The following is a 95,948-nucleotide window of genomic DNA, read 5'->3' on the forward strand; positions in this document are numbered from 1 at the left end:
TGATCAGCTTGACGATGATGTTGGACAGGAAGCCCTTGAAGACTTCGAAGCTCAGTTCGGAAGTAAGGCTCTGACTGAAGAGGTACAGCAGGAACGGAAGGAAAAGAAACAATGCAGCACCGCTGACCCGATGCAGGATCGACACGCGTCCCGCCAACGGTAGACGATATGCCGTCAAGATTTGCCCCAGACCGATGTTCCGGAATTCCGGCCTCTGTCTCTGCTTGTCCACAGGTCCTGCCATGTCATACCCCTTTGTCGTATCGAGCCCGATCGCGCTACGGCCGCCTCACGCCAAGCCGCCGCGTGCAACGGGCGAACTTTCGAACCGGACCGGACAGGCCGGGGGTGTGAGGGGCGCGTAGTGAGCGCGGCGTCATGCCGCACCCAAGAATTTTGCGGATATTGTCTCCCCATCCTGATATGCTGTCTAATATCTATCTTGTATTCCAGAAATACATTTTACAGATATCGGTATGGAGCTACGGCATATTCGCTACTTCCTGGCGGTCGCCGAGGAACGAAACGTCACGCGGGCGGCGGAGAAGCTCGGCATCGGCCAGCCGCCGCTGAGCCAGCAGATTCACGCGCTCGAAGCCGAACTGAACGTGCGTCTGTTTCGTCGGACCGGGCACGGCGTCGTGCTCACCGAAGCCGGCGAGGCCTTTCTCATCGACGCGCGCCGGCTCCTCGAAAGCGCCGGGCAAGCCATCGCCAATGCACAAAGTGCGGGGCGGGGCGAGACGGGGCAACTGAACATCGGCTTCACGGGGTCGGCGGCGTTCAATCCGGTCGTGCCGAGGATCATCCGGCAGTTTCGGCAGTCCTATCCCGGCGTGACCCTCACACTGTCCGAGGGCAACACGGCCGAACTGCTCGACGATCTCAAAGCCGGCCGTGTGGACGTGGCTTTCGTGCGGCTTGGCGCGCAGTCACCGGCGAGCATGACGTTCCATCACATCGCGGCTGAACGGATGCGCTTGGTGCTGCCGGCCACGCACCGATTGGCGCGCAAGCAGCGAATCAAGCTCGAGATGCTGGACGGCGAACCGTTCGTGCTGCTGCCTCGGGACGTCAGCCCCACGCTGCACGACGTCATCGTGGGCGCTTGCCGCTACGCGGGATACGAGCCTGTGCTGGGCCAGCAGGCGCCGCAATTGTCGTCCGTCGTCAACTTCGTCGCTGCGGAGTTCGGCGTATCGCTCGTGCCGGCATCGGTCTGCCAGATTCAGGTCGAGGGGGTGGTGTATGCGGATGTCGCCGGTGCGAATATCACCATCCGTCTGGCGTTGGCGTCACAGGCTCCGCCCAAAGCGTCGAAGGTGGAAAATTTTCTCGCGATCGCTCGCCAGTTGACGACGCCAGCGGCGAGTTGAAGGTGTTCTCAGCTCGGTCGTTAGAAAATCATTCAATCGATCGCGAAGTTTGCGCCATTCTTTGGAATCCATTTTTTGTGCTTTCGCCGCTAAGATTGCTTGCACCCACTACCGGTGCGGTAGCCAGGAAAGCCACGCGAAAGCGCGCGCTGGCGGGCCGGCGTGCGACGCGGCGGCGAAGTCGATCGGTTCGCCCGCTGTTGGTGGCGGGCTAAGCGTCTTTTGTGCTCAAAAAAGTTGATCGCACTGGCGTTGTTGTTCATGATGCGCGGGTGTTCATTCAGATTGAACATGCACGATTGACGAACGACGCCCCTTCATGACCAATAAACCGACCGCCACGTCCTTCAGCGAGCTCCCGCTTGCGCCCGCCGTACTCGCCAATCTCGCCCGGCTCGGCTATGTCTCCATGACGCCGATTCAGGCGGCGGGCTTACCGATCGCGCTGGCGGGGCACGACCTGATCGCTCAGGCCAAGACGGGCAGCGGCAAGACAGCCGCATTTTCGCTCGCGTTACTCGCGCGGCTGGACGCCCGCCGCTTCGACGTGCAAGCGATGGTTCTATGTCCCACGCGCGAGCTTGCCGATCAGGTCACGCAGGAAATCCGCCGCCTCGCGCGCGCCGAGGAAAACATCAAGGTGCTGACGCTCTGCGGCGGCACGCCGATCGCGCCGCAGGCGGCGAGTCTCGAACATGGCTCACATATCGTCGTCGGGACGCCGGGGCGCATCATGGACCATCTGGAGCGTGGCAGCCTTGCCCTCGATGCATTGAATACGCTCGTGCTCGACGAAGCGGATCGGATGCTCGACATGGGCTTCTACGACGATATAGCGAAGGTGGCCGATCGGTGTCCGAAAGAGCGGCAAACGTTGCTGTTTTCCGCGACCTACCCCGACGGCATCGCCAAACTCAGCCAGCGATTCCTGCGCAATCCCAAAGAGGTGAGGCTTGAAGAGCGTCACGACGACAGCAAGATTCGCCAGCGCTTTTATGAGGTGACGGACGAGCAGCGGTTGCACGCGGTGGGCATGTTGCTGAATCACTATCGCCCGGTGAGTACGCTAGCGTTCTGCAACACGAAGCAACAATGCCGCGACTTGCTCGATGTACTGCGTGCGCAGGGTTTTCATGCGCTGGCGTTGCACGGTGAACTCGATCAACGCGAACGCGATCAGGTGCTGATTCAATTCGCGAACCGTAGCTGCTCAGTGCTCGTTGCCACCGATGTCGCTGCGCGCGGGCTGGATTTTACGCAGCTCGAGGCGGTGATCAACGTCGACGTGACGCCCGATCCCCAAGTGCACGTGCATCGAATTGGCCGCACGGGCCGCGCGGACGAAGATGGCTGGGCGCTGAGCCTCGCAAGCATGGATGAAATGGGGCGCGTGGGCGGCATCGAGCAGGCGCAAAAGCGCGATGTCGAATGGCATCCTCTCAGCGAGCTCAAGGCGCAAAGCGACACGCTGTTGTTGCCGCCGATGGAGACCTTGCAGATCCTCGGTGGGCGAAAAGAAAAGATTCGCCCTGGCGACGTGCTGGGCGCGCTGACGGGGGAAGCGGGCTTCAGCGGCGCACAGATCGGAAAGATCAACGTGACCGAATACTCGACCTACGTCGCGGTCGAGCGAAGCATCGCGCGCGACGCGCTGCGCAAGCTCAACGCAGGGAAAGTGAAGGGCAAGAAGGTGAAAGCGCGATTGATGGACGAGTGGCGTTGACGGTGCGTGCCGTACGCACACGATGACCTTCGAGATGCGTTGGACCGCAAGTCGGCGGGAGCGCGCGGTCCGATTGTTTCAGCTATCGGACTCGTGAAACAGGGGCAAGCTCAGTGGTTGCGTCACCGGGAAACCAGCCCATCCAAGCACAAGTCATTGACCTCCACGAATTCGTCGATGCCTGGATGCGAGCCTTCGCGCCCCAGGCCGCTCTGCTTCACGCCGCCAAAAGGCGCGAGTTCGTTCGAGAGGAGTCCGCAGTTGATCCCCACCATCCCCGATTCGATGCGCGCCGCGTTGCGCCGGATGCGCGCCGCATCGCGGCTATAGAGGTAGGCGGCAAGCCCATACTCGGTGTCGTTGGCCATCGCGATCGCTTCGTCGTCGGTATCGAAGCGAAAGAGCGCTGCCACCGGCCCGAACGCTTCTTCACGGGCAATCTTCATCGCGGGCGTCGGCATGGCATCGAGCGAAGCGATGTCGACCAAGGAGTTTTCTGAATGACCACTGAGATCGAACGAACGCACCCTGAGACACCCTCGCGGCAAAGATTGCGAGCGCACGCCCGTGCTTGCCGTGTAGTCAGCGCCACGTCACGGTCAATGCCGGTCAGCCGACGAGTCCCGATGCGGCGTCGGCCTGCGTCTCCGTCTCCGTCTCCGCCACGCGCGCCAGATAGGTCCACGGGTAGATGCCGCGCGCGTGGCCGTCGCTGAACAGGAGCCGGATGCCATAGCCGATCGCCTCGATGCCGAGCAGCGCGACGTCCGGCGTCACGTCGACCTGGCCGCCTGCACGCCGGCGCACGGTGCATTCCGCGCACGGGCAAGCGGCTCGCAATTGCGCGTGCGCGACGCGTTGCGTGCGGCCATCCGCCCACGATACCGTCAGTGCGCGGGCGGTCGCATCGACGCGGAGCAATGTGGGCGCATTCATCGCTGTTCGTCGCCCATCTGCGTCAGCGCGATGCGCACTGCCTTGCGCACGTCGGGGTCTTGGTCGAGCAGCGCGTCGCGCAGCGCCGGCAGTGTGCGCGCGTCGCGCAGTTCGCCTAGCGTTAGCGCTGCCTCGCGGCGCAGGTTGCCGATCGTGTGAGTCAGCAGCGCGGCGACGGGTAGGGCTGCGCGCGCGTCGCGCAGTTGCCCGAGCGCACGCACCGCGCGCAGCCGCACTTGCCAGTAGGGATCGTCGAGCGCCGCAACGAGCGGCTCAACAGCCGACTGCGGCCGTAGCTTGCCAAGGGTCTCTGCGGTTTCCTCGCGGACCCGCCAAGCGTCGTCGCGAAGTGCGGCGAGCAGCGCATGCACCGTCGCTTCGTCGCCGGATGGCGCGAAGCCAAGTGCGCCAACGGCCGTGCGGCGGACAACCGGATCGACGTCGCCGGCGACACGTCCGATAAGCGGCGCGAGCGCCCGCTCGTCCCTCAACCAGCCGAGCACGGAAACGGCTTCGAGCCGCACCGCGGCATCGTCGTGTGCGAGTGCGTCGAGCGCCGGCTCGAGCGCCTCGGCGTAGCGCAACTCGCGCAGGCCTCGCAGCACCGCGCGCAGGACCGCCGGAGCCGGCTGCTGCACCCACCGCCGCAACACCGCACCGGACGAGGGCTGCTGCAGCCCGGCAAGGCTGTCGGCGGCGGCATCTCGGACCTCGTCGTCCTGATCGAGAAGCGCGGCGCAGAGCGCATCGACGACGTCGTCGCGTTCCCATGCGCCGAGTATTGCGGCGGCCTCGGCGCGGATCTCGGCGGCGGCGTCGCCGCGCAATGCCGCCATGAACGCGGGCACCGCGTCGGGGATTTCAAGGTCGGCAAGTTCGAGCAGCGCGATGCGGCGCACGACCGCGTCCGGCGATTGCAAGCGCGCGAGCGGACCCGTTGCGGTATCGGCGAGCGGATCGATATCCTGGGCAGACGTGGGATGTGAGTTCATCGGGGCGGGGTGAGGGCAATCAGATCGCGGTCGGCTGGCACAACGGCAGCCGGACGTGGCGATGCGGGAGCATGGGTGGCTTCGTGCAGTGCGCGGATGCAGCGGCGCTTGAGGTCGATGAACGCAGGGTCGGTGGTGCTTTCGTCGCTGCGGGGCCGTGCCAGCGGCACAGCGAAGTCGTCGACGATACGCGCAGGCCGGCTCGACAGCATGACGATGCGCCCGCCGAGGAAGAGCGCTTCGTCGATGTCGTGCGTAACGAAGACGACCGTCGTGCGAATCGTCGACCAGAGCTCGAGCAGCAGTGTCTGCATCATCCGGCGCGTTTGCGCATCAAGTGCGCCGAACGGCTCGTCCATCAGCAAGATGCGTGGCCCGTTGATCAGCACGCGCGCGATTTCGACACGTTGCTGCATGCCGCCGGAGAGCTGGGCGGGGTAGTGGTGCTCGAAGCCGGCGAGCCCGACGAGCTTGAGCAGCCGCGCGGCTTCGTGAAGTCGCGCATGCCGCGCGACGCCCTTCATCTTCAGACCGAATGCGACGTTCTCGATCACCCGTTTCCACGGGAACAGCGTGTGTTGCTGAAACACCAGACCGCGTTCGGGATGCGGTCGGTCAACACGCTGGCCGTCGACGAAGATGTTTCCGCGCGTGGGCGGGATGTGTCCGGCGATGGCGCTGAGCAACGTCGATTTGCCGCAGCCGGACGGACCCAGCACACAGGCGAACTCGCCCGGCGCGATGTCGAGATCGACCGTATCGAGTGCGGTGAGGTGCGCCCCGGGCGCGCCCACGTCGATCGATAGTGCCCGCACCTGCACGCGCGCAGCGTAGCTCCCGGCAAGCGCGTTCATCGGTGACCTCCACGCGCCTGATGCCACGGTGTGAGCGCGCGGCCGGCGCGCTTCACGAGCAGACTGCTGCCCATGCCGAGCACGCCGATGATCGCCATGCCGACGACGATGTTTGCATAGTTCTGCAGCGTATAGGACTCCCACGTGAAGTAGCCGATCCCATACTGGCCGGCGATCATCTCGGCGGTGACGAGGCAAAACCACGCGGTTCCCATGCCGATCGACAATCCCGTGAAAATAGCGGGCGCGGCGGCTGGCACTATGACTTCGGTGTAAAGACGCAACGGACTCGTGCCGAGCCCGCGCGCGGTGGCGACGAGCCGCGGGTCCGCCCCCTCGACGCCGTGCATCGTGTTCAGCAGGATGGGAAAGAGCGCGCCGACGAAGGTGATAAAGATCATGCTGAGTTCGGATGACGGAAAGATCAGAATCGCGAGCGGGATCCACGCGACCGCAGGAATGGGGCGCAGCATTTCGAGCGGTGGCAGCAGCGTGTCCTCGAGCGCGCGATGCCGGCCGATCGCGAGCCCGAGCCCGACGCCCGCGACGGCGGCCCCGCTAAAGCCGGCGAGCACGCGCAGCACGCTTGCCGCGAGATCGAGCGGCAGCTTCGGTGAATGCAGCAGTTCCCAGAAGGCAGGGCCGACATCGCTCGGCGCCGGCATGGTCGAGAACGAAACGAAGCCGAGCGACAGACGTAAGTGGACCGCAAGCTGCCACAGTGCGGCAAAGAAAACGATCGAACCCGCGCGTAGGAGACGTTGGCGTTGCCGGGCCGCACTGTCGGCGGCGGCCGGAGCTGGCGCGCCGGTTGCGGCGTGGTCGGGAAGTTCAAGCGATATGGCCATGAGCGTGCCTGTTCGGTTCAAATGGGGGGCGAATGTGTGGGCGGATGCGTGGCCGGATCCGCCCGCCGGACTGACGCGCTCGCGTCAGCGTGCGGCGAGCGCTTCTGTCGCACCCGATGCTGCCGCTGCGTAGTCGACGACGGAGCCGGATGTGGCCCGGGCGTATGCGTCGGCGTTCGACTGGAGCAGGAAGGCAGCGAGACCGCCGCGCGCGTCCCGTACGTACCACGCCTGCTTCGCGAAGAGTTTCAGTCCACTCGTGTGGTCATGCACGTATGCGGCGCGGATCTTAAGGCCGGTCTGCCCGATCTTCTTCAACGCGGCAAACGCTTCAGCGGGATTCGCGTAGTTGCGAATCTTCGTCTCGTTCGCGAGCCACACCTGTGCGACGCCGTTGAAGTCGCGAATCGGCTTGCCGGTCAACGCATCGTTGGCGGCGAGTGGCTGCTTCGCGTAGTTCGCGAGCGCGGCTTCGTAGTCGAGCCGCGACTCCTTGAACGCTTCGCGGATATAGCGGTCATCGATAAACGTGTCGGCGTTCAGACCCGTATCCGTCTTTTTCAGCAACTTCAGCGTCGAGATTGCTGTCGCGACCGCGCGGCGGTACTCGGGCTTCCATGTCAGGTCGCGCGTTTGCAGGCCGAGCGGGCCGAGGTACAGATAGTCCACGGGGGCCTCGACGCCCGTTACCTTCTCCACCAGCAGGCTGTACTTCTCGGGATCCTCGGTGAGCAGGCGGTTTGCCTCGATCGCAGCGCGCAGGTAGGCGACCACCACCTCGGGGTACCGCTTCGCATAGTCGGCGTCGACGAGCGAGCCGTGCAAGGTCGGCGCATGGCTTTGCGAGCCGTCGTAGATTTTGCGGGCAATGCCGCGGTACGGGAACAGCTCGGCAAACGGCACGAAGTCCGCATGTGCGTCGATGCGTCCTGCCTTCAGTGCGCTGCCGGCCACTTCGGGTGCCTGCGTGATGATGTTCACGTCGGTGTCCGGGTCCCAGCCCTGCGCGGCGATCGCGCGCAACAGCATGCCGTGCGCGGTCGACGCGAACGGGACGGAGATCGTCTTGCCCTTCAGATCGGCGATCGAGTGGATCTTCGAATCGGTCGGCACGACGATGCCGTTGCCGCTGCCGTCGATGCTGGCCGACAGCACGGCGATGAACTTGCTCGTTTTACCGGCTTTCTCAAACGCAGCGCCGTTCAGCGCGCCGGGGAAGTCGGCCATGACGCCGAAGTCCAGCTTGCCAGCGACCATCTCGTTGGTGATCGGTGCGCCGGACGTGAAGTCGTGCCATTGCACGTCGTAGGTGACGTGTGCATACCGGCCGGTATGCGGTAAGTACCGGTCGAGCAGGTGCAGTTCGCGGATCAAAAGGCCGCCGGCCGCGCAGTTGATGGTCGTGTCTTGCGTGCCGATGGCGACGCGGATCGTTTCGGCATGAGCGGTCGCCGCGGCCGCTGCGAGCAGTGTGGCAGAGAGTAGGCGGAAGGTACGGTGACGAAGGTCCATGGTGCGTTCGGCGTGTGCTGTATCGGGAGTGGACGAGCGGCCGCGCGTCAGCGCAGCAGATACGGGAGATCGACCTTGACGGCGCCCGTGGGGCAGTCTTTTTCGCAGGGCATGCAGTACCAGCATTCGTCGAACTGCATGTAGGCCTTGCCTTTCGTCAGGTCGATCGCGAGCAGGTCGAGCGGACACACGTCGACACAGACGGTGCAGCCCTTGTCGGCGATGCAGCGCGCTTCGTCGATCGTCACGGGCGCGCTCGTGCGGTTCGAAATGGTGCGGGGCAGGTAGGACACGGTGTGATCTCCTCAGACGGCGGTGGCGGGCGTGCGAATGCGCAGGCGTTCGTAGGCGTCGCGCTCGAGTTCGTTAAGCGGCACGACGTAGGGTTCGATTGGACGCTTTTCCGTGTGCATCCGGCCGCTCGCGTCCTTGCTCAGCCACGTGTGGCAGAACCAGTCGGCGTCGTTGCGTCGAGGGTGGTCGACGCGATGGTGGTAGAGGCCCCAACGGCTTTCCGTGCGGAATAGTGACGCGCGTGCAGCCATCTCCGCGCAGTCGCGGATCGCACGCACTTCGGCTGCGCGCATCAGTTCGTGCGGGTGCTGCGCGCTGATCGCGTCGATGTCGTCGGTGATCTGCGCGAAGCGCTCGAGACCGATCTCCATCTTGCGTGTGACCTTTGGTGGCTGCAGGTAATCGTTCACCATGCGGCGCAGCTTGTATTCGACCTGTGCGGGCGGCAGGCCGTGTTCTCTCCGGAGCGGCGCGTAGACACGCTCACGCTCGGCATCGACCTGAGCCTGGTCGACGCTAGCGTGCTCCCGGCCCGCGACGTAGTCGGCCGCGTTCTCGCCGGCGAACCAGCCGTAGGTGAACGCGCCGAGCATATAGTTATGCGGCACTGCGGCCATGTCGCCGGCAGCGTACAGTCCAGGCACGGTGGTCTCCGCCCGCGCGTTCACGTAGACACCGGACGCGCTGTGGCCGCTGCAAAAGCCGATTTCGGAAATGTGCATCTCGACCATTCGGTGCCGGTAGTCGGTACCTCGACCCTCATGGAAGCGGCCGCGGCTCGGACGCTCGTTTGTGTGCAGGATCTGCTCGATCGTCTGAATCGTTTCTTCGGCGAGATGGTCGAGCTTCAGGAACACGGGGCCATTTCCGCTTTGCAGTTCCTGGTAGAACTCCCACATCATCTGGCCGCTCCAGTAATCGCATTCGATGAAGCGCTCGCCCTTACCGTTGGCGGTGAAGCCGCCGAGCGGCCCCGTTACATACGCGCATGCGGGCCCGTTGTAATCCTTGATGAGCGGGTTGATCTGAAAGCACTCGAGATTCGCGAGCGCCGCGCCCGCGTGATAGGCCATCGCGTAGCCGTCGCCTGCGTTGGTCGGATTCTCGTAGGTGCCCATCAGGTAGCCGGACGACGGCAGGCCCAGCCGCCCGGCGGCGCCGCAGCAGAGAATCACGGCTTTGGCGCGGATCACGTAGAAATCGGCGGTGCGGCAATCGAAGCCCAATACGCCACATACGTGCCCGTTGACGTCGGTCAAAAGACGTGTGGCCACGATGCGGTTCGTGATGGCGACGCGCGAGCGCTTGAGCTGCCGGTACAGCACCTTCTTGATGTCATGTCCTTCCGGCATCGGCAGCACGTACGCGCCCATGTGGTGGACCTTCTTCACCGCATAGTCGCCGTTGCCGTCCTTTTCGAACTTCACGCCCCAGCGGTCGAGTTCCTGGATCGTCGCAAAGCTGTGCTTTGCATACGCGTAGACCCCCGACTGGTCGACGATGCCATCGTTCGCGAGCGTTATCTCGCGCGTGTACTGTTCGGGCGTCGCGTGCCCAGGGATGACCGCGTTGTTCAGGCCGTCCATGCCCATCGAGATGGCACCGCTACGCTTGACGTGGGCCTTTTCGAGCAGAAGCACGTTCAACGCGGGATTGCGCTGCCTGGCCTTGACGGCCGCCATCGGGCCGGCGGTGCCACCACCAATCACCACCAGATCGAATTCGAGGACGTGTGTGTTCATAAACGATAATCCTTGTTGTGCTCGCTGCCGGCCGGCTGCGTTCGATACGGACCCGGTACTGGAGCGCATCGCCGCGGAAATAGAGGTGTTCGTAGTCGATCGGTGTGCCATCGGCGTCATGTGTGAGACGGTCGATGCGCAGCACCGGGCTGCCTTCCTCGACGCGCAATGCATCGCCGATATCCTCGTCGGCGAGGATCGCGTAGATCGCCACATCCGCGCGGCTAAGCAGCACGTTGCAGTCGTTCTCGATGATCAGGAAGATGTCGCGGGATGCGCGTTCGCAGGGTTTCCTTGATCTGCGCATGAAGCGACACGACGGGTAGCGGAACGAGATTGTTGCGGGTTGCGTGGGGCATGGCGTAACTCGTAATGTCAAGTTGCGTCGCAGTGTATGGCGCGGGGTCGCGCAACCCAACCAACGATTTCTGCTATCGATATCGCGGGCCTCCGGAGAGATCGCTTAGGCGTTTTGCTCCGGAGCGTGAATGCCCACCCCGGCAGGCCGGCTATGCAATGGCCGGCCTGCGCGGTTACCCCCGCGTGTAGATGCTGTCGAACACGCCGCCGTCGGCGAAGTGGCGCTTCTGTGCATCGCGCCAACCTCCGAATTCGCCGTCCACCGTATACAACTTCAGGTTCGGGAAGTTATGCGTGAGAGAGGCGGGCACAGTCTTCGAGCGCGGGCGATAGAAGTGCTCTGCCGCTATCCGCTGTCCTTCGTCGCTGTACAGGTGTTCGAGGTAGGCTTTGGCGAGCTCGAGCGTGCCATGCTGAGCGACGATCTTGTCGACCCATGCGACGGGTGGTTCGCACAGGATGCTCGATGACGGGACGACGATCTCGAATTGGTCGGAGCCGAACTCCTTGATACACAGAAAGGCCTCGTTCTCCCATGCGATCAGCACGTCGCCCTGTCCGCGTTCCACGAAGGTGACGGTCGCGCCGCGGGCGCCAGAGTTCAGGATCTGCACATTCTTATACAAGGCCGCGACGAAGGCCTTTGCCTTCGCGTCGCTGCCGCCTGCCTGATGTTCGGCGAAGGACCACGCGGCAAGATAGTTCCAGCGTGCGCCGCCAGAGGTCTTGGGATTTGGCGTAATGACGTTAACCCCGGCGCGAGTCAGATCGTCCCAGTCGTGGATACGCTTCGGGTTGCCCTTGCGGACGAGGAACACGATCGTCGATGTATACGGGCTCGAATTATCCGGAAGCCGCTTCTGCCAGTCCTGCGCGATGAGTCCGCGATCGGCGATCGCATCGATGTCGTAAGCTAACGCCAGCGTGACTACGTCGGCCGCAAGGCCGTCGATCACGGCCCGCGCCTGGCTGCCCGAGCCGCCGTGAGATTGCTTGAACTGAGCGCTCGTCCCTGTCTTTGCCTGCCATCGCTTGTCGAACGTCGCGTTGTAGTCTCGATAGAGTTCGCGAGTCGGATCGTAGGAGACATTGAGCAGCGACTCGCTCGTGCTTGCATGTGCGGTATGCACGAGCCCGAGCGACGATACGGCGGCGACGGTCAGTCCGGTGAGAAACTTTCGCCGCGATGGCGAAACCAATGGCATATCATCTTGCATATTCACTCCGTAGCGTATTTTTGTGCAATCAGTTTGCCGGAAGGTGCCGCTGCGCTTTGCAAGCATTACGCATAACGTTATTCCTCCTGATATAAAGCGGTGCTCTGCTGCAAGTCGGTGATATTTAGTCGAAGTAATTCATTCGCTCTGCCCGCCTGGTGGAAGGGAAGCACGTAGTGGTTGCCGATGACCGTGCCCGCACTTGGTTGGATCTGCTTAGCAGAATCGGCGATAAAGAAATGAGGAACGGTTGCTTTTGGATATCGCGCAACCTCGATAGACTCGATCGGAACCTCATGGATTGCCTTGCGCATGGTTGAGGACAGCATGCCTGGACGCGCCGTTCGTTCGTGTCGTCTGGTTTCGTCTCCTGTGCCTCATCAAAGAAGTGTGTTCCGCATGACCACGTTCGTCTTTCGCAAACCCAGTGCGTTACCCGGCTTCGGTCTGACGCTCGGGATTACAGTGAGCTACCTGAGCCTTGTGGTTTTGATTCCGCTCGCTTGCGCGTTTTTCAAGATCGCTTCGCTTTCGTGGGACCAGTTCGTCGCAGCGGTGACCTCACCGCGTGTGCTCGCCTCCTATCGTCTGACATTCGTCGCCTCGCTGGTCGGCGCGCTCATCAATGCGGTGTTCGGCTTCCTCGTTGCCTGGGTGCTCGTGCGCTATCCGTTTCCACTTAGGCGGCTGGTCGACGCGGCAGTCGATCTGCCCTTTGCGTTGCCGACCGCGGTGGCGGGTATCGCGCTCGCCTCGGTGTACGCGTCGAACGGCTGGATCGGCAGACTCCTTGCTCCGCTCGGCATTCGCATCGCCTATACGCCCTTGGGCGTATTCGTCGCGCTGACCTTCATCGGCCTGCCGTTCGTTGTGCGCACAGTCCAGCCAGTGCTCGAAGATTTTGAACGTCAACAGGAAGAGGCCGCAGCGTGCCTGGGTGCCTCTCGCTGGCATGTATTTTTGCGCGTCGTGCTGCCCGCCGTCACACCGGCGCTGGTTACAGGATTTGCGCTCGCGTTCGCCCGTGCGCTCGGAGAATACGGCTCGGTGATCTTCATTGCCGGCAACGTGCCGATGAAGTCTGAAATTACCTCCCTGATCATCGTCACGAAGCTCGAGCAATATGACTACGTCGGAGCGACCGCGGTGGCGGTCGCGATGCTGCTCGCATCGTTCGCAATCTTGTTGCTCGTCAATACGTTTCAGTGGCAGCTGCAGTACCGTTCGAGCCGAAACGGGCGCGGGGCGTCGGTGCCGCCCGCGACCGCCGTCGCGTCGGAGGCTGGTGTGTTATGAGTGACCCTGTCTATTTGGCTTCTCTCCCCGCGGGGCGCGCTCGCTCTGCGAGCTGGGATGATCCGGTCGACGAACCACGCGCTGCGCGTGCGCTTCTGACCGGCGCGGCGTTCTTGTTCATCGCGCTGTTTCTCGTGTTGCCGTTGGTGGCGGTTTTTGCGCAAGCGTTCAGCAAGGGGATCGGGGTGTATGCGGCCGCACTCTCCGATCCCGACGCACGGGCCGCGATCGGGCTGACGTTGACGGTGGCGGCGATCGCCGTGCCGCTCAATCTCGTATTCGGCGTGTGCGCATCGTGGGCAATCGCGAAGTTCGAGTTCCGAGGCAAGGCGCTGCTTACAACCTTGATCGACTTGCCGTTCTCGGTGTCCCCCGTGATTTCCGGGCTCCTGTATGTGCTGCTCTTTGGCGCACAGGGGTGGTTCGGGCCGTGGCTCGCCGCACATGGCATACAGATCGTATTTGCGGTGCCGGGCATCGTGCTCGCCACGATCTTCGTCACGTTTCCGTTCGTTGCGCGTGAACTGATCCCGCTGATGCAAGCTCAGGGCAGCGACGAGGAAGAGGCCGCTCGGGTGCTCGGCGCGTCAGGCTGGCAAATCTTTCGCCGCATCACGCTGCCCAACGTCAAGTGGGGGCTCCTTTACGGTGTGACCCTGTGCAATGCGCGCGCGATGGGCGAGTTTGGCGCGGTATCGGTGGTGTCCGGCCACATCCGAGGGCAGACCGACACGATGTCGCTGCACGTGGAGGCGCTCTATAACGACTACAACATGGCCGCGGCGTTTGCCGTCGCATCGCTGCTCGCGATGCTGGCGCTCGTCACGCTGGCGTTGAAGCTGATCGCCGAGCGGCGTGTCGAGGCCGAACTCGGCGCGGCACGGGAAGCTCGCGCACTGCCGGTATCGCAATCCTGACGAGACAAACATTATGGGTATTACGCTACGTCATTTGAATAAGCGCTATGGGCAATTCTCGGCGCTGGACGATGTGTCGTTGGATTTTCCTTCGGGCGAACTCGTTGCACTCGTGGGGCCGTCCGGCTGCGGGAAGACCACGCTGCTGCGCGTCATCGCGGGTCTGGAGTGCGCGGACGCCGGCCAGGTAGTGCTGCACGGGCAGGACGTTGCGTCGGTCGGCGCACGTGAACGGCAGGTTGGCTTCGTGTTTCAGCACTACGCACTCTTTCGCCACATGACCGTCTTCGAGAATGTCGCGTTCGGGCTGCGTGCAAGGCCGCGCCGGACCAGGCCCAGTGAAGCGGCGATTCGAGCGAAAGTCGGTGAATTGCTCGGCCTGGTTCAGTTGGATTGGCTTGCGCGATCCTATCCTGCCGAGCTATCGGGCGGCCAGCGGCAACGGATCGCGCTTGCCCGCGCGCTCGCCGTCGAGCCCAGAGTGCTGTTGCTCGACGAACCGTTCGGCGCGCTCGACGCGAAAGTCAGAAAGGAGTTGCGCGCGTGGCTGCGCCGGTTGCATGACGACCTGCACATCTCGACGATCTTCGTCACGCACGATCAGGAAGAGGCGCTCGATGTTGCGGATCGAATCGTCGTGATGAACCGCGGTCGCGTTGAGCAGTCGGGTAGCCCGCAGGCGGTTTACGATGATCCGGCGAACGCGTTCGTCTGTGCGTTCCTCGGTGCGGCGAACCGCTTGCCGGGGACTGTTACTGCCGATAGCTTTCTCGCCGACGGTGCTTCGGTGCCGCTTTCTGTAGCAGCCGATTTCGCGGGGCCGGCCCTGGCGTACGTTCGGCCGCACGATGTCGTGCTTACGCCGGCGAACGATAGCCGGCAGGGCGGCATATCGGTTCATGTGCGCCGGGTCGTACCGCTGGGTGCCACGGTTCGAGTCGAACTGGCCTCTCGCACCGGCGACGTGCTGGAAGCGCAGATCGAGCGCGACACATGGCGCGCGCTCTCGATCGAGAAGGGCGATGCCGCGTTCGCGATCCCGCGGGCGGCGCGCGTCTTTCCCGCGCGCTGAAGGTCAATACCGCTGCGGGTTTCGGCCCATGGCCACGCGCCAAATATCTTATCGATACGCTGATTCATTGTGCCGCAACCGACGTCTTCGGTCGCGGCCACGAGGAGGTGGTACATCAAGACGGTTAGCTTGACGAAATCGACGCCGAAGTGGAAGAACAGCCTCTGAATTCCTTTGCCCGATCTTCGATATGTCGTCGGCAAGGCGAATCGCGCTCACACATAGCGCCATTGGAAGCCATCTTTATCGATTCGCCTGACGGTCCCCGCCGACGTCTCGGCAAAATGCGCCGCAAACACCGTTGCGCCTGTATCCGCCGCCCGCGCGAGCAAACGCTGACGCGATGCGCGCGCCTGTTCCTGATCGAGACAGAACATCGAATTCCAATCCGGCCGATGCACCTGCACCGCGCTGTGCATCACATCGCCAGAGAAAAGCGCTGTTTCACCGCACGAGCGAATTTCGATCGCCATGTGGCCGATGCTGTGGCCGAAGGTTGGCAGAAAGCGGATGCCGTCGAGGATTTCCGCGCCGGCATCGGGCACGACCTGTGCCTGACCGGCATCGATGACGGGCCGCACGCTATCTTCGAAGACCATCCGCCGCGACTCGCCTTCCGGCGTGGCGAAATAATCGCACTCGCGCTCGCCGAATACATAGGTCGCGTTCGGAAACACGGGCGCCCAGCGGCCATCCTGCCAATGCGTATTCCAGCCAACATGATCGACATGTAAATGCGTGAGCAGCACATAGGCGATCTTCTCCCGCATGAAACCCGCCGCTTCGAGTCGATCGAGCACCGGATTATCGAGTTTGTCGAACAGCGCACTGAACGGCCGCGATTTCCCGTTGCCGATGCCCGTATCGACGACGATCGTCATACCGCCGATTTCGACAACCCACAGATGCGTCTTCAACGGTACACGCGTGTTGCTCAGATCGAGACTCTCGATGGAGAAGTGTTCTTCGAGCGCACGGCCGTCCGCGGTGCTCCAGTCAGGAAACAGCAGGTTCGGTGCGAGCGCGAAGCCTGTCTCGTCGATGCGCGTGACGGTCGCGGCGCCGACGCGATGGACTTGTAAAGCGGATTCCATGTCAATTCCTTCTCTTCGAGCGCTGGTTTGAGTTTGCGACAGTGACACGCCGCGTCGCGACAATCGCGAGATTCTCTGCATCGCATCCCGCATGTCCACCAAACTCGCCGCACAGAAACAGCTTGCCGTATCGTTCTGCCGCAGCTGCGAACGTGCGGTCCTCGCCGAGCAGGTCCATGATCATCGTGTTCGGCGCCCCGAACCCGCGTACGAGGTCCATGTACAGCGCGCGGCGTTCGCGTTCGGCGGGCGGCGATGCGAGCAGGGTCGGCGCATGGTCGAACGATGCGCCACCTGCATGCAGATCGATGACGACGTCGGCGCGCCGGAGCAGTTCGGTCTCGACGTAATGCGCGATCATCTCCGTCGGCTGGCCGTTGCGAGCACCAGGGAATAGACGATTCAGATTGCCGTGATCGAGAGGAGACGTGCGTGTACCGTTGACGAAGGCCGGAAAATTCAGGCCGGGAATGACGATCAGGCGGCCCCGTATCGCCATCGACGGCATGCGCTGCATCAGTTTCATCAGCGCGACGGGGCCTTCGTATTCGTCGCCGTGATTGCCGCCCGTCAGCAGGACGGTGGGGCCGGTGCCCGTGCCGGCATTGAGGAGCGCGAGCGGAATCGGCACGTGGCCGTATGCCGAGCGGTCGTGCGAATACGGCAGGCGCAGCGTCCCGGTCTGGAACCCCGTGCGTTCGAATTCGATATCCGTGGTGATCAGCGTAGCGGGAGAAGTCATGGCGCAAACAGTAAAGAGCCTGGGTGTCTTTACTATCCGTGACGAAAAGTTCTCTGGCCAATGCCGTTTTCTGCGGCGGGCGATGCCTTTCAGGCATCGCGTGCGGAGTCGCTATTGCAGCTGTTCCACGAAACGCTCGAGCGCCGGATTGTGGTGCTCCGCGACAAAGCAGAATTCGAGCGGCAGGGGCACCGACAGATCCTGCAATTCGACAAAACGCACCCGGGCAGGCGGCCGGTCGCGATTGGCCGCGTTCACGATAGCCGCACCCATCCCCGCGGAGACCAGTGAAAGAATGGCGGTTTCCGTAGACGCTTCCTGTCTGATATCGAGCGTGAGCCCTCGTTCGGCACAGGCGGACAACAGGCGGTCGTAATACGCCGGGTAGACGCGACGCGCGAACGCGATGAACGGCATGCCGACGAGTTCACGAGCGGCGACAGCCCCGGCGCAGCCGTGGGGCCACGCTTCGGGCACCGCCAGCACCACGTTCTGATCGAGCACATGCACGCTGCCGACTCCTTCCGGGATCGCGCCGAAACGGTAGCAGAAACCGCCGTCGAGCCGTCCCGCGGCCAACGCGTCGAACTGTTCAGGCGTGTTCATCGGCGTGAGTTCGAGCGCAACATCGGGCGCGGCTTGCTCGAAAGCGCGCAACGCCCGCGAAACGATGCCGCTCCATACCGCGTTCTCGACGAAGCCGATGCGCAAGGACCCCTGCATGCCGGAGGCGATACGGCGCGCGAGCCGGTTCGCGGCATCAACACGGGCGAGGATCTCGCGCGCTTGCGTCAGATACGCTTCGCCCGCGGGCGTCAGCGTCAATCCGCGCGGCGTGCGTTCGAACAACGCCGCGCCGATCGCTTCTTCGAGATCCTGTATCTGCCGGGAGATTGCCGGTTGCGTGACGTGCAATTGCTCGGATGCCGCCCGCACGCCTCGCAACTCGGCAACGGCGATGAAATAGCGAAGATGCCGAAGTTCCATGCTCGTTTTAGACAGGTGCTGTTGTCCGCGATGATCGCACAGTCGTGCCCCCACACCCTACATCGACACTCATGACGGCGCCGATCAACTGCCGTGTTGAGTCTTATATAAGACATAAGACATTTGACGTCGCTGGGCGTTGGAACTAGAATCGCGGTCGAAGCTGTGCTGGCAACCGCACGCGGCGTGCCCCAGGCCTCCCTTTGAACCGCAATACCAGCAGGTGGTCCCCATGCTTGAAAACTTTCGTGCTCACGTAGCCGCACGCGCTGCGCTCGGCATTCCTCCCCTCCCGCTGACGGCCGAGCAGACCGCCGAGCTGGTCGAACTGCTGATGAATCCGCCCGCCGGCGAAGAGCAAACGCTGGTCGACCTGATCACGCATCGCGTGCCCGCCGGTGTGGACGAGGCCGCTCGCGTGAAGGCGGGTTTCCTGGCCGCGGTCGCCAAAGGCGAGACCGTCTGCGCGCTGATCTCGCGCACGCGCGCCACCGAACTGCTCGGCACGATGCTCGGCGGCTACAACATCCAGCCGCTGATCGAGCTGCTGGCAGACGCCGAAGTGGGTGTCGCGGCCGCTGATGCGCTGAAGAAAACCCTCCTGATGTTCGATCAATTCCACGACGTCAAGGAATTGGCCGATAAGGGCAACGCCAACGCCCGCGCCGTCATGCAAAGCTGGGCCGACGGCGAATGGTTCACGAGCCGCCCGGAAGTGCCCCAAAGCCTGACAATCACTGTCTTCAAGGTGCCGGGCGAAACCAATACCGACGATCTGTCGCCGGCCCCGGATGCCACCACGCGTCCCGACATCCCGCTGCACGCGCTCGCGATGCTGAAGAATGCGCGTCCCGGCATCACGCCGGAAGAGGACGGCAAGCGCGGCCCGGTCAGGTTCATCGAATCGCTGAAGGAAAAGGGTCATCTGGTTGCCTACGTAGGCGACGTGGTCGGCACCGGCTCCTCGCGCAAGTCCGCCACCAACTCGGTGCTCTGGTTCACGGGCCAAGACATTCCCTTCATTCCGAACAAGCGCTTCGGCGGTGTGTGTCTGGGCGGCAAGATCGCTCCGATCTTCTACAACACGATGGAAGACGCCGGCGCGCTGCCGATCGAACTCGATGTGTCGAAGATGGAAATGGGCGATGTCGTCGAGCTGCGTCCCTACGAGGGCAAGGCGCTGAAAAACGGTGAAGTGATTGCCGAATTCCAGGTCAAGTCCGACGTGCTGTTCGACGAGGTGCGCGCCGGCGGCCGCATTCCCCTGATCGTCGGCCGCGGTTTGACGGCCAAGGCACGCGAGGCGCTGGGCTTGCCTGCGTCTACGCTGTTCCGCCTGCCGCAACAGCCGGCCGATAGCGGCAAGGGCTTCTCGCTCGCTCAGAAGATGGTCGGCCGTGCCTGCGGCTTGCCGGAAGGCCAGGGCGTGCGGCCGGGCACGTACTGCGAACCGAAGATGACGTCGGTGGGCTCGCAAGACACGACCGGCCCGATGACGCGCGACGAATTGAAGGACTTGGCGTGCCTGGGCTTCTCGGCCGATCTCGTCATGCAGTCGTTCTGCCATACGGCAGCCTATCCGAAGCCGGTGGACGTGAAGACGCACCGCACGCTCCCTGATTTCATCAGCACGCGCGGCGGCATTGCGCTGCGCCCCGGCGACGGCGTGATTCACTCCTGGCTGAACCGGATGCTGCTGCCCGACACGGTGGGCACTGGCGGCGATTCGCACACGCGCTTCCCGATCGGCATCAGTTTCCCGGCCGGTTCAGGGCTCGTTGCGTTTGCGGCCGCCACCGGCACGATGCCGCTCGACATGCCCGAATCGGTGCTGGTGCGCTTCAAGGGCAAGATGCAACCGGGCGTGACGTTGCGCGATCTCGTCAATGCGATCCCGCTCTATGCCATCAAGCAAGGCATGCTGACGGTGGCCAAGCAAGGCAAGAAGAACATCTTCTCGGGCCGCATTCTCGAAATCGAAGGCCTGCCCGACCTGAAGGTCGAGCAAGCGTTCGAATTGTCGGATGCGTCGGCCGAGCGTTCGGCCGCGGGTTGCACGGTGCACCTCAACAAGGAACCGATCATCGAATATCTGAACAGCAACGTCACGCTGCTGAAGTGGATGATCGCCGAGGGCTACCAAGACCCGCGCAGCCTGCAGCGCCGCATCCAAGCGATGGAGCAGTGGTTGGCCGATCCGCAACTGTTGTCGCCCGATGCGGACGCCGAGTACGCGGCCGTCATCGAAATCGACCTCGCCGACATTCACGAGCCGATCGTCGCCTGCCCGAACGATCCGGATGATGTGAAGACGCTGTCCGACGTGGCCGGCAACAAGATCGACGAAGTCTTCATCGGCTCGTGCATGACGAACATCGGTCACTTCCGTGCCGCATCGAAGCTGCTCGAAGGCAAGCGCGACATCCCGGTCAAGCTGTGGGTGGCCCCGCCGACCAAGATGGACCAGAAGCAACTGACCGAAGAGGGCCACTACGGCGTCTTCGGCACTGCCGGCGCTCGTACTGAAATGCCGGGCTGCTCACTGTGCATGGGCAATCAGGCACAAGTGCGCGAAGGCGCGACGGTCATGTCGACCTCGACCCGCAATTTCCCGAACCGGCTGGGTAAAAACACGAACGTGTACCTTGGCTCCGCCGAATTGGCAGCAATCTGCTCGCGTCTGGGCCGGATCCCGACCAAGGACGAGTACATGGCCGATATGGGCGTGCTCACCGCCAACGGCGACCAGATCTACAAGTACATGAACTTCGACCAGATCGAAGACTTCAAGGAAGTCGCCAGTACTGTGACGATGTAAGGACGCAGTCGGGCTACGGGGCGTTTCTTCGTAGTCGCACGACGCAATGGCACCGCAGGCTGATCGCTTGCGGTGCCTTTTTTTTATGTCATTGCGGCTGCCGCATCAGCGAATACCGGGTCGGCGATCGAGGACCCCGTTCAACGTCCTTGCGTCTCGAGACAGGCACGACCCACCAATTGCGCCGCCTTGCGATCGGCGCTTCGCTGCGACAAGCATGCTGCGGCCCAAACGCCCAGGCCTGCAAGGGCGAGCAGCGCACCGACCCATCCCGGCGAAGTCCAGCCGAAGCCGCCGGCGATCGCCAGTCCGCCAAGAAACGGCCCCAATGCATTGGCCGTGTTGAAAGCGGAATGATTGAGCGAAGCGGCGAGGCTTTGCGCGTCTTCGGCAACGTCCATCAAGCGCGTTTGCAACACCGTGCCGAGCGCACCGCCCACGCCGATCAGAAAAACGTCCGCTGCAATGGCCCAGATGTTCGACGCAGCGAGCGGAAAAACGAGCAGCGTCAGTGCGCTCCACACGAGCAGGAGCCCGGCCGTGCGCATCACCGAGCGATCCGCGAACATCGGCACGACGATGTTGCCGAGCGTCATCCCGATGCCGAACACACTGAGCACGAGCGATGCGGTACCCACTTGAGCGTGCGTGACCGAGGCCAGCACATTGGCCAGATACGTATAGACGGCGAATAAACCGCCGAAGCCGATCGCGCCGATGCCGAGCGTGTACCAGACCTGCGAGCGCCTCAAAGCGCCCAGTTCGCGCAGCGGACTCGCGTCGGCGGCTGCCGGCGTAGACGGCGCCCACAGACGCACGCATGTCATCGTGACCACGCCCATCGCTGCCGCGAAGCCGAAGCTCCAGCGCCAGCCGACCGCATGGCCGAGCCAGTTTGCGAAAGGCACGCCGACGATCGTGGCAACGGTGAGCCCGAGGAACATGCGGCCGACGGCGACCGTGCGGCGATTCTCAGGTACAAGCGAGGTCGCGACGAGCGCCGCGACGCCGAAATAGGCACCGTGCGGCAATCCGCTGATAAAGCGGAAGACGAGCATCCAGTGGTAGCTCGGCGCGACCGCGCTTAGCGTATTGCCCGCGGCGAATAGGGCCATCAACCCGATCAACAGGTCGCGACGATCGAGCCGCGCGCCGAGCACGGCCAGCGCTGGAGCGCCGACCACCACGCCAAGTGCGTAGGCGCTGATCACATGACCGGCAACGGGTGCGCTGATGCCCAGCCCTTGCGCGAACAGCGGCAGCACGCTCATCGTCGCGAATTCGGTCGTACCGATCGCGAAGCCCCCAACGGCTAACGCGAGGAGAACCCAGGCCGTCTTGTTCTGTGCTGCTTCATGTTGGTGCATCGTTCGCTGCCGCCGTCAAACTGGGTTAACCCGCAAAGCGGCCATTCTAGCGGTGGGGCGGAAATTTCGCTCGGCGCGCGATGAAGCAGCCTGGTTCAAGGCGTCAAGGGGGCATCGATCTTCATCGAGCCGGGCGCCCTCAGGGGGCTCCCGATGGTGTCCCCTGCCGTGGATCGCGTGTATTGGGCGTATCGGGAGTATCGGAGATGTCCGGCGTTGGGGTGGGCGACGATCCCGCCCCCGCCGGTGGGAACCCACCGCGCGCGCGCGATGCGCCCGAATCGGGCGGCAGGATGGTCGGCGCAAGCTGTGGCGCTACACCGCCCACTGCGCCCGGAGCGGTTAGGCCCGATGCCGCCGCACCCGACGCCGACTCCGGCACGCTGCTCGCCGGCGCCCCGAGCAGAGGAGGAACGGACGCAGGCAACGGCGCGGACGCTTGCGAGGGCGAAGGTGCCGAACCTGGGACGGCCGCCGACGCGGGCGCTACGGCCGATGCCGGCGCGGACGGTGCGGACGGTGCGGACGGCACGGACGGCGCAACCGGACTGACCGCCCGAGGCGCATGATGCACCGGAGCGGGCGCCGTCGGGGCGTGAACCTTCGTCCCGGACAGCCATGCCATCCACGCACGTAGCTTGTCGCGGAACACATCGAACGCGCCGGGCTGCACTTCGGTGTCGAAGCGCGCGCGCGAGTCGATCAGTCGCGCACGCAACGCTCGCTGATAGAAGTCGCCGACGATCGGCAGTGCGCTGTGCGCGCCTTCGCCCCAGTAATTGCCGCCGAGCGTCACGCGGCCGTCGTCGAACCCGACCCATGCCCCGGCGACAAGCTGCGGATGCATGAGGATGAACCATCCGTCCGTATTGTCCTGCGTCGTGCCGGTCTTGCCTGCTACATCCGCGTGGATGCCGAAGCGCGAGCGAATGCTCGCTCCGGTGCCGCGATTGACGACGTCGCGCATCACGTCGATCAGCGTGCGGTCGGCCGCTACCGGCAGTGCCTGTTCGGGCTCGGCCGCATCGAATTGCGCGAGTACGTGTCCATCGTGATCTGCGATGCTCGTAACCATGCGGGGCTCGAGATACGCGCCGTCGTTCGCGATCGTCGCGTAGGCCGACACCATCTCCTTGACGGTGACCGGACTCGTGCCGAGCGCGAGCGACGGCACAGGATCGAGCTTGCTGTCGCGCACGCCCATCGTTTGTGCAAGGCGCGCGACGCGCTCGGCCCCGACCTGCTCGACCAATTGCGCAGTAATGCGGTTGCGCGAGTAAGCAAGCGCGTCGCGCAGCGTCATCGGCTTGCCGCTCGGCGGCACGTCGTCATCGGGACGCCAGATTTCACCACCCTTGAGCGGAATCTCAACCGGTTGATCGATATAGGTATCGGTTGGCTTTGCGCCGGCCGCGAACGCTGCGCCATAGACAAACGGCTTGAACGTCGAGCCGGGTTGGCGGCGCGACTGTTGGACGTGATCGAACGGCTCTTCGCTGAAATCGCGACTGCCTACCCAGGCTTTGATCTGTCCGTTACGTGGATCGATGGCGAGAAAGCCCGCCTGTATTTCGGTTTTGTCGTGGCACAAATTGCGCATGAAACTGCGATCCGCGCCGAGCCGCTTCAGTGCATCGCTTTCGCTGAGCCCCGCGGCTCGCGCGCTGCGATAGTCGGGGGATTCGCGCATGAACGTCCTGAACAGGTCATTCGTTGGCGAACAGCCCGCGCGGCCGCTCCATTGTCCGTTCGCAATCGACTGCAACTGTCTGCCCTGCCACGCGACGGCGGCGGTGGCCATCGCCTGCAGCCGCGCATCGATCGTCGTATGAACGATCAGGCCGTCAGAGTAAATGTTGTAGTCGTTGGCATCGGCCCAGCCGATCAGCCATTTGCGCAGCTGTTGCGCGAAATGCGGTGCGGGCCCGGGGGGCTCGACCTGACGCTCGAAATCGACGGAAAGCGGCTTGGTCTTCAGTTTCTCGTAGGTGGCAGCCGACAACCGACCGTACTTGACCATCTGCCCCAGCACGGTATTGCGCCTCTGCAGCGCGCGCTCGGGGTTGATCACGGGGTTGTAGTAACTGTTGCCCTTGAGCATGCCCGTGAGCGTCGCGGCTTCGAGAATGTCGAGCTCATGGGCCGATTTGCCGAAGTACGTACGAGCCGCCATCTCTACGCCATAGGCGTTGTAAAGGAACGGCACCGTGTTCAGATAGGTCTCGAGAATTTGATCCTTGCTGTAGGCCATCTCGATCTTTTCCGCGGTGATGGCTTCCTTGATCTTGCGCGTGAGCGTGGGCGCGCGCCCTACTTCGTCGGGGTACAGGTTGCGCGCGAGCTGCTGCGTGATGGTCGAGCCGCCTTGGCGGTTGCCGCCGAACGTATGCAGTGCCGCCGAAGCGGTGCGCTTCCAGTCAATACCGTGATGCTGGTAGAAGCGATGATCTTCAGTCGAGATCAGCGCATCGATCATGTGCGGCGAGATCTGTTTCAGCGTCACCCATTCGCGATTGGACGGCTTGAACTCCGCCAACAGCTTGCCGTCCGCCGAGAGGATCTGTGCCGGCCGATCGACGCGCGCTTTGCGGATGTCGCTGATGCTTGGCGTGAACGGAATCAATGCGAGCACGTACAGCACGACAAGCGCCGGTGGCGTGGCCAGCGCAAGCAGGACGCCGCGCCGGGTCGGATGACGGGCGTGACGCCATAGGGCGGTTGCCGCGCGTTTGGTCAAATCGATGAGGAAACCGGTCAGCGCCACCGCGAGATGCGCGCATGCCTTCGCCAATCGGGCCACGCGGCCGGCCCATTTGGTGCGGAAATCACGTACGGTCGTCATGAATCTTTACGTCGCGCTGCCGGCGCGCCAGCCTGAAAAGGCTGCATGGTAGCAAACGAAGCAGCGCGTCCCGGCAGCGGCCGACTTGAACGACGGTATCCGGCGAACCTTGCTAAGCTGGCGCTGCTCGTTCGCAGCAGCACCGGCGATCGAGCGAAGGCGCGCCGTTGCGGCGCGACGTCGACGCACCTGTCAGGGTCAATCATGAACAGCTCAGAGCAGCTTGCTCCCGCGGCGCCGGTCTCCCCCGACGACGATGCGCCCTTTTCATCGCTCGAACATCGGCGGCATCAATTGTTTCCGAAGCTGTCGTCGGCCGAAATCGCCAGCCTGCGACGCTTCGCCAGCCCGAGATCGTACAAAGCCGGCGACTATCTGTTCGAGGCGGGACGGGTGGGGCCGGGCCTCTTTCTGTTGCTGGAAGGACACGTGCGCGTCTGCTCGCGCGACCAAGCGGGCGGCTTGCGGATCATTGCCGAGCACAATGAAGCCGGCGGCTTCATGGCGGAAATTGCTCAGCTTTCGGGTAAGCCGTCGCTCGTCGACGGGGTGGCCGTGACCGACTGCGAGACGCTGCTCGTCGTCCCGGCGAAGCTGCGTGCGCTGATCGTGGCCGACGCCCAACTGGGCGAGCGCATCATGCGCGCGCTGATATTGCGGCGGCTCGGATTGATCGAGCAGGGCGTGGGGCCGATCATCGTCGGCGACGGCGGCGATGGGCGTGTCATTGCGCTGCAAGGTTTCTTGCGCCGAAACGGCCATCCGTCCACGGTGCTCGACGCGCGTCATAACGAGGAAGCGGTCGCGCTCCTATCCGGTATGACGGTCGGGCCGCAAGATTTTCCGCTCGTGTTTTGCCCGGACGGTTCCGTTCTGCGCGGGCCCGACGAAGTGCAACTGGCAACCTGTCTGGGGCTCGTGCCGTCGTTCGAGTCGGCGGGCGTCTACGATGTCGCGATCGTCGGTGCGGGTCCGGCAGGACTCGCCGCGGCGGTGTATGCGGCCACCGAAGGCCTGTCCGTCGCGGTGTTCGATCAGCGCGCGCCGGGAGGACAAGCGGGCGCGAGCGCGCGCATCGAAAATTATCTAGGCTTCCCGACGGGCATCTCTGGGCAGGCGTTGGCCGCGCGAGCCTACCAGCAGGCGCTGAAGTTCGGCGCCCATCTCGCCATTCCCGGCCAGGTCGCCACTGTGGAGCGGAAGGACGACCGCTTCGTGCTCGCGCTCGCCGACGGCCAACGCGTCGACGCCCGCACGGTGGTCGTCGCAAGCGGGGCCGCGTATCGCAAGCCGCCCGTGGCCGGTCTCGCTCGTTTCGAAGGTTGCGGCATCTACTACTGGGCCTCGCCGATCGAAGCCAAACTCGTGAAAGGGCAGGACATCGTGCTGATCGGCGGCGGCAATTCCGCAGGTCAAGCCATCGTCTTCCTCGCCAATTTTGCGCGCAGCATTCGTGTGTTGATTCGCGCGCAGTCGCTCGATACGAGCATGTCCCGGTATCTGATCGACCGAATCGGCGCGCTGCCGAACGTGTCCATCTGCGACAGCTGTTCGCTCGAAGCGCTCGAAGGCGACGAGGCCGGGCTGGCGCGCGTCATCATTCGGCGCGGCGCAGATCAGGAAATCATCGCGTCGCGGCACTTGTTCCTGTTCATCGGCGCCGATCCGAAAACCGATTGGCTCGCGTCGAGCGGCGTCGAGCTCGATCGTCACGGCTTCGTCATGACGGGTTTCACGGGCAAGGGTGCGCCAGCCGGCGCAGGGCGCGTTTCGTATCCGTTGCAAACCAGCGTGCCGGGCATGTTCGCGATCGGCGACGTGCGCTCGGAATCCGCGAAGCGGGTCGCGGCTGCGGTCGGCGACGGCGCCGCGGTCATCGCCCAGATTCATGGTTATCTGGGCGCATTGAAGGACGCGGCGAAGCCTGCCTGACCGCCGGGCCGACGTGCAAGCGAGGGCGCGAACCGACACCGCGCAGGCGGGGCAACGCCCCAACTGCGCTGGCCCCCTCGCGCACGGGCTACAATAGCGGTTTGCGCGGCATCGATGTCCCATCGGGGCGGCGCCGGCGCGGGCTCCAGACGGCCAGTTTGCTCGATTCCACCTCCATTCCTCGATTGAACGGTTTTCCTCATGAGTACTATTCTTGAAAGCCTCCCGGCTGGCCAGAAGGTCGGCATCGCCTTCTCCGGCGGCCTCGACACCAGCGCCGCGCTGCACTGGATGAAGCTCAAGGGCGCAGTCCCTTATGCCTATACGGCCAATCTGGGGCAGCCCGACGAGGACGATTACGACTCCATTCCGCGTCGCGCGCTCGAGTACGGCGCTGCCGGGGCACGTTTGATCGACTGCCGCGCGCAACTCGTCGCCGAAGGCATCGCGGCGCTGCAATGCGGCGCATTCCACGTTTCGACGGCGGGGCTGACCTACTTCAACACGACGCCGATCGGCCGCGCCGTGACGGGCACGATGCTCGTGGCCGCGATGAAGGAAGACGGCGTCAACATCTGGGGCGACGGCAGCACGTACAAGGGCAACGATATCGAGCGCTTCTACCGCTATGGCCTGCTCGTCAATCCGAGCCTGAAGATCTACAAGCCCTGGCTCGATCAGCAATTCATCGACGAACTCGGCGGTCGCGCTGAAATGTCCGAGTTCATGCGTCAAGCGGGCTTCGCTTACAAGATGTCGGCCGAGAAGGCGTATTCGACCGATTCGAATCTGCTCGGAGCGACGCACGAAGCGAAGGATCTGGAAAGCCTCGAGTCGGGCATCAAGATCGTCAACCCGATCATGGGTGTGGCCTTCTGGCGCGACGACGTGCAGATCGCCAAAGAGGAAATCACGATCCGCTTCGAGGAAGGGCGCCCGACGGCGCTGAACGGCGTCGAATACGCCGATACCGTCGAACTGCTGCTCGAAGCCAATCGCATCGGGGGCCGCCATGGCCTGGGCATGAGCGACCAGATCGAGAACCGCATCATCGAAGCGAAGAGCCGCGGCATTTACGAAGCTCCGGGGCTCGCGCTGTTGTTCATCGCTTACGAGCGTCTTGTCACCGGCATCCATAACGAAGACACGATCGAACAGTACCGCGACAACGGCCGTCGCCTTGGCCGCTTGCTCTATCAAGGCCGCTGGTTCGATCCGCAAGCCATCATGCTGCGCGAAACGGCACAACGCTGGGTCGCGCGCGCGATCACGGGCGAAGTGACGATCGAACTGCGTCGAGGTAACGATTATTCGATCCTGAGCACGAAGTCGCCGAACCTGACCTATCAACCGGAGCGGTTGTCGATGGAGAAGGTGCAGTCGACCTTCTCGCCGCGCGATCGTATCGGTCAGCTGACGATGCGCAATCTCGACATCACCGATACGCGCGAGAAGCTGCGGATCTATTCGCAAGTGGGTCTGCTCACGCCGGGCGAAGCTTCGGCGCTGCCGCAAATCAAGGGCGACGACAAGTAAGCCCGGCCGGCATTCCGGCCGCGCAATCGGGCGGCCTGGCGAAGGTGACGTGCGGTTCCCGACCGCGCATCATCTTCGCGCCTCACTGCTGTTTCGGCCGCTTGCGGCTGCGTCGCAAGCGCCATCATCGATCCCTCGAATGCGGCTCGGAGCGACGCCTATGAGAAACCTCGACAATCCCTCTCACGATCAAGAAGTCGGCGTAGCCGATGCGACGCAGGACACGACGCGCATCGACGACGTCCGTATCGGCGCGGTGCGCCCGTTGATCTCTCCCGCGTTGCTGCAAGACGAACTGCCGGTGCCGCCCGCGGTGCAGACACTGGTCGAGCGTACGCGCGCCGAAATCGGTGACATCCTGCACGGTCGCGACGATCGGCTGGTGATCGTCGTCGGCCCGTGTTCGATCCATGATCACGATCAAGCGCTCGAATATGCGCGCCGGCTCAAAGCGGTTGCCGACGAGTTGCGCGACGATCTGCTGATCGTCATGCGTGTTTACTTCGAAAAGCCGCGTACGACGGTGGGCTGGAAGGGTTATATCAACGATCCGCGGCTTGACGGCAGTTTTCGAATCAACGAAGGCCTGCGTGCAGCGCGTCGATTGCTGCTCGAAGTCAATGGTTTGGGCTTGCCGGCCGGCACCGAGTTTCTCGATTTGCTGAGTCCGCAGTACATCGCCGATCTGATTACCTGGGGCGCGATCGGCGCGCGTACGACGGAGAGTCAGAGCCATCGCCAACTGGCGTCGGGCCTCAGTTGCCCGATCGGGTTCAAGAACGGCACTGACGGAGGGGTGCAAATTGCGGCCGATGCGATCGTCGCGGCCCGTGCGAGCCATGCATTCATGGGCATGACCAAAATGGGCATGGCTGCGATCTTCGAGACGCGTGGCAATCACGACGCACACGTCATCTTGCGTGGCGGCAAAAAGGGGCCGAATTACGATCGGGGGAGCGTGGAGGAATGTTGCGCCGTGCTTCGATCGGCGGGGCTGCGCGAACAGGTAATGATCGATTGCTCGCATGCGAATTCCGGCAAGGCGCATGAACGGCAGATCGACGTCGCCAACGACGTGGCGCAGCAGTTGTCGAACGGCGAACAGCGGATCGTCGGCGTGATGGTCGAAAGCCACCTCGAGGCCGGTCGGCAAGATCTCAAAGCGGGCGTGCCGCTGCGCTACGGCGTGTCGATCACCGATGCATGCCTGGGTTGGGCGCAGACCGAGCCCGTCCTCGATGTATTGGCACAGGCCGTGCGGACGCGCAGATCGCGCTAGCGAGGCGTTCAAGCTTCAAACAAAAAGGAAGGCCCCCGTAAGTTCAGGCTCGACAATGCACCTTTCGCGGGCGCGCGGTTACGGAAATGGACGGCTTTCGGCATTCGCGCACTGGTAGCCTTTACGCACTTTTTATGTCGGGCGTGTGACGCTTGTCCAGATGGCCTGAGCCGGCAGCCCCTCGCTGTGCCGACCGGACCGGGCGCAAACTTCCATTGAGCGTAGCACCCCCTTCTCAGGAGGTGCGACCATGTCTCTCGCTCCAATAGGTGATTCATCGCCCACGCCCGTGCCGGCGTCTACGTCGGTGCCGACGGGCGCGCCACCGCCAGCGCCATCGGCAACACCGCCGCTGACAGAAGCGCAAGTGCTCGACGAACTGCAGAAGACGCAGAATCCCGACGACGTCTATGCGAAAGCGCTGCAATTGATCGAGCAAACGCAGAACGACCAGGTCGCAGCACAAGCCGTCCAGGACGCCTTCGATGCGTGCATCGTCGCCCCCGCTGCGAAGCAGATTGCCGATGCCTATAGCAAGGGCGGCGCGATGGCGGCCGCGGCGAGTCTTCACAATGCGCTGAAAGGCGCGCCGCCCGAGGTAGCCGACAGTATTTTCAAAGCCGCGAAACCGACCGTCGACGCGATCGTGCAAGAGTTGGGCGGTACGGCGTTCTCCACCCGATTCCTGCTTCCGCCGACGACGAGCGGCTCCGTGACCAGCCTGCGCAAGAGCCAGCAGGACGGCGTCCCTCAAGCCTATCCGCCTCAGCTTTGGAGGATTGCGTCGCAAGACGAGTTCAAGTCGGTCTATGCCGACCTGTCGGCCGCCGTGGAATTGGCAAGCAAGGGCCCTGACGGGGATGCGGTGGCCAAACAGGTGGCCTCCAGCATCGTTACGGCCCTGCCATACCAGGCGAAGGACGCCGTGTATTTTCCGTCGCTGGAGAACGTCGACACGAACGCGCTGATGAGCAGCGCTGTGACGAACGCCGTATCGAGCGGCGATGGCGCTGCGCTTTCGCTCGCCCTTGTGAAGAGGGCATCCGAGGTGCCTGCGCCGAGCAGTACAAACGGGACAAGTGCGGCAATGGCACCGCCACCGCGGCTTGAAACGAAACAACTGTTCGACGCGATCGCTACTGCCATTCGGACGCTGCGCACGAACAACGACAATGCGATGACGGACTTCACGACGCCGGCGCCCGAATTGGCGCAGCAAGCGCTGCGCTGGGGCGGCTTCGTTGGCGACGACGCGGCCGGCATCGCGAAGCTTCAGGATGCGCTGGCGAAGACGATCGACCAAACGCCTTCGTTGGCAAAGCCGCTTGCGGCGAAAAAGGAAAAAGTCGATCAAACGGCGGCTGACGCCTGGGGCGTACTGATCGATTTGCAGAATGCGAAGGCTGATCTGCAAGGGGTCGCAGGCATCGATTCATTGGCGGGTGCCGCGACGCAGCTGCAGCACGATCAGCAGACGTCGAAATCGCTGGGTGTCAGTGCGACCGCGCAAGCGGCGGTCAGCCAAGCCGAGACGCTGCAGCTGGCAAAGTCAAACCCAGCCTACAACGCGCCCGGGAAACCGCCTAACCTTTGGTGGTCATCGCGTGTCTTGCGTGGCCTCGTTTCCCAGATCGCGGCGATGAAGATGCCGGCCAGTAGCGGAGACCAATTGAACGCGGCGGTAGCCAGTATTTCCCGCATGACCGACGAGCAGCGCAAGCAGCTTTTTGGCACGTCGGACATAGGAGCCATTAAAAAAACGTTGGTCGAACCTGAAGGGGGAACCCGGGAAGCCACGGTTGTTGATGCCGTAAAGAAAATGACCGACGCCGACATCGATCAAATCACCGCACGTGGAGGCTTGGCGCTGAGCACGCCGGCGGGCCAGGCGATGACCGGCCTCAGCACGGCGCTGTACCTGATCGGTGCGGCGGATCTGATCGATACGCCGGTCGTGCCGGGGAAAAATCCGGTGCCTGCGCTGATCAACCAAAGTTTCGGCTGGGTCGTCCTGTGGGGAGCCGTCAACAACAGCGCGATGCTCGGTTCGAGTTGGGCACGCACGCTGCTGGTCGGCGAGAACTCCATGCTGTTCAAGAACAAGATGCCGATTGGCAGTTGGATGGATCGTCTGACGAGCCCTGCCGTGGGGAAAGGCACGATATTCGAGTATTCGGGGGAGGCGTTCGACGGCGTCGCATCGCTGCTCCTCGCCGGCATCGCCGCCTATGAGTTCGGACACAAAGACTATTTGATGTCGGGGCTTCATCTGGCGGTGTCGGTCATCGGCGGCTATCCTCTTGCCGCGAAATATAGCCCGAAGATTCCAATGTGGCTGGCGGGCGGGCCACAAGAGGCCATTGCCGGGGACGCCTTGGAAGAAAGCGTGGCGGCTGCCGCTGCAGTGGAAGCAGGGGGCGCCGATTTGGCAGGTCCGCTGGGCACGGTCGCGACGTTGCTGCTGACGACGGGCATGTACGGTGTCAAGAAGATCCGCAACGAGATCGCGGCTGCGTCGGCCGAGCCGCTGAACCGGACCATGCTGCACAACCTCGGTTTCTCGACTGACCAGGCCAAGTTGCTGGCCAACGATGACGAGCACGGCAACAGCATCGGCCCGACACTGCAGGCAACGGCGTACCGGCTGGGTCTCTCGGGGAAGCAGATGGGCGACTATTTGAAGTCGTTCACGGATATGCAGAAGCTGAACGAGCTCGTGCTGGCCACGCAGAACGTCAACGCCGATGCACAGGGCAATTACCAGGCCACGCTGCTCGGTCACGACGATGCGATCGCCGATGCGCCTGCCGGATTGTCGGGGCTGGCGCTGAAGGGCTTCTATGAGAAAAACACGCCGTTGTTCGACATTCCGACGTTGCTTCCATCCGCCGACAGCCAGGGGCAACCGCCGTTGAATGCAGACGATAGCTACTACAGAAAGTTGGCTTTGGAGCGGGAAACACCGCACAGCCTCGACGGCTTGATCCAATGGGCCAAGGACGATGGCATTCCCTTCCCGACCGCGGCACCGAGCGGCGGCGGCGCTACGACCAATCCGCCCGAGCCGCCCGACCAGCGTGGCATGGGCAAGACCCATACGCCAGCCCCAGCCCCAACCCCAACGCCGACTCAGCGCGACGTTACCGCGCATGACGGCGATACGCTCGGCGGCATTGCGCAATCGAACGGGACGACGCTGCCAGGGCTCGCTCCGCTCAACCCCGAGTTCGACTGGTCTTTGCTGGGAATCGACGCGGCGAGACAAGGAAAGCGCGATCCGAATCTGCTCTTCCCGGGCGACATCATTCACATTCCGGTTGGGCCGTGAACGCCGGCGCGCGCCTGCAATGCGCGCGCGTAGCCCGGCGAACGATCGCTGCTCAAATGATGAGCCGTGAGATCTTCGTGCCTTCCAGCGATACGCCGGCCATCAAGCCGGCGTTCGTGAGAACGAACGCTTCGACCGGGCTTGTCGCGGTCGACGTATCGACGTTGCCGTTCGCGCCAATGCGCACGAGCGCCACCGTGGCATCGACGCCCGCCGCCCAGCCTTGGCTGCTCGTGAATTTATCGAGCGCCTCTTGCGTCATGAACAGCATGATGATGGCTTTCGATTGCGCGCCGATCTGCAGCCCGAACGAAGCCGCCGCGATGCTGTAATAGCCGCTCGACTGGCCGCCGATGCGCAATGCCCCTTGGCCATACTGCCCGCCGATCCAGAACCCCGCGGAGAGCACGGAAGGAAAGACGAGAACGCCGCGCGCGTTACTGACGAGCTCACGCGAGCCATGCACCGTCGAATATAGACGGGTCAGCGTGGCTTCGACATCTGCATCGATCGCTGCACGCTTGCCGGCGTCGCCCCCCGGTGAGGAGCTCGAAGAAAGCGGCGTGGTCGTGCATCCGGTGAGCGCAAGTCCGCCCGATGCGAGTGCGGCTCCGGTCATTGCGATGAATCGACGGCGTTGCATGAATCCTCCTGACAAGCGAACGATTGATGGTCGCGCGCGACGTGTTATTCCGCATGCGGCGAAGCTGATACAAAGACAATGCAAATGTCGCGGGAGTTCCGAAGCGATCGATTTCCGTATTCGGGATTGCAAGCGATCGACAACATCGACGGCCTTCCGATTCGTTGATTCTGCGATTCATCGATTCATCGGTTCATCGATCGCTTCCGCGCCATTAACCAGTTCTGCGAATGGTTTGAGCGGGCTTAGTGAGGAACGTCCACTACGCCATGGCTCACGGCAATCGCATTGCTGCCCGGGTTCGAGGCAATGGCGGGCAGATTGGCGGTGGTCAGCGCGGGCGCGGCGCCGGGCGTGCCGCCGCGCGGTATCGTGCGCAGCACCTGCGACGGCGGCAACGGCGTACCGTCATGCAAGTGCCGCCACATCAGATCGAGCGCTTGCAGGTAGTAGTAATGGACGGGGATGAAACGCGTATCGAAGCCGGGCACACCGAGAAATGCGTCGAAGTGCTGTCCGTTCATCACTTCGTAGAGCGATACCTGACTGCGAGCGCCTTCGCGCGCGCTGTTGGCGGCCAGGTATGCCCGCGAAGCATGGTTGATCGGCACAAGCGCGTCGCTGCGCCCTTGCACGAGGATCGCGGGCTTGCCGTGAAGATCGGCGCGGACGCGAATGGCGCGAACGCTCGCGTGCATGCGCGGGTCATGCTGCGTCCATAGCTGGCGCATACAGAGCGCACCGGCAAAGCTCGCATCGGGTGTTGCGAAGCGATGGTCGGCTGCGCCCGTGGCGCCGTCGTTGTAGACGAGACTGATGCCGTTGGTGGGGGGAATCCCGTTGCCGAGGCCGAACACGGCCCCCATCGGCGAGGCGGCCGGCGGCACACCGGCTGCGCCCGTGGCCGGATTCGTCGTGCCGAAGCTGAAACCGCAGAGATTGTCGAGCACGCTCGATCGCGTATAGGCGTTCGCATAGGTGACGGCGACGGCCGGCACGGCTTGGGAATCCCACATCGCGGCTTGCAACAGGTCGGAATCGGCTTCATAGCCCGCGGCATGCAACTGCGCGAGCGCATCGTCGGCTTGCGCCTGCAGATCGGCGCCCGTCACATAGCCGGCCGCAGCCAACGATGCGCAGCGCGCCTGCCGGATCGCAATTGTTGTCGCGAGGGGCAATGCGGTCAGATAAGGCGCGCCCGTGGCCGCTTGCGCCAATGCGGCACAGGGCTGCAGCAGGTTCGCGAGCGTCGTGTAATCGGCGAGCGGTTTGCCGGCTTGTGCGATCGGCTGGCCGCCTTCGAGCACGCGAGCGCGATGCGGCAGGTCCACGTTGACCTGCGGCTCGCCGACGACGACGGCCGTGATCCAGCCGCGCTTGTCTTGCTCGGCAGCGGCCAGCGAAGCGCCGCCGCCGTTGCTGACCGACGCGGCGATCGTCGTGATGCTGCCGGGCTCGTAGCGGACGTGCCGACGCGAGCCGGAGACGGTCGCACCAAATTGATGATTCAACGCCCAGTACGCGAACTTGATAGCTTCAAGCGTGTCTTTGCCCCATTCCTGCTCGGGGTTTTGCTGCGAGTGGGCGTGCTTGAACGCATATCGATAGGGGAATGCCGCGTTGAAGCGGGCGATGTCGCTCGCACTGGCATCGACCGTGAACAGGCTGTCGCGGCCTGCGCTGGCGGCGTCGGCGACGAGGCCATCGATCAACGTGACGTGACCCGTCATCAGCTCTTGCGCGCCGTTGCCCGAGCCCTTGTCCGTGTAAGCGACGGCGCAGCCGCGCTTGAGGCCCCATTCGCCCGCGGCCGATACGGCGCCGTACACGCCACGCGAGCCCGAGGATGTCGCCGTGACGATGCAAGGTTTTTGCGGATCGAACTGGGTTGGCACCTGCACCATCAAGGTGACGTTTTGGTTGCCGGCGCCGTTATCGGCATAGGCGAGATATTCCGTGCCCGCGACTTTTCCTTCTCCTAACGTATCGTTGCCGTTGATGTCGATATTGGGCCCCCAGAAGCGGCCGTATCCGCCGTTGGCCGTCATGTCGACAAGCGCACGGTAGTTCGACCAGATCGCGAGCCTGCGCAGTTCGGCTGCGGTCGGGCTGGCCGGGTTCGCGATCGTCGGGGCAGGCCCTGCCAGCCCGGTTTTGCCGAGGCCGCCGGTCAGCAGATCGTCGGTGACGCCGTCGTAAGTCGTGGTGCGCAGGCTGCTCGCGACGACGAACGACGGCAGGCGGTTGAAGTTCGACGGTGCGCTGTCGCGATCGCCGGCGCGGGCCGCCGTCGAAAAGAGCGTGGCGCCGGCGATTGCGGCGCCCGCCAATAGGACGGCACTGCAAGCTGCAAGTGGAATGGCTTTCATTGGTGTCTCCATGCACTGCTTGTTGAGCGTAGCGCGGTGGTGCGCCGTTTCGATGCGAAGACCCTGCGTGACACTGCCATGACATCGACCTGCGGAACGAGCGCATGCGCGCGAGAAATGCATCGCTATCGGTCGACGACGAGATTGTGACGGAAACTGCATGCGCCCATCAACTTTCGTTTTTCCTGCGACGCTCGGGTATGAGCGATGTGAACTGCGGTGCCAGCGGTGGTGTGTGCGACAACCGTCACAGCGCGATCGATCGAAACGCTACGCGCATGGACGGCTCGCGACGGCGCATTCGGCGAGATGAACGACGAGCCTCTGCGCGGCCGGCTGCAAGGCTTCGTAGTCCTTGAAAAAAATGGCGAAGCGACGTTCGGCCCATGCGTCTGTCAGTGGGACGATCTTCATGTCGAAAATGCGCGCATAGGTGTGGCCGACGATGGCGGGCACAACGCTGATTCCGAGATTGGCAGCGACTACTCGGAACGTCGCGTCGAACGTCGATACGACCATGCGATAGGACACATTGCGCCCAAGCGCCGCGGCGGCGCGGCGCAACGTGGTGTGGACGGCTGTCGAAGGGGGCATGCCCACATGTTCGTAATCAAGCGTCTGTTCGAGAGAAACCGACCTGTGTTTCGCCAACGGATGGCCGGGATGCACGGCCAACGCAAGGTGGTCTTGCCGGTAAGGGCGGGACATGAGTCCGTTCAAATCGACGTTGTCCCAACACACGCCGATGGAGGTCTCGCCGTCGCGGACGCGACGGACGAGTTCGAGCGAGATTTGCTCGTCGACGCTGACTTTCACGTTTTCGTGTTCGGGCGCCCGCAAGAACGAAGCGATGTCGTCGAGCAATGCTTCGGCGATCGCCGACGCCGAAGCGCAAACGGTGACACTGCCGACGAGCCCGTGCTTGAATCCGGCGACATCGGTGGAGATGCGCTCCATCGTAAACAGCGCGTTGCGCGCATGTTCGAGCAGAACGATGCCCGCCGGCGTCGGATGCGCGCCGCGGCGCGTTCGCACGAGCAACGGTACGCCAAGGTCGCTTTCAAGTTGCGCGATGCGTTTGCTGATTGCCGACGGCTCGATGTGCATTTCTTCGGCGGCACGCGCCATGTTGCGGAGATCGCAAACCGCCACGAAAAGGCGCAAGGTCTTCAAATCGATGTCACGCATTCGAACGCTCGGTATGGAGGGGCAAGGTAACGTCCTGCGCAAAGCGAGGGTTTCCAAACGGGAAGGCTTTCGGTTCCAAAATAACGCTTGCCCGATCGTTCGGAATGTCTAAAGTTAGCACACGGCCGGCGCAGGAGCGACCGGCGCAGCCAACGGAGACATGCCCGATGAAGTCACTGCCCTCCCGCGCAATCATCAGAGAAGTAGGCTTGCGCGATGGTTTGCAGAGTATCCAGACGATCTTGCCGACCGCACGCAAATGCGCCTGGATCCGGCGTGCGTACGAGGCGGGGCAGCGCGAAATGGAAGTAGGCTCGTTCGTCCCTGTGCGGCTGATGCCGCAGCTGGCCGATACGGCGGAGGTCGTCGCCTATGCGAAGACGTTGCCGGACCTTGTCGTGTCGGTGCTCGTGCCCAACCTGAAAGGCGCCGAGCGCGCGCTCGAAGTCGAAGCGGATGCGATGCTCGTCCCGCTGTCGGCGAGCCATGCGCACAGCGTGGCGAACTTACGTAGGACTCCTGATGAAGTCATCGCCGAGATCGGGCGAATGCGAGCGGCTCGCGACGCCGCTGGCGCGAAGACGCGCATCGAGGTGGGCATCAGCACGGCGTTCGGCTGCACGATTCAGGGCGACGTATCGCGGCAGGAAGTGATGCGCTGCCTGCAGGCAGTGCTCGATGCGGGCGCCGATCAGGTCGGCTTGGCCGACACGGTGGGCTATGCGGGGCCCGGTGCCGTGCGTGCGTTGTTCGAGCAAGCGCGCCGCGTGGCGGGCGATCGCCTTGCATGCGCGCATTTTCATGACACGCGGGGGCTGGCGCTGGCGAACGTTTTTGCAGCGCTCGAGACCGGCATCGAGCGATTCGACGCGTCGTTGGGCGGGATCGGCGGGTGCCCGCATGCGCCCGGCGCGAGCGGGAACGCGTCGACCGAGGACCTCGTTTTCATGCTCGAAGAGATGGGAATCGCGACAGGCGTCGACATCGAAGGTTTGCTCGCGCTCCGCGCCGAACTCGAGCGCTGGTTGCCGAACGAAGTGCTGCACGGCAGCCTCGCGCGCGCCGGTTTGCCGAAGACTTTCACCGGGCGGTCGCCCAACGATTTCACGGCAGGTGTCCAATGAGTATGGCTACTTCGCTGCCGCTCGACGGCATCCGCGTCGTCGAATTCACGCACATGGTGATGGGCCCGACATGCGGCATGATCCTTGCCGACCTGGGCGCCGAGGTCATCAAGGTCGAACCGCCCGGCGGTGACAAGACGCGCCGCCTTCCCGGGCTTGGCATCGGTTTTTTTCGCACGTTCAATCGCAACAAGAAGAGTGTCGTCATCGATATCGCCACGCCCGAAGGGCAGGCTGCCGCCGGCGATTTGATCGGCGAATGCGACGTCGTCATCGAAAATTTCCGGCCGGGATTGATGCGCGACTTCGGACTCGACTACGACACGCTGTCCAGGCGCTACCCTCGGCTCGTGTATGCGTCGCACAAGGGCTTTCTGCCGGGCCCCTACGACAAGCGGCTTGCGCTGGACGAAGTCGTGCAGATGATGGGCGGCCTCGCCTATATGACCGGCCCGGTCGGGCGTCCGCTGCGCGCCGGCGCCTCCGTCAACGACATCATGGGCGGGATGTTCGGCGCGATCGGGATTCTGGCCGCGTTGCGCGAACGCGATCGCACGGGACGCGGACAGGAAGTGCAAAGCGCGCTGTTCGAGAACTGCGTCTTTTTGTGTGCTCAACATATGCAACAGTACGCGATGACGCACGAGCCGCTGCCGCCGATGCCGGCCCGCGTTTCGGCCTGGAGCGTGTACGACGTATTCACGCTTGCGCAAGGCGAGCAGTTGTTCATCGGCGCCGTGAGCGACAAGCAATTCGTCGCGTTGTGCGACGTGTTGCATCGGCCCGATCTGGCGGCCGAGCCGCGCTTTGCAACGAATTCGCAACGCGTGGCATCACGCTCCGAGCTGATTCCGCTCTTGTCTGAAGTGCTCAGCGCGCATCGCGTCGCCGAGCTTGTGCCGAAGCTCGAAGGCGCGGGCATTCCCTATGCCCCGATCGTGCGGCCCGAACAATTGCTCGACGACCCGCATTTGAAGGCGAGCGGTGGACTGGTGCCGATGACGACGGACGACGGCGGCACCACCGACGTCGTATTGCTGCCGCTGACGATGGGCGGACGGCGGCCGGGCGTGCGGCAAGCGCTCGCCCGGATCGGCGAGCATACGCAGGAGATCTTGCAGCGGATCAAGCCTCGCGTGAGCCGGTAGAGGTGCGGATGCGGCGATAGATCCCTGTGCCTGCGAGCCTGCAGCCGCTATCGCCCGCTGCCCATCATCTGCAGATCGGCGCCGATTTCGACGTCCGGGTTGATATAACGCGGTAGCGCGGCAATGGCCTGCTTGGGCAATGGCTTGCAGTAGAGAAATCCCTGCGCCACCTCGCAGCCGTGCATGTCGAGAAACGCTGCTTGCGCCGCCGTTTCGACGCCCTCTGCGACGACGCGATGCCCGAGACAGTGCGAAATCGAAAGGATGGCTTTGACGAGCTCGGCGTGGCGAGAATCGTGCGTGACCTGTTGAATGAAGGAACGATCGATCTTGAGCGTATCGATCGGAAAGCGCGCGAGGTAGCTCAGCGCCGAATAGCCTGTGCCGAAATCGTCGATCGCGATCGAGGCGCCCATCCGTTTGAACGCGGAAAGCGTGCGCGTGACCGATTCGTCTTCTTCGAGCAGCAGGCTTTCGGTGATTTCGAATTCCAGCCATTCGGCGCGGCAGCCCGTTTGGTCGAGTATCTTCTCGACTGTTTGGACGAAGCCCCTCGCTTGAAACTGCCGTGGCGACAGATTGACGGCGACGACCCGGCGAGGACCGCCCGCGGCGTTCCACTCCGCCGCTGCGCGGCACGCCTCGCGTAGAACCCATTTGCCCAGATCGACGATCAATCCGGTCTCTTCGGCCACGGGCACGAATTGGTCGGGCGGAATAAAACCCGAACCGGCCCGATTCCACCGCAATAACGCTTCGACGCCGATGACCTCGGCATTGCGAAACGCCACTTGCGGCTGGTAGTGCAGTTCGAGTTCGGCGTTATCGATCGCGCGACGCAGTTCCGCCTCGAGTTGCAGGTTCGCATCGGCCTCGACGGTCAACTCGTTCGTATAGAAGCGGAAGCCTCGACGGCCGGAACGCTTCGCCAGGTACATCGCCGAATCGGCGTATTTGAGCAGATCGTCGGCATCGGTGCTGTCGATCGGATAGAGGGCAATGCCGAGACTGCCGGAAATGAACACTTCCCTTCCATGCAGCACGAAGCGCTCGCCGAGCCGGTTAATGATCCTCGCGGAGATCTCTTCGAGCGTGCGACGGTTGCGCGCATCGGGCAGGAGCACGGCAAATTCGTCTCCGCCAAAGCGCGCGACGATGTCGCCCGGCCGTACGCATTCGAGCAGCCGCTTGGCCGCTTCACGCAGCAACTCGTCCCCGACCGCGTGGCCCATGGTGTCGTTGACGCCTTTGAACCGATCCATGTCGATCATCATCACGGCCGTCAATCGATCCTGCGCACTGCCTTCCGTTGCACGCCGTAGCGCTTCGTTGAACATCGTGCGATTGGGCAGGTCGGTCAGCTCATCGAAATACGCCATGTGGTGAATCTTTTCGCGCGACGCGTGCAGCTCGCTGATGTCGCGACCGATGGCGAGCACGGTTTCCACCTGACCGTCAGCGCCGAACTCTGCTGTCAGCCGAATCATGTGGCACAACTGCTTGCCGTCGCCGGGCCGCCATTTCAACTCGAACTGTCGATCCATGCCCGTGTTGAACACTTGGGTGATCTCTTGCTCATAGCGCACGGCATCCGGTCCGCCCGGATATTCGGATGGCGTTTTTCCGAGCAAAGCGTTTGCGCCGCCCGGGGCAAATGTCAGGAAGACCGGATTGACGTAAAGGCGGCGAAGCTGCCGGTCGTAACGCGCCACCGTATCGGGCGAATGTTCGACGAGGGTTCGAAACTCGCGTTCGCGCTGCGATAATTCGCGCGCTTTGGCGCATAGCGTCGCGTTCAGCTCCAGAATTTTTTCGTATTGCGCCTGCAACTCGGCTTGAGCCCGATTGCGTTCCGTGATGTCCAAAATGGCGCCGATCAATCCCGCCGGACGGCCTTCCGCGTCGTAAAAGATCGCTTTCGTGAACTCGACCTCGCGGTCTTCCTTTTGCGCATTTCGGGCCCTGAACTCGTATCGTTGAATTCCGCCGTCCGTAAATAACTCTTCGTCCTTCTCGAAATAGGTTTTCGCCAGCTCATAGGGGTTCACTTCGAATACGGTTTTGCCAACGAACCGATCCTTCGAGATGCCCAGAAAATCCTGGAACGCCTGATTGAGCTGGAGATAGCGCCCTTGTCTGTCCTTTGAGAAAACGGGGATCGGAATCGTGTCCAGCAGCGACTCGAGATACGATTCGCGTTCGCGCAGCTGCGCCTCGGCGTGTCTGTGCGCCGTGATATTGAAGCAGAGCGCGAGCACGCCCACAGCCCCGTCCGCGGCCGGGTCCGTCGCGAGCTGAACCCGATAGTGTTGCGTCTGGTCCGTCGGCATGCCGTCAAACGCGAGCTCTATCTCGCGCGCCACGCCGGTCGCCGCGACTTCCCGGATCGCGGCCTGAAAGCGCTGATAGACCGGCTCCGACAGCAGCTCGGTTTCGCTCAGCAGAACGTGCGAGCCGCCGCGGTCGGCGCTCATCATCTGTATCGCCGCGCGGTTCAGGTAACGACGCCCGCCGTGCGCGTCGTAGCGGATCGCAGCGATGTGCAGATCGCCGAGAGGCACACGGTACGCGTCTTCGCTGGCGATTTCAGAGTTTTCCATGCGGTTCAAGGTGCTATTCGTCTAAGCATTACAGCTCAGGGTGCATTGCTGAATTGGCGTGTCATGGGTGCGCCATGGGTGCGCCGGGAGCTGTGCTATCGCCTGGATAACGGCCAAATTGAAGGATTTCTGAAGGCGTGCGGACAACCCTGGGCGCCATTGCCGGACGTTTGGCGTTTTCCGGGGCGGTGTGCCGGGCGCGTTTCCCGTGGCCGTCAAAGGAATCGCATGTGGGAATCGAGCCCCGCATTCGGCGAGGCGCCCGATCGGGCATTGATTCGGAACGCCGCGCTGAGCAAGCGTGGCTACGGTGTTTCAGTCGGCGCGGGGGCGCCTCAATGCGTCCCTTGCTTCGCTCGTTTCGGCTTCGCGACAGCCCCTGCGGCATTGAGCGCAACGGCCTCGCGGATGAGCGCTTTGAACGCGTCCGCGTCGATCTCTTCGCCCTCGTGAATATCGATCGCGCGTCGCGCGTTACCGTCGAGGCTCGAATTAAAAAGCTTTCGGGGGTCTTTCAGAGACGCGCCTTTGAGAAACGCCAGTTTCACGACGGCCTTGTACGATTCTCCTGTGCACAGAATGCCATTATGCGACCAGACAGGCGTGCCCATCCATTTCCACTCTTCTACGACATCAGGCTCCGCTTCCTTGATGAGCGCACGCATTCTGGCCAGCGTTTCACCGCGCCAATCGCCGAGGCTCGCGATTTTTTCGTCGATCAGTTCAGATGCCGGCCGATCTTCCGTTGCAGTCGCTTTCTTCAAGTTTTTTCTCCAACGCTTCGATGTTTTCGATTGATTGCGAGGCGCTTTCCCCTTGTAACTTTCCCCAACTTTCCAAAGAAACAAAGGCGAGCGCCGATCGAACTTCGCGAATCGACGCTGCGCCGGTCAGTATGATGCACTGTTTTCAATTCGGAATCGGGAAATCGATCTCCGTGTCGTTGACCCGGTTGAACAGATTCGTGAACGAAATCAGCGCAACGGCCAGCAGCGCTTCGACGATTTGCGCCGGCGTGTAGCCCGCTTCACGCACGGCGGCCAATACCGCAGCGTCTACGGTCCCTTGCGTCCCGGCAACGGTGCGCACGAACGTGACGAGCGCGTCGCGCCGGGCGTCGCCGGTCGCTTCGCCTGCACGAAGCTGGCGCAACGTATCGGGCTGCAAGCCGGCAAGCTTGCCCACCAGCGAATGCGCCGCTACGCAATAATCGCAGCCGTTGAGCGAACTGACTGCAATCCGGATCGCTTCGATATCGGGTTTGCTCAGTTGGCCCTGCGCAAGCACTGCGTCACCGTCCACCATGAGCCCGAGTGTGGCAGGGCTGTAGCTGCCGATCACCGCATATGCGTTCGGTAATTTTCCTGCTGCCTTGCGAATGCGCTCGAACAGGGCGTGCGCGGCGTCGGGCGTGTCTTCGGCGCCAAGAGCGGGAAGTCTGGACATAATGGGCTCCTTGTTGTCATTCAGGGTTAAGGCCGCTTGATGCGGTAGGTGTACTTTAAGAACGCGGGCCTTTTTGATGAATGCTCGCGCGGCCCACAAACATGCTCGATCGTTTCAACCTACGGAGTCCTATGGATCTGGATCTGCTCGATAGACTGTTGAGCCTTGGGGCGGTTGACGGGCGTCTCGATGAGCGATGCGAACTGCGCGCATCCTCGACGGTTGCGCAAGCGCGCAGCGCGCAACGCGAGATGCCGTACCACGCGTTGCTCGCCGGTTCTGCCGTGGTGGAAGGGCCAGGGCTGGAGCCGACGATGCTGCATGCAGGCGATGTGCTGATGTTGCCGTCGGGCGAGGCTCATACGATCGTGAACCGGGCGGGCGGCGTGGCGCCCGGGCGCAGCCGGGGGGAAGCGCCCGAGACGGTGACGCTTTACGAGGCAGGAGGCGCGGCGACGATCCTGCTGTGCGGGCGGTTCCTGATGACGCCCGCGGCGTGGCGGCTGTATCGTTCGTTGCTGCCGGACTACGTCATCGTTCGCACGAACGCCGACATGAAGCGCATGGCGAGTTTCGGCGGGAACGGTGAAGCCGGTGAAGTTGGTGAAGTTGGTGAAGTTGGTGAAGTTGGTGAAGCGCCCGACCAACAAGACAGCACTTCATCACGCCTGAGCCGGCTGCTTGCGCTGATGAAAGAAGAAACCGAGCACGCGCAGCCGGGCCACGCCGCGGTACTGCGCCACCTGTCCGCGGCACTGTTCGGTATGACGCTGCGCGCGGCGATGCATGGCACGCAAGCGCCTGCCGGCATGCTCGCGCTGGCGGCGCATCCGCGCCTGTGCGAAGTCGCGGTGCAAATCGTTCGCGCGCCTGCGCAGGCATGGACGATCGAGGAAATGGCCGGGATCGCCCATATGTCGCGCTCATCGCTGATACGCAGTTTCGGTGCGGCAGCCGGGATGACGCCGGCCGAATTCGTGACGCGCGTGCGTATCGCCGAAGCAAGTCGATTGTTGAAAGACACCGAACAGTCGGTGGCGGCGATCGGCGAGGCGGTTGGCTATGCGTCGGAGGCGGCGTTTCAGCGGGCCTTCAAACGAGAAACCGATTTGACGCCGGCCGCTTGGCGTGCCGTACCGCTGCCACCGACCGAGCCACCGCGGCCGCCGCGTTTCGTGTCGCTCGGCGGCACTGTGGAAGTTTGAAGTTGCCGCGCGTTTGCAGCGAAGGCTCAGCCCTTCAAACCGCGAGTGCGTCGCGACGTGGCCGGGTGCTTTTGGCCGCGACGGGCGCCTGCGGGCGCGAGACATCTTCGAGCGCCGGCATCGAATCGAACAATTCGCCGATCCATTCGGCGAACACGCGCACTTTTGCGGAAAGGTGGCGGTTATGCGGATACACGATGGAAATGGGCTTCGGCTTCGGATTGAAGCCCGCCATGACTTCCTTCAACGAGCCGTCGAGCAAATGGGGCAGCACCATGAAAAGCGTGGGCTGGATCAATCCGAAGCCTTCGATCGCACAGGTTACGTAAGCATCGGAATCGTTGACGGTCACGAGACTGTCCATTTTCGCTTCGACGGGCTTGCCGTCGATGAGGAAAACCCAGGGGACGGGCCGGCCCCCGTGCGCCGCGCGAAAATTCACGGCCTGGTGCGAGGCGAGATCTTCGATGGTCTTCGGTTCGCCGTGCTTCGCCAGGTAGCCCGGCGAGGCGCACGTGACGCGCTTGAGCATGCCGATGCGCCGCGCCACCATCGATGAATCCTCGAGCGGGCCGACGCGGAGCATGCAGTCGACGCCTTCTTCGATCGGATCGACGGGACGGTCCGACAACCCGAGATCGAGCGTGATGTCCGGATAGCGCTGGTGGAACGTCGACAATGCGGGAATGACAATGCGCCGCCCCAATGCGCTCGGCATGTGAACGCGCAATGCGCCGCTCGGCTTGCGATTGCCGGCCTGAAAACTCGCATCGGCTTCGGCGATTTCCCCGATGATCTTGATGCAATGCTCGTAGTACGCGGCGCCGTCGGGCGTCAGCGAAAGCCGGCGCGTCGTCCGGTGCATGAGGCGCACGCCGAGATACGCTTCGAGATTCTGGATGATCGTCGTCACCGATGCGCGCGGCATGCCCAGCGTTTCTGCCGCACGCGTGAAGCTGTTGGCGTCGACGACGCGCGTGAAGACTTCCATTGCCTGAATGCGATCCATGCTCGCTCCGATGGGTGACCAACGAAACAGCATAGTCTGCCACGTACCGCAGATTCAAGCTCGTCGTTAATGACATGCGCGGGTGTAACGCGACGCCCAGCGCGTTCGTTCGCGCTTGCATGGCGGTGATGTTGTGCTGCATGCGGCGCATGTCGACGATGGCCGCGGGCGCGTGCAGCGCAACGAACTGAGCAACGAGATCGGCGCCGCGGAGCCGCGGCGCCGGATCGAGAGCAGAAAGCGGATAGTGCTTACCGGAAGTGCTCTACGTGTGTTTGCAGCCATTGCTCGAAGCGAAGCGGCTTGCGGCCGAGCAGCCGTTCAACCGTGTCGGTCGCTTTCGCGGCGCGGCCTGCTTTCACCTGCTCGTAGGCTTTGACGACCGATGCCGCGATGGGCTGTGGCAGACCGGCCCGTGTGAGATTGTCGGTGGCTTGTTCCAGCGTGATGTCGGCGCAGCGCAGAGGACGATCGATCGCTTGCGAGAGCAGTGCGACCTGCTCGGGCACGCTGATGATTTCCCCGCCTGTCAGCACCAGTTCCCTCTCGGTCAAGGAGGCATCCGTCAGCGCGCGCACGGCGACGGCCGCGATGTCCTCCGGTGCGATCGGCGCAGCGCGTCCGTCGCCCATCGGATTGGGCACGACGCCACTCGCGCGAACGCTCGGCAGCCACAGATAGGCGTTGGACATGAAGCCGGTAGGCCGCAGGAAACGGCCGTCGAGCCCGGCGGTGCGAATGATGTCTTCCTTCTCGCGATGGAGGCGGCCGAGCAGCGTATCGGGCGCGCTTTCTACCATGTGCGTCGAGAGGAACACGACGCGTCGAACCCGCTTGGCTGCCACGCGCGCGATCAATTCGCGGAAAGTGTCTGCGCTGCCGACATTCATCAGGAACACGCCTTCGACGGGGCCATCGAGCGCAGCCGAGAATGCGTCGGGCGTGTCGTATTCCCCGGCAACGACGTCCACGCGTCCGTTCCATTGCGCCAATTTAGACGGATCCCGCACATAAGCCCGAACCGCATGGCCCGCAGCCAGCATTTGGGCGACGATCTGACTGCCGACGTTACCGCTTGCTCCAGTGACTAAATACATGGTGGTTCTCCTTCTGGTAATTGAAAATTGAACGCTTTCAACGTCTGCCCGAAAGATTGGCTATTATTTGCAACAATTGATAGATATCGAACAATCCGTTGCTGACGTGGAACAATCCGTGGGGGCGATACATGATCGATCTGAATGAACTGCAGTGTTTTGCGCACATTTGCGAAGCGCAAAGCTTTACGGTGGCCGCCGAGCGCCTCGGCCTGCCGAAATCGAGCGTGAGCCGCGCATTGTCGCGACTGGAGCAGCGTTTGGGGGTGCGGCTCATCGAGCGTACGACACGCAGTCTGATGTTGACCGAAGCGGGCGAACTCTATCTCGAGCGCTGCAGGCGGATGTTGGAGGAGGCGGAGCAAGCCGATCTTGCGATCGGCGCGATGCATGCTCAGCCTCGTGGGCTGTTGCGCGTCGCTACGTCGGTACCGTTTGCGCGCTTTGCGCTTGCGCCGGTGCTCGGTGATTTTTTGGCGGCATACCCTGAGGTGCGCGTCGATCTGCAACTGCTGGCGGCCGAGCATCGCGCGAGCGATGCGGCGCCCGATGTGGTGATCGGTCCGGCGCCGGGCGCCGATTCCACGTTGCGAGCGACGCCGCTGTTTCGGGTGCGGCTTGCGGCCTATGCGAGCCCCGCGTATCTTGCCGGACGGCGCATGCCGAAAATACCGGCCGATTTGCGCGAGCATCATTGCATTACCGGGCACTGCTCCGCGCAGGGGCTTGCGCCCGGTTTTTCCGCGTGGCGAATGCAACGCGGTGCTACGCGCCAGGAAGTGCGCTTCGAGCCGCGCGTGATCGTAGCCGATCCCGCGATCGGCTACCAGGTGGCGTTGAGCGGCGGTGGCGTTACCCTGCTCAAGCCTGAGGCGGCGCAACACGATATCGATGCGGGGCGGCTCGTGCGACTGTTGCCCGATTGGGAGATCGAGCCGTTGCAGCTCTATGCGCTGCATGCATCGCGCTTGAGCGCATCGCCCAAGGTCAACGCGTTTATCAGCTTTCTGCGCGACCGGTATGGGGTTGGCGATTGGAGTTCGGACGCGGTCAAGTCACGGCCATTCCGGGCGCAGCATCGGCACGACTTGAAATCGAAAATGGGTCGGAAGGTTGCAGGCGATGGCGACCTTCGCCAACAACAACGCCGGGTTCGATCCGACATCGTCCGCGAATCCGATCGTGACTGATCCAACGTTGCTAGCCGCACCAGCGCTACTTCGAAGCCGGGCCACTCGCAGCGCGCGTGCCCGAAGCCGGCGATACCGGCGATAGTGCCCGGTATTGCTCGCGCCACTTCGCCAGATCGCCGTTCCATTCGGGAGCGAGCTTGATCAGTTGCGTGGCCGAAGCGGTGCCAAACGACATCTGCGCATCGGCAAGCGCGCGAATTTCATTCTTTTCGGCAGGCGACGACAAGAAAGCCGAGAAGGCCGGCAAGTCGCGCGCATATTCCGTTTCGATTTGATCGATTGCCTCGCCCTCCATCGTGGTCGCCATATTCATCATGATCGGTGCGATGGCCCAGCCACTCGCATCGCCACCCGACTTAGCCGCATCCTGCTGCCATTGCACCATCAGCAGGATCTGGCGGGACATCAGCAAGATGGCGGCGCGGCGCTTGACGACATCGGGTGCGGGAACCGGCATCGACGAGGGCGCTGGCACTGACCCTGGCATCGTGCCGTCGGCGGCGGCACGCAACTGCGCCTTTTGCATCGAATCGAATTCGATGACGGTCAGCCGGTTTTGAAACGCCAGAAAGCGACGGCCAATTTCCGTCGAGTAAAACCGCAGCAAGATCTCCGCGTCTGCGTGCGACAAATGCTGCGCGTAGCTATTCGCGAGCGCGTCGCGATACATGCGCTGCAATTCCGATTGCACGCTTTTGATTCGGAATTCACGGCGCCGCGCACAATCCTGCATGATCGTTCGCCGCATCGGTTCCCAGCGCGGGTCCGTCTCGTTCCACTTCGGATTGGTCGGGTCGAGCGTGCGAATGTTGCGCGCGACGCAGGCGGAAATCTCGGCGGCGGCATCGGCGTCCGTCTGCGTGTTCGCCTGGGCCGGTTTGAGTTGCTGCTCTGCCAGCAACCGTTCGATCTGATTGGGGTCCGCGGCGGACGTGCGTGACGCCTCCCCAGTCGCGCTCACCTGCTGCCGAGGTTGTAGCGAGAACGCAGGGGCATCCAACGGGGGCGCAGTCTGCGCAGCAATTTGCCAGCATTGCAAAGCGATGCCCGCGCCGATCGACGCGATGCGACGATTCATGGCGATTCCCCGTACGAAAGGTTCGTTGTAGTCGTTGGAAGGCCGGTCGTTGGAAGGCCGGTATGCCGCGGTGCCTGTGCGCCGCGCGTTCCAGGGCTGCACCTCGAAATTGTGATGGGCTGGGGCACCGCCGTCTGAGCGGCGCCGCACCGTTAGCCATCCAGTTATTGATGAGTGTAGTTCACTATTGAATCAAAAATTGGCTACTTTATGGCATTAGTGCGGAAGTCCAGAATGACGTCCGTGGCCTGAAAACAGACGCCCGTCTGCCAAGCAAGGGCCGAAACGTCTTCCAATCTGGAGAAAGAAAATGAACGCATCCGTTACCCGTCGAACCCTTTCCGGCAAGGTCGCTCTGGTGACCGGCGCAAGTTCCGGTATCGGCCGCGCGAGCGCCGTTGAACTCGCGCGCCGTGGCGCCAAGGTCGTCGCGAGCGCCCGTCGGCAATCGGAGCTCGAACAACTTGTAGCCGAGATCAGGCAGGAAGGCTTCGAGGCGTCTGCGGTCGTCGCAGACATCAACGTTGAGCAGAGTGTCATCGACCTCGTTGCCAAGACGGTTTCGACCTACGGACGCATCGACATCGCATTCAACAACGCTGGGACAGAAGGCGCGTTCACGCCGTTCGTCGAGCAGACCAACGAGACGTACGACACCATCTTCAACGCCAATGTGCGCGGCGTTTTCTGGTCGATGAAGCACGAGGCCAAAGCCATGCTGGCGCAAGGAGGTGGAACGATCATCAACAATGCCTCGATGGGCGGCGTGATCGGCTTCGGTAATGCGGGGCTCTATATCGCGAGCAAGCACGCGGTGTTGGGCCTGACCAAGACCGCTGCGATCGAGCTATTCAAGCAAGGCGTGCGCGTCAACGCCGTCAATCCCGGCATCATCGACACGCCGTTCCAGGATCGCATCTGGCCGGATGTCGAAGCGAAGCGGGCTTTCGCAGATTCGACTATTGCGGGCCGGGCCGGTTCGCCCGAAGAGATCGCCGCGGTCGTGGCGTTCCTCGCTTCCGATGACGCTTCGTTTATCTCGGGGCATGGCCTGCTCGTCGACGGCGGGTATTCGATCGCCTGATCGGCCCAAGACGGCGCGGAAGTGTTGTGCTGGTCCGATGTTCTAACGGCGGTATGCGAGCAATCGACCCGGATCATCGCAACCGGTGATTACGGGCACCAGGCGCGGAAGCGGGCATTCAAGGCAACGCCCACCAAGTGGGCAGCAGCCGTCTGACTTCCGCGCGCCGGAAGCGGTCGTCGATCAAATGCAAGACGCCGACGTCCGTTTCGGTGCGGATGACACGCCCCGCCGCCTGTACGACCTTTTGCAAGCCGGGATACAGGTAGACATAGTCGTAGCCGCTACCGAACCTGGCATCCATCGTGCGCCGCATTTCTTCATTGACCTCGTTGACTTGCGGCAGTCCGAGCGTGGCGACGAACGCACCGATCAACTGCTCACCGACGAGGTCGACACCTTCGGAGAAAGCGCCGCCCAGCACGGCCAGTCCGATCCCGCTGCCGGCCGAGCGGAAGCGCGCGAGAAACGCATCGCGCGCCGCTTCATCCATGCCGGGGGCTTGAGTCCAGATCGGCACATCGGGATGTCGCTGCTGCATCAGCGTTGCCACCCGCTGCAAATAATCGAAGCTGCTTAGGAAGCCTAAGTAATTGCCCGGTTGCTCGGCATACTGGCGTGCCATGAGATCGGCGATCGGGATCAGCGAGCGTTCGCGATCGCGCCAGCGCGTGGAGACATGAGCGGCAATATGAACGCGCAATTGCTGAGGGCGGAATGGGCCGTCGACGCTCATGAAAGCCGCCTCTTCGGGCAACCCCAGCATGTCGCGGTAGAAGTGCTCCGGCGCCAGCGTGCCGGAGAACAAAACGGTAGTGCGTGCGAGCGCGTGCCGTGGCGCAAGGAAATGCGCCGGAACGACGTTGCGCACGCACAGCGCAGACGAAACCTTGCCGCGGTCCGCTGCGGCCTTTGCGCTCAAGCGCACATCGAACACCGAATGCGTGCCGAATTGTTCGGACAACGAAACAAAATGCATGGCATCGAAGAAGACACGCAGCAGGCTGTCATCGATCGAAAGTGGCGCGTCGGCCAGATGGTCGGTCACCGCGCCAATCAGGTTTTGAGCGGAGGACAAGACGCGTGCGGGGACTTCCGCGTACGCCTGATACGCGTTCGTCTGCGTCCGATTGAGCGCGTTCCACTCGCGCTGCAACCGCTTCAGCGGCTCTTTAAGCACGTCGGGCGCAGTTTTTCCGGCGGCTTTGAATGCGCTTTGCTCGATCGAGGCCGTGTACATCTTGCGCGCGCGCTCGAGCAGGTTGTGCGCTTCGTCGACGAGCACTGCGACGGGCCACTGATTGATACGGGCGAGCGCGTAGAGCAGGGCGCTGCTGTCGTAGTAGTAGTTGTAGTCGCCGACGACGACATCGCACCAGCGCGCGAGCTCTTGTGCCAGGTAATAGGGGCAGACGTCATGGGCGAGCGCTGCCTGACGCACGGTTTCCCGATCGAGGCGGTGGCTTGCAAGCGCCGCTTCCCGTGCATCCCCAAGCCGGTCGTAAAAGCCACGCGCGAGCGGGCACGATTCGCCATGGCACGACTTGTCGGGGTGCTCGCAGGCCTTGTCGCGTGCAACGAGTTCGAGCGTACGCAGCGGCAACGCATCGGCGTGGCGATGCAATGAATCGATCGCGTCGAGCGCGAGCGCTCGGCCCGGCGTCTTCGCCGTGAGAAAGAAGACGCGTTCGACGTGCCCTTGTCCGCACGCCTTGAGCGCCGGAAAGATCGTGGCGAGGGTTTTGCCGATGCCGGTCGGCGCTTGCGCCATCAACGCACCGGCATCGCGCGCCGCGCGATAGACGGCCACGGCCAGCTCGCGCTGTCCACTGCGAAACTCGCCATAAGGGAACCGAAGGCGATCGAGTGCCGCGTTGCGTGCCTCGCGATGTTCGCTCTCGCGCATGGCCCAGCCGAGGAATCGCTCGCACTGATGCTCGAACAAGCTGCGCAGGGCGCACGCCTCGTATGACTGCGTCAACACGGTTTCTTTGCGTGAACCGATGTCGAAATAGACGAGCGCCACGTTCAATCGTTCGAGCGCTCGCGCCTGGCAGAGCAGGTGCCCATAGACGAGCGCTTGCGCCCAATGCAGCGCGCGATGATTCTCGGGCATCGTCTCGAGCTGCCCGCGATAGGTTTTGATTTCCTCGAGGCGATTGAGTGCGGGATCATAACCATCGGCCCGGCCGCGCACGGTCAACTCGCCATAGGCGCCGCTCAGTGTCAGCTCCGATTCATACCCGGCAGCCCGCCGCGAAGTCACTACCGCATGGCCTTCCATTCCTTCGAGCGCAGTGGGCGACGGCGTGAAACGCAGATCCAGATCGCCACGCTTGGCCGTGAACTCGCACAGTGTCCGGACCGCGACGATGTAGCTCATGGCAAGGCCGCTACGGTGTCGAAGGCGGGCGCTTGTGCCCAGCGCACGTCCAGCACTCGCACGGGGATGCCGTGCGCGATGCAATAGCGCAGCCAGCGTGTTTGGTTGTCTTGCAGCTTGTCGCCCGGGCCTTTGATTTCGATGAACTCGTAGCGCTGCTCGCGGGGCCAAAACCGGACGAGGTCGGGCAGGCCCGAGCGGTTCTCGCGAATGTCGGCGAGCAAGCGCATAAAGCAGAGCTTCAGGTGAGTCGCGGGCAGACAATCGAGCGCATGGTCGACGAGGTGAGGCGTCAACATTCCCCAAAATACGAACGGCGATTGCAAGCCGGCTTTGACTTCGAGGTGATGCCGAATCGTCGCCTGATAAGCGCTGCTATCGAGTTGCGCAAGGCAGTTCGCGAACATCTGCTTGCGACGCGCGAAGAAGTCCGGCGCGTGCAGATCGGCCGGCCCGCGTTGAAACGGATGGAAGAATGCGCCCGGCACGGGCGCAAACACGGCTTCCCAACACAGCAGACCGAACAGCGAATTGATCAGGCCGTTTTCGACGTAAAACACCGGAACGTCATCGGTATGGAGATGATCGCGAACGACGTATTCGACGGCGAACGGCTCGTCGGGGTAAGGCAGTACGATCGTTTCGCGCTCGATTGCGCGCTCGCGGGCGGCGCGCTCCGTGCTCCGTCCCAACGCCCGGTGCAGTCTCGGCAGCATGCGAGCAACGCGCTGGGATTCTGCCTCGCTTTCGGGTTCGCGCATCGCTTGGCCCGCCAGTTCGAGCGCCTCGGCGAAGCGCCCCTCGCGTTCGAGCACCCGCATGCGCCGATGCCTTGCACCGGGCCATGCGCTGCCAGCATATGCGTCGAGCGCAACGGGCCAATGTGCAAGCCGTTCGGCGTGATGACCGATCCGAAACAGCAATTTTGCGCGTCGCATTTCGAGCCAGGGATTGTCGATGTCGACGCCCTTCGCCGCGCCGAGCAACTGCGCAAGATCGTCCGCTTCGACGAGCGCATCGAGCGCAGCGCGGCATGCATGCAGCGAGAGATAGCCGTCGATATCCGCGCGCGAGCGAAAGGCGCGAGCCGACATGGGAAACGGCACGGACTCATATTGATAGATGCCCAAATCGGCGAGCACGAATTCTGTCCAATCCTGGTGCAGGTTGCCGAAAAACATGAGCCGCAGCCGTTCGCACAGCGCAGCGATCGTCGTGCGCAATACCGTGTCCGTTTCGTTGGTGTTCGCGCTCCATTCACGATAACGCCGTGGCTCCGGGTAAGTGTCGCGAAGCACGTCCAGCCAGGCAGCCTTGCTCAGATGTTTATGACTGGCGGCCGATGGCAACATACGCGCGAGTTCGGGGCGCGTGGCGAGCGAGAACAGTTCGTCGATCGTGACCGGCGCGTCCGTGTCCACCCACCCGAGCGCGGCCAGCGGCGCGGCCGCCGCCAGCGGGCAACCGATTTCTTCGTAGACGAGCCGGCTCGCGCGAAACAGCGGCCCCTGACGCATCAACATGCGCACGAGCAGCGCGCGCGACTGCAGCGGCAGACCGGCGAAGTCATGCAGAAAGTCGCGCTCGCCCATGTCGAGCAAATCGTCGTAGCGCTCAGCGATCCACGCCAGCGCACGCTCGAAATTCGACAAGTAATAGGGCGAGGGAGCGGTGGAAAGCACGACGGTTCTGCGGGGCTGTATAAATGTACAGGGATGATAGCAAATTCGGCCACAGCGGCGGCCGATCCGCGCTGCGCGGATAGGTTCGATTCGGCACCAAGCGCGTGCTGCGGCGATAATTCGGTCAACCGTGCTCGTATGCACGTGGGCGCCGCCTTCTCCAACTCGCTCGGATACCCATGAACACATTGACGCGCATCGCGCGCTTTCTCGGCAACCGCCCGCGCATCGTTATCGCCGCGGCGCTCGGCATCCTGGCATACCTGATCGAGCCGTGGCAGCTGCGTCCCATTCAGCGGGCGCTGCTCGCATGGGACGTTGGCATGTGGCTTTACCTCGTCATGATCTGGGTGCTGATGATGAGGGCCAGCCCCGCCGATGTGCAACGGGTGGCCGAGCGCGAGAACGAAGGCGCGACGGCCGTGCTCGCCATCATTACCTGTGCGGCGATTGCGAGCGTGGCTGCAATCGTGGTCGAGCTATCCGCCACCAAGGGACTCGGGCCGAAGCAGGCGGGCATCAACTATGCGCTCACCGGCGCGACCATGCTGGGCGCCTGGCTGTTGATTCCGACGGTTTTTACATTGCAGTACGCGCGCTATTACCACCAGACACGCGAACATGAGGCGTCGTTGAAGTTTCCGGATCAAGACGAACCGCTTGATTACTGGGATTTCTTATATTTCTCATTCACGATTGCGGTTGCATCGCAGACATCCGATGTTTCTTTATGTTCGAGTCGCGCGCGACGCACGGCGCTGGCTCAATCGGTTTTGTCGTTCTTCTTCAATGCCGCGCTATTGGGGCTTTCGGTGAATATCGCGGCGGGGTTGTTGGGATCGTAATACGACGGAGAAGGGGCTCTCTGTGCGTTGCTGGCCGCCGTTCGCGGCCAGCAACGGCGGCCAGGGCGATGTCCCGGCTGCCGATCAGCGCACCTTCACCGCATCTGCGGCGTCTCCCGCGCACGCAGATCGAACACGAGCACTTCCGCCGCCTTACCTTCGGTCAGCGTCAGCGCGGTCTCGTCACGGAGCTTGGCGCCATCGCCCGCAACGAGCTTGACGCCGTTCAGCGTGACCTCGCCGCTGGCCACATGCACGTACGCGTACCGCTCGGCCGGTAGCGACAGCGACGCCGTTTGATCGCCGTCGAGCTTGGCGGAATAGACGCGTGCGTCCTGCCTCAGCGTCAGCGATCCGTCGGCCCCGTCGGGCGAAAGCATGAGCCGCAGGTTTCCTTGCTTCTCTTGCTCACCGACGTGCATCTGCTGATAGCGAGGCGGCGCACCCAGCGCCGCCTCCGAAGGCAAAATCCAGATCTGCAGAAAATGCACGGGGTCGGTGGACGACGGGTTGTATTCGCTATGCGCGACGCCCGTACCCGCACTCATCAGCTGCACGTCGCCGGGCACGATCGTCGAGCCGGTGCCCATCGAGTCCCGATGTTCGAGCGCGCCCTCGAGCACGTACGAGAAAATTTCCATGTCGCGATGCGGATGACGGCCAAAGCCACGTCCCGCAGCCACGCGATCGTCGTTGATCACGAGCAGATCGGAAAAGCCCGCTTGCTCCGGGTCGAAGTAGTTGGCGAACGAGAAGGTGTGGCGCGAGCTCAACCATCCATGCTCGGCGACGCCGCGATCGGTAGCTTTCCTGATTTCGATCATCTTTTTCCTCCGAAACGTTAGGACGCCGAACGAATGAAGCAGGGTTGGCGTCGATGGGTACAGAGTCTAGGCCAACGTTTCATCGATCAGAAGACCTACGGCGCGGACTCACCGTCTCATGGATGGGACAATCGGCGGGTGGTGCGGCAGGCGGCCCGCGCGCAGTTCTCGCGCGAGGCATTTGCGTTCAGCCTCACGCACAGCTAGCCGCCGAGCCTGGCCCGCGCCTGCTCGCCCAAATAGCGCCAAAGACGCTCTGCAACGGGCCCATGCGGCCTGTCGCTGCAGCGCGCGATGACGATGTCCTCGCTCGCACCGGGAAGATGACGGCCGGCGAGCGACCGCAGTCGATCCCTGCGCAGGTCGTCTTCGATCATGTATCGAGGCAAATGACCCCAGCCCAAGCCCTGCAGAATGATTTCGCGCTTCATCGACTGATCGGCGACGGTGCATTGCGGAGCGCCGTCGATGACGAAGTAATTGCGTGAAGGTGTGTGGCGCGCCGTGTCGCGCATCACGCATTGAGTCAATTCGCGCAGATGGTCGGGCTTGACCGTGCGAGGCAAACCGGCCGGCAATAGGGCGGGCGAAATGACGGGGATGAGCCCGACCTTGCAGACATCGATCCATTCGATGCGCGGGTTGGCCTTGTCGACGACGTGCACGATCAAATCGGCATCGCCGTCGAGCAGGCGTTCCTGGGGCCCGGTGACGGCCTCCACATGGAGATGCATCCGCGTGCCCGGGCAGGTTCTAAAAAATTGAGAGAGCAGTTCGAGCGTCTGTTGCCTGGGGCACAGATCGCCGATGACGACGTGCAATTCGCTTTCGTCTCCCATCGCCAACTGCGCAGCGTAGGTGCGCAGCCCATGGAATTCGCTCAGCAGCGTTTGGGACTTGCGATGCAAGGCGCGTCCCGCGGCCGTCATGCGCACGCGATAGCCGCTGCGATCGAGCAACTCGAGGCCGAGTTGCCGCTCGAGTCTGGCCACGGCCGCGAACACGGCCGGGTGCGATCGATGCAGTGCGGCGGCGGCCGCTTGAAAGCCGCCTGCGCGGACGACGGCGTCGAAACACTGCAAATCGTGGAGCGTGAATTCACTCATGTCGATAGATGTCGGAGTGCCGTTGAAAGACATTACAAAGAATATCAAAACTTTGTAATGTCTTTCGTCGAGCTGCGCGCCTACGATGCTTCCTGTCGAACCGAGTCACTCAACGCTCAATGAGGAGGGTTTTCATGGAAGGTCTATCGTTCTTCACCACGGGCGACGGCGCCCGCATGGCATATCGCTTCGACGGTCGTGCGGATGCGCCCGTGCTGATGCTGTCCAATTCGATTGCAACTTCTTTGCACATGTGGGACGGCGTGATGCCCGATCTGGCCGAACACTTTCGCGTGTTGCGCTACGACACGCGGGGCAACGGCGCGTCCGATGCCCCCGCCGGGGCTTATTCGCTCGATCGATTGGGGCGGGATGTGATCGAGTTGCTCGATGGCCTTGGTCTCGAGCGCGTCCATTTTCTTGGGCTATCGCTGGGCGGCTTTATCGGTCAATGGTTGGGCGTTCGTGCACCCGAGCGGATTGATCGTCTCGTGCTCAGCAATACGTCGGCGCACCTGGGGCCGCCGCAGGAATTCGATCGTCGCATCGCGGAGCTCACGGGCGACGTCGATATGCAAGCGATTGCGGAGGGCTTCATCCGCAACTGGTTCCCGTCGAGTATGGTCGATGCGCGATTGCCCGTGGTCGAGTCGTTTCGGGAGATGGTGCTGCAAACATCGCCGCAAGGGCTGGCCGGCAGCTATGCGGCCGTGCGCGACACTGACTTGAGCCGCATCGTCACGCTCGTTACGCGACCGACGCTCGTCATCTCTGGGGAGCATGACAACGTCACGGCGGCAAGTCACGGCGAAGCGATTGCCGCGGCGATACCGGGGGCGCGTTATTTGGTGTTGCCTTGCGTGCATCTGCCGAACGTCGAGTCGGAGCGCGCGTTTGTCGATGCGGTGCGGGCGTTTCTGTCGGGCGCCGCATAGGCCAAGGGCCATACAGCCTGCTAACCGGCACCACCAAATAGCACTTCGAAGCCCATCTGGCACAGTGTGAGCATGTCCTCGGGATCGATGCGCCGATCCGAGGGAATCGTTACCGCTTCACGGAGAAGATCGTTCACCTCGGAGAACAGCTCACCGACGCCCGCGCTGACGGACTTTCGCTGTGCGTCCGTCAGCGTGCCCTCGAGGTCCTTCCAGATCGCAGCAAGTTCATCTTCGATCGCGCTGCCGAAAAGGTACATTGCATCGTAGATATACAGCACATCTTGAGCGCGTTTTTCCCGAGCCCGATCGTCACGAATCAGCAGCTTCTGGATCATGAAGCTCACTGGGTTGGGGATGCGAAGATCGACGACTGCTTCGCCAAGGCCCGAATCTTCAGCCGGGATTGTCACGAGCCAGGGCGCATGTAGCAGCACTTCCAGGTGGCGCAGCTTCTGGGCGACCACGCCACCATTTGCCTCGGTGGCGTTCAATTCAAACTGCTTTGTTGCCTTGTTACGTCGCAAGGGGCTGCCCGTTAGCGGCGTCAGGAATTCGGCGTAGAAGCCGTTGGCCGCGTCGCCAAGCGTGTAGCGCATCGCGGGAGGACGGAAGCCACCCGCGAAATTCGGCTCCTCCCGGAAGCCGGCGCCAACGAGTGCTTTTTTGATGTCGCCATCAAGAGCATTCTTTTCCGGAAAGGCGACATCGGCGTCCTGCGTGTAGATTGCCGCGAAGTCTGGCTTGGAAGCACGCGGCTCGTAGCGGTAGAGCCGATACGCCCAGCCGCCAATGAACACGATTTTGGAGCGCCATGGTTCTAGCGTCACGGCCAGTTTGCTGAATTCCTCGAAGTCGCTCACGCGTTATCCCCGATCACGGTTGCGAGAATACCGTTCTCCAGTTCCGAGGCCAGTTCGGCTCCTCGGGCCGGATGCGCGGAAACATCGAGCCAGGTTTGGAGGATGTCCGTCACCATGATGCCGTCGCGAGAGACCGCACCTCGCATCAGTGACTGCGGGAAACCGGGCTCCTGGAGGATCAGGTCGGGACGCTCGCCGTCCTTGGCGAGGCGCAGCGCCCGCCAGGTTTGCGCCTCTTTCAGATTGTCCACCCACACGGTTGGCACCACGCCCTTTACATGGCCATAACCGAGTGCTTCGGCTGCGCCGAAGAGGCCGACAATGCCCGTGTGCTTTTTCAGGAGCTTTCGAAGCAGATCATCCGGTGGCGCAGGCAAAGCGAATTTCATCGCGAGCGCCAGCGGCGGTTTGCGATACTCGGCTTTCCAACGATCGGCCAGTTGGCGGCGACGCACCAGCTTTAGATAGGGCGACAACTCCAGAAAACCTTCCGCTTTCAGGGCATTGACCAGCCGGGTGGCGGTCATCGTAGAAACGCCGGCTGCACGCGCTAGTTCTGTAGCCGTGCTGTAGCGCACAGGCGCCGCCGCGATCAGGTCTGCATGCTTGATATCGGCCGCCAGCAGTAGCTTGATCATCCACTGGAAGCGATCCGTGAACACGACGCGCGGTGGCGCGCTATGGACTGTGCGGTGCGGGCTGGTAAGGTGCCCGGGGCGCTCGGTAAGACGCAGGCCGGGGAATTCGACGTACTGCGTGCCGTCCATGGAGAGCAGAGCGAAGGGCTCGCGATTTCCGTTGGCCTGATGGAAATCAACGAGACGGTCAGTTAGAGATCGGGAGGCACTGCTGACCCAGATCAGGACTGCAGGACGAACGCGGGCTTTTCGTGCACGCGTGCGGGCCTCGAGCAGCGCCTGTGCAAAGAGTGCGGTGACCCGGTCGGGACGCCCTTCGTGCAACGACTTGAGCACGGCGTGATAGCTTTGTCCCTCCTTATCAACGAGGAGAATATCCTCCGTTTGAGGTCCGCTGGCCGCAGGCACCTTGAGGGTCCACCCCGTGTCCTCGAATAGCTCGCGGAAGGCGTACAGCCCCCTGGCCTCGGGGAGTGTGTGCAGAAGTGGATCCATATTGCGCTCTCATGGCCATGTGAATTCACATGGCCGAGTTAAATCACATGGCCATGTTACCCCGCGCTTCCCGTGACTGCAATACCGGTTGCATCTCGATGATTGCCAGTCCGCATCCGAAGACAACATGCAAGCGAGGTACGACAACGGAAGGCCGGATGCGACGGGCCGAGAAAACGACAGTGGGCGCGTGGTCCTGGCGGCCGGCGCGGCGCGCGGCCTATCAGGCCGGCCGCGGTGCCGATTGATCGTCGGCGGGTGCGGTATCAGCCGCTTGGACGTGCAGCTTGGCGACCGTGCGGCCGGCTTCGCGCCATGCATCGATGCCGCCTTTGAGCGGCAATACATCGCGAAAGCCCGCTTCGACCAGCTTCTTCGCCATCCAGGCCGCCGACACCTCGTTCGGACACGAGCAATAGATGACGATCTTCTGATCGGGGCGGTAGTCGGCGACGATTTCGTCAAGGCGGTGTTCGTCCGCGAAGCGCGTGCCCGGGATGATGTAGGGATCGAGCTGGCGTTTTTCGTCGGAACGGATATCGAGGATGACGGGAGCGCGTTCGCCCGAGATCAGTTCGTCGAGCTCGTCCACGAGGATTCGCGCATCGATGAGTTTTTTATTCAGCGCGCGCCGCCTCATCCAGCGATAGCCCGCGTAGACGGCAAGCAGGCCGGCCACGACGAATAAACCGGCATGGCCCAGGCGAGCCACAGCGCCGAACATCCAATCGACCTGGCGCGACACCAGAACGCCGATCATCAAACCCAGCGCGGCCCAGATGGCAGCGCCGATTCCATCGTGTGCAACGAATGTGCGATAGGGCGTACCGACGGCGCCAGCCATCGGCACCGAAAGCAGCGACAACCCAGGCACGAGCTTCGAGACGGTCAGCACGCGTACGCCCCAACGCCCGAAAAAGCGCTCGGTTTTCTTCACGCAGGTGTCGCGCGACAACGACAGGCGGCAGAGCGTCTTGAGGGTTGCGCCGCCGTAGTAACGGCCCGCGAAGAACCAGACGCTGTCGCCGATCACCGACGCGAACACGGCGAGCACGAGCACGGGCAATAGCTGCGCGCCGATCGAAACCGGGTGCAGTGCAGCCATGGCGCCGAACAAGATGAGTGTCGGCATGGCGGGAACCGGCAGCCCTAGCGAAGCCGCCAGCGCATTGACGAACACCAGGGCGGACCCATAACGCACTACGAGATCGTGGAGCATCGAAAATTTCCCGGCGGCAGGCAACCGCTTTCAGAAGGCCGTATTGGCGGATTATGCCGCGTTCGATGCTCGATGCGCTAATGCTCAACGGCCATGGTCATGCCGGCGAATTGAGCGAGGGGCCGAAAGCTGAAAAAGTGCCCAGCCGGATGGGCCAGGCGAAACCGCCGGAGACCGGCGGCGGAGGTATCGATACAAAACCGGCTTGCGGTCAGGGCGACGAAGCAAGCCGGGATCGATTCGATGCAGCGAAGTTTTTATATGTCGGCCCGCGCAGCGCTTTCCGCGCCTAAGGCCGACGTGTTCTGACAGCGCGGTTTAGTTGCCGAAGTACAGCGATTTCGTCGCATCGGGACGGACCGGCGCACCGGAAGCCGACGAGCCGGCATGCACGCCGCCGATCGCCTCGTCTTGACCGTTTTGCGCATTGACGCGCGCTTGCGCAACCTGGGCGTCGGCCGGGTAATACGGGTCGTTGCTGAAGCTGCGCAGGCCGCCCGCTTGCTCGAACTGCACAAGTTCGGCCTTGACCTGAGCGCGCGTCACGGGCGCGTTCGACTGTGCGAAGACGGCGACGGGAGCAGTAAGGGCGGCAGCGATAACGACAGATTGAATGAGCGATTTCATGATAATGACCTCCAGAAGTTTGTGTGTGCTATCTGTTGCATCCGGCTCGTTGCGTAGAACCGATGACTGCAGTCTAGCGATCAGAGGCCCTAGGGTTAACGCCTAATTCGATAAATCATCATTACGGATTTGGCCATAATCGACGCGCAGCATTAGCGTCCATTGCAGTTTCATTGCGGAGTGCGGTATGCGGTCATTGTTACAAATTGCTTTCATGTGCGTGGGCCTTGCGGTCACGCAAGTCCACGCGCTGGCACAAACACCCAACTCCGTTCAGCTGGAAGATCTGACGTGGACCGAACTGCGCGACGAGATCGCCGCGGGCAAAACGACGATCCTCATTCCGATCGGCGGCACCGAGCAAAGCGGACCCTACGTGGCGCTCGGCAAGCACAACGTGCGCGTGCAAATTCTCGCGACCCGGATCGCGCAGCGCCTTGGCAACGCACTCGTCGCGCCCGTGATCGCCTATGTGCCCGAGGGCGGCTATTTGCCGCCTACCTCTCACATGCGTTTCCCGGGCACGATCACGGTGCCGGACGATGTTTTCGAAAAAACGCTCGAATCGGCGGCGAACAGTTTCATGGTGCATGGCTTCAGGAACGTGGTGTTTCTCGGCGACCATGGCGGCTATCAGGACGATATCAGGCACGTGGTCGCGCGTTTGAATAAAGCCTGGGCCGCGACGAAGGCGCGCGCTTTTGTGCCGGCCGAGTACTACGGCGAGAGCTCGGATGGTTATGCGCGGCTGCTCCGGGAAAAGGGTTATCGTGACGACGAAATCGGCACGCATGCGGCGCTGGCCGATACGTCGCTGCTGCTTGCCGTGGCGCCGCGCATGGTCAGGCTCGATGCGCTGCGCAACGCGCCGAAGCCCGGCGCAGCACAGGGCGTCTACGGCGGCGATCCGCGCCGCTCGAGCGCCGGGCTTGGACAGATAGGTATCGATGCAATCGTCGCGCACACGGTCGAGGCCATTCGCAGGGAGACTGCAGGACATTGAACCATCGCCTGCGCCGTATGCGGCGGCGCAGGCTATCGATAGGAGGTGCTATGCGTTGGAATGGCTCCCGGTACAAGCCGCTTGCTTCGTGGGTCGGCGCGCTGATCGGCGGCGCGGCGATGATGTCGACGTCGTGCGGTGCGGCGACATCGACCGTGCAGACGGTGGCGGGTATGCCGGTCGTTGTCGATGCATCGAATCTGTATGGCGAGGCGCGTGCGAACCATTTGAGCCCGGCCGTTAGCGGCGCGCTATCGCGCGTCTATGTGCCGAACCTGCGTTCCGACGACGTCTACGTCATCGATCCTTCCACATTCAAGGTCGTCGACAAATTTGCGGTGGGACGCAGCCCACAACATATCGTGCCGTCTTGGGATCTGCATACGCTCTGGGTGACGAACAACGCCGAAGGGCGAACCGATGGCAGCCTCACGCCGATCGATCCGGCCACCGGCAAGCCCGGCAAGGAAGTGCTGGTCGATGACCCCTACAACATGTATTTCACGCCCGACGGCAAGGATGCGATCGTCGTAGCCGAAACCCACGCACGGCTCGATTTTCGCGATCCGCAGACGATGCAGTTGCACGCGAGTCTCGATGTGCCGCAATGCAAGGGTATCAACCATGCCGATTTTTCGATCGACGGCAAATATGCGATCTTTACGTGCGAGTTTGGCGGCAAGCTCGCGAAGATCGACATGGTGCAGCGTAAGGTGATCGGTTACCTGGAACTTCGCAAGAACGGCATGCCGCAGGACATTCGCGTATCGCCGGACGGCAAGGTGTTTTACGTGGCCGATATGATGGCCGACGGCGTCTATATCGTCGATGGCGATCGCTTTCAGCAAGTGGGTTTCATCGCGACGGGCGTCGGCACGCATGGCCTGTACCCGAGCCGCGACGGCACGAGGCTTTATATCGCCAATCGCGGGTCGAACCGCGTGCATGGCCCACGACACGGCAAGGGCAGCGTTTCGGTGCTCGACTTCGCGACGCGCAAAGTGGTGGCGACGTGGCCCATCCCGGGTGGCGGCAGCCCCGACATGGGCAATGTCAGCGCGGACGGTAAAACGCTGTGGCTCTCAGGACGCTTCGACGATGTCGTCTATGCGTTCGACACGACATCGGGGGCAGTCAGGTCGATTCCGGTCGGGATGGAGCCGCACGGGCTGACCGTATGGCCGCAACCTGGGCGTTATTCGCTTGGGCACACGGGCAACATGCGATAGCAGATGCAGATGCAGATGCTGTAATGAGCGGCGCGGGCGCTCAGGCGCTGTGCCTGGCGGGGCGCAGCGCATACGCACCATCGCCGAGCAGGAACAACACGACGAGGGCGACAGCCCAGAACGCCGGATATTCCCAACCGCCGCCCTTGTTCGTGAAGAGCCAGCCGTTCGCACCGTGAACCAGGACGATCGTGCCGAGCATTTCCGCGGCGAGCGGCAAGGCCAACCATGAAGCGTAGACGCCGAAGATCAACGCGAGACCGCCTATGAGTTCGAGCGCGATCGTCAGGTACGCGGCGATGGCCGGCAAACCGAGCGACGCAAAATAGCCGACGAAGCCCGGCACGCCGAAGACGAACAGCTTCAGGCCGACGTGCGCAAGAAACAAAATGCCGAGACTGACGCGCAGCACGAGCGCCGCAAACGGCGCGCTTTTCTCTTTGATCATATTGGCCTCTGGTGATTTCCGTAACGAACAGGAATGGTTGCTCCGGGTGAAAAATCCGGAATCCCGCCACGATAGGGCGGTCGTCGCCCCGGATCAACTCGGCTATGATTGATCCATCATTAACTGCTGGTTGACGATGGAATGGATACGCTCACGAGCATGCGGGTTTTCCGCCTCGCGGTCGACCTGAAGAGTTTCGCCGCCGCGGCGCGCCGGCTCGACATGTCGCCGGCCATGGCGAGCAAACACGTCATGCATCTCGAGCGTCGCCTGGGCGCATTGTTGCTCAATCGCACGAGCCGCCATCTGAGTCTCACCGAATCGGGCGCCACCTATTTCGAACACGTAAGGCAGTTGCTCGACGAACTGGACGACGTCGAGTCGGCCGTCAGCCAATCGATCGCGGCGCCGCACGGCACACTCAAGGTCAGCGTCCCTGTTTGGATGGCCAATCCCGCTTTTGTAGGTGTCCTGAACGATTATCGAAAGCGCTATCCCGACGTCACGCTCGATATCGATTTGTCGGGCCGTTTCGTCAATCTCGTCGAAGAGGGTTTCGATCTCGCGCTGCGCGTAACGAACCCGCTGTCGTTAGGGCCGGCTTTGATTGCACGACCGATCGCCCCGGTGACGTTTCATCTCGTCGCATCCCCGGGCTACCTGCGCAGCGCCGGTGTGCCCGGCGATGTAAAAGCGCTGTCGCGCCATACGATGCTCGGCTATTCGATGCTCCCGGCCAACAGTGCGCTCGAGGTGGAAGGCCCACATGGCGTCGAGCCTTTGAAGTTCGATGCCGTCTTGCAAACGAACAACGAGTCGTTGCTGCGGCTGGCCGCGCTTGAAGGAATGGGCCTCGCGTTCCTGCCGAAGGTGTTGATCGCGCGCGACCTGGAGTCCGGTGCGCTCGAAGCTGCACTCACCGACTATCGCTTTTTCGGCACCAGGCTTTATGGCGTTTATCGCCATCGAAAATACCTCTCGCCCAAGGTCAGAACCTTCCTCGATTTCCTTTGCAACGACGCTCGCTTGCGTTGAGGCAGTTCAGTTTTGCCCGCGGCCGCGCGAGACGGACGAATCGGTCCTGGACCACCCGCCAATCTCGCTATCGACGGCAGAGTTTTGTTGTGCTGACTGCGAAGGCATATTGCATCGCTTGATTCGAGCATTTACATTGCATGGCTTGTTTGCTGTTTTAGCGGATTTTTTTAAGCCTTTCGCTATTGCGCTAGAGACCAACCGTTATTAATGTTTGTTTGGCGCCTCGGCTCGCTCAAGCGCGGCATCGTGTCGTTTCAACGGCAACATGCAACGGAGGCGCAATGTCGAAGTCATGTGGGGCGAAAGGACGCTTGCGCGGTGCTGTCGTCGCCCGCGTATTTTTCAGCTCGGCTTTTGTTGCGGCTGCAACGAACGCGCACGCGCAAGGCAAAGTACAGCTATATGGCCTCGTCGACGACGCATTGACTTACGTCACCAACGAAGGCGGCAAGCATGCATGGGCGCAAACGAGCGGCGTGGGGCAATCCGACCGCTGGGGGCTGAGCGGCGTCGAAGATCTCGGCGGTGGATGGCGCGCCGTGTTTCGACTCGAGAACGGCTTCACGCTTAACGACGGGCGCTTTTCGCAAGGTGGCCTCGAATTCGGGCGTCAGGCGTTCGTGGGTCTCGCCAGCGATCGGCTCGGGACATTGACGATGGGGCGGCAGTACGACTTCATGGCGACCAATCTCACGCGGTTCGCGGCGGGTACGCTGACGCCATCGGTTTTTGCGTTTCACCTCGGTGATCTCGATCGGCTCGGCGCGGAGCGAATCGACAATTCCGTCCGCTATCTGACGCCCGAAATGGCGGGTTTCCAAATCGGTGCGCTGTATGCGTTCGGCGGGCAGCCCGGGAATTTCGTGGCGAACAGCACCGTTGCCTTCGGCATGACATACGCAAACGGGCCGTTTCGCGCCGGCGCGGCCTATACGGAGATCCATAATTTCACGACCGTTTTCGGCATCGGGACGACCGTGCTCGGGGCTTCGCTCGTGGGCACCGGGCCCCAGGGGCTTTTGTCGCCTTTCAAAGCGTTCGACAAGTTGACCGTCGCCGGCGTCGGCGCGGGTTATCAATGGGGGCCAGCCTTTCTACATGGGTTGCTGACGCTCGTGAAATTCAGCCAGAATGGTGCAAGCGCTTCGCTGCGCACCGCCGAAGGCGGCGTGAAATATTCCGTGAATTATGCGTTTTCTTTATCGGGCAGCTATGCCTACTCGAAGCTCGGTCAAGCCCATTGGAATCAAATTGTGGGTGGTATCGATTACTCCCTCTCAAAGCGCACCGATATCTATTGCAATGCAGTGATGTTGCGTTCCAGTAACGGCGTGCGCGCACAACTATTCACGCTCCCCGCCGCGAATTCCAATTCTCAAACGGTCGTTTCACTCGGTGTAAGGCACCTGTTCTAAAGTCAGTCGTCGTGCTTTTTCAATGCGGTAAAAAGGTGCTTTTTATCGACTCTTTTGTGTCTGCAATCGATGACGGGTTTATGTCGATAGGGTTTGTTTGACTTGTATCAAGGTCGCGGACCGTTATCCTTCGTACAAAAGAGCCTATAAGAAAACCTACCTCCGCTGCGGTGGCCGACTACGACTCAGGCCGCCGTTCCACTTAGTCGCCCGTTTCATCGGGCGTGTGACGTGCCTGATGCGTCCCTGAATGGGCGTGTCCGGCAATCGATCAACGACTGTTTGCGACCGTAAGCGTCGCCTACCCGCAACGCGTAGCCGTCACCGGCGTCGTGCGGGACCGGCGCGCGTGTCGATTTCGCGCCGGATGGCCTGATGGGCTCAGGGTGCGTCTTTTGGGGAATGATGTGCGAGCAACATTTGAACGTGTGAGGCGTGCCTGTCGCAACTGGTTTGCGCAGGGATTTGCACTCGGCGTGCTGGTGCTCGCTTTGGCCGCCACGGTCACGGTGTATTCGTTGTGCCAGCAATTCGTAAATCGGGAGGCGCATCTGCGCTTTGAAAACGATTCTCGCAGCCTGGAACAGCAAATCGCCGTGCGCGTACGGCTTTATACGGACGTTCTGGTTACGATGCGCGCCCTGTTCGGCGAGGACGCGAACGTCACGCGCGCCGAGTTTCACGATTTCGTTGTCGGTCTCGATTTACCGGGGCGATATCCGGGTTTCCAAACGTTGAATTACGCGGCCTACGTGCGCGCGGCCGATGTGGATTCCTTCGTCGCCGCGCAGCGTCGAGATCAGATTCTGCAGGGCGCGGGTATCGCGTTTTCGATTCACCCCCCCAGCGTGCGTGACAGCTACGACGTGTTGACGTACCTGGAACCTCTGGCTGCCAATCGCGAGGTCGTCGGCCTCGACATCGCAGCGCTGCCGCAACGACGCGCGGCAATGGCTGCGCTGCGCGATTCCGGCGAACCGATCAGCAGCGGGCGCCTGATTCTCGACGATCGCGGCGCACATTTCGTTGGGCTGGCCATGCGCATGCCCGTTTATCACAAGGGGATGCCGACAGGCACGGTGGAAGAGCGCCGCCGTGCTTATGTCGGTTCGGTGGGCGCCGGCCTGCGCGTCAACGACATGCTGGACGGCCTGCTTAGCGCGGAGACGTTGCGCGTCATCAAATTCAAGATCTATGACGCGGGCAGCATGCGTACGCCGCCGGTATCGAGCTCGAAGGAGTCGCTGCTCTATGACAGCATCGACGGTGCGGCGAGTATCCTCGCGGCGGGCCCCGCAGGCAGTGCACGTGCCGCGGAGCGCGCAGCGCCCGCCGTTGTCCCGTTCGCTCCACGTGCGGCGCGTCCTGCCAAGGCGCAATGGTTGCAGCGGCGCGCGGAGCAGCCTTTCGCGGGGCGCCGATGGGAAATCATATTTTCGGCCGATATTGCGGCCCTTAGCGGCACGCAGCGCTTTTTGCCGGATCTCGCACTCGCGTCCGGGCTCGTTATCAGCGCGCTGCTGGCGGTTCTGGCTTATGCGTTGTCGACGGCACGGACGCGGGCGCTCAGGCTCGCGGATCGAATGACGCACGATTTGCGCGAAAGCGAAGCCGCGCGCGCCGAGGCTCAACGGATCGCACATCTTGGCGATTGGCGAGGCGATGTCGATGGCGGTGGTGCTGAGCTGTCGAAAGAAATGGCGCGCTTGATCGGATGGCGGCGACAAAGTGATTCCCTCAAAGCGCTGTTGCGTACGATTGATGCGTCCGATCGGCGCGTGCTGATCGAGCAAGCCAGGGCTGCGCTGGCTTCGCGCGATGCGTTCGAACTCGAATGCCGATATGCGTCGCGGCACGGGAGGCGCGGTTGGCTGCGCATAATCGGCCATGTGTACGGGCCGGCCGGCACGCGCATGCTGCGCGGTACGGCACTCGAAATCACGAAGCAAAAATCGATTGAACGCGCGCGCGATCTCGAACACGCCTTTACGCTCTATCTCGCGACAGCCGGAAATGAATTCGACGTCTGTCGGCATTTGATCGAATCGATCGTGAGCGGCATGGACTGGGATGGCGGTGCATTCCGCCCGACCCCCGCGGGCGTCAAGCAATTGCTTTGTGCTACGTCCACCGCGACCAATAGCAAATTGGAAGTCCGCCTGCTCACGCATGGACCGAGTGTGACGAGCGAGGAGGACACTCCGCCTGCACCGCGTTGGAGCGCCGTGAATAGCGCGGACGATGCATCCTGGCTCGCGGATGCAGGCATTGCCACGACATTTTCGTTCGCGTTGCGGCTGGGTTCGGTCGTGGTCGGCGTAGCGGAGTTTTATTCGCATCAACGGCGCCATGTCGAGCCGCAGGCGCTGGTCATGGCCCGTTCGATCGTGAGCCAGATGAGCCACTTCCTGCAACGTCGTCAGGCCGAGGACAATCTCCATTTCCTTGCGACGCACGATGCGTTGACCGGGTTGCCCAATCGATTGATGTTCCGTGAGCATCTCGACGAATTGCTCGCACGTGCGCGCGCCGATGCCACGGCGCTGCATGTGCTCTTTATCGATCTCGACCGGTTCAAGGACGTCAACGACTCGCTCGGGCACAACGTCGGCGATTTGCTGTTGCGCGCGGTCGTCGCGCGTCTGCACGATGCGTTGCCTCACATCGCCATGATCGCGCGGCTCGGCGGCGACGAGTTCGTCGTGCTCGTGAAGCAGCAAGGCGACGGCTTGGCGGTCGTCATCGAAACGATCGATGCAATTCAGGCGGCGCTGGCCCAGCCGTTCACGATCAGCGGTTCGCAACTGCAGGTGAGCGCGAGCATTGGCGTCAGTTCGTTCCCGGGCGACGGCGAAGACGCGCAGACCCTGCTCAAGCATGCCGATATGGCGATGTACGGCGCCAAGCAGCGTGGCAAGAACACTTATCAAATGTACGTGCGGCAGATGAGCATGTCGTTGCACCGGCGCGTCGAAATGGAAACGCAGCTGCGACATGCCGTGGACAACGGCGAGTTCTCCCTCGTGTATCAGCCGCGGATCGACTTGCGCTCGAGTCATTGCACGGGAGTTGAAGCGCTGCTGCGTTGGAACAACGCCGAGCTCGGCGCCATCTCGCCCACCGATTTCATTCCGGTCGCGGAGGAGACGGGCGCGATCGTGCCGATCGGTGCCTGGGTGTTGCGCGAGGCCTGCCGCCAGGCGGCGCAATGGCGCGAACGCGGCCTGGGGCCGATACGTGTCGCCGTCAATCTCTCGGCACGACAATTCGCCGATCCCCGGCTGCACGAAAGCATTCTGGATGCGCTCGAAGATGCGGGCCTGCCCGGTGAATTCCTCGAATTGGAGTTGACGGAAAGCATGGTGATGCGTCATCCCGAGCAAGCGGTGCGCTGGCTCGCCGCCATCAAGCGCACTGGCGTTCGGCTCTCGATCGACGATTTCGGCACGGGTTATTCGTCGCTCGCGTATTTGAATCGTTTCCCGATCGATACGGTGAAGATCGATCGCTCATTCATTCGCAATGTGCCCGATAGCCACAGCGATACCCAGATTACGAGTGCGGTCATCGCCCTCGGCCATAGCCTCGGGTTATCCGTGATCGCCGAAGGCGCGGAGACGCAGAAGCAAATCGATTTTCTACGCCAGGAAGGCTGTGACGAAGTGCAGGGCTACTTCTACAGCCGCCCCATTCCCGCCGACGATGTCGAGAGCTTTCTCGGCCGTGTCGCGGAATCCGATCTCGCTCCCTCCGCGAGATCTTCAACCCACGGAGCCGGGGCCAATAAACCCCAAAGCGCCCAATCAGTCTTGAAGGAACAGCATCATGCAGACCATTAAACGGGGTATTGCCGAGATGTACAAGGCGATCGACGAGCTCGATTTCACGCGTATCAAAGCGAAACTCATGCATGGACGCGACGGCGTGATTGCCTTGCGCACGATCGAACTCGCCGAGGCGGACTATCGTCAATTCTTGAAACTGGCCGCGAAATATCCGAATGCGCCGATCGTTCCGAGCCAGGAGGTGGACGAATTCTGGCACATGCATATCCTCGACACGCAGCGTTATAGCGCTGACTGCGAGCGCATCTTCGGATACATGATTCATCACGATCCGTTCAGCGGGATCGACGGGGGCGAGGACGAAGCCCGGCATCTCGCGTTGGCCGCTCAAAGCGAGGACCTGAAGGTGCGCGAGTTCGGCGAAGGCAGTGCGTATTGCGTGAAGCCCGCGGCGAAGGGCGATGCGAAGGCTTACTGCGTGAAGCCTGAAGCCAAGGGCGATGCGACGGCTTATTGCGTGAAGCCCGAAGCGAAGGGCGATGCGAAGGCTTACTGCGTGAAGCCTGAAGCCAAGGGCGATGCGACGGCTTATTGCGTGAAGCCCGAGGCGAAGGGCGATGCGACGGCTTATTGCGTGAAACCCGCGGCGAGCGGCGACACCGCACCGTACTGCGTGAAGCCCGTAGCGAAGGCCGACACGGCGGCCTATTGCGTTCGTCCAATGGCCGCACCTCTTCCCTCCACATTGGCGTCGCAGCAAAGGGTCTAACCGCTCGCCTGGCGGGGCGATGCCGCCCTAAGCGCCCCGCTCGCCGTCATTGTTCCGCTGCGCCGTTGCGCCCGGTTGACCCAGGTCAACCCGTTTCGCGGTCTGATGCCCCACCATGAGAACCAGCTGATCGAGGGTCGCGTCTGCGCGGTCCCGAAAAGGCGATCGAATGGGCGAGGGGACGGTAAATGGGCATCGGCATGCAAATCGTGTACGTCGGCTTTCCGGGGGCGGCACGAATCGAGGCTGAGGCTGGGGTGCAGCTCTTGCGGTTGATGCGTTTTGCAGCGTATGTGAACAATTGTCATCTCGCGATCGAGGCAATGCACGGGCCGAACGGGCCCTATTACGACGCTCGGCTCGATATCGTCACACCCGACAAGCAGTTCATCCCGTTGCCGCATTGCTCCGACAAAGATCCCGAGGCAGCCGTGCGCGCCGCCTTCGACTATGCCGAACGTGAACTCGCTCATCGTGGGCATGCCTTTCTTCGGCTTGGCAATTGAATCGACGGATGCTGCAGGCGCCGCTATCAGCCGCTATGCATCGACTGCTGAAAATCCGTTGAGCATCAGGCCCCGTTCGTACCGTGTTGCTTTTCTCGGGCAAGGCGCGCGATCGTCTCCATCGCAAGATCGAATTCCGTTGTCTTGTCGAAGAAGTAGTCGGCGCCGGCCACGACGCTCGCTTCGCGGAACACAGGGGACGCGTAGTTCGTCAGCACGATCGTGACGATCGGATCGGTGCGACCACGCAGCGCATGAAGCAGATCCATGCCGTTGCTGTCGATCAGGCGCAGGTCGAGGACAACGGCTTCCGCGTCAGTGTCGGCGATGCCTTTGAGCGCCGTCTCGACGTCTTCGGCTTCGCCGACGATGCAAGCGGCGCCGTCCGGCCCGATATGGCGCGTGAGACGATCGCGCACGAGCGTCGACTCATCGACGACGAAAACTTTCAACGGTGATGGCAGGCTCGTTTTCATGAGCACAGTATCGTCAGCCGTTCGTCAAATAAATATCGGCTCGGTAGGAATGTCGTGTCAGTCGCGTGGAAGGCGTTTGTAGGAATCAACCTACACGAGCGCCGAGCAGCCCGCGCAGCGGGCTTTTCACGCAAATCATCCGACGATGCGGTAACGGCCCGTTACAAATCTTCGCTGTCTTCGAAGAGTTTGTGCTGAATCGCGTAACGAACCAGCGCGGCCTCATGCGGCATCTGCATTTTCTCGAGGATGCGGGTCTTGTAGGTGCTGACCGTCTTTGCGCTGACGCACAGTTCGTGCGCGATCTCGCTGATCGTCTGGCCTGATGCGATGCGGCGAAATACGTCGAACTCGCGATCGGACAGCCGCTGGTGAGGCAGCATGTCGGTCGGCTCGTTCAGGCTCTGTGCGAGCCGTTCGGCCATCGACAGGCTGACGTAGACGCCGCCAGCCGAAATTTTCGTGAGTGCGGACACCAGTTCCTTGCTGGCGCTTTCTTTCGTCAGATAGCCCGACGCCCCTGCTTTGAATGCGCGTACCGCATACTGCTGTTCGGCATGCATCGTCAGCACGAGCACGCGTAGCGTCGGCAGTTCATCTTTGATTTGCTTGACGAGCTCGATGCCGTTGCGCCCCGGCATCGATAGATCGAGCACGAGCACGTCCGCCGGCGTGCCGCGCACGAGCGCAATCGTGGTCGGTCCGTCGTACGCTTCCCCGACAACTTCAAAACCGCTCGTGCCTTCGAGAATATGGCGCAAGCCATCGCGCACGAGCGCATGGTCGTCGGCCAGTAGTACTTTTGTCATGGCAGAGCCTCTTCCTGTTGTATTGCGGCCAGCGGTATGCGCACACTCAACGCGAACCCGCTCTCGAGCGCTGTCTCGATCGAGACCGAACCCCCGAGCACATGGACGCGCTCGCGTATTCCCAGCAGCCCGAAGGATTTTTCCCCGTGTCCTTCGGCCGCCTGCGCGTCGCGCACCCCACGTCCATTATCGGCAATGCGCAGCCGGCATTGGCCATCTTCGGTATCGAGCGCGATCGACACGCGCGTCGCCTCGGCGTGCTTCACCACGTTTGTCAGCGCCTCCTGAATGATACGAAAGATCGTGGTTGCACCATTTTTCGAGAACAGTGTATCGCCCGGCTCGATACGGCGCTCGATGTCGATGCCATAGCGCGTTTTGAAATCGTTGAGCAGCCAATCGATCGCGGGCATGAGACCGAGATCGTCCAGCATCACCGGCCGCAAATCGGCTGCGATGCGGCGCACCGAGCCGACCGTGGAATCGATCAGGCGGCGCATGCCTTGCAGTTGCTCAAGCACGGTTGGCGGCGCGGCCGGCGAATCGGCGAGCGATTGCTCGACCGCGGAAAGATCCATTTTCAATGCGGTCAATTGCTGACCGAGGTCGTCGTGCAACTCACGCGCGATGCGGGTCTTCTCGTCTTCGCGGACGCTTTGCAGGTTCGCCGACAACTCGCGCAACTCCTGCCGCGAGGCCTTCAGCGTGTCTTCGGAGCGCACGCGCTCGGTGACGTCGCGCAGCATGACGGCGTAAAGCTTGCCATGGCCGTCGTTGACCTGCGCGATCGACGCCTCGATCGGGAATTCTTCGCCGTCGGCACGCAGCCCGACCAGTACCGGCTGCTGCCGCCCCATCTTGCGTTGCGTCACGCCCGTTTCGCCAAAGCGCTCGACATGCTTGCGATGCCCCTCTCGATAGCGGGCCGGGATAAAGCGGTCGATCGGCGTGCCGATCGCATCCATGGCCGAACAGCGGAACACTTGTTCGGCGGTGGGGTTGAACAACACGATGCGTTGCTGGGCGTCCAGCGTGATGATTGCTTCGCCCGACGAATGGAAGATCGCCATCATGCGGGCCTCGTTCAACGAGGAGCGCGAACGTGCCAGGCCCGCTTCTGCAAGCGTCGTGCCACGCTGGCGCATGAAGATGAAGACCGCAGCGCCCATGATCAGTGCGGCGGCGAGGCCCGCCGACAAAATGGCGCTGCTGCTGAAATCGGCCGAGGCGGCGAGCGTCGGATCGCTGGTGGCGTAATTGAGCGATATCGCTTGTCCGCCGAAACGCAACGTGTCGGTGCGGTGAAACTGCTGCGGCCGATCGTTCTTGTCGGCAAGCACGGCGCCCGGAGGATAAAGCGACATCGGCGGCTGGCCTGCCGATACGCGGATTTCGAAATGCGGCTCGTGCGCGGCGATGCTGGCGAACAGGTATTCCGTGTCCAGACGCGCTACCACGAAGCCGAGCAGCGCAGCGCGGCGTGCCGGGGCCAGCGCCGGCGGCGGGACCGTGCGGTAGACGGGCAGATAAAGATCGACGCGCGCATGCGCCGAGCCCCCGCCTTGCTCTGTCTCGCTAGCGCTTTCTCGTGGCAGGGGGCGGACCGACATCGCCACTTCGCCGCTATTGGCGGCGCGCATCAATGCTGCGCGGGTGAGGTCGCTGACGCCCAGGTCCCCGCCGTCGGGCGCGTCGCCACGCGGCGGCCACATGAGCACGGTGCGCGCCAGGGGACCTGCGGTAGCGTCGGCGTTCGTGGCGTGTGGCATCGAGGCGAGCGCGCTCGCAGAGGCGTCGGCGTAACCGAGCGTGCGCACGCAGGGCGGCGCGTCGTCCAGGTCGAGGCGCGAGATATATCGGTCCCACGCGTCGGGCGACGGCCTGCCGTCGCCCGACGATGATTGAGCGGCGACGAGGCCGCTCGCTCCGCGCAGCAGTTGCGAGCACAGGATGAGTTCGCGCCGAACGTCACCGGTGACATGGGATGCTCGCGTGTCGAAGCTGCCCTGGGCGACGGCGAGCAGATGCTTGTGCACGACGAGCGCCGACACAAACGCGGCAAAGAAAAAGACGGCCGCTGTTGCGATCGCGGCCAACAACGGCACGCGCAGCGGCGCGTTGTCGCCCTTGCGCTCATCGGGCGGCGTGGCGGGTGAAGGCGAGGTTCCTGCTGCGGACATGCTCATCCTGCGGATGGTCGAGTACCTGGGCCGCTTCACGCGGCGCAGGGCCGAAACTACGAGATTCAAGCCGGCGATCGCCTGGCGCGAGTTCTGCAGGCTTGGCGCGAATTGTCCTAGATTAACGCCCGCCTGCCAATGGCGCGCGCGTCGCCCTCGCCGCCGCCGGTCAAGCGAAGCATAGATCAGAGAATAAAAAGACGCGAAAAAGACGCAATGGGCTGAACGTGCCGACGCCAAATGCTCGTTGAATTTTACGGGCGGCGATTTATCGTCGAACGGTGGTTCGGGCAGAAAGCGCCCGATGATTGATTCAATACGCGTTTGAATGGGCAATGAACGCTTGATCGCGAAACAGCGCGTAGCGCGAGGGCATGTCCATCGGCCCGTCGAGCGCTGCGATCATTCGGCCATGGACGAGACTCGATTCGATCGAGCCATCGACACCAATCCGCTTGCCGGGCGACCGGAGCAAGCGGCGAGCGTCAATCAATGTTTGTCGGTGTCGCGCAGCGCGTCGACGAAGCGCAGGAACGAATTGAGCGAGCCAGCCACGCTTTGGTATCTCTCGCGCCCGATCTGCCCGTCGAGCGTGACGAGCAATCCTGCATCGCGTGCGAGTTCGAGAATGTCTTCGACGTTTCCCGCCGAAGCATGATTCGCAACTTTGGTCGACATGGCGGCTCTCCGTATGGCGTTTGATCGCGAGCTATCGGCCGGAAGAGCGCCGGGCTCAACGAATCGGTATCCGTTGTCTGGAGTATTGGCCGCGCCGCGGGCGTTGCAAATCAGGGGGCGCCGAACTTGGCGTAGGAGGGAGAGGAGCGATGTCAGCGTTTGCCTACAAGCCGGGCGCATGCGCGCGGCGGGTACCGTGATGCGTCAAAACGCGATGCTCAAGCCGTAGTCGAACGCCAGGATGAGCAATGAACCGAACAGTCCGAGAAACACCGTCGTAAAGCGATGCTGGAGGTCGGATTGCCGCGCGACCCACGCAGCGGCCAGAAACACGCCTTCGGCCAGAAGTTGGACGGCGAACATGGCAAGCATCAACGAAGGTCCGCGACTGGACTCGCCGAAGTGGGAAAACTCGATCCCGTGCGAGGCCATCCAATAGCCGACGCGGTAGACCTCGAATGCGAGGAGCAGCACGGGAAAAATGTAGCTCGCAAGATACGTGGGCGCCGATCTTTGCGCCGCTCGCGAATCGATGTGAGGGCTGTGCTGCATGTCGATCTCCTGGCCTGACGGCCTCAATCTAAGCGCGCGTCGATTTCGCGCTTTTGACATGAATCAACGGTGTCGCCCGGCGATGCGCGGTCGAACCTCCATCCCCTCGGGGGTGACTGCGAAAGCAAAACGAAAATACCAAGAAAGCAAATCGATGGCTTGTGCCTCGCCGAACGCTGAACGCGGCAATGAAGTTGCTCCCGGAAGTTGCTCCCGGGCCCTAGTGCTCGGACAACTCGGCCAGCACCCTGGGCAGGCGGGCGAACTCGCCCGCCTTGTCGAGGAAAAGTCCTGCGCCGAGATCGAGGCATGCCTTGCGCATCTGTGCGTAGGCGGAATTGCTGAGCACGATGGCGGTCGTCGCGGGCCGATGCTGGTGCAACCACTTCAGGATCGTGAGTCCGCTCGTGCCGCCTCTGAGCTGCAGATCGACGATCACGACATCGGGCTCGCTCTCCCGGATGGCAGCGAGTGCGGCGGCGGGCTCGTCGGCTTGTGCAACGATTTGTGCGCCGGGGACCATTTGCACGAGTTCGCACAGGCGGTCGCGGATGGGCGCGAAGTCTTCTACGAGTAACACCTTCATGACTGACAACGACAATTCGATTGGATGCCTTCAGTGTCCAGGAAACGAATCACGTGTGAAATCAGCTTGGGACTTGATTGCTGTGCGTGTTTCGGCTCGTCTGTCAGACACGGCTTACATGGGTTCGTGAGCAAACGTTTGCGAAGTATCTCGCGCTTCGCATGACAGTTCTCTCATACCAGAGCTAGACTGAGGTATTAGCGATCGCGGGAGCCGCTCCTTGAATATTCGGCCGTCACCTTCAGACCCGCATAACGACGGTGCGTTATTGCAGCGTATTTCGCCCGAGAAACGCTATCGGGTGCTCGTCGACTCGATCAAGGACTACGCGATTTTGCTGCTCGACACGAAGGGCCGGATCGCGACGTGGAACGGGGGGGCGGAACGCATCAAGGGCTATCGGGCTCAGGAGATCATCGGGCGCCATTTTTCGGTGTTCTATCCCGCGGACGTAGTGGCGCGCGGTTACCCCGACGAAGAGTTGCTCAGGGCCGGGGAGCTCGGCCGCTGGGAAGACGAAGGGTGGCGCGTGCGCAAGGACGGGTCGCGCTTTTGGGCCAATGTCGTCATCACCGCGCTGCGTGACGAAACGGGCGATCTGATGGGATTCGCCAAAATCACGCGCGACCTGACCGAACGCCGCAATAACGAAGAGCAATTGCGCCAAAGCGAGGAGCGCATGCGTCGGTTGATGGACGCCGTCGAGGACGCGATCTTCATGCTCAATCCCCAAGGACAGGTGACGAGTTGGAATGGGGGCGCGACCCGCCTGCTCGGGTTCCATGCGGCCGAAATCATCGGGCGGCATTTCTCGCGTTTCTATCCGATCGAGAACATCGCCGAGCGCGAGCCCGAACGCGAGTTGGCCGACGCCGCGGCCTACGGCCGTATCGAAAAAGAGGGATGGCGCCTGCGCAAAGACGGGACGCGGTTTTGCGCGAACATCGTCGTGACGGCGGTCTACGGCATGGCCGGCGACCTGGTCGGGTTCGCCAAGGTCGTGCGCGATATCAGCGAGCGCAATCAATTGCGTCAACTCGAATACGCGAGCGAGCTGGCAGCGCGGATCGAGGCGACGCGCGAAGAGGAGAAGAAGCGCATCGCCCGCGAATTGCACGACGATCTGGGGCAGCAACTGACCGCGTTGAAGATGGACCTGGCGGTGTTGGCCGAGGCCGACGCGCAGGCAAGCATCGACGACTCGCTTTCGTTGCAGGCGGTCCGCGTGCGCGCGCTTGCGATGCGCGAGGCTGTCGACCATGCGATTTCATCGGTGCGGCGGCTCGCGGCGGGGTTGCGTCCCGCGGTATTGGACGATCTCGGCTTGTTGCCCGCGCTCGAATGGCTCGTCGACGATTTCCGCCAGCGGTCGCGGTTGCACGTCGACATCACGAGCGATGCCGCAGGCGTCGTGTTCAACGACGCCGCCTCGACGGCGATCTTCAGGATCGTGCAGGAGGCGCTGACCAATGTGGTGCGACATGCGCAGCACGCCACCGCGGTCGAGATCGAGTTCCGATGCAATGCAACGGCGTGTCTGGTGATGATTCGCGACAACGGCGTCGGTATCGAGAACGGCGCCGCCGATGTTCACGGGCGGCCGAGCCCCTCTGGATTGGCCGGCATTCGCGAACGCGTGCGCAGGCTGGGCGGAGCGGTGTCTATCGGAACTGAAGCGGACGGCGGCTTTTCCGTCCGCGTGTCGTTGCCTCGCGAAGCCGTCGAAGCGGTCGAAGACCGGTGATCGCGCTGACGCTGCGGTCGAAGGAACGGTCTGGTCGTTGCCGCTTAGAACTCGTAATTCACTGAAACGTCGAACACGCCTGACGCGCGCGTTTGGGTAATCGGGCTGTGCGCCGCGGCGCCGACGAGTTGCTGGAATGCGCCGTCGGCACTGACGATCCAATGCTTCCTGACCCTCAGCGACGCGGAAACGCCGAATCCTACGGAGCGGATGCCGGCTGACGCATCGTACTGTCGATAGCCCGAGCGTGCCGACTGTTGCGCGTTGACGCCGAACCAACTGTTCATGTATCGCGAATCGGCGATCGTCATCGTGGGGCCGGCGAACCATGAGAACGTCTCCGAGCTGCCCGGCATCGGCATATAGGCGCCGAGATCGCCGATCCAGCCGTTGTCGCCGCCGAAGTTGCGGCGAAGATCGGCTCGCAAGACGAGCGGAAACGACTTCGAAATCGCGTACTCGCCGAGCAGTCGCAGGCTCGGGGCCGGGTTGATGTTGCCCATCCCGCTCAAATGATCGAGATCGTCGGCTGCACGCCGGCCGAGGTCATAGGAGGCGGCCACTCCCACGCGCCAGTTCGGGCCCGTCAGGACATTCACGCCAATGCCTTCCCCCGTGGAGAGGAAGAAGCGATCGCGGTAACGAATGTCGATGCTCGGGCCGCCCATCAGGTGATAGCGGTCGGAGCCGTCGTAGCGCGGCTGAAAACTGGCGGAGGGCCCCACGCGGATGCGCCAGGTGGGAAGCTTGGGCTCAAACATTTGCTCGAGCAGAATGCCTGACGAGTACTGCCACTCGGCGAGCGGCGAGGGCGTCTGTGCATGCACCGCTGCAGGAGCGAGCGCCATGAAAACGGCGCCCGTAAGAGCCACGCGCGATGCCGCGATGGAGGTCGACATAAGCTGTTTTCCTTATTCGATAGCAAGAGGCGCAAGCAAATCGTGCCAGAGCTGTGAGCAATGCGCATGCCTTTTTTTGTCGCGGCTAGCGGGAGCGGGTGCGTTATTTGCATTGCTTCGCGTTTGCGTCGAGACCTACCTGGGGAGAGATGGCCGTGACCAAGCCCGATAAAGCGAGCGAGGACGTCGTGCTATGGCGCACATTCCGGCCGGCGATGGCCAATCATCGGCGGGTGCTGGTGGTCGACGACTATCGCGACGCGGCGCAGGCCTTGCAACTTTTGCTCGACGCGGACGGCTTCGAATGCCGCGCGACCAGCGATCCGCATGAGGCTTGCGCGATCGCGCGCGAATGGCAACCGTTCGCCGTCATGCTCGACATTGCCATGCCCGGAATGGACGGCCTCGAACTGGCGCGCCGGCTTCGCGCCGATGAGGCGACGGCGCACATGCTGCTGATCGCATGCACGGGCTACGCATCGTCGGAGGACCGCGCGCGCGCCCGGGAGGCAGGCTTCGACGCGCATTGCGCAAAGCCGCTCACGCCGGAGCTGATTTTGCGTGTGCTCGAATTTGCGAGCGAGGGCGCGTCTCACGTTTTGGATCCCATCGACCGTTCCTGCGACGGTGAGCCGTGCGGCGGTCGCTGAACGAGAACGCTGTGCACCGACCGCGCACGCGTTGCGCACACCACGAATCCGCAGACTTGTCATAGCCAAAACGGCGTGCTCCAATCGCGCGGAGTCGGCGCCACGCTGCCTTCACGATGCGCCGCTCGTACCCCGGGGGCGTGACAATGAAGCATTCGTTGCAAGCATCTGGCATGGGGGCGGCCGCGACGGTCGCCATAGCGCTGACGGCGCTGGCAGTGGCAGTACCGGTTGTCGCCGACGGCGTGCGCGCCAATCATGGCCATGATCCGTTCTTCCGGATCTCTGACGCTATCCCGGCCTGCCCGGCTCCGCTCGGCCCGTTCGAGACGGAGCAGGAATGGCTCGGCGAATCGCACTACCGTATCGAGCGTGGCAACAGCTGCTGGTGGGAGGGACGTTGCAGACTGCCGAACGGGTATCTCTACGATAAGGAAATCGAAGAGGCCGTGAAGCGGCGTCTATCGAATATCGAGCCGGCCGTGCACTGGCGTGAGCAGACGACGCTGTGGCTGACATTGCAGCGGCGATTCATCTACGTGCAAGGCTGTGTCGCGCCCGGTTTCGACAAGCATGCCTTCCTCTCCGAACTCGCCAAAACGGCCGACGTCGAACGCGTGCTCGATACGACCACGACCGACCCTGCATCCGACTCCTTGCCCTATCGCACGCAGGCCGATCCGGACAAATTCGCGTATCCGCCCAACGGCGGCTAGCGCTGCGCCTTGACGCGCCGCATGGCGACGCCTGCGGGGATCGCTTTCGCCATCGGCCGTGCGATTGCGGGTGCGGCCGAATGTAACTTTGACTTGGGTGATACGGCGGCGGGTGCCAGACATCGATGGTGCAATGCCCATGCCGAACGCCTCCAAGGTGGGCGATACGCTTTGGCACGAATGATGCATACCCTCCCTCGAACGTGAGCGGCACGCGACGGCAGGCCGCTCGCGCGCCGAGCCGTGTTTCGTCAATACAAATCGATGGAGAAACCCCATGGCGAATCAACCGTTTCTGTCGGACGTCAAGGCCCTTCGCAAGCGTGCGCGCGAGCATATCGAAGAAGGCGCCGTGACCGCCGGCTATCAGGCCGATCGCACAACGGTGCTCAAGTTGCTCAACGATGCACTGGCCACGGAGATCGTCTGCACGCTCCGTTATCGCCGGCACTATTTCATGGCGAAGGGCATTCAGTCGAAGAGCATCGCCGACGAATTCCTGCAGCATTCGAACGAAGAGCAGGGGCACGCAGACCAGATCGCCGAACGCATCGTCCAACTGGGGGGCGAGCCGAACTTTTCGCCCGACGGGTTGTTGTCGCGCAGCCACGCCGAGTATGTCGAAGGCTCTTCGCTCGTCGACATGATCAAGGAAGATCTCGTGGCCGAACGCATTGCGATCGATAGCTATCGCGAGATCATCCGGTTCCTGGGCGACAAGGACCCTACGTCGCGCCGCGTCATGGAAAGCATTCTCGCAGTGGAGGAGGAGCATGCTGACGATATGGCTGATCTGCTGTCGGGTTTGCCCGCTGAGCACAAAGCGCGTTGAGTCGTGGTGGGCATTACGTTTGCTGCGCTGCGTATAGCACTTCACTTAACTTAGAGGAGCGGCGCCGATGACCACAAAGACGAAAACGCTCGAGGGCTGCAAGGTTGCCGTGCTGGCGATGGACGGCTTCGAAGAGGCCGAGCTCACCGAGCCGAAGCGCGCGCTGTCGGAAGCCGGCGCACTGGTGCATGTGATCTCGAACAAGCCTGGGCAGATCCAGGGCTTTCGACACGTCGAGCGCGGTTGCATGGTGACCGTCGATGCGACGTTCGATCAGGTGCGACCCGAGCAGTACGACGCCGTCGTATTGCCGGGCGGTGTTGTCAATAGCGACGCGATCAGGTCGGTGCCTGAGGCCCAGGCGTTTGTTCGTGCGATCGACGAAGCCCACAAGCCTGTTGCCGTGATCTGCCACGGCGGCTGGCTGCCGATTTCGGCCGGCATCGTCAAAGGCCACACGATGACGAGCTGGCCGAGCCTGCAAGACGATCTGCGTAACGCGGGTGCGACGTGGGTCGACGAGGAAGTCGTCGAGGACGGCAACTTCATTACGAGCCGCAAGCCCGACGATATTCCGGCATTCAATCAGACACTCATCGCGCGGCTCGAACAGCGGGGACAGGTCGCATGAGGCGGGCCTGGACATGAGACGGCGGGGCCAACGATGCGGGTGACCTTCCCCGACGACGCGCCGGTATTCGACGGCGCACAGATGGTTGTGAGGTTCGTCGCGAACGTCGAAGGCGTGCCGCTTTCGTGTGCGATCACGGCCGAGGCGCTGGAAGACCATTTCGGAGCCGGCTCGACACTCGAATCCGAGTTGCTGCGCGCTTATGCCGATGGCCGCGAGCGCATCCGCGATGTCTGCCAGCGAGCCATCGAGCAAAGCGACGGCGCGGCCGTGGTGTTGCGCAGTGGGCTGTTCCGTATCGAGCGTGCCTGAGCGTGCTTAAGCGTGCTGTTGTGTACGCGAGCTGCCTGAGCATACGTAAGCGCACTGCATCCGAAGCGGAGCGAAACGAGAACGAACTACGGAGGACAAGTCATGTCGCTGATCGTCGCAGGTCGCTTTACGACGTTTGCCGACGCGGAAGCGGCCGCGAATCGGCTGTTTGCCGCGGGGTTCGTGCAAGAGGACGTCACGCTGTTTTTCGTCAATCCGCGCGGGCAGCATGCGCGCTTCGCGATCGGCGGCGATCAATACGCCGACCCTCAGGCGGCACGTGCATCGAAAGGCGCCGGTAAAGGCGGTGCGATCGGTGCCGTCATCGGCGCAGCGATCGGCGTTGCATTGTTCAGCGCATTTTCCTCGCCATTTCTGATTCTCGTTGTAGCAGCCGGCGTTGGCGCATACATCGGTTCGTTGATCGGCGCGATGTCGCACACGCGCGGCGGCGGCAATGTGCCCGAGCATCAGGTGATGCATGAATCACGCGATTCGGGCGTGCTCGTCGCCGTTCATGTGTCGCCTGACAATCAGCTCGAGGCCGCGCGCGTGCTGCGCGAGGCGGGCAGCCTTGAAGTCGAGCGGGCACATGGCCGTTGGCAGCATGGACGCTGGGCCGATTTCGATCCGACGAAGGATGTCGAACCGATCGACGGCGCGGCCACTGCGCGTGCGCCTTCGGCCACCAGCACCGAGGCACACGCCAATCGTTAGGGATGCTAAACAACGCAGCCACAGCGCGCGCGGTCCGGCCCGGCCGGCCTTCGGCCGATCGCACTCCCTTGTTCCTTTGATTGGAATGCGCCGCGGCGCTCGACGTGCCACCTGCTTGCGCTGAGCATGACCGGACCCGCCCGTGACAATGGCGGGAGAGCCAGAATGCTGCGCTGCGGAGCATGTTCGACTGCGAAATGCGGATTCCCGGCATAGTCGTTGCAGGATCAAAGCGAGCGTTGCCACGAATAACCTCAACGCCACGTGTCTGCCGCGGCAAGCGAGCGCGGCGGTAACGCCCATGCCGGCGCACCGGCTTTCATCAGGAGGACGCCATGCTTCGATACGCTGTTGTTTTCTTCATCATCGCGCTCATCGCGGCCGTCTTTGGATTTACCGGCATTGCGGCCGGCGCCGCGGAAATCGCGAAAATCCTGTTCTTCATTTTCCTCGTCATTTTCCTGGCGACGCTGCTGATCGGCGTACTCAGGTGACGGTCGCAGGAACATAATAGTTACTGCCGTTGCAGGGATTACGAGCGCTTTGCAAGGAATGCCGAGCGCTCGTGCTGTCCCGGCGGGAAGTCCCTGGCATCGGCATACGCCGTCGGCATTCGTCGCGCACTCTATCGCGCGCCGGCAGCGAAAGGAGAGTTGCCATGTCACGCGTGATCTGGAAAGGGGCGATCAGCTTCGGTCTCGTCAACGTGCCCGTGCAGTTGCACCCCGCTACGCGCCCGGAACGAACCAGCTTCAATCTGCTCGACAAGGAGACGGCCGACCCGATCGGCTATAAGCAGATCAATAAACGAACGGGGAAAGAAGTCCGCCGCGAAAACATCGTGCGTGGCTATGAATACGAAAAGAACACCTATGTCGTTCTGAGCGACGACGAAATTCGCTCGGCGAGCCCCGAGTCGACGCAAACCGTCGACATCCTCGCATTCGTCGAGGCTTACAAGGTTTCCTTCCTTTACCTCGATACGCCGTACTACCTCGTACCCGAGCGACAGGGTAAGAAGGCATACGCGCTGTTGCGCGAATCGCTCGCGCAAACGGGCAAGATCGGCATCGCGAACGTCGTGCTGCATAACAAGCAGCACCTGGCGGCACTGATTCCGGCAGGGCCCGTTCTCGCGCTCAATACTTTGCGCTGGGGCGGCGAAGTGCTCGACGTCGGCGATCTGGCGTTGCCGCCCGCGGATGCGAAATCGGCCGGAGTGAGCGCGCGCGAACTCGAAATGGCCACGAAGCTGATCGAGGACATGACCGAAGACTGGGAGCCGACGCATTACCACGACACGTTTCGCGACGACATCCTCGCGCTCGTCGATCGCAAGGTGCGCGAAGGGAAGACGCACGAAATCAGCGAAGGCGCACGTGCGCCGGCTCGTACGCGCGCGACGGCCGACGTCGTCGATCTATCGGAATTGCTCAAACGCAGTCTCGGCCGGGGCAAGGGCAAGCATGCGGCCTGACTGAGCCGCGGACCCTACACGGACCAGCATGGCGGACAAGCTCGAAACCTATCGCAACAAGCGGCGCTTCGACGACACGCCCGAGCCCGCGGGCGCCGAACGCGCCCGCCGCGCGAAGCGCGCGGCGACAAACCGCGATGCCGGCCCGGCGCTTTCATACCTGATCCAGGAACATCACGCTCGACGCCTGCACTACGACTTCCGGCTCGAACTGGACGGCACACTCAAATCGTGGGCCGTGCCGAAAGGGCCCTGCCTCGATCCATCGGTCAAACGGCTCGCCGTCCACGTAGAAGACCATCCCGTGGAATACGGGTCATTCGAGGGCGAAATTCCGCCCGGCAACTATGGCGCCGGCACGGTGATCGTATGGGACCGCGGCACGTGGGAGCCGGCGGGAGGCGTCGAACTGGCGCGCAAAGCCTACGCTGCGGGCAAACTCAAGTTCACGCTGCACGGGAAGAAGCTCCATGGCGGATGGGCGCTGGTGCGAAGCGGCATGCGTGGCAGCGGCGACAAGGAACAATGGCTCTTGATCAAAGAGCGCGATGACGAGGCTCGGCCCGAGAGCGAATACGACGTCATCGCGCAAGCGCCAGGCAGCGCGTTATCGGACGGGCAAGCGTCGAACAGAAAGTCAGCCGGGAAAGCGGCCACGAAGACGACCAGCAAGACGGCCAGGAAGGCGAGCGACACCGAGCGGCGCTCGGCGAAGGGCGCGGATGGAAAGGGGCGCAAAGGCGCATTGGCCGTGCCTGCTCATGCGCAGCATGCCGGCCGATTTCATGCCGGGCGCCCCGATATCGTTGCGACGCGTACGACGCAGTCGTTGCGCGAGCTCGCCGTGTCGCCGTCGATCGAGGGCGCCGTGAAGGCGCGCTTGCCCGAATCGTTGAAGCCGCAGCTTGCGACGCTGGTCGACGATGTCCCCCTGGGCGACGACTGGTCGTACGAAATCAAGTTCGACGGCTATCGCGCATTGACGCGAATCGATCATGGGGACGCCAGGCCCGTGCGGATTCTGACGCGCAGCGGCCTCGATTGGACCGCGAAGTTCAAGAGGCAGGCGCAGGCGTTTGCGGCACTGGAAGTCGAGACGGCCTGGATTGACGGCGAAGCGGTGATGCTCGACGAGAACGGCGTGCCGAGTTTCCAAGCGCTGCAAAACGCCTTCGATTCGGGGCGTGCCGAGGACATCGTGATCTTCGCCTTCGATTTACCGTATCTGAACGGCTATGACTTGCGCGACGTGCCGCTCGTCCAACGCCGGGCATTGCTGCGCGCCTTGCTTGAAGGTTCCGACGACGACACCGTTCGCTTCTCCGAAGATTTCGCGCTCGACCCGCATGACCTGCTGCACAGTGCTTGCGCGATGGCGTTGGAAGGAATCGTAGGCAAACGATGCGACAGCCGGTACACGTCTACCCGCAGCGGCTCCTGGATCAAGTTGCGCTGTCGGCGGCGGCAGGAGTTCGTCATTGGCGGCTATTCCGAGCCTTCGGGTAGCCGCAACGGTTTTGGTGCGCTATTGCTCGGCGTGTTCGACGCGCGCGGCAAGCTGCATTACGCCGGACGCGTGGGAACGGGCTTCGATGCCGCGCTGCTGCGGTCGATCAAGCGCGAGCTCGATGCGCTCGAAACCGACCGTTCGCCGTTTGCGGAGCCGCCCGCCGAGCGCAGTCGCACGAAGGTGCATTGGGTGCGCCCCGAGCTGGTCGCCGAATGCAATTTTTCCGAGTGGACGAGCGAGCGCATCGTGCGGCAGGCATCGTTTGTCAGCCTGCGCCGCGATAAGCCCGCGCGCGCGATCGTGCAGGAAGCGCCGCGCAAAGTCGGCGGGACGAAACCCGAGAGCGATACCGCAGTGGTTAGGAAACACGCCAAAGTATCTCCTGCTATGGAAAGCGAAACAGTAAGGACTCCCAAGCAATCGGCCAAAGCGATGAAGGAGGGCGAGACGGTCACAGGCGTGCGTATCTCGCATCCCGAACGCATGATCGACAGATCGATCGGCTTCGCCAAACGCGATCTCGTGCGTTACTTCGAGCGGATCGCGCCTTGGTTGCTGCCGCATGTAAAGGGACGGCCCGTCGCGCTGGTGCGTGCCCCCGACGGCATCGAAGGCGAACTGTTCTTTCAGAAGCACGGCAATCGCCTGTCGATTCCGAACATCACACAGCACGAAGGCCTCGATCCGGGTCACCCGGCGCTCATCACGCTCGATCGCGTCGAGGCACTCGTCGGCGCCGCTCAGATGGGCACGGTCGAACTGCATACATGGAACGCGCTGGCCACCCATATCGAAAAGCCCGACCGCGTCGTGTTCGATCTCGACCCCGATCCGAAGCTCGGCTGGGAGCGCATGATCGAGGCGGCGCAACTGACGCGCGAGCTGCTCGCCGAACTCGGGCTGCAATCGTGGTGCAAGACGAGCGGCGGCAAGGGGCTCCATGTGGTCGTACCGCTCGCGCGCCAGGCGGGCTGGGACGAGGTGAAAGCATTCGCGCAAGCCACGGCGCAGCATATGGCCGCGACGTTGCCCGACCGCTTCAGCGCGAAGATGGGCGCGCAAAATCGCCGCGGCCGAATATTTGTCGACTACCTGCGCAACAACCGCGGGTCGAGCACGGTCGCCGCATTCTCTCCGCGTGCGCGTCCGGGAATGGGCGTATCGGTGACGCTCGCCTGGGATGAACTCGCGGACACGACGGGTGGTGCGCAATGGACGGTGCAAAACGTCCATGAGCGGCTCGAATCGCTGAAAGTCGATCCCTGGGCCGATTACGCAGGCACGAAGCAGCGCATTACGAAAAGCATGCGCGAACGCCTGGGCATGAAGGGCGGGTGAAGGGAAGCAAACAGCACTCGTCAGATCTGCCGAAAGCGCGCCGCGGGCGCGCTTTTTGCGCCGGATAGGGTCTCACGCACAGACTTTTATCGGAGGCACAGATGGCGCAAACGGTAGGCGACTTCATCGTCGAAAGATTGCATCAGTGGGGCGTGCGACGCATGTTCGGCTACCCCGGCGACGGCATCAACGGGGTGTTCGGCGCGTTGCGTCGTGCGAAGGGAAAAATCGAATTCGTGCAGGCCCGCCATGAGGAAATGGCCGCATTCATGGCGAGCGCCCATGCGAAATTCACGGGCGAGCTCGGCGTCTGCATCGCAACGTCGGGCCCCGGCGCCGCACACCTGATCACGGGTCTTTACGACGCCAGGCTCGACCATATGCCGGTGCTCGCGATTTGCGGTCAGCAAGCGCGCGCCGCCTTGGGTTCCCACTATCAGCAGGAAGTCGACCTCGCCTCGCTGTTCAAGGATGTCGCGGGTTCCTACGTGCAGCAGGCGAGCGTGCCGGCACAAGTGCGGCACATGGTCGACCGCGCGGTCCGCATCGCGCTGTCGCAGCGGCGCGTGACTGCGATCATTCTGCCGAGCGATCTTCAAGAACTCGATTATTCTCCGCCGCCACGCAAGCACGGGACGGCGCATTCGGGCGTCGGCTATTCGCGCCCGCGCATCATGCCCGAGCCGTCCGATCTCGCTCGCGCCGCTGAAGTGCTCAACGCAGGGCGCCGCGTCGCGATGCTCGTCGGCGCGGGCGCATTGCACGCAACGGATGAGGTGATCGCCGTCGCCGAACGATTGAAGGCTGGCGTCGCCAAGGCGCTGCTGGGCAAGGCCGTCGTGCCGGACGAATACCCGTGGGTGACGGGTTCGATCGGCTTGCTCGGCACGAAGCCAAGCTGGGAATTGATGACGCACTGCGACACCTTGCTGATGATCGGCTCGGGCTTTCCCTACTCGGAATTCCTGCCGAAGGAGGGCGACGCGCGCGGCGTGCAGATCGACATCGGCGCCGACATGTTGAGCCTTCGCTATCCGATGGAAGTGAACCTCGTGGGCGATAGCGCCGAGACGTTGCGCGCGCTGCTGCCGTTGCTCGATCAGAAGACCGAGGACACGTGGCGCAAACGTATCGAGGGATGGACGTCGGATTGGTGGGAGACGCTCGATAAGCGCGCGCAAGAACCCGTCAAGCGCGGCGTCAATCCGCAGCGCATCTTCACCGAACTTTCGCCGAAGCTGTCGAACGACGTGATTCTGACAAGCGATTCGGGGTCATGTGCGAACTGGTATGCACGCGACTTGAAAATCCGGCGCGGCATGATGTGCTCGCTGTCGGGCGGCCTCGCTTCGATGGGCGCAGCGGTACCGTATGCTATCGCCGCGAAGTTTGCGCATCCCGACCGACCGGTGATTGCGTTCGTCGGCGACGGCGCGATGCAGATGAACAACATGGCCGAACTGATCACGGTAGCCAAGTACTGGCAACAATGGAAAGACGGGCGCTGGATCTGCATGGTCATGAACAACGAAGATCTGAACCAGGTGACGTGGGAGCAGCGCGTCATGGAAGGCGATCCGAAATTCGAGGCCTCACAGGAACTGCCGAACGTGCCGTTTCATCGCTTCGCCGAGTTGATCGGGCTCAAAGGTATTTACGTCGATACGCCGGAAGCCATTGGTCCCGCGTGGGAGGAAGCGCTGGCCGCGGGCCGTCCCGTCGTGCTTGAAATCAAGACCGATCCCGACGTGCCGCCTTTGCCGCCCCATGTGACGCTCGCACAGGCGCGCAAATTCGCCCGCACATTGATGGAAGGCGATCCCGACGAAGGCAGTGTCATCGTCAATACGGCCAGGCAGGTCATGGCCTCCGTCCTGCCTGGAAAGAAGGACTCCTGATCAATTGCCCGGGTCTTCAAAAAGCCACGGTCAGCTTCGCCTGCACCCCATAGTCCGACAGATGGTGTGCGTACTGGCCGGAATAGCCGACGCCGAGCGTCACGGCCCGGCTCAATGCGAGATCGAGCCCGGCATCGATGGTCGCCGCATCCCGGGCGATGGGTACGCCTGCGATCGTAAAGGCGCTGCCGCCGTCGAAACTGAAGGTCGAGAGCGGCGTCAGGTCGCCGACCGCATGACGCCAACCAACGGTGCCGTGCACGGCCCCCTTCCAACCGTATAGGGCGTAGGCCTTCCTGGCCCGCATGCCGACGGTCGTGAACGTGACGTTGGTCGTGCTCGCGGGTGTCGTCAGTGCGGCTGCGCCGCCGGTTTCGGTGAAGCCGCCCGTATGCAGATTGATCGTGGCGACATTGACGAAGGGCTCGACCGTGACGAGCGGGGAATCGAGCCGGTAACCCACTTCGCCGAAGCCTTGCACCATCGCCGCGCCGTAGTGCGAACTCAGATCCGCGGAGAACCCCGGGAATGCCACGGTGCGGTGCGTGTCGATGTCGTGCCAGGTGTAGCCCACGCCGAAACGGACGCCGAGTGGGCCCCATTGCGAGCCGCCGTACAACGACAAGTGAGCATCGACGATCGCGCCCGATGCCTCGCGCGCACTGACGTCATAGCGCGAATTGGTGGCGCCGGCCATGAGGCCGACGCGCCCGTTCTGCAACACGGGTACGTCGCCGCCGATCGCGAGGCCGCTCAGCGTTCGATCGAACGTGGCGGCGTTGCCATCGCCGTTCCATTGATTCCAACCGCCCATGGCTTGTGCCCACAGTGCGACGCGCCTCGCGCCCGGCGTCGGCGGCAGGAAATCGTTGTCAGTGGACGCAACCAATGCTTGCGTAGGCGCGATATCGTCGGCGAACGCCTGTTGCAATCGCGCGATGGCGGCGTCGCGAAAGACGCGGCTATCGGTGATCATCGCGCCTTTCTGCGAGGCGTAGACATCGCCTGAGAGCGCGTCGAGCGCTTGACGTCCCGAAGCGGCGTCGGGCACGGACGCGACCGCGTTGTAGATCGTATTGCCTTGCCCCAGGCTTTCGACGCCCTGACCGGTAGCGCACTCGTTGCGCGTTTGGGCGACGCTGCAGAACGATTTCTGGTTGCGCCGTGTGTCGAGATAGACGTGATTGGCGTCATACGCTAGCGACAGATCGACGAACGGCATGTTCTGCGTCAATGCGTCGAACGTGCCGGTCACGCCGCCGTTTGCGGAAACGATCGTCCACTGGCTGCCCGGCGCATAGACTCCGCCTGCCTTGATCGTCTGGACCGTGCCGCCTTGGATGAGCGCCTGGCCCGTGGCGTGGATGAGATCGCCTGTCTGATCGGGCAGGATGCCGGCCGCATAGATCGAACCCGCTTCGAACGTGACGTCGCCGTTGATATGAAGCGTGCCGGGCGTATGACCGGGTGCGATCGTGCCGCCCGAGGCGATGTCGGTCGTACCCACCGAGCCGGTACCGGTCAGCGTGCCGCCTGCTTGCACCGAGACAGGGCCGCTGACCGAGCCGCTCACCGACAATGTGCCGGCTGTTACCGTCGTGGTTCCCGAGTAGGTGTTGTCCGCATCGAGCGTCAACGTGCCCGCGCCGCTTTTGAACAAGCCTCCGCTGCCGCTGATCGCACTCGTGAGTGCGAGATCGGCGTCGGTCTTGAAGGTGCCGCCGCCTGCGCCGAGCGTGACACTGCGCGCGGAGCTGAAGCCGGAGGTGTTGTCGAGCGTGCCGCCGTCGAGCGTCAGGCCGCCCGATGTTGCGCCGAGATTCGAGTCGGAGGCGATCGACAGCGCCCCCCCCTCGATGAACGTGCCACCCGTATAGCTGTTGGTACCGGATAGCACCAGAGTGCCGTTATCGGTTTTCTCCAGGCCGCCTGCACCGGTCAATGCCGAAGCGATCGTCGCAGTGATGCCGGAGGTGAGTGCGCCACCTCCCGCACCCACACGAATGATGCTCTTCGCGTCGGCAAGCGTGATCGCATCGCCATTGACCAGATAGCCATCGGTGGCGAACTGCATGCCGCTGACCGAGACTGCGCCCGCACTGTCATCGACCGTCACGGTTCCCGGTTGCCCCGCGAAGATGGCGAACTGCCCGTTTTGCCAATTCGAGTTGGCGGCGCCGTTTGCGGTCGTCCAGTTGTTGTTGGCTGTGTTCCAGATGCCGTCGCCACCGTCTACCGTGCCGTTGTTGTGATTCGACGCAGTGCCGCCGTCCCAGAAGTTGACGCTCGCTCCGCCGGTATTGACGAGATTGACCTCATGCGTAATCGAAGTCTGCACGGAAAAATCGCTCGCGCGGTCGCCGCTGGGAATGCTGCCGATGTGCAATCCGTTGTCGCTCAGGCCGGCGGCATAGTCGAACAATCGATAGAGCCCCGGGCCCAGGCCGCCGAGATCGGAAATGTTGAGCGTACCCGCGAGCGTCAGATTGCCGGCGACATTGAACATGCCCGTCGATGTATCGGGCGCACCGAGGGATACGTTGACGTTCGAGGCATTCGACAGCTTAAGGTTGCTGCTGAAGTTCAACACGTTTCCCTGCCGGCCCGCGAGTGTCCCTGCGCCGATCGTTGCGTCGCCTTTGATCGTGCCCGTGCCTTCGATCGTGCCGCCCGCTTGCGCGGAAACGACGCCGCCGAGTACGCCATCGACCGACAGCGTGCCGTTCGATACCGTCGTTGTGCCCGCAAAATTCGATGAGTCGCCGGTGAGCTGCGTCATGCCGGCGCCGATCTGCGTAATGCTGCCGTTGCCGCTGATTTTCCCGTCGAAGATGACGGTATCTGCGCGGTCGAACGCGAGCGTGGCGTTGTTGATGACGTCGCCCGAAATCGAGCCCGATGTGCCGCCGTTGCCCAGCTGTAGCGTACCGGCCGTGATCGTCGTGCCGCCCAGGTAGCTGCTGTCGCCGGTGAGCGCGGTGGTGCCGGTGCCGGCCTGCGTGACGCTGCCACTGCCCCCGATCGCGCTATTGAGGGTCCACGCATCGGAGCGGTTGATAACGAGCATGGCATCGTCGTCGATGCTTCCCGAGATCGAGCCCGATGTCCCACCGTTGCCCAGTTGCAGCGTTCCCGCGGAAATCTGGGTGCCGCCGGTATACGCGTTGTTCGCCGTGAGCGTGAGCGTGCCGCTGCCGCTCTTGAGCAATGCGCCGGCGCCATTGACGACGCCCGTCAATGCGAGATCGGCGTCGGTCTTGAAGGTGCTGCCGCCTGTGCCGAGCGTGACCGTGCGGCCGGAGCCGAACGCTGCGGTGTTCTCGAACGTGCCGCCGTCGACCGTCAGCGCGCCTGCTGCCGCGCCGAGATTGGCGTCGGAGGAGACGGACAAGGTGCCGCCGTTGACGAACGTGCCGCCCGTGTAGGTGTTCGAACCGGATAGCACGAGCGTGCCGCTATCGGTTTTCTCAAGGCCGCCGGTGCCGGTCAACGCCGAGGCGATCGTCGCGGTGATGCCGGTGCTGAGTGCGCCGCCTCCCGTGCCGACGCGGACGATGGTTTTCGCATTGCCCAGGGTGATCGCGTCGCCGTTGACCGCATAGCCATCGGTCGCGAACTGCATGCCGAGCACGGATATCGCGCCCGCGGTGTCATCGACCGTGACCGTACCCGCTTGCCCGGAAAAAATCGCGAACTGTCCGTTTTGCCAGTTCGCATTGACGGAGCCGCTCGATGTCGTCCAGTTGTCGTTGGTGGCATTCCAGATGCCGTTGCCGCCATCTATCGCGCCGTTGTTATGGTTGGAGACCGTACCGCCGTCCCAGAAATTGACCGTAGCTCCGCCCGTGTCGACGAGATTGACCTGATGGCTCGTGGCCGTCTGCACGGAGAAGTCGGTCGCGTTCGTGCCGCTTGGCGTGCTGCCGATTAGCAGCCCATTGTTCGTCAGGGTGCCGGCGTAGTCGAACACGCGATAGACACCGGGCCCCAAGCCGCCGAGATCGGTGACGTTGAGCGTGCCGGCGAGCGTGAGGTTGCCCGCGACGTTGAACAGTCCCGTCGCCGTGCTGGGCGCGCCAAGCGATACGTTGACATTCGAGCGGCTCGACAGCGCAAGATTGCCGCCGACGTTGAGCACGTCGCCCTGCCGGCCCGCGAGTGTTCCGGCGCCGATCGTCGCATCGCCTTTGATCGTGCCTGTGCCTTCGACCGTGCCGCTATTGACGGTGACGGTGCCGCCGAGCGTGCCGTTGATCGCCAGGGTGCCTGCGTTGACCGTGCTCGTGCCGGCGAAGGCGTTGCTGTTGCCCGAAAGCGTCACGACGCCCGCGCCGTTTTGCGTGACGCTGCCCGTGCCACTCAGTACGCCGCCATAAGAGAACGCTTCACCATCGTTGAATTGGAGCGCGCTGTTGTTCGTGATCGCGCTGGTAAAGGTGCTGTCGAAGCCGTTGCCGATGACCAGGGTGCCATTGGAGAGAGTGGTGGGCCCTGTGTACGTGCCGGCGCCGGTCAGCGTCAGCGTGCTGGCTCCCGTCTTCGTCAGGCCGCCTGCACCGGAGATTGCGCCCGACAACGTGAGGGCGTTATCGGTTTGAAACGTGCCGCCGTTGGCGTTCAACGTGACAGCGCGTGAGGAACTGATGGCCGCCGTGTTTTCGAGCGTTCCGCCGTTGAACGAGAGCCCGCCCGTGCCGAGATTGGCGTTGGCCGATACAGCCAGCGTGCCACCGTTCAGGAGCGTGCCGCCTTGGTAGGTATTGGTGCCGGAGAAGGTCTGCTTGCCGCCGTCGATTTCGACGCTACCCGTACCGGTGATCGCACCCGCGAAGTTGCCGGGCGAGAAGGGCGTGCTGCCGCCCTGACCGTTGGCGATGACGAGCGTTTTATTGCCGAGCACGACGGTGCCCGTCGATGCGCCCGACAGGCTTTGAATGGTCGTGCTGTTGGCCGTGACGCCGGAGACGTCGAACGTCGCGTCCACGCTGATATCGCTCGCAGCTGACAGGTCTGCGTCGGCGCCGAGCTTGAGCGTGCTTTGCTCGATGGCCCATGGATGGCTGTCGCCCATGCGGCCGGTCACCGTCCACGTCCCGAGGCCTGTCTTCTGGTATTCGGCGAAGCCTTGGTATTGCTCCAGGCCCGTCGTGTTATCGAGCGCGGCGACGATCTTCGAAACATCGAACGTGCCGTCCGATGAACCACCGAGCGCGAGAATATTGCCACCGCCGGCCGCGATGGCTTTGCCGCCCATGGCGTATCCCGCCTGGAGCTCGAGGATGTTGCCGTTGCCTGTCAGCTCAACGGCAACGCCGCCTGGCGCGGTTTGCGTTGGGTTCAGCAGCGACCATCCGCCTTCGAGGCTGCCGCCGTTGGCATTGATGATCGTGTTGTTGTCGCCTTGTACGCGCAGACCGATCGCGAGCGCGGCATGCCCTGCCGAACCGCCGGGATTGACATAGCCGCGGTTCATGAAGGTGTTGTTGCTGCCGAAGATGTCCATGGCGTCGCCACCGCTGCCGTCGGGGATGCTGCCGACCCCTGCCGCACCGTATCCGCCCTGGAAGCCGGTGCCGAAGCGATTGCTGATGTTCGTGACGCTCGCGCCGTCGGTGGCCACCACGACGGCAGCGCCGGCGCTCCCGCCGGATGCCCCGCCATAACCGCCGAGGATTCTATGAACGTCGCCTTGCCAATTGAAAGTGAACGCCTTGCCCTGGAAAAACAGCCCTACGCCGCCACCACCGCCAGCGCTGGTCGATGTGCCGTCGCCGCCGGCACCGCCGATGAGATCGTTACCGCTGACGAGCAGCGTGCCACCCATGAAAACCAACCCCGCGCCACCGCCGCCGGCGCCGGCCGACGTCTGTCTCTTATACACATCT

General features: G+C 62.8%; 77 protein-coding genes and 5 pseudogenes. 38 read left to right on the plus strand and 44 right to left on the minus strand.

What is annotated here, in order from left to right:
* Window positions 1-244, minus strand: a 244-nt coding sequence (gene sdhC, locus C0Z19_RS21050) for a succinate dehydrogenase, cytochrome b556 subunit (protein ID WP_102611782.1), incomplete at its 3' end; no start/stop codon positions are given.
* Window positions 245-476: 232 nt separating this feature from the next.
* Here sdhC and C0Z19_RS21055 point away from each other — a divergent pair.
* Together C0Z19_RS21055 and dbpA are read left to right on the plus strand one after the other, a co-directional pair.
* Entirely contained in the window at window positions 477-1,376 is a 900-nt protein-coding gene (locus C0Z19_RS21055; protein WP_102611783.1) for a LysR family transcriptional regulator, read from the plus strand.
* 319 nt (window positions 1,377-1,695) lie between these two features.
* Window positions 1,696-3,099, plus strand: coding sequence for an ATP-dependent RNA helicase DbpA (gene dbpA, locus C0Z19_RS21060; protein ID WP_102611784.1), 1,404 nt, complete (start codon window positions 1,696-1,698; stop codon window positions 3,097-3,099).
* Window positions 3,100-3,221: 122 nt separating this feature from the next.
* Here the strand turns inward: dbpA and C0Z19_RS21065 are convergent.
* The 11 genes and pseudogenes from C0Z19_RS21065 to C0Z19_RS21115 all read right to left on the minus strand — a co-directional run.
* Window positions 3,222-3,554: pseudogene (locus tag C0Z19_RS21065) on the minus strand (aldehyde dehydrogenase family protein); the annotation flags it as partial.
* A 154-nt stretch (window positions 3,555-3,708) separates the two neighbouring features.
* The gene (locus C0Z19_RS21070; protein ID WP_102611785.1) at window positions 3,709-4,035 is read right to left on the minus strand and encodes a gamma-butyrobetaine hydroxylase-like domain-containing protein; all 327 of its coding nucleotides are present in this window, start codon (window positions 4,033-4,035) and stop codon (window positions 3,709-3,711) included.
* On the minus strand, window positions 4,032-5,027 hold the full coding sequence (locus C0Z19_RS21075; RefSeq protein WP_102611786.1) for a HEAT repeat domain-containing protein: 996 nt from the start codon (window positions 5,025-5,027) through the stop codon (window positions 4,032-4,034). Before C0Z19_RS21075 ends, C0Z19_RS21070 begins: the two co-directional genes overlap by 4 nt.
* Window positions 5,024-5,881 carry an ABC transporter ATP-binding protein gene (locus tag C0Z19_RS21080; protein WP_102611787.1) on the minus strand — a complete coding sequence of 286 codons (858 nt, stop codon included), beginning with the start codon at window positions 5,879-5,881 and terminating at the stop codon, window positions 5,024-5,026. The genes C0Z19_RS21075 and C0Z19_RS21080 overlap by 4 nt, the downstream gene beginning before the upstream one ends.
* A complete protein-coding gene (locus tag C0Z19_RS21085) occupies window positions 5,878-6,729 on the minus strand; it encodes an ABC transporter permease (protein ID WP_102611788.1) in 852 nt (283 codons plus the stop codon). Before C0Z19_RS21085 ends, C0Z19_RS21080 begins: the two co-directional genes overlap by 4 nt.
* 84 nt (window positions 6,730-6,813) lie before the next feature.
* Entirely contained in the window at window positions 6,814-8,241 is a 1,428-nt protein-coding gene (locus C0Z19_RS21090) for an ABC transporter substrate-binding protein (protein WP_102611789.1), read from the minus strand.
* Window positions 8,242-8,288: 47 nt separating this feature from the next.
* Entirely contained in the window at window positions 8,289-8,534 is a 246-nt protein-coding gene (locus tag C0Z19_RS21095) for a 4Fe-4S dicluster domain-containing protein (RefSeq protein WP_102611790.1), read from the minus strand.
* A gap of 12 nt (window positions 8,535-8,546) precedes the next feature.
* Complete coding sequence (locus C0Z19_RS21100) at window positions 8,547-10,277, minus strand: fumarate reductase/succinate dehydrogenase flavoprotein subunit (RefSeq protein ID WP_102611791.1); 1,731 nt, start codon at window positions 10,275-10,277, stop codon at window positions 8,547-8,549.
* Window positions 10,278-10,299: 22 nt separating this feature from the next.
* Window positions 10,300-10,554: pseudogene (locus C0Z19_RS21105) on the minus strand (UTRA domain-containing protein); the annotation flags it as partial.
* A 256-nt stretch (window positions 10,555-10,810) separates the two neighbouring features.
* Window positions 10,811-11,842, minus strand: a complete 1,032-nt coding sequence (locus tag C0Z19_RS21110) for a sulfate ABC transporter substrate-binding protein (RefSeq protein ID WP_102611850.1) — start codon at window positions 11,840-11,842, stop codon at window positions 10,811-10,813.
* An 89-nt stretch (window positions 11,843-11,931) separates the two neighbouring features.
* Complete coding sequence (locus C0Z19_RS21115; RefSeq protein ID WP_102611792.1) at window positions 11,932-12,183, minus strand: hypothetical protein; 252 nt, start codon at window positions 12,181-12,183, stop codon at window positions 11,932-11,934.
* A gap of 70 nt (window positions 12,184-12,253) precedes the next feature.
* Between C0Z19_RS21115 and cysT the strand changes: the two genes are divergently transcribed.
* The 4 genes and pseudogenes from cysT to C0Z19_RS21135 form a co-directional block, all read left to right on the plus strand.
* The gene (gene cysT, locus C0Z19_RS21120; RefSeq protein WP_102611793.1) at window positions 12,254-13,150 is read left to right on the plus strand and encodes a sulfate ABC transporter permease subunit CysT; all 897 of its coding nucleotides are present in this window, start codon (window positions 12,254-12,256) and stop codon (window positions 13,148-13,150) included.
* The gene (gene cysW, locus C0Z19_RS21125) at window positions 13,147-14,067 is read left to right on the plus strand and encodes a sulfate ABC transporter permease subunit CysW (RefSeq protein WP_102611794.1); all 921 of its coding nucleotides are present in this window, start codon (window positions 13,147-13,149) and stop codon (window positions 14,065-14,067) included. Before cysT ends, cysW begins: the two co-directional genes overlap by 4 nt.
* 13 nt (window positions 14,068-14,080) lie before the next feature.
* Complete coding sequence (locus C0Z19_RS21130; RefSeq protein ID WP_102611795.1) at window positions 14,081-15,139, plus strand: sulfate/molybdate ABC transporter ATP-binding protein; 1,059 nt, start codon at window positions 14,081-14,083, stop codon at window positions 15,137-15,139.
* Window positions 15,139-15,267, plus strand: a pseudogene (locus tag C0Z19_RS21135) (alpha/beta hydrolase); the annotation flags it as partial. The gene C0Z19_RS21130 and the pseudogene C0Z19_RS21135, both read left to right, overlap by 1 nt.
* An 87-nt stretch (window positions 15,268-15,354) precedes the next feature.
* Here C0Z19_RS21135 and C0Z19_RS21140 read toward each other — a convergent pair.
* The 3 genes and pseudogenes from C0Z19_RS21140 to C0Z19_RS21150 all read right to left on the minus strand — a co-directional run bounded on the left by C0Z19_RS21140 (window position 15,355) and on the right by C0Z19_RS21150 (window position 17,962).
* On the minus strand, window positions 15,355-16,233 hold the full coding sequence (locus C0Z19_RS21140; protein WP_102611796.1) for an MBL fold metallo-hydrolase: 879 nt from the start codon (window positions 16,231-16,233) through the stop codon (window positions 15,355-15,357).
* A 58-nt stretch (window positions 16,234-16,291) separates the two neighbouring features.
* Window positions 16,292-16,975: pseudogene (locus tag C0Z19_RS21145) on the minus strand (succinylglutamate desuccinylase/aspartoacylase family protein); the annotation flags it as partial.
* Between the two features lie 111 nt (window positions 16,976-17,086).
* Complete coding sequence (locus C0Z19_RS21150; RefSeq protein WP_102611797.1) at window positions 17,087-17,962, minus strand: LysR family transcriptional regulator; 876 nt, start codon at window positions 17,960-17,962, stop codon at window positions 17,087-17,089.
* Between the two features lie 232 nt (window positions 17,963-18,194).
* On the opposite strand from C0Z19_RS21150, the gene acnB reads away from it, so the two are divergent.
* A complete protein-coding gene (gene acnB, locus C0Z19_RS21155; RefSeq protein WP_102611798.1) occupies window positions 18,195-20,780 on the plus strand; it encodes a bifunctional aconitate hydratase 2/2-methylisocitrate dehydratase in 2,586 nt (861 codons plus the stop codon).
* 140 nt (window positions 20,781-20,920) lie between these two features.
* Here acnB and C0Z19_RS21160 read toward each other — a convergent pair whose 3' ends face one another.
* Together C0Z19_RS21160 and C0Z19_RS21165 are read right to left on the minus strand one after the other, a co-directional pair.
* Window positions 20,921-22,147: an MFS transporter gene (locus C0Z19_RS21160; RefSeq protein WP_102611799.1), complete on the minus strand. Its 1,227-nt coding sequence runs from the start codon at window positions 22,145-22,147 to the stop codon at window positions 20,921-20,923.
* Between the two features lie 139 nt (window positions 22,148-22,286).
* Entirely contained in the window at window positions 22,287-24,989 is a 2,703-nt protein-coding gene (locus C0Z19_RS21165; RefSeq protein WP_102611800.1) for a penicillin-binding protein 1A, read from the minus strand.
* 204 nt (window positions 24,990-25,193) lie between these two features.
* Here C0Z19_RS21165 and C0Z19_RS21170 point away from each other — a divergent pair, with 204 nt between their 5' ends.
* The 4 genes from C0Z19_RS21170 (at window position 25,194) to C0Z19_RS21185 (ending at window position 33,064) form a co-directional block, all read left to right on the plus strand.
* Window positions 25,194-26,921: an FAD-dependent oxidoreductase gene (locus tag C0Z19_RS21170; RefSeq protein ID WP_102611851.1), complete on the plus strand. Its 1,728-nt coding sequence runs from the start codon at window positions 25,194-25,196 to the stop codon at window positions 26,919-26,921.
* 201 nt (window positions 26,922-27,122) lie between these two features.
* Window positions 27,123-28,457 (plus strand): argininosuccinate synthase, encoded by a 1,335-nt coding sequence (argG, locus tag C0Z19_RS21175; RefSeq protein WP_102611801.1) that lies wholly within the window; start codon window positions 27,123-27,125, stop codon window positions 28,455-28,457.
* 160 nt (window positions 28,458-28,617) lie between these two features.
* Window positions 28,618-29,736, plus strand: a complete 1,119-nt coding sequence (locus C0Z19_RS21180; RefSeq protein WP_102611802.1) for a 3-deoxy-7-phosphoheptulonate synthase — start codon at window positions 28,618-28,620, stop codon at window positions 29,734-29,736.
* A gap of 250 nt (window positions 29,737-29,986) precedes the next feature.
* Window positions 29,987-33,064, plus strand: a complete 3,078-nt coding sequence (locus C0Z19_RS21185) for a LysM peptidoglycan-binding domain-containing protein (protein ID WP_146012110.1) — start codon at window positions 29,987-29,989, stop codon at window positions 33,062-33,064.
* 52 nt (window positions 33,065-33,116) lie between these two features.
* Here C0Z19_RS21185 and C0Z19_RS21190 read toward each other — a convergent pair whose 3' ends face one another.
* From C0Z19_RS21190 to C0Z19_RS21200, 3 genes are all read right to left on the minus strand, one after another.
* A complete protein-coding gene (locus C0Z19_RS21190; protein ID WP_102611804.1) occupies window positions 33,117-33,707 on the minus strand; it encodes a BPSL1445 family SYLF domain-containing lipoprotein in 591 nt (196 codons plus the stop codon).
* Between the two features lie 245 nt (window positions 33,708-33,952).
* Window positions 33,953-36,076: a D-(-)-3-hydroxybutyrate oligomer hydrolase gene (locus C0Z19_RS21195; protein ID WP_102611805.1), complete on the minus strand. Its 2,124-nt coding sequence runs from the start codon at window positions 36,074-36,076 to the stop codon at window positions 33,953-33,955.
* Window positions 36,077-36,346: 270 nt separating this feature from the next.
* Window positions 36,347-37,264 (minus strand): LysR family transcriptional regulator, encoded by a 918-nt coding sequence (locus C0Z19_RS21200; RefSeq protein WP_102611806.1) that lies wholly within the window; start codon window positions 37,262-37,264, stop codon window positions 36,347-36,349.
* 167 nt (window positions 37,265-37,431) lie between these two features.
* Here C0Z19_RS21200 and C0Z19_RS21205 point away from each other — a divergent pair, with 167 nt between their 5' ends.
* Both C0Z19_RS21205 and C0Z19_RS21210 read left to right on the plus strand, forming a co-directional pair.
* A complete protein-coding gene (locus C0Z19_RS21205) occupies window positions 37,432-38,388 on the plus strand; it encodes a hydroxymethylglutaryl-CoA lyase (protein ID WP_102611807.1) in 957 nt (318 codons plus the stop codon).
* On the plus strand, window positions 38,385-39,536 hold the full coding sequence (locus C0Z19_RS21210; protein WP_102611808.1) for a CaiB/BaiF CoA transferase family protein: 1,152 nt from the start codon (window positions 38,385-38,387) through the stop codon (window positions 39,534-39,536). The genes C0Z19_RS21205 and C0Z19_RS21210 overlap by 4 nt, the downstream gene beginning before the upstream one ends.
* A 47-nt stretch (window positions 39,537-39,583) precedes the next feature.
* On the opposite strand, the gene C0Z19_RS21215 is transcribed toward C0Z19_RS21210, so the two are convergent.
* The 3 genes from C0Z19_RS21215 to C0Z19_RS21225 form a co-directional block, all read right to left on the minus strand.
* Window positions 39,584-42,136 (minus strand): sensor domain-containing protein, encoded by a 2,553-nt coding sequence (locus C0Z19_RS21215; RefSeq protein ID WP_199180789.1) that lies wholly within the window; start codon window positions 42,134-42,136, stop codon window positions 39,584-39,586.
* A gap of 335 nt (window positions 42,137-42,471) precedes the next feature.
* Entirely contained in the window at window positions 42,472-42,900 is a 429-nt protein-coding gene (locus C0Z19_RS21220) for a DUF1801 domain-containing protein (RefSeq protein ID WP_102611809.1), read from the minus strand.
* A 145-nt stretch (window positions 42,901-43,045) separates the two neighbouring features.
* The gene (locus C0Z19_RS21225) at window positions 43,046-43,582 is read right to left on the minus strand and encodes a carboxymuconolactone decarboxylase family protein (RefSeq protein ID WP_102611810.1); all 537 of its coding nucleotides are present in this window, start codon (window positions 43,580-43,582) and stop codon (window positions 43,046-43,048) included.
* A 131-nt stretch (window positions 43,583-43,713) separates the two neighbouring features.
* On the opposite strand from C0Z19_RS21225, the gene C0Z19_RS21230 reads away from it, so the two are divergent.
* Complete coding sequence (locus tag C0Z19_RS21230; RefSeq protein WP_158243034.1) at window positions 43,714-44,787, plus strand: AraC family transcriptional regulator; 1,074 nt, start codon at window positions 43,714-43,716, stop codon at window positions 44,785-44,787.
* 34 nt (window positions 44,788-44,821) lie between these two features.
* Here the strand turns inward: C0Z19_RS21230 and C0Z19_RS21235 are convergent, their stop codons facing one another.
* Window positions 44,822-45,796, minus strand: a complete 975-nt coding sequence (locus C0Z19_RS21235; RefSeq protein WP_102611812.1) for a LysR family transcriptional regulator — start codon at window positions 45,794-45,796, stop codon at window positions 44,822-44,824.
* A 251-nt stretch (window positions 45,797-46,047) separates the two neighbouring features.
* Entirely contained in the window at window positions 46,048-46,893 is an 846-nt protein-coding gene (locus C0Z19_RS21240; RefSeq protein ID WP_102611813.1) for an NAD(P)H-binding protein, read from the minus strand.
* A gap of 131 nt (window positions 46,894-47,024) precedes the next feature.
* Between C0Z19_RS21240 and C0Z19_RS21245 the strand changes: the two genes are divergently transcribed.
* On the plus strand, window positions 47,025-48,083 hold the full coding sequence (locus tag C0Z19_RS21245) for a LysR family transcriptional regulator (RefSeq protein ID WP_146012111.1): 1,059 nt from the start codon (window positions 47,025-47,027) through the stop codon (window positions 48,081-48,083).
* Between the two features lie 25 nt (window positions 48,084-48,108).
* On the opposite strand, the gene C0Z19_RS21250 is transcribed toward C0Z19_RS21245, so the two are convergent.
* Entirely contained in the window at window positions 48,109-49,164 is a 1,056-nt protein-coding gene (locus C0Z19_RS21250) for a DUF2059 domain-containing protein (protein WP_102611815.1), read from the minus strand.
* Window positions 49,165-49,474: 310 nt separating this feature from the next.
* Here C0Z19_RS21250 and C0Z19_RS21255 point away from each other — a divergent pair, with 310 nt between their 5' ends.
* Entirely contained in the window at window positions 49,475-50,248 is a 774-nt protein-coding gene (locus tag C0Z19_RS21255) for an SDR family NAD(P)-dependent oxidoreductase (protein ID WP_102611816.1), read from the plus strand.
* Window positions 50,249-50,366: 118 nt separating this feature from the next.
* On the opposite strand, the gene C0Z19_RS21260 is transcribed toward C0Z19_RS21255, so the two are convergent.
* Window positions 50,367-52,631, minus strand: coding sequence for an ATP-dependent DNA helicase (locus C0Z19_RS21260; RefSeq protein ID WP_102611817.1), 2,265 nt, complete (start codon window positions 52,629-52,631; stop codon window positions 50,367-50,369).
* Window positions 52,628-54,313: a VRR-NUC domain-containing protein gene (locus tag C0Z19_RS21265; RefSeq protein ID WP_102611818.1), complete on the minus strand. Its 1,686-nt coding sequence runs from the start codon at window positions 54,311-54,313 to the stop codon at window positions 52,628-52,630. Before C0Z19_RS21265 ends, C0Z19_RS21260 begins: the two co-directional genes overlap by 4 nt.
* Before the next feature lie 188 nt (window positions 54,314-54,501).
* Between C0Z19_RS21265 and C0Z19_RS21270 the strand changes: the two genes are divergently transcribed.
* A complete protein-coding gene (locus C0Z19_RS21270; RefSeq protein ID WP_102611853.1) occupies window positions 54,502-55,158 on the plus strand; it encodes a DUF1345 domain-containing protein in 657 nt (218 codons plus the stop codon).
* A gap of 95 nt (window positions 55,159-55,253) precedes the next feature.
* Here the strand turns inward: C0Z19_RS21270 and C0Z19_RS21275 are convergent, their stop codons facing one another.
* Window positions 55,254-55,982, minus strand: a complete 729-nt coding sequence (locus C0Z19_RS21275) for a pirin family protein (RefSeq protein ID WP_102611819.1) — start codon at window positions 55,980-55,982, stop codon at window positions 55,254-55,256.
* Between the two features lie 203 nt (window positions 55,983-56,185).
* The gene (locus tag C0Z19_RS21280; RefSeq protein ID WP_102611820.1) at window positions 56,186-57,088 is read right to left on the minus strand and encodes a LysR family transcriptional regulator; all 903 of its coding nucleotides are present in this window, start codon (window positions 57,086-57,088) and stop codon (window positions 56,186-56,188) included.
* A gap of 134 nt (window positions 57,089-57,222) precedes the next feature.
* Between C0Z19_RS21280 and C0Z19_RS21285 the strand changes: the two genes are divergently transcribed.
* Window positions 57,223-58,023: an alpha/beta fold hydrolase gene (locus tag C0Z19_RS21285; protein WP_102611821.1), complete on the plus strand. Its 801-nt coding sequence runs from the start codon at window positions 57,223-57,225 to the stop codon at window positions 58,021-58,023.
* A gap of 20 nt (window positions 58,024-58,043) precedes the next feature.
* Here the strand turns inward: C0Z19_RS21285 and C0Z19_RS21290 are convergent, their stop codons facing one another.
* From C0Z19_RS21290 to C0Z19_RS21300, 3 genes are all read right to left on the minus strand, one after another.
* Entirely contained in the window at window positions 58,044-58,886 is an 843-nt protein-coding gene (locus tag C0Z19_RS21290; RefSeq protein ID WP_102611822.1) for a GSU2403 family nucleotidyltransferase fold protein, read from the minus strand.
* Window positions 58,883-60,019, minus strand: a complete 1,137-nt coding sequence (locus C0Z19_RS21295; RefSeq protein WP_102611823.1) for a MurR/RpiR family transcriptional regulator — start codon at window positions 60,017-60,019, stop codon at window positions 58,883-58,885. The genes C0Z19_RS21290 and C0Z19_RS21295 overlap by 4 nt, the downstream gene beginning before the upstream one ends.
* A gap of 223 nt (window positions 60,020-60,242) precedes the next feature.
* The gene (locus C0Z19_RS21300) at window positions 60,243-61,238 is read right to left on the minus strand and encodes a DedA family protein/thiosulfate sulfurtransferase GlpE (protein ID WP_102611854.1); all 996 of its coding nucleotides are present in this window, start codon (window positions 61,236-61,238) and stop codon (window positions 60,243-60,245) included.
* A gap of 80 nt (window positions 61,239-61,318) precedes the next feature.
* Here C0Z19_RS21300 and C0Z19_RS21305 point away from each other — a divergent pair, with 80 nt between their 5' ends.
* Window positions 61,319-61,531: a hypothetical protein gene (locus C0Z19_RS21305; protein WP_102611824.1), complete on the plus strand. Its 213-nt coding sequence runs from the start codon at window positions 61,319-61,321 to the stop codon at window positions 61,529-61,531.
* Window positions 61,532-61,556: 25 nt separating this feature from the next.
* Here C0Z19_RS21305 and C0Z19_RS21310 read toward each other — a convergent pair whose 3' ends face one another.
* On the minus strand, window positions 61,557-61,865 hold the full coding sequence (locus C0Z19_RS21310) for a DUF4148 domain-containing protein (RefSeq protein ID WP_102611825.1): 309 nt from the start codon (window positions 61,863-61,865) through the stop codon (window positions 61,557-61,559).
* A 187-nt stretch (window positions 61,866-62,052) separates the two neighbouring features.
* Between C0Z19_RS21310 and C0Z19_RS21315 the strand changes: the two genes are divergently transcribed.
* On the plus strand, window positions 62,053-62,868 hold the full coding sequence (locus C0Z19_RS21315; protein ID WP_102611826.1) for a creatininase family protein: 816 nt from the start codon (window positions 62,053-62,055) through the stop codon (window positions 62,866-62,868).
* Window positions 62,869-62,918: 50 nt separating this feature from the next.
* On the plus strand, window positions 62,919-64,097 hold the full coding sequence (locus tag C0Z19_RS21320) for a YVTN family beta-propeller repeat protein (RefSeq protein ID WP_442808607.1): 1,179 nt from the start codon (window positions 62,919-62,921) through the stop codon (window positions 64,095-64,097).
* A 40-nt stretch (window positions 64,098-64,137) separates the two neighbouring features.
* Here the strand turns inward: C0Z19_RS21320 and C0Z19_RS21325 are convergent, their stop codons facing one another.
* Window positions 64,138-64,545: a DoxX family protein gene (locus C0Z19_RS21325; RefSeq protein WP_102611827.1), complete on the minus strand. Its 408-nt coding sequence runs from the start codon at window positions 64,543-64,545 to the stop codon at window positions 64,138-64,140.
* Between the two features lie 141 nt (window positions 64,546-64,686).
* Here C0Z19_RS21325 and C0Z19_RS21330 point away from each other — a divergent pair, with 141 nt between their 5' ends.
* From C0Z19_RS21330 to C0Z19_RS21350, 5 genes are all read left to right on the plus strand, one after another.
* Complete coding sequence (locus C0Z19_RS21330; protein WP_102611828.1) at window positions 64,687-65,580, plus strand: LysR family transcriptional regulator; 894 nt, start codon at window positions 64,687-64,689, stop codon at window positions 65,578-65,580.
* A 284-nt stretch (window positions 65,581-65,864) separates the two neighbouring features.
* The gene (locus C0Z19_RS21335; RefSeq protein WP_102611829.1) at window positions 65,865-66,998 is read left to right on the plus strand and encodes a porin; all 1,134 of its coding nucleotides are present in this window, start codon (window positions 65,865-65,867) and stop codon (window positions 66,996-66,998) included.
* A gap of 407 nt (window positions 66,999-67,405) precedes the next feature.
* Window positions 67,406-70,837 carry a bifunctional diguanylate cyclase/phosphodiesterase gene (locus C0Z19_RS21340; RefSeq protein ID WP_233196228.1) on the plus strand — a complete coding sequence of 1,144 codons (3,432 nt, stop codon included), beginning with the start codon at window positions 67,406-67,408 and terminating at the stop codon, window positions 70,835-70,837.
* A complete protein-coding gene (locus C0Z19_RS21345) occupies window positions 70,824-71,552 on the plus strand; it encodes a glycine-rich domain-containing protein (protein ID WP_233196229.1) in 729 nt (242 codons plus the stop codon). The genes C0Z19_RS21340 and C0Z19_RS21345 overlap by 14 nt, the downstream gene beginning before the upstream one ends.
* Window positions 71,553-71,752: 200 nt before the next feature.
* Window positions 71,753-72,058 carry a hypothetical protein gene (locus C0Z19_RS21350; RefSeq protein ID WP_425330296.1) on the plus strand — a complete coding sequence of 102 codons (306 nt, stop codon included), beginning with the start codon at window positions 71,753-71,755 and terminating at the stop codon, window positions 72,056-72,058.
* A gap of 65 nt (window positions 72,059-72,123) precedes the next feature.
* Here the strand turns inward: C0Z19_RS21350 and C0Z19_RS21355 are convergent, their stop codons facing one another.
* The 7 genes and pseudogenes from C0Z19_RS21355 to C0Z19_RS21380 form a co-directional block, all read right to left on the minus strand.
* Window positions 72,124-72,534, minus strand: a complete 411-nt coding sequence (locus C0Z19_RS21355; RefSeq protein WP_102611833.1) for a response regulator — start codon at window positions 72,532-72,534, stop codon at window positions 72,124-72,126.
* Window positions 72,535-72,695: 161 nt separating this feature from the next.
* On the minus strand, window positions 72,696-73,343 hold the full coding sequence (locus C0Z19_RS21360; protein WP_102611834.1) for a response regulator: 648 nt from the start codon (window positions 73,341-73,343) through the stop codon (window positions 72,696-72,698).
* Between the two features lie 86 nt (window positions 73,344-73,429).
* A pseudogene (locus C0Z19_RS21365) lies at window positions 73,430-75,529 on the minus strand (histidine kinase); the annotation flags it as partial.
* A gap of 307 nt (window positions 75,530-75,836) precedes the next feature.
* The gene (locus C0Z19_RS28050; RefSeq protein ID WP_146012113.1) at window positions 75,837-76,016 is read right to left on the minus strand and encodes a hypothetical protein; all 180 of its coding nucleotides are present in this window, start codon (window positions 76,014-76,016) and stop codon (window positions 75,837-75,839) included.
* Window positions 76,013-76,201: a hypothetical protein gene (locus C0Z19_RS21370; RefSeq protein ID WP_102611835.1), complete on the minus strand. Its 189-nt coding sequence runs from the start codon at window positions 76,199-76,201 to the stop codon at window positions 76,013-76,015. The genes C0Z19_RS28050 and C0Z19_RS21370 overlap by 4 nt, the downstream gene beginning before the upstream one ends.
* Before the next feature lie 204 nt (window positions 76,202-76,405).
* Window positions 76,406-76,753 carry a hypothetical protein gene (locus C0Z19_RS21375; RefSeq protein ID WP_102611836.1) on the minus strand — a complete coding sequence of 116 codons (348 nt, stop codon included), beginning with the start codon at window positions 76,751-76,753 and terminating at the stop codon, window positions 76,406-76,408.
* A gap of 220 nt (window positions 76,754-76,973) precedes the next feature.
* Entirely contained in the window at window positions 76,974-77,339 is a 366-nt protein-coding gene (locus tag C0Z19_RS21380; protein WP_102611837.1) for a response regulator, read from the minus strand.
* A gap of 268 nt (window positions 77,340-77,607) precedes the next feature.
* Here C0Z19_RS21380 and C0Z19_RS21385 point away from each other — a divergent pair, with 268 nt between their 5' ends.
* Window positions 77,608-79,083, plus strand: coding sequence for a PAS domain-containing sensor histidine kinase (locus C0Z19_RS21385; protein ID WP_199180790.1), 1,476 nt, complete (start codon window positions 77,608-77,610; stop codon window positions 79,081-79,083).
* Window positions 79,084-79,127: 44 nt separating this feature from the next.
* On the opposite strand, the gene C0Z19_RS21390 is transcribed toward C0Z19_RS21385, so the two are convergent.
* Entirely contained in the window at window positions 79,128-79,982 is an 855-nt protein-coding gene (locus C0Z19_RS21390; RefSeq protein ID WP_102611839.1) for a MipA/OmpV family protein, read from the minus strand.
* Between the two features lie 215 nt (window positions 79,983-80,197).
* Here C0Z19_RS21390 and C0Z19_RS21395 point away from each other — a divergent pair, with 215 nt between their 5' ends.
* From C0Z19_RS21395 to C0Z19_RS21440, 10 genes are all read left to right on the plus strand, one after another.
* On the plus strand, window positions 80,198-80,632 hold the full coding sequence (locus tag C0Z19_RS21395) for a response regulator (RefSeq protein ID WP_233196233.1): 435 nt from the start codon (window positions 80,198-80,200) through the stop codon (window positions 80,630-80,632).
* Between the two features lie 146 nt (window positions 80,633-80,778).
* Window positions 80,779-81,348: a hypothetical protein gene (locus C0Z19_RS21400; protein ID WP_233196230.1), complete on the plus strand. Its 570-nt coding sequence runs from the start codon at window positions 80,779-80,781 to the stop codon at window positions 81,346-81,348.
* A gap of 277 nt (window positions 81,349-81,625) precedes the next feature.
* A complete protein-coding gene (locus C0Z19_RS21405) occupies window positions 81,626-82,180 on the plus strand; it encodes a ferritin-like domain-containing protein (RefSeq protein WP_102611841.1) in 555 nt (184 codons plus the stop codon).
* Window positions 82,181-82,247: 67 nt separating this feature from the next.
* Complete coding sequence (locus C0Z19_RS21410; protein WP_102611842.1) at window positions 82,248-82,811, plus strand: type 1 glutamine amidotransferase domain-containing protein; 564 nt, start codon at window positions 82,248-82,250, stop codon at window positions 82,809-82,811.
* A 33-nt stretch (window positions 82,812-82,844) separates the two neighbouring features.
* Entirely contained in the window at window positions 82,845-83,123 is a 279-nt protein-coding gene (locus C0Z19_RS21415; RefSeq protein WP_102611843.1) for a DUF1488 family protein, read from the plus strand.
* A 102-nt stretch (window positions 83,124-83,225) separates the two neighbouring features.
* Window positions 83,226-83,840 (plus strand): hypothetical protein, encoded by a 615-nt coding sequence (locus C0Z19_RS21420; RefSeq protein ID WP_102611844.1) that lies wholly within the window; start codon window positions 83,226-83,228, stop codon window positions 83,838-83,840.
* A 335-nt stretch (window positions 83,841-84,175) separates the two neighbouring features.
* Window positions 84,176-84,334, plus strand: coding sequence for a DUF1328 domain-containing protein (locus C0Z19_RS21425; protein WP_102611845.1), 159 nt, complete (start codon window positions 84,176-84,178; stop codon window positions 84,332-84,334).
* 164 nt (window positions 84,335-84,498) lie between these two features.
* Entirely contained in the window at window positions 84,499-85,317 is an 819-nt protein-coding gene (gene ku / locus C0Z19_RS21430) for a non-homologous end joining protein Ku (RefSeq protein ID WP_102611846.1), read from the plus strand.
* Between the two features lie 28 nt (window positions 85,318-85,345).
* The gene (ligD, locus tag C0Z19_RS21435; RefSeq protein WP_102611847.1) at window positions 85,346-88,165 is read left to right on the plus strand and encodes a DNA ligase D; all 2,820 of its coding nucleotides are present in this window, start codon (window positions 85,346-85,348) and stop codon (window positions 88,163-88,165) included.
* 101 nt (window positions 88,166-88,266) lie between these two features.
* Window positions 88,267-90,063 (plus strand): thiamine pyrophosphate-requiring protein, encoded by a 1,797-nt coding sequence (locus C0Z19_RS21440; RefSeq protein ID WP_102611848.1) that lies wholly within the window; start codon window positions 88,267-88,269, stop codon window positions 90,061-90,063.
* A 16-nt stretch (window positions 90,064-90,079) separates the two neighbouring features.
* On the opposite strand, the gene C0Z19_RS21445 is transcribed toward C0Z19_RS21440, so the two are convergent.
* Window positions 90,080-95,686, minus strand: coding sequence for an autotransporter domain-containing protein (locus C0Z19_RS21445; protein ID WP_233196231.1), 5,607 nt, complete (start codon window positions 95,684-95,686; stop codon window positions 90,080-90,082).
* A 54-nt stretch (window positions 95,687-95,740) separates the two neighbouring features.
* Here C0Z19_RS21445 and C0Z19_RS29225 point away from each other — a divergent pair.
* The coding region (locus C0Z19_RS29225) for a hypothetical protein (RefSeq protein WP_269844874.1) at window positions 95,741-95,948 on the plus strand (208 nt) is incomplete at its 3' end.

Source organism: Trinickia soli, from assembly GCF_002879855.1.
In the GTDB taxonomy this organism is placed as follows: Bacteria; Pseudomonadota; Gammaproteobacteria; order Burkholderiales; family Burkholderiaceae; genus Trinickia; species Trinickia soli.

What these genes read in the sequence shown, in the direction of transcription:
- C0Z19_RS21055 (WP_102611783.1), top strand. Translation starts at nt 477, where the DNA reads ATGGAGCTACGGCATATTCGCTACTTCCTGGCGGTCGCCGAGGAACGA.
- dbpA (WP_102611784.1), top strand. Translation starts at nt 1,696, where the DNA reads ATGACCAATAAACCGACCGCCACGTCCTTCAGCGAGCTCCCGCTTGCG.
- C0Z19_RS21070 (WP_102611785.1), bottom strand. Translation starts at nt 4,035, where the DNA reads ATGAATGCGCCCACATTGCTCCGCGTCGATGCGACCGCCCGCGCACTG.
- C0Z19_RS21075 (WP_102611786.1), bottom strand. Translation starts at nt 5,027, where the DNA reads ATGAACTCACATCCCACGTCTGCCCAGGATATCGATCCGCTCGCCGAT.
- C0Z19_RS21080 (WP_102611787.1), bottom strand. Translation starts at nt 5,881, where the DNA reads ATGAACGCGCTTGCCGGGAGCTACGCTGCGCGCGTGCAGGTGCGGGCA.
- C0Z19_RS21085 (WP_102611788.1), bottom strand. Translation starts at nt 6,729, where the DNA reads ATGGCCATATCGCTTGAACTTCCCGACCACGCCGCAACCGGCGCGCCA.
- C0Z19_RS21090 (WP_102611789.1), bottom strand. Translation starts at nt 8,241, where the DNA reads ATGGACCTTCGTCACCGTACCTTCCGCCTACTCTCTGCCACACTGCTC.
- C0Z19_RS21100 (WP_102611791.1), bottom strand. Translation starts at nt 10,277, where the DNA reads ATGAACACACACGTCCTCGAATTCGATCTGGTGGTGATTGGTGGTGGC.
- C0Z19_RS21110 (WP_102611850.1), bottom strand. Translation starts at nt 11,842, where the DNA reads ATGCCATTGGTTTCGCCATCGCGGCGAAAGTTTCTCACCGGACTGACC.
- C0Z19_RS21115 (WP_102611792.1), bottom strand. Translation starts at nt 12,183, where the DNA reads ATGCTGTCCTCAACCATGCGCAAGGCAATCCATGAGGTTCCGATCGAG.
- cysT (WP_102611793.1), top strand. Translation starts at nt 12,254, where the DNA reads ATGACCACGTTCGTCTTTCGCAAACCCAGTGCGTTACCCGGCTTCGGT.
- cysW (WP_102611794.1), top strand. Translation starts at nt 13,147, where the DNA reads ATGAGTGACCCTGTCTATTTGGCTTCTCTCCCCGCGGGGCGCGCTCGC.
- C0Z19_RS21130 (WP_102611795.1), top strand. Translation starts at nt 14,081, where the DNA reads ATGGGTATTACGCTACGTCATTTGAATAAGCGCTATGGGCAATTCTCG.
- C0Z19_RS21140 (WP_102611796.1), bottom strand. Translation starts at nt 16,233, where the DNA reads ATGGAATCCGCTTTACAAGTCCATCGCGTCGGCGCCGCGACCGTCACG.
- C0Z19_RS21150 (WP_102611797.1), bottom strand. Translation starts at nt 17,962, where the DNA reads ATGGAACTTCGGCATCTTCGCTATTTCATCGCCGTTGCCGAGTTGCGA.
- acnB (WP_102611798.1), top strand. Translation starts at nt 18,195, where the DNA reads ATGCTTGAAAACTTTCGTGCTCACGTAGCCGCACGCGCTGCGCTCGGC.
- C0Z19_RS21160 (WP_102611799.1), bottom strand. Translation starts at nt 22,147, where the DNA reads ATGCACCAACATGAAGCAGCACAGAACAAGACGGCCTGGGTTCTCCTC.
- C0Z19_RS21165 (WP_102611800.1), bottom strand. Translation starts at nt 24,989, where the DNA reads ATGACGACCGTACGTGATTTCCGCACCAAATGGGCCGGCCGCGTGGCC.
- C0Z19_RS21170 (WP_102611851.1), top strand. Translation starts at nt 25,194, where the DNA reads ATGAACAGCTCAGAGCAGCTTGCTCCCGCGGCGCCGGTCTCCCCCGAC.
- argG (WP_102611801.1), top strand. Translation starts at nt 27,123, where the DNA reads ATGAGTACTATTCTTGAAAGCCTCCCGGCTGGCCAGAAGGTCGGCATC.
- C0Z19_RS21180 (WP_102611802.1), top strand. Translation starts at nt 28,618, where the DNA reads ATGAGAAACCTCGACAATCCCTCTCACGATCAAGAAGTCGGCGTAGCC.
- C0Z19_RS21185 (WP_146012110.1), top strand. Translation starts at nt 29,987, where the DNA reads ATGTCTCTCGCTCCAATAGGTGATTCATCGCCCACGCCCGTGCCGGCG.
- C0Z19_RS21190 (WP_102611804.1), bottom strand. Translation starts at nt 33,707, where the DNA reads ATGCAACGCCGTCGATTCATCGCAATGACCGGAGCCGCACTCGCATCG.
- C0Z19_RS21195 (WP_102611805.1), bottom strand. Translation starts at nt 36,076, where the DNA reads ATGAAAGCCATTCCACTTGCAGCTTGCAGTGCCGTCCTATTGGCGGGC.
- C0Z19_RS21200 (WP_102611806.1), bottom strand. Translation starts at nt 37,264, where the DNA reads ATGCGTGACATCGATTTGAAGACCTTGCGCCTTTTCGTGGCGGTTTGC.
- C0Z19_RS21205 (WP_102611807.1), top strand. Translation starts at nt 37,432, where the DNA reads ATGAAGTCACTGCCCTCCCGCGCAATCATCAGAGAAGTAGGCTTGCGC.
- C0Z19_RS21210 (WP_102611808.1), top strand. Translation starts at nt 38,385, where the DNA reads ATGAGTATGGCTACTTCGCTGCCGCTCGACGGCATCCGCGTCGTCGAA.
- C0Z19_RS21215 (WP_199180789.1), bottom strand. Translation starts at nt 42,136, where the DNA reads ATGGAAAACTCTGAAATCGCCAGCGAAGACGCGTACCGTGTGCCTCTC.
- C0Z19_RS21225 (WP_102611810.1), bottom strand. Translation starts at nt 43,582, where the DNA reads ATGTCCAGACTTCCCGCTCTTGGCGCCGAAGACACGCCCGACGCCGCG.
- C0Z19_RS21230 (WP_158243034.1), top strand. Translation starts at nt 43,714, where the DNA reads ATGGATCTGGATCTGCTCGATAGACTGTTGAGCCTTGGGGCGGTTGAC.
- C0Z19_RS21235 (WP_102611812.1), bottom strand. Translation starts at nt 45,796, where the DNA reads ATGGATCGCATTCAGGCAATGGAAGTCTTCACGCGCGTCGTCGACGCC.
- C0Z19_RS21240 (WP_102611813.1), bottom strand. Translation starts at nt 46,893, where the DNA reads ATGTATTTAGTCACTGGAGCAAGCGGTAACGTCGGCAGTCAGATCGTC.
- C0Z19_RS21245 (WP_146012111.1), top strand. Translation starts at nt 47,025, where the DNA reads ATGATCGATCTGAATGAACTGCAGTGTTTTGCGCACATTTGCGAAGCG.
- C0Z19_RS21250 (WP_102611815.1), bottom strand. Translation starts at nt 49,164, where the DNA reads ATGAATCGTCGCATCGCGTCGATCGGCGCGGGCATCGCTTTGCAATGC.
- C0Z19_RS21255 (WP_102611816.1), top strand. Translation starts at nt 49,475, where the DNA reads ATGAACGCATCCGTTACCCGTCGAACCCTTTCCGGCAAGGTCGCTCTG.
- C0Z19_RS21260 (WP_102611817.1), bottom strand. Translation starts at nt 52,631, where the DNA reads ATGAGCTACATCGTCGCGGTCCGGACACTGTGCGAGTTCACGGCCAAG.
- C0Z19_RS21275 (WP_102611819.1), bottom strand. Translation starts at nt 55,982, where the DNA reads ATGATCGAAATCAGGAAAGCTACCGATCGCGGCGTCGCCGAGCATGGA.
- C0Z19_RS21280 (WP_102611820.1), bottom strand. Translation starts at nt 57,088, where the DNA reads ATGAGTGAATTCACGCTCCACGATTTGCAGTGTTTCGACGCCGTCGTC.
- C0Z19_RS21285 (WP_102611821.1), top strand. Translation starts at nt 57,223, where the DNA reads ATGGAAGGTCTATCGTTCTTCACCACGGGCGACGGCGCCCGCATGGCA.
- C0Z19_RS21295 (WP_102611823.1), bottom strand. Translation starts at nt 60,019, where the DNA reads ATGGATCCACTTCTGCACACACTCCCCGAGGCCAGGGGGCTGTACGCC.
- C0Z19_RS21300 (WP_102611854.1), bottom strand. Translation starts at nt 61,238, where the DNA reads ATGCTCCACGATCTCGTAGTGCGTTATGGGTCCGCCCTGGTGTTCGTC.
- C0Z19_RS21305 (WP_102611824.1), top strand. Translation starts at nt 61,319, where the DNA reads ATGCTCAACGGCCATGGTCATGCCGGCGAATTGAGCGAGGGGCCGAAA.
- C0Z19_RS21310 (WP_102611825.1), bottom strand. Translation starts at nt 61,865, where the DNA reads ATGAAATCGCTCATTCAATCTGTCGTTATCGCTGCCGCCCTTACTGCT.
- C0Z19_RS21315 (WP_102611826.1), top strand. Translation starts at nt 62,053, where the DNA reads ATGCGGTCATTGTTACAAATTGCTTTCATGTGCGTGGGCCTTGCGGTC.
- C0Z19_RS21320 (WP_442808607.1), top strand. Translation starts at nt 62,919, where the DNA reads ATGCGTTGGAATGGCTCCCGGTACAAGCCGCTTGCTTCGTGGGTCGGC.
- C0Z19_RS21325 (WP_102611827.1), bottom strand. Translation starts at nt 64,545, where the DNA reads ATGATCAAAGAGAAAAGCGCGCCGTTTGCGGCGCTCGTGCTGCGCGTC.
- C0Z19_RS21330 (WP_102611828.1), top strand. Translation starts at nt 64,687, where the DNA reads ATGGATACGCTCACGAGCATGCGGGTTTTCCGCCTCGCGGTCGACCTG.
- C0Z19_RS21335 (WP_102611829.1), top strand. Translation starts at nt 65,865, where the DNA reads ATGTCGAAGTCATGTGGGGCGAAAGGACGCTTGCGCGGTGCTGTCGTC.
- C0Z19_RS21345 (WP_233196229.1), top strand. Translation starts at nt 70,824, where the DNA reads ATGCAGACCATTAAACGGGGTATTGCCGAGATGTACAAGGCGATCGAC.
- C0Z19_RS21350 (WP_425330296.1), top strand. Translation starts at nt 71,753, where the DNA reads ATGCAAATCGTGTACGTCGGCTTTCCGGGGGCGGCACGAATCGAGGCT.
- C0Z19_RS21355 (WP_102611833.1), bottom strand. Translation starts at nt 72,534, where the DNA reads ATGAAAACGAGCCTGCCATCACCGTTGAAAGTTTTCGTCGTCGATGAG.
- C0Z19_RS21360 (WP_102611834.1), bottom strand. Translation starts at nt 73,343, where the DNA reads ATGACAAAAGTACTACTGGCCGACGACCATGCGCTCGTGCGCGATGGC.
- C0Z19_RS21370 (WP_102611835.1), bottom strand. Translation starts at nt 76,201, where the DNA reads ATGTCGACCAAAGTTGCGAATCATGCTTCGGCGGGAAACGTCGAAGAC.
- C0Z19_RS21375 (WP_102611836.1), bottom strand. Translation starts at nt 76,753, where the DNA reads ATGCAGCACAGCCCTCACATCGATTCGCGAGCGGCGCAAAGATCGGCG.
- C0Z19_RS21380 (WP_102611837.1), bottom strand. Translation starts at nt 77,339, where the DNA reads ATGAAGGTGTTACTCGTAGAAGACTTCGCGCCCATCCGCGACCGCCTG.
- C0Z19_RS21390 (WP_102611839.1), bottom strand. Translation starts at nt 79,982, where the DNA reads ATGTCGACCTCCATCGCGGCATCGCGCGTGGCTCTTACGGGCGCCGTT.
- C0Z19_RS21395 (WP_233196233.1), top strand. Translation starts at nt 80,198, where the DNA reads ATGGCCAATCATCGGCGGGTGCTGGTGGTCGACGACTATCGCGACGCG.
- C0Z19_RS21400 (WP_233196230.1), top strand. Translation starts at nt 80,779, where the DNA reads ATGAAGCATTCGTTGCAAGCATCTGGCATGGGGGCGGCCGCGACGGTC.
- C0Z19_RS21405 (WP_102611841.1), top strand. Translation starts at nt 81,626, where the DNA reads ATGGCGAATCAACCGTTTCTGTCGGACGTCAAGGCCCTTCGCAAGCGT.
- C0Z19_RS21410 (WP_102611842.1), top strand. Translation starts at nt 82,248, where the DNA reads ATGACCACAAAGACGAAAACGCTCGAGGGCTGCAAGGTTGCCGTGCTG.
- C0Z19_RS21415 (WP_102611843.1), top strand. Translation starts at nt 82,845, where the DNA reads ATGCGGGTGACCTTCCCCGACGACGCGCCGGTATTCGACGGCGCACAG.
- C0Z19_RS21420 (WP_102611844.1), top strand. Translation starts at nt 83,226, where the DNA reads ATGTCGCTGATCGTCGCAGGTCGCTTTACGACGTTTGCCGACGCGGAA.
- C0Z19_RS21425 (WP_102611845.1), top strand. Translation starts at nt 84,176, where the DNA reads ATGCTTCGATACGCTGTTGTTTTCTTCATCATCGCGCTCATCGCGGCC.
- ku (WP_102611846.1), top strand. Translation starts at nt 84,499, where the DNA reads ATGTCACGCGTGATCTGGAAAGGGGCGATCAGCTTCGGTCTCGTCAAC.
- ligD (WP_102611847.1), top strand. Translation starts at nt 85,346, where the DNA reads ATGGCGGACAAGCTCGAAACCTATCGCAACAAGCGGCGCTTCGACGAC.
- C0Z19_RS21440 (WP_102611848.1), top strand. Translation starts at nt 88,267, where the DNA reads ATGGCGCAAACGGTAGGCGACTTCATCGTCGAAAGATTGCATCAGTGG.